This is a genomic window from Bacillus sp. EB106-08-02-XG196 (genome assembly GCF_013396335.1).
Taxonomy (GTDB): Bacteria; Bacillota; Bacilli; order Bacillales; family Cytobacillaceae; genus Neobacillus.
Genome location: NZ_JABWSY010000005.1, coordinates 115,344 through 229,438 on the forward strand (window position 1 = coordinate 115,344; position 114,095 = coordinate 229,438).

Genomic DNA, 114,095 nt, shown 5'->3' on the forward strand with positions numbered 1-114,095 from the left:
TTATAATCCACAAGGTGTGGGTGGAACGCATACGGTTTATGTACTTGCAGAAAAACCATCCGTTTACGGTTTGCCTGAAAACCCTAAGGTTCCAACATCTGCTGTGATTTGGAAAGACTATGCACAGCCAATTGGTAAAATGATGATTGGTGCAACCACGATGGCGGTTGTCGGTGCTTTTATTACCAATACCATCATTAGCAAGAAAAAGAATGGTAAAAACGAAGACGGAGGTGACAGCCATGAGTAAACCTCAAAAGTCGATAGTAAAAGTAAGACGTTTTTCGAAGGCATTTGTTTGGGCGCATGCTGTTAACGCGATTTCATTCTTCGCCCTCTATATCACGGCTTTGCCAATGTATACGGAGTTTTTTGACTGGCTGTATCCAGTTCTTGGCGGACCGGAAGGGGCTCGTCTCCTTCACCGAATCTTTGCCGTTGCGTTTGTAACACCAACGTTTATCTGGGTAATTTTTGACTTCAAAGGCTTTAAGCTATGGATGAAGGAACTAGTTACGTGGAAAAAACGTGACCTTGAGTTCTTTACTGAATTCGTAAAAGAGCTGTTCGGATTTAATTTTAAACACATTAGACAAACGTTTTTTAACGCAGGTGAAAAGATTAACTCAATTATTCAAATCTTCACTGCCATTTTAATCATTGGATCAGGTATCCCAATGTGGTTCCCTGAATTCTTCCCAAGAGCTTTCGTTCAATGGGGATATTTGTTACACAACGTCGGTTTCGGTCTAGCTATTGCGGTAGTAGTCGGACACGTCTATCTATCTGTTATACACAAAAACTCTAAACCAGGATATACCGGAGTTATCACAGGTGAAGTACCTGCATGGTGGGCACAAGAACACTATCCAGACTGGTATGACGAAGAAGTCGCAAAAGGCAACTTCCCTAAACTAGACGACCCGCATAAACCAACAAGTCCAAGTCCAACCACTGGTCATAACAAGAAAAAGAAAAAAGGTGCTTAATAATTTATAGAAATAAAGGCTGTCTCTTACAGGACAGCCTTTATTTAAAAAATTGCTGTGTTAAAGGTAACTATTTTAGAACTCTGTTGATTTGTGAGGAAGGCGCGAGACTCCTGCAGGAGGACGGGACAGGGGAGACCCCGCAGGCGCTTTAGCGCCGAGGAGGCTTCCCGAACCGCCTGCGGAAAGCGAAGCGACTGAAGCGCAAATCAACAGCCCAATTTAACACAGCCCCAAAAAAAGGAAGAGGTGCACACGATGAAAAAATCTGTTTCGAAAGAATATCAGAATTTACAGAAGGATATTTTAACCCTTCAAGAGAATTGGAAGAAGAGTATCAATCCTGAATCCATTATTCCAAACCTTGATAAGGCAGCGATGTCAGCAGGAGTGCCAGCGGCTGCATTAACGTCTATTAATTTCGAAATTCCACTATTCTTACAGTGGATAGAGGAGATAAACGCACTATTAATTAAGATGAATCCTGAGCTTGAAACAAAGCTTGCTGGGATTAGTGCTCTATTAAACGAAGAAACTGTGATTCGCTGGATCGATGAAGCCTTTTCTTTTAATAGAATTTATTTTGCTAGTTTTGCCGAAGAAAATGGACTTGAGGAGTGGATTCCACAATTTCTTGCTGAAACGGCACTAAGACCTTACCTACAGCTAACAGCAGAGAAAATCCAGCACGAAATCACTCATGCTGTTCCTTATGCAGGCTGTCCCGTTTGCGGTGAACCAGCTCGGCTTGCCGTTCTAGAAGATGAAGGAAAAAAGGTAATGACATGTCCGCGCTGCCTTGCACATTGGAATGCAAAGCGTGTTGAATGTGCGCACTGCGGCAATGATGACCATAACACCATTCAGTTTATCACCATTGAAGGGGACGCAGCCTCACAAATTCAGGTTTGCGAAAAGTGTACAGGATATATTAAAGTGATAGATACAAGACAATATCTCAGCAAGCCTTCAGCTGCCATGCTGGACCTAAATACGATTCATCTTGATTTTGTAGCCCAGGAGCAAGGATATCAAGCGGTGGGCGAAATTAAAGAAACCAATTAAGAAGGTGCTTTTTCATGAAAGCTGCGGCAATTATTTTATCAGGCGGGAAATCGAGCAGGATGGGCACAAACAAGGCGCTCCTTAAACTAAACGAGAAGACGACAATCGAAAGAATGGTTGATATTCTTAAAATCTATTTTGATGATATCATTCTTGTCACCAATGATAGGGAGTCCTATCAGTTTTTAGGAGTGAAGATGGTGTCCGATCACTATCCTGGAAAAGGACCGCTTGCAGGTTTTCATGCCGGCTTACGTGCTTCGGAATATGATGTGAATTTCATAGTAGCGTGCGACATGCCATTTATGTCCGGAGAACTTGCTGCTACCCTTGTGAATATGATTGACCATCACGATGCCTTAGTTCCCGTTATTAATGGAAAAATGCAAACTTTATGTGCGGTTTTTCAAAAGAAGTGTGTAACGAAAATTGAAGAATGTATTGAAAATGGACGTCTTCCAATCAAACATCTGCTTGATCATTTAAATGTCCTTTATGTAACGGAAAAAGAACTGCAAGCCTATACCAACATCGATATGGAGCGAGTTTTTTTCAATATGAATCATCCCCATGAGTATGAGGACGCAAAAAAATGGCTGGAAGCTGATTAGGCAGGAAGGATGTAAGGCACAGTGCAATTTTTCAAAGTAAAAACAGTTGAAGAAACGTTTGCAATGATAGAAGAAAAAATCCCAGCGATAAAAGCTGCCGAAGAACGCTCTCTAGAAGAGGCTCTTCAATATATATTGGCGGTGCCTGTCACCGCGAAGGAAAATGTCCCTGGCTTTGACCGCTCAACCGTGGATGGCTATGCTGTGAAAGCAAAGGACACTTATGGATCTTCTGATTCCATGCCGGGGTTTTTAACGGTGGTGGGAGAAGTTGCAATGGGAGAATCTGCTTCGCGCCCTGTCGGTCAAGGGGAAGCCGTCTATGTTCCAACAGGCGGGATGATTCCTCCAGGAAGTGACAGCGTGATTATGATTGAACATTGTGAAGATCATGACGGACTATTAAACACCTATAAGTCGGTAGCACCTGGTGAAAATATTATTCGTGCAGGTGAGGATATCCGTGAAGGGGAAATTCTCCTTCCAGAGGGGACGATGCTCAGACCTCAGGAGTTAGGTGCGATTGCCTCACTGGGTATTAGCCATGTAAGTGTTTATCGTAAGCTTAAGGTCGGGTATCTATCATCGGGTGATGAAATTGTTCCCTATCAAACAGAAAAACTTTCAGAAGGACAAATCCGTGATATTAACTATTTGACGATTTCCGGGCTCGCAAAAAAATGGAATGTTGAGGTTGTGTACGGTGGAATTGTGAAGGATGACTATCAGGAGTTTCAGCAAAAAGCACAGGCTTTATATAATGAAGTGGACTGCTTAATTCTCTCAGGGGGAAGTTCGGTCGGAGCAAAGGACTACACAACCGATGTGATTCAGTCCCTAGGTTCACCAGGTGTGTTCGTGCATGGCATATCTATCAAACCAGGGAAACCTACGATTCTTGCAATGGCGAATGGAAAACCGGTCCTCGGCCTGCCGGGTCATCCAGCCTCAGCGATGATTATTTTCATGCTGTTTGGCGAAAAGATTATTCAAAAGTTAAAAGGTGAAAAAATTGATAAGAAGCCTGATCGGATTTTTGCCCGGATTACCAAGAATATTCCTTCTGCACCAGGGCGTTCCGATTATATTCGTGTTCGTTTGATGGAGAAAGAAGGAGAATGGTGGGCGGAGCCGATTATCGGGAAATCAGGTTTAATTACGACGTTGGTAAAAAGCGATGGAATTGTTGAGATTAGTTCAGAAAAAGAGGGTATTTCACAGGGGGATTATGTACCTGTGATTGCAACACGATGAGGGGGATAAAATAGATGGACCAGAAACGCTATAAACGGAAAATATATTTAGAGGACAAACCCCGATCGGAAGCGAAAACAGAAATTCTTGAGAACTTTTCTCTGCCCCTTGAAGTAGAAATGATTCCAATAAGTGATGCCCTTGGCCGTGTAACGGCTGAGCCGATTTTTGCCAATGTGTCAATGCCTCATTACCATGCATCTGCCATGGATGGAATTGCGGTAATCGCTGAAAAAACGTATACCGCCCATGAGCAAAATCCACTTCAGCTTAAGCTGGGAATTGATTTTGCTATAGTGGATACAGGAAATGCAATTCCAGCTCCATTTAATGCGGTAATCATGATTGAACATGTCGATATGATCGATGAAGAAAATGTTGAAATTATTGAGCCCGCAACACCATGGCAGCATATCCGCCCGATTGGCGAGGATATTGTACAGGAGGAAATGCTTTTCCCGCAGGGACATATACTAAGACCAGCGGATTTGGGCGTTCTGTTAGCATCACAGCAGCTTCAGATTCCGGTTGCGAAAAAGCCAGTTGTCACCATCATTCCGACTGGTAATGAGCTAGTCGAGGCGGATAGCGTACTTTCTTCAGGAAATATTATTGAATTTAATGGAACGGTATTTGCGAACTTTGTAAAGGATTGGGGCGGGGAGCCGAGACTTCATCGGATTGTGAAGGACGACCCTGAAATGATCAAGTCTGTATTGCTTGAAGCAGCAGAGACTTCGGATATTATTGTCATTAATGCTGGATCCTCAGCAGGTTCAAAGGATTATACCGTTCATATCATCGCCGAAATTGGAACCGTATTCACCCATGGTGTGGCCGCAAGACCTGGGAAGCCCGTGATTTTAGGGAAAATAAATGAAAAGATTGTCGTAGGTGTTCCAGGATATCCTGTCTCCGCCTATTTGTCCTTAGAATGGTTTGTCCGGCCGCTTATTTGCAAGTATTTACAAATCCCTGAGCCAAAAAGGCAGACGGTTACCGTCAAGCTTGGCCGCCGTATCGTTTCAGGTATGGGAGCCGAGGATTTTGTACGAATGAATATCGGCTATGTGAATGGACAATTTGTTGCAAATCCGCTGACAAGAGCGGCGGGGGTAACGATGTCCTATGTGAGAGCAGATGGCCTTCTTGTCGTGCCAGCCAACGTCATTGGCTATGAACAAGGTGATTTTGCTGAAGTCGAGCTTTTAAGGCCGCTTGAGGAAATCAAAAATGCCATTATGTTTTGTGGCAGCCACGATTTGACCATTGATCTTTTATCCTCACAGGTGAAAAGAGTCCGTGCAGACATGAAGATTGTTTCAGCCCATGTCGGCAGTATGGCTGGTATTATGGCAATTCGAAAAGGCGAGGCCCATGTAGCGGGCATTCATTTGCTTGATCCGAATACAAAGCAATATAATAACTCATATGTTAAGAAAATGCTAGCTGGTGTGGATGTTGTCCTCTATCCATTTTTAAAAAGAAAGCAAGGATGGATTTTACCAAAGGGAAATCCGCTGGGGATTGAAACACTGATAGATATCGCTGAGAAAAAAGCGAACTTTGTTAACCGTCAAAAAGGGGCAGGAACAAGGATTCTCCTTGACATGCTTCTTAAGGAAAACGGGATTTCTTCTGAAGAGATTACCGGATATGATCGTGAAATGTTCTCACACTTAGCTGTTGCAGCTGAAGTAAATGGGGATGGTCATGGAGCGGGGCTAGGGATTTATCCAGCCGCAAAGGCCATGGACTTGGATTTTATTCCCGTTGGTGACGAAGAATATGATTTATTGATGACAAGAAGCTTTTATGAAAGTGAAAGCTGCAAATTATTAATCGACATTATCCAATCCCCGTCATTTAAAGAGCAGGTCGAAAAGATTGGCGGATATGAAGTAGTGGAAAAGGCAAAGCCAAAGAATTTGGTCTGAAGAGGTGGAGAAAATGAACTTTCAAATTTCAAAAGAACCGATTGATATCCAATCGGTCATTGATAAGGTCGTTCAGCGCAATGCTGGAGCGATCACTACTTTTATTGGAACCGTTCGTGAATTAACAAAAGGGAAAAAGACACTATTCTTAATTTACGATGCGTATGAAGCCATGGCTGTGAAAAAGCTTGAGCAAATCGGCAGGGAGATTGAAGAGCGCTGGGAAGGTTCTCAGGTCGCCATTACCCATCGTGTCGGCCGTCTTGATATCACGGATATCGCCGTTGTCATCGCTGTTTCCACTCCACACCGTGCCGATGCTTACGATGCCAATCGTTATGCGATTGAGAGGATCAAAGAAATTGTCCCGATTTGGAAAAAAGAGCATTGGGAAGATGGCGAAGAGTGGATGGGCAACCAGCTTGAAACAGTTGCATATCCAAGCGGCAAACCTGAGGAGGACGATTTGAATGAATAAAGTAATGTTTTTCGCTCATTTGCGAGACGCAGTTGGCGAAGAGTTTCTTCGATTAGATGCGACAGGTAAAAGTGTTGCTGAATTGAAAGCAGAATTGGCGGCAATCTACAATCTTCCTAAATTGGATACGGTTATGACGGCCGTTAACGAAGAATTTGCCCAGGACGATGAAGTGATTCAAGACGGAGATGAAATCGCTTTTATCCCGCCAGTAAGCGGAGGCTGATCAGAGAAAAGGCCCTAAATAGGGATTTACTCTCGGATGAGCGAGGGTTACTCTCGGATAGCGGGAATAACTCTCGGATGAGCGGGAATAACTCTCGGATGGCAGAAATTACTCTCGGATAAGCGAGATTCACTCTCGGAAGGGGAAGCAGAATGAACGAACGATATTCACGACAGGTCCTCTTTCCAGGGATCGGAAAAGAGGGGCAAGCTAAAATCCGCTCGAAGCATGTATTGATGATCGGTGCGGGAGCGCTTGGTTCTGGGAATGCAGAGATCCTCACTCGGGCAGGCGTTGGCAGGTTGACAATTATTGATAGAGATTATATCGAATCAAGTAATCTGCAGCGCCAGCAGCTTTATACCGAGGAGGATGTGGCGGAGAAACTTCCGAAGGCTGCTGCCGCTGAAAAACGGCTTAAGGCAATCAATTCGGATATTGAAATAAATGCTATCATCGGCGATGCCACTCCAGCGATGCTCGAGGATTTGGTGAAGGATGTAGATATCATCATGGATGCTACCGATAATTTTGAAACGCGGATGGTCATGAATGATGTTTCACAAAAGTATCAGATACCGTGGATCTACGGGGCGTGTGTCGGCAGTTATGGGATGAGTTTTTCGATTATTCCTGGGAAAACCCCGTGCCTAAACTGTTTGTTACGGACAATCCCGATGCAGGGATTAACGTGTGACACCGGTGGAATTATCTCGCCGGCTGTCCAGATGGTCATTGCACATCAAAGTGCCGAAGCGCTCAAAATGCTCGTCGAGGACTGGGATGCGGTTCGAACTTCGTTTGTCAGCTTTGACTTATGGCGGAATCAATATACAAGTTTGAAAATGGGAAAAGCCAAATTTGCAGGATGTTTATCGTGTGGCGAGGAGAGGACTTACCCTTATCTCGACCAGGAAAATAGGACAAAAACCACTGTTCTATGTGGAAGGGATACGGTACAAGTTCGCCCATCTGCTAAAGGTGAAATATCGCTAGAGAAGCTGGCAGAACAGCTTAGTACGCTAGGATATATCGTAAAAGGGAACCCCTATCTTTTATCAGTAGAAATGGGAAGTGAGCGGATGGTTATCTTTAACGACGGCCGTGCCCTCATTCATGGAACGAAAGATCTTACACATGCAAAATCTATTTACCAGAGAATATTGGGCTAAGAACTCGTACCTTTATGGTGCGGGTTCTTATTTTTTTGACAAAACCTAACATGTTTCACGTGAAACAATGAAAGGTGTCGAATTTCTAATTGATAGAGGAATTTGGTATGATGATATAGAGATTGAAATAGAGGAGTTAATAAATGGTGGATATTTCAGTAGATAAATTACTAAGGAAAATAGAAGAGGAATTAAAACTGGCGAAAAACAGCACGAAGCAAGAAAACTTGCGGGAAAAGGTGTACTCTATTAAAATATTATGCGAATTGATACTAGATGAAAAGCAGGCCCAGCAAGAATTACCGTTAAAAGCTGCGTACCAACCAGTAATGGTGCAGCCAGCGGTTCAGCAGCCAGTATCACTAAATCAACCAAAAAAACTAGAAATGGAAGACGAAGCAAACGGAGATTCGTTATTTGATTTTTAACTTGAAAGGCGGAAGCACCTTGCACAGGGAAAAATGCAGTTCAATTTTTCCTAGGCGCTGAAGCTAGACAAAGAAAGCGGGGAAAACATGAAAACTTTTATAATAATTGGAGCGATTAATGCCTTTTTAGCTGTAGCACTTGGAGCCTTTGGTGCACACGGACTTAAGGATAGATTAGATCCTCATTACCTGGAAATTTGGAAAACAGGTGTCACCTATCAAATGTTTCACGCAACAGGGCTGTTAGTAATTGGACTGCTTCTAGGAAAAGTTGAAGTCAGTTCCTTCTTTACATGGTCCGGCTGGTTATTTTTTATCGGAATCATTCTTTTCAGCGGCAGTCTTTATGTTTTAAGCTTGACGAAGGTAGGAGTGCTGGGGGCGATCACGCCGCTTGGCGGAGTATGCTTCTTAGCAGGCTGGGTTCTGATGATTATCGGTACCGTTAAAGATTTGTAAAATAGTAAAAAGGCATTGGACTTGGCTTCCAATGCCTTTTGTTATTATCTTGGGGAATAAGTACCTAAAGCAGCTGCTCCGGCTCCAAAAGGATACTCATATTCAATTTCTTCATCAAACGTAATGTAGTCAATCGGCACCATTGGGATAAGGAAACGGGTACCAACCTGCGGGTCACTTAAAATAACATGGTCTCTTCCGGCAGCTTCAATAATTCCAACAAATTTCTTGGCATTCCATTGATTGTTGCCCTCAAAGGTTGCATAAACGGTGGCTAACTTCCCTTTGTTTAATCGCAAAATATTTTCGATGTACGATTGTTCAACTGGCAGCATTCCCTGAGGCTGTGGAGCTCCTGCAGGTGGCCCCGATGGAACTCCTTGTTGTGGGAACTGCGGAAATCCTTGCTGTTGCCCGCCAGGAAAAAATCCCTGCCCTTGATATGGAGTTGCGGCTCCCTGTCTAGCTTGATAGGGCTGATACCCTTGTTGATTATAATACTGATTCATCTTTTCCCCTCCTAAAAAATGACTAACCCTTTTGTACCAACATTCTATTCATACTCCCAGAAGCCTAAATGGTGACAATCGGGATAGTCCCGTTTGTGAGATGATTCGGAGCAAAAACTTAAGACTCGCTGTTTTATTAGTATGAGGAGGAAAGGGGAAATATGACATAACGAAAATACAAAAAAGTCCTCAGCCTATGCTGAGAACTTTCTAGATTAAACATGTAAGAATCGAGATACTCTTTCCTCTTCTAACAAATTGCCAACAAAGAAAGCACCAAATTCACCGTAACGTGCACTTACTTCATCAAAACGCATTTCATAAATAAGCTTTTTAAATTGAAGAACATCTTCAGCAAAAAGCGTTACGCCCCATTCGTAGTCGTCAAAGCCGACTGAACCGGTAATGATTTGCTTTACTTTTCCTGCATATGTACGGCCAATCATACCGTGGCTGCGCATCATATTGCGGCGCTCTTCCATCGGCAGCATGTACCAGTTATCATTTCCCTGACGGCGTTTGTCCATTGGATAGAAACAAACATGCGCAGTTTTAGGAAGCTTAGGGTAAAGACGAGCAAGAATTTGCGGGTTTTGGTATGGATCCTCACCAGCAGGCAAATAGTTGCTTAGTTCAACAACGGATACATAAGAATGTGCTGGAATTGTAAATTCAGCTAATTTTGTTTTATTAAATTCTGTTTCAATTTCGTTTAGTTCTGCCATTGTCGGGCGTAAAATCATCATCATAAAATCAGCTTTTTGACCAACAACCGTATATAAAGCATGGCTGCCTTCGTTCCGTTCTTGCGTGTGATTCCACTTTTCAACTAGACTTAAAAACTCGTGAATCGCCGATTGACGTTCATCACTTGAAAGCATTTTCCAAGTCGTCCAATCAACCGTACGGAAATCATGCAAACAATACCAGCCATCAAGCGTTTGAGCTGCTTCACTCATTATAATCACTCCTAAATAATCATTCTTCTTATTTACAATCTTTACTATATCATAGTTTGACCAAGACACGCTCGAATAAACCTCCATGGATAATTTTATGAAAAGAGGTAAATAGTAAAGGATAGTGTGGAGTTTTTTGAAAATAAGAACATTTGAGTGAAAACGCTGCCTAAGTTGAAATTTTCAACAGGTAAAGTATGCTAAAAGTAGTAGATGTATTTAGGGAGGATTTAATGTGGCAGATTTATTTGAAGGTTTAAAACAAAAATTATCAGGCCGTGATATGAGAATCGTTTTTCCTGAAGGCTTGGATGAGCGAATTGTCAGAGCAGCCAGCAGACTTGCGGAGGAAAAGCGACTAACTCCTATTTTGGTTGGAAATATCGAACAGGTTCAGGCTAAGGCCAAGGAGCTTGGTGTTTCCTTAGAGGCAGCGGAAATTTATGACCCAGCAAGTTATGCAGCCATGGACGAGCTTGTGGCAGCGTTTGTGGAGCGCCGTAAAGGAAAAGCAACGGAAGAAGATGCGCGTAAGATTTTATTAGATGAAAATTACTTCGGCACCATGTTGGTGTACTTGAATAAAGCAGACGGATTGGTTAGCGGCGCGGCGCACTCTACAGCCGATACGGTCCGCCCTGCGCTGCAAATTATTAAAACAAAAGAAGGCGTGAAGAAAACGTCTGGCGTCTTCATCATGGTTCGTGAGGATGAGAAATATGTATTTGCCGATTGCGCCATCAATATTGCTCCCGACAGCAATGATTTAGCGGAAATTGCGGTAGAAAGTGCGAAAACAGCAAATATGTTTGATATGGAACCACGGATTGCGATGCTTAGCTTTTCTACAAAGGGTTCAGCGAAGTCTTCAGAAACAGGGAGAGTATCAGGGGCAGTTGAAGAAGCTAAGCGACGTGAGCCATCATTGGTAATCGATGGCGAGTTCCAATTTGATGCGGCATTTGTGCCATCTGTGGCGAAAAAGAAAGCACCAGATTCACCGCTTCAAGGGGACGCGAACGTATTTATTTTCCCAAGCCTCGAAGCTGGTAACATCGGCTACAAAATTGCCCAGCGTTTAGGCGGGTTCGAAGCAGTTGGTCCGATTCTTCAAGGGTTAAACAAACCTGTGAATGACCTATCACGCGGCTGTAATGAAGAAGATGTCTATAAATTGGCATTAATCACGGCGGCGCAGGGAATAAAATAGTGTTTTTGGAGCCAGTCCGGGGGTGGGCTGGCTTTTCTGATGGTGGGTTTTTGCGTTATGGACTATTTTTGTAGGGTTATGGACTTTTTTGAGGGATGTTTGGACTATTTTCAATAGGTTATGGACCTTTTTGGGTGGCATTTGGACTTTTTTAGAGGGGTTTTGTACTTTTATACATTTTATGGAAAATCCAAACAGCTGTTTTAGTGGGAATCTTTTTGCTAAAATAAGCTTACTATTCATTTTGAGGAGAAAAACAATATGGAAGGTTTACTGCGTCAACCAGAATGGCGGATTATCGATCAGTCGACAGCTGGCCGTCATTTTCAAGCATTACAGTCCTTTGGTACAGATGATACGTTATGTGCCTCTGTCGGTTCTGGACAGGCTCCTGCGACGGCTAGAACCTGGGTCCATCACAATACCATCGTCCTCGGGATACAAGATACCAAACTGCCATTCTTAAATGAAGGTAGACAATTTCTTGAGGCACAGGGCTATCAGTCTATTGTCCGGAACTCAGGCGGGTTAGCGGTGGTGCTAGATGAAGGTGTTTTGAATATCTCATTGATTCTGCCTGAAAAAGAAAAAGGGATCGATATAAACCGCGGGTACGATACGATGTGGCAGCTTATTCAGGATATGTTCGCGGAATATAATAAGAGTATTGAGGCAAGGGAAATCGTCGGCTCTTATTGCCCGGGAAGCTATGATCTGAGTATTGATGGGAAAAAGTTCGCTGGTATTTCCCAGCGCCGCCTCAAAAAAGGGGTCGCGGTTCAAATCTATTTATGTGTCAATGGCAGCGGCAGTAAGCGGGCACAGTTCATTAAACAATTTTATGAGATTGCTAAAAATGAACAGCAAACAAAGTTCACCTTTCCGGAAATTGTACCGGAAGTGATGGCTTCTCTCTCTGAGCTTTTGGAAACGCCGTTTACCATATCAGATGTGATGCTGCGTCTATTGAACCAGTTAAAAAAGAACAGTGACCATCTTTACTCAGGAGTATTAAATGAGCTTGAATTGGACCTCCTCCCCGGCTACTATCAAAGGATTATTGAGCGAAATGAAAAAATATAAAAGCCGTAATCCAAAAGTGGATTTACGGCCCTTTTTAAGAGGATATTGTTCTTCTCCCAATAGCTTTGTTTAGCGCAAGCGCCGATAGGCAGACACTTTTAGCTTTTCATTTTACTCAGCGACCTTTTCTAAGTTCCCGTTACGGTCCATTTTGAATTTTGTCGCAGGTCTTTCTTCTTCTTCAAATAATACAAGCTTACGAGCGCGGTTCATGATTTTCATGAGTGTCTCGTAATCTTCCTGGATGGTTTCGGTATTTTGCTCGAGACCCTCAATTTTTGCAGACATTTCTTCATTCTGCTTACGTAACTCTGCGATTTCGCGCTTTAATCTTTCATTCTCACTTTTTAATGCTTCATTTTGCAGATTCGCATGATTAAAGTTTTGCAAGTAATCAATGACGCTATCAAGTGATAATCCTGACGCCGTTTGTGCTGTTGGTCTGTAAACGGGCGCTGCAGGCTTAACGTATGTTTCAGCTGCAACCTCTGTTGTTAAATCTGGCATTTCATAAGATGCTTCCATTTGTACTTCGATTGGTGCAGAAAGTGTTTCAAAGTCATCTGCAGCCGGTACTGGAGGATTATAAAGTAACTTTTTCTTACCTCCTTGGTCTTTCCCTAACACTCTTTGTCTTTGTTTACGCTGTTTTTTTGCTAATTGCAATGCTTTTTCATAGCGATGGCGCACAACTGCATTCCATCTGAATCCACAGGCTGCAGATGTACGATTTAGCTTGTCGCCAACCTCTTCAAAAGCATTCAGCTGGGTACTTCCTTCACGTACATGGCGAAGGACGGTTTCAGCTAACAATAAATCATCTTCATCTGTCCAGGCATCTTGCCGTACTTTCATTCTTTTCAACTCCCTAAATATAATTTCAATGAACTCGGAGACGAGTTTTTAAAAGTTCTAGTCTTATCTTGGACAAGTTTTGTAAGCTTTATACCAAAATGTCTGCAAGGATAATAGTTTTTTTAACTAAAAGAGTTGGAAGGATTTCAAACGAAAAGCAACTTGCAATGGATAGAAAGAAATTGTAAAATACCTAAGGAGTTAAACCGTAAATATATTGGATAAAATAGCAATAATAGATAGCCCAAAAGAAAGGGTGGAAGTAATGTCAAATGAATTCCGCGTTTGTGATGACTGTCAGGCCGTGAATCTAAAGACATTAATCCCTCGTTTGAAAGAATTGGATCCTGAAGCTGAAGTGAAAATTGGCTGCCAATCTTATTGTGGACCTGGCCGGAAGAAAACATTTGCCTTTGTCAATAACCGTCCGGTTGCTGCCCTAACCGAAGAGGAATTAATGGAGAAAGTAAATAAAAAGCTAAAATAATCACCTACGACTACGCGTTCCTAGGTGATTTTTCATTTCATGTTATTGTCGAAAAATCCTGCAGAAAATTGTTGGGAATTGGGATATAATAGAAGAAAGTTTAGAGGAAGAGGGAAAGCAATGCGATATTCGGCGGAAAAACTGAGTGAAGAAAAAGTGTTTAAAGACCCTGTTCATCGCTACGTACACGTACGTGACCGCGTGATTTGGGATTTGGTCGGAACAAAAGAGTTTCAACGCCTGCGCCGTATCAAACAGCTTGGCACCACCTTTTTAACCTTCCATGGCGCTGAGCACAGCCGCTTTAACCATTCTCTCGGAGTATATGAAATTGTCAGACGGATCATCGATGATGTGTTTGCAGGCAGGCCGGAATGGAATGACGATGACCGTCTTCTTACTCTATGTGCCGCTCTCCTCCACGATTTGGGGCATGGTCCATTTTCCCATTCATTTGAAAAAGTATTCGACTTTGACCATGAAGATTTTACACAAGCGATTGTGTTAGGAGATACAGAGGTCAATTTTATTTTAAAAAAGGTTAGTCCTGATTTTCCCCAGCAAGTCGCTGAGGTGATTGCAAAAACATCTGCCAAAAAGCTCGTTGTCAGCTTAATTTCCAGTCAAATCGATGCGGATCGGATGGATTATCTGCAGCGGGACGCTTATTTTACCGGTGTAAGCTATGGTCAATTTGATATGGAGAGAATTCTTCGTGTCATGAGACCAAAGGAAGACCAGGTTGTTATTAAGAAGAGCGGTATGCATGCGGTTGAGGATTATATTATGAGCCGCTATCAGATGTATTGGCAGGTCTATTTTCATCCTGTTTCCCGAAGTGCCGAGGTTATTTTGACCAAAATTCTGCACCGCGCCAAGCAGCTATATGAAAACAATTATTCTTTTAAAAATGATCCGATTCACTTTTATTCTTTCTTTACCGATAAAGTAACGTTAGAAGACTATTTAAAGTTAGATGAATCGATTATTTTGTATTATTTTCAAATCTGGCAGGAAGAAGATGATGTGATTTTAAGTGACCTTTGCCGGCGTTTTGTCAATCGGAACTTGTTTAAATTTGCCGAGTTTGATCCTGCAAAGGAGTATAAAAAGCTAACTGAATTGACGCGTCTTTTTGAAAAGGCCGGATTGGATCCGGAATATTATTTAGTTGTCGATTCATCCTCGGATTTACCGTATGACTTTTATCGTCCCGGTGAAGAAGAGGAACGTCTGCCAATTCATTTATTAATGAAAAACGGGGAATTAAAGGAGCTTTCCAGAGAGTCTGAGATTGTGGACGCCATCTCTGGTAAGAGGAGAACCGACCATAAGCTATATTACCCAGTTGATTTCTTAGAGGATGAATCCTCGGAAAAAGAGATAAAAAAACAAATACGTAGCCTATTAGAGATATAACCTTGGAGTAGGAGCTGACGAGCGTTGTTAAAAGATCATGCTAAGCTGATGCAGGCTGTTTTAGTATCCGGAGAAATCATCGGGAGAAAAAAGCTGCAAAAGATGATATATATTGCAAAAAAGGTGAGTTTTCCGTTTCATGAGCGGTTTCAGTTTCATTTTTATGGCCCATATTCTGAGGAATTAACATTGCGAGTGGAAGAGCTTTGCAATATGGGATTTCTCAATGAAATCAAAGAGAAAAAGGGCGGTTACTTTCAATATCGCTATACCCTGACCGACACAGGAAAAGAGTTTTTGAGCTTAAACGAAGTGGAAATGCCATGTCTACAAGATTGCCTAGGGGACATGAACGAGCAGAATGCTAGATTCCTCGAGCTTGTTTCAACTGTTTTATATTTTGATAATCTATCAAAAGAAGAAGTAACCGACAAAGTCTTTACCCTAAAAAGCAGCCAGCGATATACAGAGGAAGAAATTGACCAAGCCTATGCTTATATTGAGGCATTAAAAGAAAAAGCTAAACTCCATTAATGGGGCTTAGCTTTTTTCGATTATTTATCGCTTGCTCGAACGCCGGCAACACCGTAATGTTCTTTTTGCATCTCTTCAATAAAAACAACAACGGCCTCTTTTGGTGCGCCAGTGGTTTCACTGACAGCATCCGTCACTTTTTCAACAAGTGCTCTCTTTTGATCATCACTACGTCCTGGAAGCATCTTTACCGTAACATATGGCATTATGTATTCCTCCTTTATTGGCCAGTTAACACAGCCTATTTCTTAGCATCATAGATAGTTTAGCAAACATTTTCATTTTATATCCAGTTTCATGTATACTAAAAGGAAAAAAGAGGAGAAATGGGGAAACCGATATGGAAAATTTGGAAGGATTTCTTGCCTATTCACTTAAGGAAATTCCCTATGTTGCAATTACGTTAATGATTGCGTTCACGTTTCATGAATTTGCCCATGCGTATGTTGCCTATAAATTCGGAGATCATACAGCGCAAAAGCAGGGCCGGTTGACGTTAAATCCGCTGAAGCACCTGGATCCATTCGGTACGATCTTAATTTTTATAGCTGGATTTGGCTGGGCTCGTCCGGTGCCGGTGAACCGTTTTTTCTTTAAAAAGCCCCGCCTTGCAGGTGTGCTGGTGTCTGTAGCAGGACCGCTTAGTAACCTTGTCCTGGCATTGATTGGCTTTTTGGCTGGATATGGATTAGCACGAACAGGAATGGCTGCAAATTTTGCAGGCTTCTATGATTTTCTCGACATCTTTAACTGGCTCAATTTAGTTCTGTTTGTGTTTAACTTATTACCATTTCCGCCGCTTGACGGCTATCGAATCCTCGAGGATTTGGCGCCAAACGATATCAGGGCAAAAATGACTCAATATGAACAGTACGGCGTTTTAATCTTTATCATTTTAGTCATTACGCCTTTGGACCAATACACAATTCAACCAATATTCCAATTTATTCTCCCTGGGCTGTGGCAGGGAATAGATAATTTCTTTTATCAATTATTTTTTTAACATAGGAGGTCTCGAGTTTTAATGGAAGAAAATAAGAAAAAACCACTTGGCTTTAATATTATAAAACCTGACCCAACGGATGGACATAAGGGCTTTGGTAAGGGAGCGTTGAGCCTTGATAATGTTTCTCCAGTTATTGTCGATGTTGATGCCGGTGATGCGGTCATTGATGTCGGGGCGATGCATGCGCGCAGCGTAGTCGAAAAGGGAATTAAGTTCCTTAAGACGAAGGAAGAGGTTCCGAATGGGAAACCGTACTGGCTGGTGTGGGTGACGGTAGATCGAAAACAAGAGGGTCCTTATTATGCGGGAGTTACTGCCTGTGAAATGACCGTGGACCGTGAAATCCGCCGCGGTTACAAGTCGCTTCCTGAGCATGTTAACAGGATGGATAAGTCGTTGAAGCGTCATATCATCGTCGATCATATGGACGATAAATCGAAAAAAATCTTATCCGACTTCCTCCAAAATCATAATCAAGACATGTGGAACAATTCAGCGGAAGAGTTGAAAAAAGGCTTAGCTGTTGAATAAAATTTAATTTTTTACAATAGCATTTTCAAAAAATAAGTAGTAAAATTAAGGCAGTGTTTAAGCACGATAACACTAGGACACAGAAAAGCTCTGGAGACATTCTCCGGAGCTTTTCTAATTTAATTTCAATTACCCCATTTAAAGATTCTCTTATACCAAGGGTCCTTTGTATCCTGAATCTTTTCCGCAGGTTTATCTTCTTTATGCTCTAAATGATCGGTACAGTATTCTGTTGGCTCAGTGCCTGCTACAAAATAAGTAAAGCGGCGGACTGGGCAATCCTTTGAGGCAAGCTTGCCGTTCACAGGATTGACATAAACGCCAATGACACCCTCTTTCGGAGGGGTAAATGCCTTGACAGGCTTATCTTTTAAGGATTTCTCCATGAAGCTTGCCCAAATGTTTTTCGCATAGCTCTTTTCTGCCGTAAGGGTAATTGGTTTCCCCACATCATGACCAGCCCAAACGGCTGTCACCAGCTGTGGTGTAAAACCAATCATCCAGCTGTCAGTCTCGGTTGAACCCGATTTACCTGCATAAGGACGTGTGATGTCGTCAATAAGGGAATTCCCTGTAACCTTGGCATAGCCGTTGAGCTTCTTATCGAACATTCCTGTCATCATTTGTGTCATAACATAGGCTTTCGCCGGGTCTAACACCTTTTCGGCCTCGTGCTCTCTTTCAAAAATAACCTTTCCATTATAATCTTCTACCTTTGTAATCAATGTAGGTTCTACCTTTTTTCCGCCATTTGCAAATTGACTGTAGGCATTCGCCATGTCAATGACCCGAACGCCGGAAGTACCTAGAGCCAGGGACGGAACATTGTCCATCTTTGTAGAGATTCCAAACTTTTTAACTGTATCGATTAAGGTGTCAACACCCATAAATAAGTGCGTTTTGACTGCGTAAATATTATCTGAGACAGCCAGGGCTTGTGCAAGGGTTATTTCTCCGTCTGCATACTTGTTATTAAAGTTATGTGGTGAATATTCCGTTCTGCCATCATCAAATTTAAAGGTAGTTTTCTCACTTCTCATCGTTGAGGATGGAGTAAATCCTTGACTTAGTGCCGCATAATACAAAATAGGCTTAATGGTGGAACCTGGTTGTCTAATGGCTTGAACAGCACGATTAAACGGACTCTCTTCATAATTCCGTCCGCCAACCATTGCTCGGATATGACCGTTTTTCGGATCCATGGCGACGAAACCAACCTGAATTTCTGATTCACTCGCGATCGTTTCTTGAATTTGTTTTTCCGCAGCCTGCTGCTGCTTTAAATCGAGTGTGGTGTAGACTTTTAAACCGCCAAGAGCGATGGTTCGGTCATCTAGTTTAAGTTGATTTTTTAGTGCATTTTTAACAGCGTCTTGAAAGTATGGTGCAGCCTCGACCGTTTTATGTGGATGTTCGCCCACAAATGTAAGTGGAGCTTCCTTTGTCTTTAGAGCCGTTTCCTTTTTTATATAACCATTTTCTACCATCGAGTTTAGGATAATACCTTGGCGTTTTTCAGCGTTTTCCAAGGAATCCAGTGGTGAATAGTGGCTGGGTCCTTTTGGAACACCTGCTAACATGGAGCTTTCAGCCAGGGATAACTCAGAAGCATTTTTCCCATAATAAAATTGGCTGGCCGCTTGGACACCATATGCACCGTTGCCATAATAAATAGTGTTTAAATAGCCTTCTAAGATTTCTTCTTTTGAATAATTCATTTCAATCCGAATCGCATAAAATGCTTCATGCAATTTCCGTGACCACGTCTTGTCATGCTCAAGGAATAGATTCCGTGCGTATTGCTGGGTGATTGTGCTGGCACCCTGGACCTTTGCGCCGGCTTTGATATCAGCAAGAATGGCACCTAAAATTCGTTTATAGTCAAAGCCATTATGTTCATAAAAATTTTTATCTTCAATGGAGACCGTCGCGTTAATCAAATCGGGCGAGATTTCTTTAAGAGGAACCCAGTATCGCTTTTGACCGCTGTTGCTTTCACCAATCAGCGTTCCATCATTGGCAAAGAATAATGTGGATTGTGGAACCACAAGCGGCGGCGCCCCGAGAATTTTGGCATAACCAAGAATTCCAAGGAAAACAATCAGCATGCATGCCAAGCCTATCAAACTAATGATAATAAAGGCACGCAAGTATTTTATCGTTTTTCGAAATCCATGATTCGTCATCAACTCCACAAGAATACCCTCCTTCGCCTTTTCTTAACAGTATTGAAACAAAAAAGTATTTTTAAACTAGTAAAAAGAAAAATTTTTCTAGAAATTTTGATAGATTATGCTAGACTTTTCTTTATGTTTGTAATTCAATAGTTTGGGTACTATAAAAATGGAATGATTTCGTAGTATGTGGCTTGAATAAAAAAGAATCTGGAAGGAAGATGAAACATGGCAATTTGGTTTACAGAAAAGCAAACTGAAAACTTCGGCATCACCATGAAGATAAATAAAACTTTACATACGGAACAAACGGAATTTCAAAAGCTTGATATGGTAGAAACAGAAGAGTGGGGCAACATGCTTCTACTAGATGACATGGTGATGACCTCTGTTAAGGACGAGTTTGTTTACCACGAAATGGTGGCACATGTACCATTGTTTACACACCCAAACCCAGAGAACGTGTTAGTTGTCGGCGGCGGTGATGGCGGCGTTATCCGTGAAGTATTGAAGCACCCAAGTGTGAAAAAAGCAACGCTTGTTGATATTGATGGAAAAGTAATTGAGTACTCTAAAAAGTTTTTACCAGAAATCGCTGGCATGCTTGACGATCACCGCGTTGACGTTCAAGTAGACGACGGATTCATGCACATCGCAAATAGCGAAAATGAATATGACGTGATTATGGTTGACTCTACCGAGCCAGTAGGACCGGCAGTGAATCTATTTACAAAAGGCTTCTACGCGGGAATTTCTAAGGCATTAAAAGAAGATGGTATCTTCGTAGCACAGTCTGATAATCCATGGTTCAAGGCAGATCTTATTCGCAGCGTACAACGTGACGTTAGGGAAATCTTCCCAATTACCCGTTTATATGTAGCGAACATCCCAACCTATCCAAGCGGGCTATGGGCATTCACCATCGGATCCAAAAAGCACGACCCGCTGGAAGTAAGCGAAGACCGCTTCCACGAAATCGAAACAAAGTACTATACAAAAGAACTACACAAAGCAGCATTCGTACTGCCCAAGTTTGTTGGCGATTTAGTAAAGTAATGTGTCGATGCTGCTGCAGCGGTGCCTGTCACCAAAGGTGACAGGCACCGCTCGTGGACACTGTCCACCGGGGGCGGACACTTCCAACCCTCAGGCGGACAGTTAGTGACCGAAAATGCTTTAAAAAAGGGTTTTCGGTTAAAGCAGGGTGTCTGGAGTGACTGAAACGGGTTTGAAAAAGGAATTACGGTCAATGCAGGGTGTCTGGAGTGACCGAAACAGGTTTGAAAAAGGGATTAGGGTCAATGCAGGGTGCCTGGAGTGACTGAAATGGAGTCCAAAACGACTTTACGGTCACTGCTGCACTTAATCTGTTTTATTACATACGAAGTGAGGTTTGATAGATGCGTTTTGATGAGGCTTATTCTGGTAATGTGTTTATAAAGAGTCATCCGAATTTTGAGGAGAGTCAGGTTGTGCTTTACGGAATGCCGATGGACTGGACGGTTAGTTATCGTCCGGGCTCACGCTTTGGGCCATCTCGAATCCGTGAGGTATCGATTGGACTAGAGGAGTACAGTGCCTATTTGGACCGCGAGTTGGAGGAGGTTAAATACTTCGACGCTGGTGATATCCCGCTTCCATTTGGAAATGCCCAAAAGAGCTTGGACTTGATTGAGGAATTCGTGGATCAAGTTTTGGATGCTGGTAAGTTTCCTTTTGGCATGGGCGGCGAGCACCTGGTGTCATGGCCGGTGATGAAGGCGGTCTATAAGAAATATCCTGATTTAGCGATCATTCATATGGATGCTCATACGGATCTTCGGGAGAACTATGAGGGTGAACCACTTTCCCACTCCACTCCGATTCGCAAAATTGCTGAACATATAGGACCGAAGAATGTCTATTCCTTTGGTATCCGCTCCGGGATGAAGGAAGAATTCCAATGGGCAAAAGAAAACGGCATGCATATTTCTAAATTCGAAGTGCATCAGCCGTTAAAAGAGGTGCTTCCAGAGCTTGACGGACGTCCGGTTTATGTCACGATTGATATCGATGTTTTAGACCCTGCTCATGCGCCTGGTACTGGGACAGTTGATTGCGGCGGAATTACTTCTAAAGAGCTTCTTGCTTCTATTCATGAAATCGGCCGTTCTGGTGTGAACGTTGTTGGCTGTGATCTTGTTGAGGTTGCCCCAATCTACGATCCATCTGAACAAACAGCGAACACTGCCAGCAAATTGATTCGTGAAATGCTTCTTGGCTGGGTGAAATAAAAACTTGCTAACGTGCCTGTCCCAATCGCGGGGCAGGCATGTTTTGAATTGTGTTTATACAATGGTTATAATAGAAAGCGTGCCCTAGTCGGCAAACAAGAAAAATTCCAAGGACCTGCATAGGGTTCATTTTTAAAAAGGGTGTGCATTTCGTTGTCAATCCCTGAATTACCTGTGAAAATTAGTGTCAAGACGACAATTGACCAGCAAGAGACTTTTGAATTGATGGTATTTGGTACATACTTTGAAAAAGGAAATGCTTCTTATCTTCGATATGAGGAAGCGATGGAAGAGGGAAGTGTTCGGACGATTGTAAAGATGGCCGCGAAGAACGCCTTGATTTTACGCGGCGGTGCGATTAAAATGCGTCTTCCATTTGAATTAAATCGAAAGCTGAATGGCAGCTATGAAATGCCGTTTGGACAGTTTGCAACCGTGACAAAGGCAAAAAGATTAGACTATTCCTATGAAAATGGCAAAGGCCACTTTGATGTTCTTTATGATTTTTCAATGGAGGGTAGTCCGGCAAGTACATATCAGTTAGAAATTGCGTTTCAGGAGGAGAAGGAATGAACATTGTAGAACAGGTTCAGAGTAGATTAAAAGAGGAAATTCGGGCTGCGGTTGTCAAGGCAAACCTGGCAACGGAAGAGCAGATTCCAGATGTGATTCTAGAGGTGCCAAAGGAAAAGGCGCACGGCGATTACTCCACAAATATGGCGATGCAGCTTGCGCGCGTGGCGAAGAAAGCGCCGCGAATGATTGCGGAAGCACTTATCGAAAATTTTGATCGCTCCAAAGCTTCGATTGAAAAAATGGAAATGGCGGGTCCAGGGTTCATTAATTTTTATATGAATAATGCATACTTAACCGATCTAATTCCGACGGTTTTGGATGCTGGGGAAAAGTACGGTGAAACGACGGTTGGCGGTAAGCAGAAGGTTCAAGTCGAGTTTGTTTCTGCGAATCCAACGGGTGATTTGCACCTTGGACATGCACGCGGTGCGGCAGTCGGTGATTCGCTTTGCAATATACTAGCGAAAGCGGGCTATGATGTTTCCCGTGAGTACTATATTAATGACGCTGGTAATCAAATTAATAATCTTGCACTTTCCGTTGAGGCGCGTTATTTCCAAGCGTTAGGCATGGATAAAGCAATGCCGGAGGATGGCTACCATGGTGCGGATATCATCGGGATTGGGAAGACGCTGGCAGAAGAGTTTGGCGATAAGTATGTGAATGTGGACGAGCAGGAGCGTTTTGAATTTTTCCGTGAGTACGGCTTGAAATACGAAATGGCGAAATTGCAAAAAGATCTTGAGGATTTCCGTGTTTCGTTTGATGTTTGGTACTCTGAAACGTCCCTTTATAAAAATGGAAAAATCGATGAGGGTTTAAAGGCGCTTACGAAGAGCGGCTATATTTATGAGGAAGAGGGTGCGACTTGGCTGCGCTCGACTGATTTCGGAGATGATAAGGACCGCGTGCTGATTAAGCAGGATGGTTCGTATACGTACTTGACGCCGGATATTGCTTACCATAAAGACAAGCTTGACCGCGGCTTTGAAAAACTCATCAATATTTGGGGTGCGGATCACCACGGTTATATCCCGCGGATGAAGGCGGCGATTCAGTCACTTGGCTATGGTGCGGACGCCCTCGAGGTCGAAATCATCCAGCTTGTCCACCTGTATAAAAACGGTGAGAAGATGAAGATGAGTAAACGTACCGGTAAAGCGGTGACGATGCGCGATTTGGTCGATGAGGTCGGCCTCGATGCCACGCGCTACTTCTTTGCGATGAGAAGTTCAGATACCCATATGGATTTTGACTTGGATTTAGCGGTATCAGAATCAAATGAAAATCCTGTTTATTATGCTCAATATGCACACGCGAGGATTTGCAGTATTCTTCGCTCTGGCGAGGAGCAAGGGATTGCAGTTGATAAGAATGCTGATTTCTCATTAATTGGTGCGGAAAAAGAGATTGAGCTGTTGAAGAAGCTTGGCGAGTTCCCGCAAGCGGTTGGAGAGGCAGCAGTGAAGCGCGTGCCTCACCGCGTTACGAACTATATTATGGAACTGGCTTCAACGTTCCACAGCTTCTACAATGCAGAAAAAGTACTCGACAGCGAGCAGCCAGAGCGCACTAAGGCGCGCCTCGCGTTAATCAAAACCGTCCAAATCACATTGAAAAATGCCCTTGCCTTGATTGGTGTCTCCGCTCCCGAAAAAATGTAAGTTCTAGTTCGGCTCCCTTTTAGGGGGCTGTTTTTTTATAGCGGTTAAACGGTGTCACCTTGGTGACAGGCACCATTTATACATCACTGCATATTTATCCGTTTTTTGGAAATGTTAGTAAGGTGATTTTGAGATGAGTAGATGGGAGTGGCTCTGATGAATGTGGGAAGAGCGAAGGAAATTTCTGAGTCTTTGGAGATGGTTACTGTTACGTATGAGGGGACGCCTGTGATTATTCAGCATGTGGATGATAATACGAAGATGGCGAGGATTTATGCGAAGTCTGATCCGGAGAATGAACGGGAAGTTCCAGTCTTGAATCTTATTGAAGAGTAAGAAAAGCGGAAGTGCCTCGATCAGCCCCGACAAGCGCTGGAGGGCCTGTGGGTGAAGTCGTGCTCTTTGACTTCATCTGCAGGGACGAAGCGACCTCGAGGGGCTAGGCACTGGAGCTAGACAAGAAAGAGTCTCCGCTAAGGAGACTCTTTCTTTTTATACACCTTGTGAGTGCTGATGATTTGGTAATTTGCTTTCAGGGTCATTATTGCCATGCTTTTTATTTTTTTCCTGCTTCTTTTGGTTTTCGGCTAATTTTTGCACGAATTGGCTAGTGCTTTCCATTAACAATCCCTCCTTGTGTGAATCTGTTGTTACTTTAACCATTTCTCCTTGTAAAAATGCTGGGAGTTATTTCACCTCAATGGTTGCCCCGCTGATGCGTTTAAATCCCCGCACCTTGCTAATATCCTCGACTAATTTCAAGGCTGCCTGGTCCTTTGCTTTTGCCTCAATCATGAAATCCACATCTTGTCCGATTTCTTTCAGCATTTTTAATAGGGGCATGATAAACTCTAGGTCAACGTAATCGGCATGTGAACGGAATTCCTTTTCAGCCTTTGGTGAGGAAATATGGATTTTCGGTAAATGGCCGACATGGCCCCAGGTTTGGAAAATCCTTGGCAGCAACTCCTCCAATGGCGGCTCGCAAAGGTTTGCCATATGATGATGATAATCAAAGACAAAGGGAATGGTCTCTTTTTCACAAGCAATCAGCGTTTCCTCCGCATTATAGGTTTTGTCATCGTTCTCCAAGGTCATCGCCTTTTTAATATGGCTCGGAAGCCGCTTTAAATTTTCATGGAACCGAACTATGGTTTCAACCTTATCCCCATAGGCACCGCCAATATGAATATTCATCATCCCTCTGTCCTCAACACCCATGGCTTCGAACATCCGATAATGGTATTCCATATCGATGACGGCGTTATTTGTAATTTTATCTTGTGGAGAGGTAAATAACGTGTATTGATTCGGATGGAAGCTTACACGCAAATTGTTCTTTTTGATTAACGCACCAATTTCCTTCCACTGCTTCTTAAAAGGTGTGACAAAATCCCAAAATACCTCCGGATGGGTAGCTAATGGAACAATCGAACTAGATAGCCGGTACAATTCAATTTCATGTGCGAGATTAAAATATAACATTCTTAGGGTATGGGCAAGATTAAGCTCTGTAAGTTCAAGCAATTTACTTTTACGTTCTTTATCGGTTAGCTGCTGATAGCGTGTAAAGGTAAGTGTCTTTGACGGAGAGGCGTCCCACAAAGTGATGGCCGTCGAAACATAGCCGAAACGAATCTTCATCGCATAACTCCTTACTATAAAAAGAAGGACAGAGCACCTGCAACGCCTTCCTTCAAGGATCTGAATAAATTTGGCTTATTAAGGTCCTCCAACTTCAATGGTTTGGAGTCCAATATGTCTTTATGAATAACTTCCTTAAACCGATCAACAAAGGCGGCATCATAAAAATAACAGTTAATTTCTTTGTTTAAAAATAAGCTTCGTTTATCAAAATTAGCGGTACCAATATCACATAGTTGGTCGTCAATGATGATTGATTTTGCATGGTAAAAACCATTCCTATACTGAAAAACTTGTGCTCCTGCCTTCAACATCGAACGTAAATATCGGTATGAAGCTTCTTGTACAAGCATATGATCTGTGATGTAGGGAACGACGATGGTTATCATAATACCGCGCTTTGCGGCAGTAATGAGTTCATTGATGAGTTTGTTGCTAGGAATAAAGTACGGTGTGCCAATGACGATTGACTTTTTTGCGCTTTGTAAAAAAGGGAGATACTTTTTTTCAAGAAAGCCAGCCTCCGTTGGAACGAATTGGTGTGCTATCTTTCCCTTTGGCTGTTTAGGGGTATAAGCCTCTACTGCCACATTTTCAGAGGAATATTCGTTCCAATCAATAAAAAACTCTTGCTGCAGGAATGGGATGCTTTCACCGGTGATTTTTAAATGGTAGTCCCGCCATGGGCTCAGTTTTGGATCTTCGTCGATATATTCTTTACCCACATTAAAGCCGCCAAGATAACCAATTTTTCCATCAATAATTGAAATTTTGCGGTGATTTCGCACCTGAGAGGAATAAAAAAGAAACGGAAGCCGTATCCGGTTGCTAAAGGCGAATTCAACACCGGCGGCACGCAAGTCGTTTATTGCAGGCTTTTTCACTTTATGACTGCCAATCCTGTCGACTAACAGTCTGACTTCGATGCCTTCTTTTGCTTTTGCTTTTAAAATTTCGAAAAACTGCTGGCTAAATTGGTCATCCCTGACGATATAAAACAGGATGTGAATATGGCTTCGGGCCATTTTCAATTCATGGAAGTAATCTGCAAAAAGCTCTTTTCCATGTGGGAAAATATCAAAATTTCCATACAGAATCGGTGTTTCTCGCTTTTGAAAAAGGCTGATATGCTTTTTCCTGCCGAAGGTTAAATCAAGATAAAGCCATACAATGATAAGAAGTATAAGAGCGATAACTATGGATGGTAAGTTCATTCCGTATTGTTCCTCCAATCATTTATTTTAGGTTTGCCAAACAGGGGCGATAGTATGAATTGATAAAAGGTCAAATAAATTTTCAGAAAAACATTTGACTGAATGCTCATTCATTATATAATGGTGTTAATAGTATTCAGAAAATTGGATTGTTTTAAAATTTTCTAGTAAGAGTGAACAATAGAAAACAAGGGGGCGTATTGAATGAATGGGCTTTTATGGGTAAACCTCATTGCATTCCTGGCTGTAACCGCTTACGCGATCAGTCTATTCGTTTACGTAGTGAAAACGAGGATTGAATTCATTAAGCTGGGGAAAAAGGTCGAGTTTGACAACAATGTCAAGGAACGAATGCAAAAGATTTGGGTCAATGTTTTTGGTCAAAAGAAGTTATTAAAGGACAAAAAAAGTGGAATCATGCACGTCATGTTCTTTTATGGCTTTCTTCTTGTCCAATTTGGTGCGATTGACTTTATTTGGAAGGGATTAGTGCCGGGTTCTCATTTACCACTCGGACCGCTTTATGCTGGATTTACCTTTTTCCAAGAAATCGTTACATTGCTGATTCTCGTTGCTGTCATTTGGGCATTTTACCGACGTTATGTTGAGAAACTTGTCCGCCTGAAACGCAATTTTAAATCAGGCCTAGTGTTAATTTTTATCGGCGGTTTAATGCTGTCCGTTCTAGTAGGAAACGGTATGGGCATTATATGGCACGGTCATGAAGCCACTTGGACGGAGCCAATTGCCTCGTTGATTGCGCTTATTTTTTCGGGAATTGGTGAAACCGCTTCAATTGTCATTTTTTATGTGGCATGGTGGCTGCACTTATTATTCCTATTAACATTCTTAGTGTATGTGCCGCAATCGAAACACGCCCACTTAATTGCCGGACCGGCAAACGTATATTTTAACCGTTTAGAAAAACCAGGTAAGTTGAAGAAGGTCGATTTTGAGGACGAGTCACAGGAATCCTTCGGTGTTGGAAAAATTGAGGACTTTACGCAGCACCAAATGATCGACTTTTATGCCTGCGTGGAATGTGGACGCTGTACGAATATGTGTCCGGCAACAGGAACAGGGAAAATGCTGTCCCCAATGGACTTAATTGTGAAAATGCGTGACCACTTAACAAATCATGGTGCAGCCGTTACCTCGAAACAGCCGTGGGTGCCGACCTTCGCGTTTGGCAACACAACGGGCAATCAAATTGCACTTGCAGCAAGCGGCCAAGGTGCACAAGAATCAGCGGCCACATTGGCTTATAATCCAAGTCTGATTGGCGATGTAATCACGGAAGAGGAAATCTGGGCTTGTACAACCTGCCGAAACTGTGAGGATCAATGTCCCGTTATGAACGAGCATGTTGATAAAATTATCGACCTTCGCCGTTATCTTGTTTTAACAGAAGGAAAGCTTGATGCAGATGCACAGCGCGCGATGACGAACATCGAACGACAGGGAAATCCATGGGGCTTAAACAGAAAAGAACGTGAAACATGGCGTGAGGTTCGCGAGGATGTTCAAATCCCAACGGTAAAAGAAATGAATAAAAAAGGCGAAGAGTTTGAATATTTATTCTGGGTCGGTTCAATGGGGTCCTACGATAACCGCAGCCAAAAAATTGCTCTTTCTTTTGCGAAGCTGATGAACGAAGCAGGAGTGAAGTTTGCGATTTTGGGTAACAAAGAGAAAAACTCTGGCGATACACCGCGCCGTCTCGGCAATGAGTTCTTGTTCCAAGAGCTTGCGACGAAAAATATCGAGGAATTCCAAAAGGCTGAGGTTAAGAAGATTGTTACGATTGATCCGCATGCCTATAATATTTTTAAAAATGAATACCCTGACTTCGGTTTAGAGGCTGAGGTTTATCACCATACAGAAATTCTTTATGAGCTCGTTCGTGACGGAAAGCTTGTACCGAAGCATGCGGTTAATGAAAAAATTACCTTCCATGATTCATGTTATTTAGGTCGATACAATGACGTCTACGACCCGCCACGAGAGATTCTAAAATCGATTCCAGGTGTACAGCTTGTGGAAATGGAAAGAAACAGAGAAACAGGAATGTGCTGTGGGGCAGGCGGCGGCTTGATGTGGATGGAGGAAGAAACCGGACACCGCATTAACGTGTCAAGAACCGAGCAAGCCATTGCAGTCAATCCTTCCATCATCAGTTCCGGATGTCCGTACTGCTTAACGATGTTATCAGACGGAACCAAGGCAAAAGAAGTAGAAGAAAAGATTGCGACTTATGATGTGGCAGAGCTTTTAGAAAAAGCAGTTTGCGGGGAAGCAGCATAGAAAAATAGATCCGCGGGGCTAGTACGCAGCCGTAGTTAAGGCAGAAGTTGTTATGAGATACCTGAATTCATAAAATCTTAAGAATTTTGTGTAAAACATTTCAACTTTTGCCTTTTTTTATGTAAAATAGATAGTGGGTGGGAAAACGCTTTCAGATGGCAGGGATTTTTTTTGCTGCTATATCGAGCGAGCGTTCAGTCGGTAATGATTTAAAGTGATAAAAAGGGAGAGTGTTTTGGATGGGAAGAACAGTTATTTTAAGTGGAGTTAGAACACCCTTTGGAAAATTTGGCGGATCACTTAGCAGCCTAACTGCTGGACAGCTTGGAGGAATTGCGGTTAAAGAAGCGATTACTCGTGCTGAAGTGAAGTCAGAAGACGTACAAGAGGTTATTTTAGGTACCGTTTTACAAGGCGGCCAGGGACAAATTCCTTCACGCCAAGCAGCTAGAGAGGCTGGACTTCCTTGGGAAGTGAAAACAGAAACCGTTAATAAAGTTTGTGCATCCGGTATGCGTAGTGTCACATTAGGGGATCAAATTATCCGTGCGGGCGATGAAGATTTGATTGTAGCAGGCGGCATGGAATCGATGAGCAATGCACCATATATTTTACCAAAAGCACGCTGGGGCTTGAAAATGGGCGATTCATCTGTGAAGGATTTAATGATTCATGACGGCTTAAGCTGCAGCTTCACAGGCGTTCATATGGGAACCTACGGAAATTCAACCGCAAAAGAAATGGAAATCAGCCGAGAATCCCAGGATGAGTGGGCATTAAGAAGTCACCAAAGGGCGGTTAGTGCCATCGAAGGCGGAATTTTTGCAGAAGAAATCGTGCCTGTCACCGTACCACAGCGTAAAGGTGCACCGGTTGTCGTCGAGCATGATGAATCACCACGAAAAGACACCTCAATCGCAAGACTTTCAAAATTAGCACCTGTTTTTAATTCAGACGGGACGATTACAGCAGGGAATGCACCTGGAATCAATGACGGTGCGGCGGCCCTCGTTTTAATGAGTGAAGAAAGAGCCTTACGCGAAGGCAGAAATCCAGAAGCAATTATTTTAGGGCATGCAGCGATTGCCCTTGAAGCAAAGGATTTTCCACAAACTCCAGGAGTCGTCATCAATAACTTATTGAAAAAGACCGGTAAAAACGTAGAAGATATCGACTTATTTGAAATCAATGAAGCCTTTGCGGCAGTTGCCTTAGCGAGTGGAAAAATTGCCGGCCTTGATCCTGAAAAGCTCAATGTCAATGGCGGTGCGGTCGCACTTGGTCATCCAATCGGGGCAAGTGGTGCACGGATTATTATCACCTTAATGCATGAACTGAAACGTCGTGGCGGCGGAATTGGAATTGCAGCGATTTGCAGCGGCGGCGGACAGGGTGATGCGGTGATGATTGAGGTTCCTAGAGGTTAAGGAGTTTTCGTTTTCCAGATAATGTCTAATCGTCCAAAAGGGTTTGGAAATAGTCCATAACCACAAGAAAAAGGTCCAAAATGTCATGAAAATAGTCCAAAACACATTGAAAAAGGTCCAAAACACATAAAAAAAAGTCCAAAACATAAAAAAGTCGAAATTTTTTATAAAAAAAGGGGCTTGAATGCATTTCAAGCCTCAATTGGAGGGGAAATAATGAAGGTTGAAAAAATTATGGTTATTGGAGCCGGTCAAATGGGTTCTGGAATTGCACAGGTTTGTGCACAGGCTGGCTACACGGTGTATCTTAACGATTTAAAACCGGAATTTGTGGAGCGCGGGTTGAGTGTGATCGGCAAAAACTTGTCTCGTCATGTGGATAAAGGCCGAATGACGGAGGAGCAAAAACAGGAAGTGTTAAACAAAATTACACCATCTTCTGACCTTCAGGATGCCCGTACGGTCGACCTCGTCATTGAGGCGGCGGTTGAAAATATGGACATCAAAACAAAAATCTTTGCGCAGTTAGATGAAATTGCGCCGGCACATGCGATTTTGGCGAGCAATACGTCATCATTGCCGATTACAGAAATTGCGGCTGCCACGAAACGTCCAGAACAGGTAATCGGGATGCACTTTATGAACCCGGTACCGGTTATGAAGCTCGTGGAGATTATTCGCGGTTTGGCAACAGCAGATGAGGTTTATCAGGTGATCGAGGATATGACCAAGACACTCAGTAAGGTTCCGGTTGAGGTAAATGACTTCCCTGGATTTGTGGCGAACCGAATTCTGATGCCGATGATCAATGAAGCCATTTATACACTGTATGAAGGTGTGGCAACGAAAGAAGCGATTGACGATGTCATGAAGCTTGGGATGAATCACCCCATGGGTCCGTTGACGCTGGCTGATTTTATCGGACTCGATACCTGTCTTTATATAATGGAAACTTTACATGAAGGCTTTGGGGATACCAAATACCGTCCATGCCCGCTGCTGCGCAAGTACGTGAAAGCTGGCTGGCTTGGCAAAAAATCAGGTCGAGGCTTCTACACTTACGAATAATTTGGAGGTCACACTATGAATCTTACATTTTCAGAAGAGCAAGAAATGATGCGGAAAATGGTGCGCGATTTTGCTGAAAACGAAATTGCCCCATTTGTCGAGCGAATGGAGAAGGGAGAATTTCCTCGGGAGATACTCCGTAAAATGGGTGAACTTGGCCTGATGGGAATTCCGGTTCCTGAAAAATACGGCGGTGCTGAGATGGATTTTGTCTCTTACATCATCGCGATCAATGAGATTTCAAGAGTAAGCGCGACAGTGGGCGTGATACTTTCTGTTCATACTTCAGTTGGAACAAACCCAATCTTGTATTTCGGTTCGGATGAACAAAAGCAGCGATTTTTGCCAAAACTGGCATCTGGTGAGTATTTGGCGGCGTTTTGCTTAACGGAGGCAGGCTCAGGATCGGATGCAAAAAGTATGAAATCCCGGGCGGTAAAAAAGGATGACCATTATGTCATCAACGGCTCAAAGATGTTTATTACCAATGGCGGGGAAGCGGATGTTTATATTGTATTTGCTTCAACCAATCCTGAATTGGGCAGCAACGGAATCTCAGCGTTTATTGTGGAAAAAAATTCACCAGGCCTCGTAATTGGCAAGGATGAACATAAAATGGGGCTTCATGGCTCTCGTACAGTGCAGCTTACGTTTGAAAACATGATCGTACCGGCTGAAAACCTTTTGGGTGAGGAAGGCGAAGGGTTTAAAATTGCGATGGCGAACCTGGATGTCGGACGAATCGGGATTGCTGCCCAGGCGCTTGGGATTGCGGAAGCGGCCTTAGGGGCTGCAGTGAATTATGCGAAAGAGCGCGTGCAATTTGGGAAGCCCATTGCTGCGCAGCAGGGAATTGGTTTCAAATTAGCGGATATGGCGACGAATGTGGAAGCTGCTAGACTATTACTCTATCGGGCAGCAGATTTACGGGCACAGGGCCTAAAATGTGGCATGGAAGCATCCATTGCAAAGTTATTTGCTTCGAAGACGGCTGTGGAGACGGCAACAGAAGCCATTCAGGTGTTTGGCGGCTATGGTTATACAGAAGATTACCCTGTTGAGCGCTATTTCCGCGATGCCAAAGTGACCGAGATTTATGAGGGAACGAGTGAGATTCAACGGATTGTGATTAGTAAATATCTTTAATTTGTGGATAGGTTACGGATTTTTGTAGATATCGCGTAGGAATGTGTAGATATCTGAGCAATTTGTGTGGATATCGGACTGAAATATGTGGATGTCCAGGCTAATTGTAGAAGGTGTACGGTTATTTGTAGAAGCAGTATGGTTTTTTGTAGAAGGTGTACGGTTATTTGTAGGAACTGTATGGTTTTTCGTAATATCGGTGCGGTAAAAAGAGAACTTACCTTGAGGAGGACGTTTAAAATGAACTTTCGCTTGTCTGAAGAACATGAAATGATTCGGAAAATGGTTCGGGATTTTGCTAGAAATGAGGTTGCTCCAACAGCGGCTGAGCGTGACGAGGAGGAGCGCTTTGATCGTGAGATTTTTGACAAGATGGCGGAGCTAGGTTTAACGGGAATTCCGTGGCCGGAGGAGTACGGCGGAATTGGAAGCGATTACCTTGCGTATTGTATTGCGGTGGAGGAGCTATCAAGAGTTTGCGCGTCAACCGGGGTTACTTTATCCGCGCACACTTCACTAGCGGGCTGGCCGATCTACAAATTCGGTTCTGAGGAGCAAAAGCAGCAATTCCTTCGTCCAATGGCGGAAGGTAAAAAAATCGGTGCTTACGGCTTAACGGAGCCAGGAAGCGGTTCGGACGCTGGCGGGATGAGAACTACCGCTAGACTTGAAGGTGACCACTATGTCCTAAATGGTTCAAAAATTTTCATCACCAATGGCGGGATCGCTGATATTTATGTGGTTTTCGCGTTAACAGATCCGTCTAGCAAACAAAGAGGAACGACTGCCTTCATCGTTGAAAGCGACTTCCCAGGCTTCTCAGTTGGTAAAAAGGAAAAGAAACTTGGCATTCGTTCGTCACCAACAACAGAAATTATTTTTGAAGAATGCCGGGTGCCTGTCACCAACGTACTTGGTGAAGTGGGCGAAGGCTTTAAAATTGCGATGATGACACTCGATGGCGGCCGTAACGGAATTGCGGCACAGGCTGTTGGAATTGCGCAGGGTGCACTTGACGCTGCGGTCGATTATGCAAAAGAACGCGAGCAGTTTGGCAAGCCAATTGCTGCCAACCAAGGAATCGGCTTTAAGCTCGCGGATATGGCGACAAACATTGAAGCAGCAAGACTATTAACCTATCAAGCTGCATGGCTCGAGTCGAAAGGCCTGCCGTACGGCAAGGAATCGGCGATGTCGAAACTATTCGCTGGCGACACGGCGATGAAGGTTACTACGGAAGCGGTTCAGGTATTTGGGGGCTATGGTTATACAAAGGATTACCCAGTAGAGCGATACATGCGCGATGCAAAAATCACGCAAATCTACGAAGGAACACAGGAAATCCAACGCCTCGTAATCTCTAGAATGATTACGAAATAACCACTTAATGAATAAAGGCGGTAAATAGGGATGAAAAAGCGGGAAGTGCAAGCTTCAGTGAAAGATGAACGCCTTGTACAAAGAAGACGGGATCAAATGATCAAAGGGGCCGTTTCACTTTTTAAAGAAAAAGGGTTTCACCGGACGACGACAAGGGAAATTGCGAAGGCTGCAGGCTTTAGCATTGGGACGTTATACGAATATATTCGTACGAAGGAAGACGTCCTTTACCTCGTTTGTGACAGCATTTATGACCATGTGAGCGAGCGGCTTCAGGAGGATCTTGAAGATAAGCAAGGCACCCTCAATAGCTTGAGGCATGGAGTTGCCGATTATTTTCGCGTTATTGATGAAATGCAGGACGAAGTATTGGTCATGTATCAAGAGGCGAAGTCGCTTACGAAGGATGCCCTCCCATATGTGTTGAATAAGGAAAATGAGATGGCGGCGATGTTTGAAAAACTCATCACGCTGTGTGTAGAAAATGGGGAATTGAACCTAACAGAAAATCAGATAAGAATTCTTTCGCACACGATTATTGTCGAGGGACAAATGTGGAGCTTCCGCCGCTGGTCTTTACAAAAATTATTTTCATTAGAAGAATATATTGAATTGCAAACGGAATATTTATTTTCGGGAATAAACGGGCTTAGTCAGGCCCAGAAAAAAGGGACGATAACGAAATAAAGGGGGAGACATATGAGTACGACGGAGGTTTATCAACACAAGCACCATATTCGTTTTGTAACGGCGTCGAGTTTGTTTGATGGACATGACGCTTCGATTAATATTATGCGGAGAATTCTGCAGGCGAGCGGAGCAGAGGTCATCCATCTTGGTCATAACCGTTCGGTTGAAGAGGTTGTCAATGCGGCGATTCACGAAGACGCGCAGGGGATTGCGATTTCTTCTTACCAAGGCGGACATGTCGAGTATTTTAAGTATATGTACGATTTGCTGAAGGAGAAAGGGGCGCCGAACATCCGCATTTATGGCGGCGGAGGCGGTGTTATTATCCCGCGCGAGATTAAGGAACTGCATGATTATGGGATTGCCTGGATTTTCTCTCCTGAGGATGGCCGGAAGCTGGGGCTTCAAGGAATGATTAACCGAATGCTCGAGGAATGCGACTTTCCAACGGTTTCGGCTGACCATTCGGAACACATTGAAAAGCTGCCAACTGGTGACGTGAATGCGATTTCGAAACTAATTACCCTTGCTGAGCTTCATGTGGACAGCAACCGGGAAGCGGCAGCGGCTGCAGAAAGTCTGCTTGAAAAAGTAAAATCGCTAACGAAAGAGATTCCTGTTGTTGGGATCACTGGTACGGGCGGTGCTGGGAAAAGTTCACTAACCGATGAATTGATTCGCCGATTTATCAATGAACTGCCTGATAAAAAAGTGGCGATTCTATCTGTTGACCCGACGAAGCAAAAAACAGGCGGGGCTCTATTAGGCGACCGTATTCGGATGAATGCGATTTTTAATCCAAATGTTTTTATGCGCAGCCTGGCAACCCGTTCTTCCAAAACCGAGCTGTCGCTTGCTATTAAAGACGCTGTATCGGTTGTAAAGGCGGCTGGATTTGACCTTGTCATTGTAGAAACGAGCGGAATCGGCCAGGGCGATGCCGAGATTACTGAAATTTGTGATGTTTCCCTTTACGTGATGACCAGTGAATTCGGGGCACCTACACAGCTTGAAAAGATTGATATGATTGACTTTGCAGACTTAATTGTCATTAATAAATTTGAGCGCAAGGGCTCTGAGGATGCATTGCGTCAGGTGCAAAAGCAATACCAGCGCAGTCATATGCTGTTTGAAAAAGATACAAGCGAGATGCCGGTATACGGTACGATTGCCAGCCAGTTTAATGATCAAGGCACCAATGCTTTATTTGCGGCATTAATTGAAAAAATTAATGAAAAGACGGGCACTGATTGGGTTACTTCTTTTAGTAAATCTGCGTTAGTAGAAAAGCAAAATGTGATTATTCCAACTGACCGCCGTTATTATCTCCGGGAAATATCGGAGACAGTCCGCCGCTATCATCAAAAAGCCGAAGAGCAGGCAAATATTGCCCGGAAATTATTCCAGCTTGAAGGGGCGATTGCAGTGGTCAAGGAGACAGAGGCAAATGGTGAAGTTCTTGCATCCTTAGAAGCCATTAGACAAGCAACGGAAGAGAAATTAACACCAGAATCGAAAAAAATACTCAATGGCTGGGAGAAAACAAAGGCTGCTTACCAGGCTGATAAATTTGTAACGAGAATTCGTGACAAAGAAATCATTACCATTTTAAAAACAAAAAGTCTATCTGGCATTGATATTCCAAAGGTTGTTTTACCAAGATATAAAGATTACGGTGAAATCCTCCGCTGGGTGTACCGCGAGAATGTACCAGGTTATTATCCGTTTACAGCTGGGGTGTTCCCGTTCAAACGCGAAGGGGAAGATCCGAAACGTCAATTTGCTGGCGAAGGAACACCGGAAAGAACGAATCGCCGCTTCCACTATTTATCCAAGGATGATGATGCAAAACGCTTAAGCACCGCGTTTGACTCGGTTACCTTGTATGGCGAGGACCCAGATCACCGTCCGGACATTTTTGGAAAGATTGGCGAAAGCGGAGTCAATGTGTGTACACTTGATGATATGAAAAAGCTTTATGACGGCTTTGACCTTTGTCATCCATCTACTTCGGTGTCGATGACAATTAATGGTCCGGCTCCGATTATTTTGGCGATGTTCATGAACACAGCGATTGATCAGCAGGTGAAGAAAAAAGAAGCTGAGCTTGGGCGTGTGTTAACGGTTGAGGAATTTGCACAAGTGAAGGCGTATACCCTTAAGTCTGTCCGCGGTACCGTCCAAGCGGATATTCTAAAAGAAGACCAAGGCCAAAACACATGTATTTTTTCAACAGAGTTTGCCTTAAGAATGATGGGCGATATTCAACAGTATTTCATCGACCAGCAGGTGCGCAACTATTATTCTGTTTCGATTTCTGGCTATCATATTGCTGAGGCGGGTGCGAATCCGATTTCGCAGCTGGCATTTACATTATCGAACGGCTTTACGTATGTGGAGTATTATTTAAGCCGCGGGATGAACATCGATGACTTTGCACCAAACTTGTCGTTCTTCTTCTCTAATGGCTTGGATCCTGAATACACCGTCATTGGCCGGGTGGCCCGCCGGATTTGGGCAAGTGTGATGCGTGATAAATACGGTGCGAGTGAACGCAGCCAAAAGCTGAAGTACCATGTTCAAACCTCAGGCCGCTCGCTGCACGCCCAGGAAATTGACTTTAATGATATTCGTACCACCTTGCAGGCATTGATGGCCTTGCAGGATAACTGTAATTCGCTTCATACCAATGCCTATGACGAAGCGATTACGACACCGACAGAAGAATCGGTTCGCCGCGCGATGGCGATTCAGATGATTATCACAAAAGAACATGGGTTAGCGAAAAATGAAAATCCACTTCAAGGTTCTTTTATTGTCGAGGAACTGACGGACCTTGTAGAGGAAGCGGTTCTGCAAGAATTTGAACGCTTAAATGATCGCGGTGGTGTTCTTGGTTCAATGGAAACCCAGTATCAACGCGGAAAAATTCAAGATGAATCGATGTACTATGAAATGAAAAAGCATACAGGCGAGCTGCCAATTATCGGAGTGAATACGTATTTAAATCCGAATCCACCTTCAGCGGAAGACATCGACAGCATGGAGCTGGCAAGAGCATCCTACGAGGAAAAGGAATTACAAATTACCAATTTACGCGCCTTCCAAGAAACACATGCAGCAGAAACGGCGAAAGCATTAGAGCGGTTAAAAGCAGCAGCAGTCAACAACGAAAATATTTTCGAGGCACTAATGGAAACCGTAAAAGTAGCCAGCCTTGGACAAATAACAAAAGCACTCTACGAAGTAGGCGGGCAGTACCGGAGAAATATGTAGAGATTTTTCAACAATGGCTTAATAATTTAAGCCATTGTTTTTATTAAAAAGTCTGTGTTAAAGATAAATATTGAAATCAACAGCATCCAAGTTTAACACAGCCATAAAAAATTTTTTTTACTAGTACTAATATTGGCTCACTTTCTTATATAATAGATGAACATACATACATCAATGGTTCCCGGGGCAGGTGTTGACAGATGAAGAAAAATTATATGATTTTACTATTATTAATTTTAGCCTGGCCGTTATACTATCTCTATCAACACCAATTAGGGGCGATTTCCTTTCTAGTACTGGCTATGATCTTTCTTTTTTCGGCGATGAAAGAGTTAAAAATGCTGAAAAAAGAAAAGAAACCTGATGATACCCCGCCAAAGAGGGAAAATATCAAATAAAACAATAGATAGAACTAGCATAAACGGGAGAATATTGTTTATAATGAAGAATATGTAAAAAATGCAAGCACTTTGGTGCTAAAATTTTTGCCCGTTATCACTCATTTTTATAGAGTGTTAAATAGAGAAAGGAAGTGCCGATATTGAGTTTACAAGGTTACTCAAAAGAAGAATTAAAAGAGTTATCCCTCATTGAGATGGCGTATGAATTTCTAAAAGACAGCAAACAGCCAATTTCCTTCCATGATTTAATCAAAGAAATTGCGGCAGCTACGGAAATTACAGAGGCACAAATCAAATCAAGAATTGCACAATTTTATACCGATATAAATATCGACGGTCGTTTTCTTTCATTAGGTGACAACCGCTGGGGACTTCGCGTCTGGTATCCAGTCGATACACAAGAAGAAGAAGTCGTAACCGTTATTAAGCCTAAGAAGAAAAAGGCGAAAAAGGTTGTCGATGAAGACTTTGATGATGTCGATGAAATTGATGAAGACTTCGAGGATGAGTTGGATGACTTTGCCGATGAAGATGATCTCCTCGATGACGATGATGATGATCTTCTGGATGATCTTGATGATGTCGATGATTTAGACGATGATGAAGAGGTTATCGAAGACGATGATGAATTTGAGCTTGATGAAGAAGAAGAACTTGACGAGGATCTTGATGAAGAAGAGTTAGAGGATGAAGACGACCTATTATAGGCTTGACTTTTTAACTCTGCACTTGTAAAATCTTTTTTGGGCTCCTTTAAACAGGAACGGATCATAATTAGCTTATAGAGCGCTCCCTTACATTGCGTATGCGGAGTGCTTTTTTATTTTTTTAGTCAAATGATACACAGCTCTTTCGGCGGAAGCCGAGACTTCTTTACAAATAAAAAAATTTTATAAAAGAAGCCTTAAACAACAAGAATATTGTACAAACTGAATTAGAGGAGGATATTTTATGACGAAGTATATTTTTGTAACTGGCGGTGTCGTTTCATCGTTAGGAAAAGGGATTACCGCAGCCTCTTTAGGCCGTTTGTTGAAAAACCGTGGATTGAACGTTACGATTCAAAAGTTTGACCCATACATTAACGTGGACCCAGGAACGATGAGTCCCTACCAGCATGGTGAAGTATTTGTTACCGATGATGGCGCGGAAACGGACTTAGACTTAGGACACTATGAACGTTTTATCGATATTAACTTAAACAAGTACTCTAACGTAACCACTGGAAAAATCTATTCTACTGTTTTGCGCAAGGAACGCCGTGGTGATTACCTAGGTGGAACCGTTCAGGTTATCCCGCACATTACCAATGAAATTAAGGAACGCGTCTTCCGTGCGGGTAACGAAACAAATGCCGATGTGGTCATCACTGAAATCGGAGGAACAGTAGGGGATATTGAGTCACTGCCATTCTTAGAAGCGATTCGTCAAATTAAGAGTGACATTGGCAGCTCCAATGTAATGTACATTCACTGTACCTTAATTCCTTACATTAAAGCGGCTGGCGAAATGAAAACCAAACCAACACAGCACAGTGTTAAAGAGCTTCGCAGCCTTGGTATTCAGCCAAATATCATTGTCGTTCGTACTGAAATGCCGGTTTCCCAGGATATGAAGGATAAAATTGCTTTGTTCTGTGATATCGATGCGAAAGCGGTCATTGAATGTCAGGATGCCGATACGCTTTATTCGATTCCACTTGCTCTTCAAGAACAGCACATGGATCAAATTGTTTGTGACCACTTGAAGTTAACGACACCAGAACCAGAAATGACCGAATGGACAGCGTTAGTGGATAAGGTTCTTAATCTTTCCGGTAAAACGCGCATTGGTCTAGTTGGAAAATATGTTGAGCTTCAGGATGCTTATATTTCTGTTGTCGAAGCGATGAAGCATGCAGGCTATGCGTTTGACGCTGATGTGGAAATTAAGTGGATTAATGCGGAACATGTTACTTCAGATAATGTCGCCGAGCTTCTGCAGGATGTGGATGGAATCCTTGTTCCTGGCGGCTTTGGTGATCGTGGAATTGAAGGGAAAATTCAAGCCACCCGCTATGCGCGTGAAACGAAGAAGCCTTTCCTTGGTATTTGCTTAGGAATGCAGCTGGCAACGATTGAATATGCACGCCACGTTCTTGGCTACCAGGATGCACATTCTGCAGAATTTGTACCGGAAACCAAGCACCCAATCATTGACTTACTTCCAGAGCAGAAGGATGTAGAGGATTTAGGCGGAACATTAAGACTGGGTCTTTACCCTTGCCGTCTAATGGAGGGTACCAAAGCTTATGAAGCGTATGTGGATGAAGTGATTTATGAGCGTCACCGTCACCGTTATGAGTTTAACAATCATTACCGTCAAGAAATGGAAGACGCTGGATTTGTGTTCTCTGGGACTAGCCCAGATGGCCGTCTTGTGGAGATCATTGAGCTTAAAGACCATCCATGGTTTGTCGCGTCTCAGTTCCATCCGGAATTCGTTTCAAGACCTACGCGTCCACAGCCGCTATTCCGTGACTTTATTAAAGCTACATTGCAAAAATAATATTTGTGCCAGTTCTCTTTTGTGGGGACTGGCTATTTTTATGGTTTTGATTTCCAGAAAATGTCTAATAGTCCATAAGTTATTGAAAATAGTCCAAAACCATTTTAAAAAGGTCCATAACCAGATAAAAATAGTCCATAACCTATCAAAAATAGTCCAAAACACTCTAAAAAAAGTCCAAAACAAAAAAACGACCTAATCTAGGCCGCAAAAAATCATTCATATTCCGCTAATATCTCATCAATTGTAAATTTTAAGCCATAATAAACATACAAAGCTGCCATCGAGGATGGATATCCGTATCGATTTCCGAAATCATCCGGCAATAAACCCTTCGCCAGCTGTAAATTTATATGTACATCCGCCATTTCTTCCAATTTTCCATCAGATACCGATGTAGATACAGCAACAAATGGGATATCTTTTTCCAAAAGCTTCGCTGCAAGCTCTAGCGCATCACCATCCGCCGAGGTCCGAGTAAATAGCAGCACTCTGTCGGCACTGGTTGCAGCGTCGACATTCGTTAAAGCACCCTTTAACGGTTCTGCACCCTCCGAAACCTCAAATTCAACAGCCTTCATTTCCCGAAATCCGACAAGATAAATCGTCTGACCTTGCGCAAGCAGGCGGGCACCATCCTCAAAAGAAAACTCTGCCTTTTCCTCGATTCTTTTAAATAATCCAGTCAATTGGGTTGTAAACATTTTCATCAATTAAAACCACTCCTTCACAGAAATATTATAGCTTTTTAAAAATAAAAGACAATTTCCACAATATACCTTTATAATAAATAGAGGATTTATAAAAGAAATGTCGAAGAATATCATGGTGGTAGAAATAGGAATCAACTATAAATAAAAAAGGGTGGAAGAGGTGGAGTTATGAAAGAAAAAATTTTAATTGTTGACGATCAATTTGGGATACGGATTTTATTAAATGAGGTATTCTCAAAGGAAGGGTATCAAACCTTTCAGGCAGCAAATGGAATTCAAGCACTAGATATTGTTACGAAGCATGACCCTGATCTCGTCCTATTGGATATGAAAATACCTGGTATGGATGGTATTGAAATTTTAAAAAGAATGAAAGTCATTGATCCTGATATCCGCGTTATTATCATGACCGCTTATGGTGAATTGGATATGATTCAAGAGGCCAAGGATCTAGGCGCAATTACGCATTTTGCAAAGCCATTCGATATTGATGATATTCGTGCGGCGGTAAGAAAACATATTCCTCAGAAAGCCAATTAATGGAATTTTTTGAAAAATAAAACGATTGTCGAAAAGTGTTGCCGCTTTCATTGTGAACGTTTATAATATTATAGTTTCTTTAATGGCATTTTATCAATCAGTTTGGTATGATACTTATGAACTTTTGCTCGTCCATTTATCTTTCTCGAGTATACATAATCAGTAAAATGATAGGAAATCCTTATTAGGAAAGCCCTAATTCGAGAAGATAGACACCCATACCAAGGAGGAAATAAAATGCCTTTAGTTTCAATGAAAGAGATGCTCATCAAAGCGAAAGCGGAAGGTTATGCTGTTGGGCAATTCAACCTAAATAACTTAGAATTTACCCAAGCTATTTTACAAGCAGCGGAAGCTGAAAAATCACCTGTTATTCTTGGTGTTTCTGAAGGGGCAGCTCGTTATATGGGCGGCTTTAAAACCGTTGTTAAAATGGTAGAAGGTTTATTAGAAGATTACAAAATTACCGTTCCTGTTGCCATTCACTTGGACCACGGTTCTAGCTTTGAAAAATGTAAAGAAGCGATTGATGCGGGCTTTACTTCTGTTATGATTGACGCTTCTCACGATCCGTTTGAAGAAAACGTAGCAACTACTTCTAAAGTAGTAGAATACGCGCATTCAAAAGGTGTTTCTGTTGAAGCAGAATTAGGAACAGTTGGCGGACAAGAAGACGATGTTTCTGGCAGCATTATTTATGCGGATCCTGCTGAATGTAAAGAACTTGTTGAGCGTACAGGCATCGACTGCCTTGCACCAGCACTTGGTTCTGTTCACGGTCCATACAAAGGTGAGCCAAACCTTGGTTATAAAGAGATGGAAGAAATCGGTAATGCAACAGGTCTTCCACTAGTACTGCACGGTGGAACTGGTATTCCAACACATGATATCCAAAAGTCAGTTTCTCTTGGAACTGCGAAAATTAACGTAAACACTGAAAACCAAATTGCATCTGCAAAAGCGGTTCGTGAAACATTAGCAGCGAAGCCAAATGAATACGATCCACGTAAATACTTAGGCCCAGCACGCGATGCCATCAAAGAAACAGTAATCGGCAAAATGCGCGAATTCGGTTCATCAGGTAAAGCTTAAATCGAAAAGCGGAAGCGCCTTGAACAAGGAAAAATGCAGTTCAATTTTTCCCAGGGGCGACAGGCATAAGACGAGCTGGCAGAAAGGTTGTTCTTTAACCTTTTTGACGGATTGGCTTATGACCCCGCCCCCTTAGGCGCTGGAGCTAGACAATTTTAATATAAGGGGACTTGTCCTCTTGAAAAAACTATCCAATGTTTGGTAACATGGACAGTAATAATTGAAACCGCCCCTTTACGAATGGGCGGTTTCAAACTGTAAGGAAAAATTAGAATATTGGCGAAACTTGCCGAAAAATTGGAGGAGAAACAGATGAAATTTTTTATTGATACAGCTAACTTAGAGGAAATTCGTGAAGTACATGAGCTTGGATTATTAGCAGGAGTCACAACAAACCCAACACTTGTAGCAAGAGAAAAAGGTGTTTCCTTCCATGATCGAATCAGAGAAATTGCGGCGCTTGTTCCTGGGTCTGTAAGTGCGGAAGTTATTGCCCTTGATGCAGAAGGCATGATCAAAGAAGGAAAAGAACTTGCAGCCATCGCTCCCAATGTAACGGTTAAAGTTCCAATGACTCCAGACGGATTAAAAGCTTGTCACGCCTTTGCAGAAGCAGGTATTAAAACCAATGTTACCTTAATTTTCAATGCCAATCAGGCGCTTCTTGCAGCAAGAGCTGGTGCTTCTTATGTTTCTCCTTTCCTTGGCAGATTAGATGATATCGGTCAAAACGGCTTAGATTTAATCTCTCAAGTAGCTGACATCTTTGCTGTTCACGGAATTCAATCTGAAATCATTGCAGCATCCATTCGTAATCCAGTTCACGTAACAGAAGCAGCACTAAGAGGTGCTCATATTGCTACCATTCCTTACAAAGTATTAATCGGATTGTTCCATCACCCATTAACCGACAAGGGAATTGAAGCGTTCATAAAGGATTGGGAAGGCCGCAACGCATAAATTTACCAATTTTTAAAACTTTTTTTCATATTGATACATGAAAATAATTTATTGGTGTACACTAGATGATAGACAAATTGTCGGATTATGTAATTTGCTGTTGGAAATAATTACCTAAATTCAGATTTGAATATCATTTTAGTTGATTAATAAGGATCACAGTCCATCCCAATGGCGTAGAAGGGAGTCGAAAATGGAAAAACTTAAAATTGCGGGCGGATATCCCCTTAAGGGAACCGTAAGAATAAGTGGTGCAAAAAACAGTGCAGTTGCGTTGATACCAGCAACCATTTTAGCAGAATCACCGGTGACAATTGAAGGGCTTCCAGATATTTCAGATGTAGAAATATTGAAGGACCTGCTCGAAGAAATTGGCGGGAAAGTAGAACTTTCAGATGATTTTGATATGACGGTTGACCCATCGACGATGATTTCGATGCCATTGCCAAACGGAAAAGTCAAGAAGCTTCGTGCCTCTTACTATCTAATGGGGGCGATGCTTGGCCGTTTCAAAAAGGCCGTCATCGGTTTACCGGGTGGATGTCATCTCGGACCACGGCCAATCGATCAGCATATTAAAGGTTTTGAGGCACTTGGTGCTCAGGTAACAAATGAGCAGGGCGCTATTTATTTGCGGGCGGACGAGCTTCGCGGCGCACGTATTTATCTCGATGTTGTCAGTGTTGGCGCAACCATTAATATCATGTTAGCGGCGGTACGTGCAAAGGGCAGGACACTTATTGAAAATGCTGCAAAAGAACCGGAAATCATTGATGTCGCTACCTTACTTACGAATATGGGAGCGAAAATCAAGGGTGCAGGAACCGATGTCATCCGGATTGATGGTGTGGACAGCCTCCATGGCTGCCGGCATACGATTATTCCCGATCGAATTGAAGCGGGAACCTATATGATTTTAGGTGCTGCCGTCGGTGAAGGTGTATTAATCGATAATGTCATTCCCCAGCATTTGGAATCGCTGATTGCTAAGCTGCGAGAAATGGGTGTGAAAATTGAAACGGGCGATGATCAGGTGTTTGTCAGCAGTTCGGACAAGTTGAAGTCTGTTGATATCAAAACCCTTGTTTATCCTGGGTTCCCAACCGACCTGCAACAGCCATTTACCACACTGTTAACGAGAGCGACGGGTTCTAGCGTTGTAACGGATACGATTTATGGTGCCCGCTTTAAACATATCGATGAATTAAGAAGAATGAACGCCAACATTAAAGTGGAAGGCCGTTCGGCAATTATAAGCGGACCTCTCAAGCTTCAAGGTGCAAAAGTGAAGGCAAGCGATCTTCGAGCTGGAGCCGCACTTTTCATTGCCGGCCTTCTTGCTGAAGGCATTACAGAAGTCACAGGCCTTGAGCACATTGACCGCGGTTACAGCAATCTTGTTGAAAAATTAAATGGGCTTGGTGCAACGGTTTGGCGTGAAGCTTTGTCAAAAGATGAAGTCGAACAACTAAAGAATACGTAAATAAGCTATACTAATTCCTTGAATCTGTTATACTAATATTATTAAAAAAAGTATAAACAGAAAATTGGGGGATTGAGAACATGGAGAGAAGTTTATCTATGGAGCTTGTCCGCGTAACGGAAGCGGCTGCACTTGCTTCAGCACGCTGGATGGGCCGCGGGAAAAAGGATGAAGCAGACGGTGCTGCAACCTCTGCCATGCGTGATGTGTTTGACACGATCCCAATGAAGGGAACGGTTGTGATTGGTGAAGGCGAGATGGACGAGGCCCCTATGCTTTATATCGGTGAAAAACTTGGTACAGGGTTCGGACCTCGCGTCGATGTAGCCGTCGATCCACTCGAAGGTACAAATATTCTAGCCGCTGGCGGATGGAACGCTCTAGCTGTTTTAGCGATTGCTGACAATGGCAACCTTCTTCATGCACCAGATATGTATATGGAGAAGATTGCTGTTGGTCCTGAAGCTGTAGGACTTGTGGATATCAATGCTTCTGTTCTTGATAATCTGAAGGCAGTGGCGAAGGCGAAAAACAAGGATATCGAAGACGTTGTGGCAACGGTATTAAACCGTCCGCGTCATGAGCATATCATTGCACAGCTTCGTGATGCAGGCGCACGAATTAAGTTAATCAATGATGGCGATGTGGCAGGAGCAATTAATACTGCTTTTGATAACACAGGCGTTGACATTTTATTCGGCTCTGGCGGTGCACCGGAAGGCGTCATCTCAGCGGTTGCGTTAAAATGTCTGGGCGGTGAAATCATCGGTAAATTGCTGCCGCAAAGTGATGCCGAATTAGAGCGCTGCGTGAAAATGGGACTAGATGTCAAAAAAGTTCTTCGCATGGAAGACCTTGTGAAAGGTGACGACGCGATTTTTGCAGCAACCGGCGTAACAGACGGCGAACTGCTGCGCGGTGTCCAATTCAAGGGCTCTTATGGGTCTACTCATTCCATCGTTATGCGCGCAAAATCTGGAACGGTCCGATTTGTCGAAGGTCGTCACAGTTTGAAAAAGAAACCCAATTTAGTGATTAGATAAACGAAAATAGTAAACACTTACTAAGAGACTAGATGTAGATTCTAGTCTCTTATCTCCAATGAAAAGTCTATTAACCCCTCCAAATAGAAAATTTCCAGTTGATTAATTTTTTACTCAAAGGGTACAATAGATAGTGTTTTAATAAATTGATTCTGCTATTCTATTCATTTCTCTTTTTTTCCTCAATATTTTTAGTAATCAAAAACCCTCTATTATACGATTAGGTTCTCGGAAACGAAAATAGAGTAAAAATTTTAAAGTGTGGTGTACTATGGAATTAACTATATCAAGTTTAGAAAACATGAAGCTGAAGGAGCTTTATGAGCTTGCGCGCGAATTTAAAGTGACCTACTATAGTAAGTTGTCGAAGAAAGAACTTATTTTTGCCATTTTAAAATCACGTGCAGAGCAGCAAGGGTATTTTTTCATGGAAGGCGTCTTGGAAATTATCCAGTCGGAAGGATTTGGATTTTTACGACCGATCAATTACTCGCCAAGTTCTGAAGACATTTATATCTCTGCATCGCAAATCCGTCGTTTCGATTTAAGAAATGGGGATAAAGTATCCGGTAAGGTTCGGCCTCCAAAAGAAAATGAACGTTATTACGGACTTTTACATGTAGAAGCAGTTAACGGTGAAGATCCAGAGTCAGCGAAAGAACGTGTTCACTTCCCAGCATTAACTCCTCTCTATCCAGATAGACATATGAAGCTAGAAACCACTCCAAAATATATCTCTACAAGAATTATGGATGTAGTTGCTCCAGTTGGGTTTGGACAAAGGGGCTTAATTGTTGCGCCGCCAAAGGCAGGGAAAACCATGCTGTTAAAGGAAATTGCTAACAGCATTACAACGAATCACCCTGAAGTGGAATTAATTGTGCTTCTTATCGATGAACGCCCAGAGGAAGTAACCGACATTGAGCGTTCGGTTGCCGGCGATGTTGTCAGCTCCACGTTTGATGAGGTACCAGAAAATCATATTAAAGTCGCAGAGCTTGTGCTGGACCGCGCGATGCGTTTAGTCGAGCATAAACGTGACGTTGTTATTCTAATGGACAGCATCACGCGTTTGGCTCGTGCATATAACTTAGTGATTCCGCCAAGCGGTCGTACCCTTTCTGGCGGTATTGACCCAGCGGCTTTCCACCGTCCGAAGCGTTTCTTCGGGGCAGCCCGAAACATTGAAGAAGGCGGAAGCCTAACGATTCTTGCTACCGCATTGGTGGATACAGGTTCACGTATGGACGATGTTATTTATGAAGAATTTAAAGGAACAGGTAATATGGAACTGCATCTCGACAGACAGCTTGCAGAACGCCGTATCTTCCCTGCAATGGATATTCGCCGCTCTGGAACAAGGAAAGAAGAACTTCTTCTTCCAAAAGATCATCTGGACAAGCTATGGGCAATCCGAAAATCAATGTCCGACTCACCAGACTTCGCCGAGCGCTTCCTGAAAAAACTAAAACAAACCAAATCCAACGAAGAATTCTTCGCCCAAATCGGGGAAGAACTAAAGGGTAGAAGGTCATAAAATCTTAGGATTTAATTCTTGGTCTGTGTTAATGGGAAACTTGTGATTTTAGAACCTGTTGATTTGTGCGGAAGGTGCGAGACTCCTGCAGGAGTACGGAGCAGGGGAGACCCCGCAGGCGCGTTAGCGCCGAGGAGGATTCCCGCAACGCCTGCGGAAAGCGAAGCACCTGGAGCACAAATCAACAGCCTAATTTAACACAGCCAGCATTAAAATCCATAAAAACCCAACTTGCCAAAATAGGTTCACCTTGTTATAATGTGAACAGTGTGTTTTTAGTATTTGGTGCTTGTTTTTAAGACAGGCATTTATATAACTCTGTTTCGAATGATTCAGGGCGGAAGGAGATGAAAAGAATGAAAGCAGGAATTCATCCAAATTATAAAATGGTACAGGTGACTTGTGCATGCGGAAATACATTTGAAACTGGTTCAGTGAAAAATGAAATTCGCGTTGAAACATGTTCTGAATGTCATCCATTCTATACTGGTCGTCAAAAGTTTGCTGAAGCTGGTGGACGTGTAGACCGTTTCAACAAAAAATACGGCCTTAAAGATCCAAACGCACAACAACAATAATCACTCACACAAAACAGGCAAGCAGAAACTTACTTGCCTGTTTTTTATTTGAATAAAAGGCAATGAACTTTAAAAATATAGATTTATGAAGGTTTCGTGATAGGAAGGAGACGCCGGTTTATGTATTTAATGAAGCAACTCGGATGGGTAGAGGTTATTTGCGGCAGTATGTTTTCAGGAAAATCAGAGGAATTGATTCGTCGCGTCAGACGCGCTCAATTTGCTAAACAAAAAATTGCTGTTTTCAAGCCGAAAATTGACAATCGCTATAGCGAACAATCTGTCGTTTCTCATAATGGCACCTCTTTTCATGCGAAGCCCATTTCCCATTCGATTGAGATTTTACACCATGTAGAGGCGGATATCGACATCATCGCCATTGATGAGGTGCAATTTTTCGATGAAGGGATTGTAAGGGTGGTTCAACAGCTTGCTGACAGTGGACATCGTGTCGTTGTGGCGGGTCTTGATATGGATTTCCGCGGCGAACCATTTGCGCAAATGCCGGCATTAATGGCGATTGCGGAAACGGTAACGAAGCTCCAGGCTGTCTGCAGTGTTTGTGGGTCGCCATCAAGCAGGACGCAGCGCTTAATTGACGGCAGACCGGCTTCCTATCACGATCCTGTTATCCTGGTTGGTGCTTCCGAAGCCTACGAGCCGCGCTGCCGCCACCATCATGAGGTACCTAAAACGGCATCCTACCGCATACAAGAACCTATGGTGAAATAGATCTAAAAACCGTCTGAGACTCTCAGGCGGTTTTTTTGGCATAATCTTACTAGAACGTTCCTCCGACTGCTAGGGAAAGATAGTTGTAGGGGGTGAAATACGTTGAAAAAAATCATGTGTTTAGGGGTATTAGCGGTCCTTATGCTTTCAGGATGTATGAAAGGGAATGACACGGAAAATACCGCCTATAATTTGCGCGATGACAATACGAACCCGAATTTTATGTCTAACGGGGTAAATCAGGATATGGGGCCAATGTCTGACCAAAACCCGAATTTCCTTAATTTGCGCGGAACAGCAATGAATGATGCCTCTAATAGAAACAATACCGGCAGAGATATAGACATCGCCAGAGATATTGTAAATGAAAGTGATGATTTTAGAGCGGAATCTATTTGGATTAATAATGGTGACAACCGGATGACTGTAACGGTAGATACGGAAGGCGAGCTTAATGGCCAAGTACGCAATAAAGCCGTTAACACCCTTCGTGCAAAATTGCAGCAGGCTTTACCGCGTTATTCTTTCCAAATAAGGGAACGTTAACATGCTCTGGCTTCAGGGCATGTTTTTTTGATTTCGGGCTTTTTTTACGGATCAAAATTTTTTCTCCAAGAATTTGGTTTTGACGGGGGTTTTCACCTATACTATAATTAGAATGTTATGGACAAAAACTAGAGGTGAATAACTGTGTTTGATCGTCTTCAATCCGTTGAAGATCGCTATGAGAGATTAAATGAACTTTTGAGCGATCCGACCATTATTAATGATTCAAAAAAACTACGTGAATATTCAAAAGAACAATCTGATATACAAGAGACCGTGCAAACGTATCGTGAATATAAAGAGGTCCGTGAACAGCTTCAGGATGCTAAGGCAATGCTTGAGGAAAAGCTCGACAACGATATGCGCGAAATGGTCAAAGAAGAAGTCAATGAACTTGAACAGCAAATCGAGGAGCTAGAAGCAAAAATGAAGTTCCTGATGATTCCGAAGGATCCAAACGATGACAAAAACGTTATCTTTGAAATTCGCGGTGCTGCAGGCGGCGAGGAAGCGGCTTTATTTGCAGGAACGCTTTACCGTATGTACAGCCGTTATGCAGAAGCACAGGGCTGGAAAACGGAACTGCTTGATGCCAACGCAACAGGTCTTGGCGGCTACAAAGAAATCAGCTTTATGATCAATGGCCAAGGTGCCTATTCTAAGTTGAAATTTGAAAATGGTGCCCATCGTGTGCAGCGTGTGCCGGAAACTGAATCTGGCGGCCGCATTCATACTTCTACCGCTACCGTTGTTTGCTTACCAGAAGCGGAAGAACTAGAAGTGGAAATCCATGATAAAGATATCCGTTTTGACGCGTTTGCTTCAAGCGGCGCCGGCGGTCAGTCTGTTAACACGACGATGTCAGCGGTTCGTTTAACCCATATCCCGACTGGAATTGTGGTATCGATTCAGGATGAGAAATCACAGCACAAAAACAAAGACAAAGCGATGAAGGTATTACGTGCGCGTGTTTATGACAAGTTCCAGCAGGAAGCACAGGCAGAGTATGATCAGGTTCGTAAATCAGCGGTTGGTACCGGTGACCGTTCTGAACGTATTCGTACCTACAACTACCCGCAAAACCGTGTTACGGATCACCGAATTGGCTTAACCCTTCAGAAGCTGGATCAAATTATCGAAGGCAAGCTTGACGAAATCATCGATGCGTTAACGCTGGAAGATCAAACAAGTAAGCTTGAAAGTGGTCAAGATGAGTAAGAAAGTGTATGAAGCTCTGCAATGGGCTTCTTCTTTTTTAAAAAAAGCAAATCGGGACGATAACGCTGGGGAACTGCTGCTTCGCCATATCACGGGGATGTCGCGGGCACAGTTGTTTGCGAATATGCGGGAGTGCCTGTCACCACCCGAAGTTTGTCGATTTGAAGCTGCGGTTCACGAACATGTGAAGGGTACGCCGGTTCAATACATAATTGGTTCAGAGGAATTTTATGGGCGGGAGTTTATCGTCAATGAAGAGGTTCTGATTCCACGGCCGGAAACGGAGGAGCTTGTCTACGAAACCTTGAAGCGCATCGATAAGCGTGAATTAAAGGTCGTAGATATCGGGACGGGCAGCGGGGCGATTGCCATCACTTTGAAGCTTGAGCAGCCATCGTTACAGGTACATGCCTCTGATATTGCTCAGGAATCGTTAAAGGTTGCAGAAGAAAATGCTAGGCAGCTTGGCGCTGAGATTGAATTTGTTCAAGGGGATTTGCTGCAGCCGTTTCGCGGGCAGAGGTTTGATGTGGTGATTTCAAATCCTCCCTATATTCCGGTAAGTGACATGGAAACCATGTCAGAGGTAGTAACAGAGCATGAGCCGCACCGGGCGCTGTTTGCGGGCGAGGATGGGCTCGATTTCTACCGCCGCTTTATGGTGGAGCTGCCGGAAGTGATTGCACCGACGGCAATGGTTGGCTTTGAAATTGGGGCCGGTCAGGGGGAGGCGGTAGCCGACCTTTTTAAAAAGGCGTTTGTGAATGTGAAAGTAGAAGTTCTTAATGATATTAACGGCAAGGACCGGATGGTGTTTGCGGAAATAATTCAGTAGCAGAGCGGTTCATGCGAATTCGCTCTGCTTTTTGTTTACTCCAGCTCCAGTGCCTGTTCAAGGCGCTGGAACTTTGTTTACTTATTTTGACGTTCTTGGGCTTTTAATGCGACTCTTTCCAGTCCGTTATGAGCAAATTCTACATCTGTTTTCGGCATCGCAGGATTATTCTTTAATTTCTTATTCTTCTGTTTAGACATATTTTTTTTCACCTCCGCTAGTTTAGTTTGCTTTGTTTAGGAAGAAAAAATTCTAAAACTAGTTTTTTTAATTTTACTAGTTTAAGATTCTTGGCATTTGTCCAAAATGAGGATAGTGAAGGGACGGTGCGAGAATATGAACAGTAAAATACTAGTATGGTCTTATTTAATCGTTTTATCGTTAGGAACGATTTTAAACTTATATATACCAAAAACGGAAGCGGTGGCGAAGGATTCCGTTGTGATACCAGCGGAAGCGATTCGACTCCGAATTCTTGCCAATAGTGATAGTGCACAGGATCAAGAGATTAAACGAATGGTCCGTGACGCGGTCAATGAGCAGATTACGTTGTGGGTTCAGGAGTTAACGTCATTGGAGAAGGCAAAAGAGGTGCTTAACTCGAAGCTGCCGGAGGTTCAAAACATAGCTGAGAAGGTTGTAGCGGAACAGGGTTCGACTCAAAGTGTGAATGTGGAGTTTGGGAAAGTTCAGTTTCCGACGAAATTGTATGGACAGTTTTTATATCCTGCAGGTGAGTATCAGGCGATTTTGATTACATTAGGTGAAGGGACAGGCGCCAATTGGTGGTGCGTGCTATACCCGCCATTGTGTTTCCTGGATTTCTCAAATGGTGTAGCGGTACAAAGTGATGGATTTGAAGACACGGCTTATGCGGCGGAGAATGAAGAACCTGTTGAAAGTGTAGCTGTAGAGGAAGAACTAGAAGCAGAAGAAGTGAAGGTTACGAATTTTAATAAGACAAAGAAACTAGAAGAAGCTGCTGAAGAAGAAGAGGTTGTGGAAGAAGAGGAAGCTGAGATCGAAGAGGAAGTTGAAGTCGCAGAGGTAGAAGAGGTAGAAGTGGAAGAGAAGAAGCAAAGCGAAGTGAAAAAGGAAAACAAAAAGGAAAAAAGTGCTCCGGTTTATACAGCAGAAGACGAAGAACCGGTTAAAGTAAAATTCTTTGTGGTAGAAATGTTTGAAAGTATTTTTAAATAGATATCTACCAAAGCCAGTCCCAATTGGGGCTGGTTATTTTTTTTACTAGATTTCTCATGTATTTGGTTCTAGTTCTCTTAATTTTTCATAGTAATAGATTATCAAATAAATGAGGTGGTAGGGATGCAAGCACTTATACGTTGCGCGAATAAAGAGGATTTGGGCACTTTAAGAGAGTTCCTGATGAAGGCGAGCCTTGGTACGGATGGATTAACGGAGGAAACAGTAGAGTACTTTTTATTGCTAGAGGATGAGGATGGGGCAATCAAGGGTACACTTGGAATGGAGGCTTTCCGTGAGGGCGGATTGCTGCGTTCGCTGGTGGTATCGCCGGGACAAGCGGAAAAGGATATTGTGCTGTTGATAACTCAAATGATGCAGCTGGCGAAAGAAAAAGGAATGAGAAGTTTGTTTTTGGCAACAAATAAGGGCGTGGCAATGCCGTTTTTTGAATTGCTAGGTTTCGAGAAGGTGGACCGGGACCAATTACCTGCTGAACTTTATTCACTTGAACACATTCGACATGTATTTAATGTGGATAACTCGTTATTTTTGAAATTTTCACTCTAACTGTGGATTAATCCACAAAGTTATCCACCTTTTCAAGATAGTTATGCACAAATTGTGGATAAAGGGTTGTGTTTATGTTCACCATCTTTTATACTTTCAAAAGAAATATGAGACAAAGAGCCTAAATTCGGCAAATTTCGATATCATTTGCGCTTCTGGTAAAGGTGGATAACGATGAACACAAAAGTGTGGAAAGTGGATAAGTATGTGGATAACCTTGAAAATAATCCACAGGTTGTGGATGCTGCTCATTTTTTACAGGAAAATGAAGTGGTTGCATTACCCACAGAGACCGTTTATGGGCTAGGCGGAAATGCCGAAAGTGATGTGGCGGTGGAAAAAATCTTTGCTGCGAAAGGCAGGCCGAGTGATAATCCACTGATTATCCACATTGCGGATAAAATGCAGCTAACAGCATTTGTTGCGGATATTCCTAAAAAAGCAGAAATATTAATGGAAAGGTTCTGGCCAGGACCGTTGACGATTATTTTTAAAAAGAAAGACGGCGTTCTTTCGGATAAAGCAACCGCTGGTTTAGAGACTGTTGCCGTAAGGATGCCGGATCATCCGGTGGCCTTGGCACTTTTGAAAAAATGTCAGCTGCCGATTGCCGCCCCGAGTGCGAATAGCTCCGGGAAGCCAAGTCCGACGAATGCACAGCATGTGATGGAGGATTTGAACGGGAAAATTGCCGGCGTGCTGGACGGCGGTTCGACAGGTGTTGGGGTTGAATCGACGGTTTTAGATTGCACGGAGGAGATTCCGGTTATTTTGCGGCCGGGCGGCATCACGAAGGAGCAGCTGGAGGCCGTTGTTGGTGAGGTTCAGCTTGATGCTGCTCTGCTTGATGAAGCTTCAAAGCCGAAGGCGCCGGGAATGAAATATCAGCATTATGCTCCGAATGCCCCGCTCTATTTAGTCAATGGAAGTAAGTCTTTTCTGCAAGGTTTAATAGAAGAAAGGCAGAGGGCCGGGCTGCGAGTGGGTGTGCTTGCAACCGAGGAGAGTGTGAAGGATTATCAAGCTGATGTTTCGATAGCCTGTGGAAAAAGAAGTGAGCTTGAAAGTGTTGCCACGGCGCTCTATGAAACCTTGCGTGCGTTTAACCAGGAAAAAGTGGACATTATTTTTAGTGAAATGTTTCCGAATAATGGTGTAGGTCATGCGATCATGAACCGCCTGCAAAAAGCGGCAGGGAACAAAATCATAAACGAGTAAGCAACAGGCTTTCCATGAAGGAAGGCCTGTTTTTTTGACTTCTAATTCTCTGTGGACGTGCATATGTTTTTAGCAGGGCAAGTCCGAGGGGGGAGAGATCCGTGTATGGGATGGTTGGGGAAGTTGTGACGCTTTTATTAATGGCATTTGCACTAGGAATGGATGCCTTTTCTGTTGGTCTCGGAATGGGTATGTTTAAGTTACGGCTCCGGCAAATTATTAAAATTGGAATTACGATTGGTTTATTCCATGTGTGGATGCCGCTCGTGGGTATGCTCGCCGGGAGATTTTTATCCGATAAATTTGGAGCCTTTGCATCATTGGTGGGAGGGATGCTCCTCATTTTGCTCGGGGTGCAAATGATTTGGTCAAGCCTTAGGAAAAGCGAGGAATCGGTGATGACACCGGTGGGATTTGGATTATTAATCTTTGCAACCAGTGTGAGTCTCGATAGTTTTTCGCTCGGATTAACGCTAGGGATCTATGGGGCAAAAACGATTTTGGTGATTATCTGCTTTGGGGTGGTGGCAACGATATTAACATGGGCTGGCTTGCTGCTTGGAAGAAAGGCTCAAGGATGGATTGGGTCCTATAGCGAAGCCCTAGGGGGCAGTATCCTGCTGGCATTTGGGATTAAATTACTTTATCCCTTTTTATAAACCTTTCCAAAAAATGTGAAAGGTTTTTTCATTACGTTTGGAGAAATGATAAAATGTACATAGAAAGGCGGAAGTGCCTAGGCGCAATTTTCGAAAGGAGGCTGGCAGCTTGCAGCGCATTTTGTTTGTTTGTACAGGGAATACGTGCAGAAGCCCGATGGCGGAAGCGATTTTGAAAAGTAAAAAGATTGACGGTCTCGAAGTGAAGTCCGCGGGAATATATGCTCAGGCGGGGAGTGAGGCATCTGCTCACGCCAAACAGGTGCTGGATACCTATAATATCGAACATAACCATTCCTCCACTATGCTAAATATAGAATCTGTACAATGGGCAGATTTAATTTTAACGATGACGGGTTCGCATAAACATGCGATACTTCAACAATATTCTGGTGCAGCGGGTAAAGTTTTCACCTTAAAGGAGTTTACGGGCGAGGACTATGATGTCGATGTAGTTGACCCGTTTGGCGGCAACTTGGCCATCTATCAGGAAACTTTTCAGGAATTGGAAAAATTGATTACAAAAGCGATTGAAAAAATGTAAAGCTCTCAGTGGTGAGGGCTTTATATTTTTTTATCGGTATGTCAATATTAAGGAAGGATGAAAACAGGAGGTTTTAAAGATGAAAGTAGCATTAGCGTCTGATCATGGCGGGGTTAATATTCGCAAGGAAATCGCCAATTTAATGGAAGAACTGGGGATTGAATATCAAGATTTCGGCTGTGAGTGTGAAGGGTCAGTCGATTATCCAGATTATGCGCTGCCGGTTGCTGAAAAGGTAGCGAGCGGTGAGTTTGATCGAGGGATATTGATTTGTGGAACAGGAATTGGTATGAGCATTGCCGCGAATAAGGTAAAGGGTATCCGCTGTGCCCTTGTACACGATACGTTTAGTGCAAAGGCAACACGTGCGCACAATGATACTAATATTCTCACGATGGGTGAGCGTGTTATTGGTCCTGGGCTTGCACGTGATATTGCACAAATTTGGCTGACAGAAGAGTTTGAAGCCGGCCGTCATGCCACTCGCATTGGCAAAATCAGCGAATACGAGCAGAAGTAGGATGAGGACAATGATTCAAGAATGGGATAAAGAGCTTGAAACCATTTTAACTGAATTTCAAACGCAGGCTTCTTTGGTGCCGGGTCAGCTGGTGGTTGTGGGCTGCAGTACGAGTGAAGTAATCGGAGAAAAAATTGGAACATCGGGAACGATCGATGTAGCTGAGATGATTTTTCGTCAATTGGGCAGATTTGCGCAAGGTTCCGGTGTTGCGTTGGCGTTTCAGTGCTGTGAACACTTAAATAGGGCGCTTGTGATTGAAAAAGCCGAGGCTGTAAAACGTGGATTGGATGAGGTATCTGTGGTTCCTGTTAGGACTGCAGGCGGGGCAATGGCAACCTATGCATTTGAAAAAATGGAGGATGCGTGCGTCGTTGAATTTTTAAAAGCAGACGCTGGAATCGATATTGGCCATACCTTTATTGGCATGCACCTGAAGCATGTGGCCGTTCCGATCAGAGTTGCCCAGAAAAATGTTGGACATGCACATGTTACTTTGGCGAAGACGCGGCCAAAACTTATTGGCGGGGCTCGAGCGGTTTATGAAAAGACAGCGGGGAATTCTAGCTGCAATTAAGTTAAATGCGAATATTTTTTTAAAAATAATTAGCAATGTTCGTGTTTTGGGGGTTTTATCCCCGCTTAAAGGATGGTAGAATATAAAAAAGTGAGCATTTTACAAAAATGCCGCTTTTTTAGAGGAAAACGTGCTATTATATAGAGGGAATTTTCAAAAGATTAATTAAGGTTCAAACATACAGGGGGGATTACCATGAAGCATTTGTCTAATCAGGACAAGCAGGTATTTGAAGCGATTCAACAGGAATTAGGACGCCAGCGCGGAAAAATCGAATTAATTGCCTCAGAAAACTTTGTAAGTGAAGCGGTAATGGAAGCACAGGGTTCTGTGTTAACCAATAAATATGCAGAAGGCTATCCTGGCCGCCGTTATTATGGCGGTTGTGAATATGTGGACATAGTCGAAGACCTAGCTCGCAATCGTGCGAAAGAGATTTTTGGTGCGGAGTACGTGAACGTACAGCCACATTCTGGTGCGCAGGCTAATATGGCTGTTTACTTTACAGTCCTTGAACAAGGCGATACTGTTCTTGGTATGAACCTTTCACATGGCGGTCACTTAACACACGGAAGCCCGGTCAACTTTAGTGGTGTTCAATATAATTTTGTTGAGTACGGTGTGGATGAAACAACACATCTGATTAATTATGATGATGTCTTAGAAAAAGCACGCGAACATAAGCCAAAGATGATTGTTGCTGGTGCGAGTGCGTATCCGCGTGGTATTGATTTCGCGAAATTCCGTGAAATCGCGGATGAAGTGGGCGCTTATTTAATGGTTGATATGGCTCATATTGCTGGACTTGTGGCAGCTGGCCTTCACCAAAATCCAGTACCGTACGCTGATTTTGTTACGACTACTACACATAAAACATTACGCGGACCTCGCGGTGGAATGATTCTTTGTAAAGAGGAATTTGGCAAGAAAATCGACAAGTCAATCTTCCCTGGAATTCAAGGCGGTCCGTTAATGCATGTTATTTCTGCAAAAGCTGTTGCTTTTGGTGAAGTGCTGCAGGATAGCTTTAAAGAATATGCAGGTCAGATCATTGCGAACGCTAAGCGTTTAGCGGAAGGCTTGCAAAATGAAGGTATCAAGCTTGTTTCCGGTGGTACGGACAATCACTTGCTGCTTTTAGACATGCAGACACTTGGTTTAACCGGTAAGGTTGCTGAAAAGGTACTTGATGAGGTAGGAATTACCGTTAATAAAAATACAATTCCGTTTGATCCACAAAGCCCGTTTGTAACGAGTGGTATCCGTATTGGTACTGCAGCGGTTACTAGCCGTGGCTTTGGATTAGAAGATATGGACGAAATTGCGTCTATCATTGCCTTTACCTTGAAAAATCATGAAGACGAAGCAAAGCTTAAAGAAGCGGCGGATCGTGTTGAGGCTTTAACAGGTAAATTCACGCTTTATCCTGAATATTAAACAACTTTTGAAATCGACTCCGAGTACGGGTCGATTTCTTTTTGGGTCTGAGTTGCTCTCTACACTATTTTTCTGTAAAATGAGACGGAGTTAAATTTTAATAAAGGGGCGATCATTGTGGCAAAGGTATACGTCTTCGACCATCCACTTATTCAGCATAAACTTACATACATACGTGATAAAAACACAGGAACGAAGGAGTTCCGTGAATTGGTAGACGAAGTGGCAACACTTATGGCATTTGAAATCACAAGAGATATGTCGCTTGAAGATATCGAAATTGAGACGCCAGTCTGCATGACAAAATCGAAGGTATTATCTGGGAAGAAAATGGGCGTTGTCCCGATTCTGCGCGCGGGAATTGGTATGGTTGATGGGATTTTGAAATTGATTCCAGCTGCAAAGGTCGGACATGTCGGCTTGTACCGCGATCCGGAAACGTTGCTGCCAGTGGAATATTATATCAAGCTGCCAAGTGACGTGGAAGAACGTGAATTCATCGTCGTTGACCCAATGCTCGCAACCGGCGGTTCAGCCAATGTGGCGATTGATAGTTTGAAAAAACGCGGCGCGAAACATATCAAGTTTATGTGTCTAATTGCGGCACCAGAAGGCGTTGAGGCGGTTAAGGCGGCACATCCGGATGTTGATATTTATATTGCTGCATTAGATGAGAAGTTGAATGATCATGGATACATCGTACCTGGGCTAGGGGATGCTGGGGATCGGTTGTTTGGGACGAAATAAGTTTATTAGAGCTGAGCAGAACTGTTTTCTGCTCGGTTTTTTGGTTTTTTTTGGTATACCTATATAGGTATTTTGATTTACAGATATTGGCTAATAGTCCAAAACCCTTTGGAAAAGGTCCATAACCGTCTGAGCAGAGCCATTTTCTGCTCGGGTTTTTGGTTTGGTGAAATACCTATATAGGTATTTTTATTTACAGATATTGGCTAATAGTCCAAAACCCTTTAAAAAAGGTCCAAAACCGTAACAAAATAGTCCAAAACCCTTTGGGAAAAGTCCAAAACTACTAGAAATTAGTCCAAAACACCCCCAAAATAGTCCATAACTTCCGCCCAAGCTATTCCCCCAAAAATACACCCAATAAGTTCACACTATCTCCTTAATTTTTTAGCAGGATTACCAACAACAAGTAGAGAATTACCCTCTTAATTCAAAAAAGAGGTGATTTTCTTGATCATGTTAGACTTAAAACTCTCAGTTCAGGCAGAACAATGCATAGCTTTACTAAGAAGGATGCCAAAAGGGCACCCAGTAAGACCGATTGTAGAAAAGGACCTGCGGGCGTGGCTGAAAGGGTATTATGGAGAACTCAATGTAGCTTATTATCTGTCGTTTTTACCAGAAAACGAATATTACATTTTTCATGGATTGCGTTTAAAGGATAAAAGTTCATTCCAAATGGATATACTGCTGGTATCTTCCAAATTTGCGTTAATCATCGAGGTAAAAAATATTTCCGGGAAGCTAAAGTTTGAAAAGGGCTCAGACCTTATGGTTAGAGAATTGAATAACCTGGAAGAAGGGATGGATAACCCAATACAGCAGGTGAAAAGGCATCATCTTCAATTTAATAACTGGTTGAAGTTTCACCAAATCAAGGGGATCCCGGTGGAACACTTGGTCGTGATTAGTAAAACGTCTACTATTATAGAAACAACTCCGGATAACCAGCAAATTTTTCAAAAAGTAATCTATGCTGAATCGCTACTTGATAAGATAAGAGAATTAGAAGAAAGGTATCAAAAGCCCCGTATTACAAAAAACACCCTGAATCATTTATCACATACCCTCTTAAACGCTCATCATATCTGCATTCCGGACATTCTTCAAAAATACCAATTAACCCAAACCGATTTGATACCAGGTGTACAGTGTACGAATAGTAAATGCAATTGTTACCCAATGAAGTATATTTCAGCGGCTTGGCGGTGTAACAGATGCAAGGAAATCTCCAAAACCGCACACATACCAGCCGTAAGTGATTATTTTCTTATATACGGTCCAACCATTACCCGGAAGCAGCTCGCTAAATTTCTACAGATTGATTCTCCCATTAAAGCTAGGTATTTACTGCTGGCTCTAAAACTCCCCTCCATAGGCACAAAACGAGGCTCCAAATACTTTCTCCCAAAAAACTGCATACTTTTCCCTCACGATGAAAACTCTATGAAAAAAGGGGAATTTTTTACATGAAAAAATGGACACTTTTATTCGTACTCGTTTTCTCCCTCCAAACCGCTACTTCTGCTCGGTCGCTTGAGACACCTCCGATCCCGAAAGAACGGGTTGCGATTGTGGTGCTTGAAGAACCACAATCTCCTCAGGATATCCTACAACTTATAAAACCCTTCAAAGACATTCACCTCAGGCATGTTTTTACAGAGGCGATTTATGGATTTTCGGTGGAAGGGAATCCGGAATCGATTGAGAAATTGGCGGCACAAAATAGCAAGCAAATCATTAGCATTTCGCCGGTGAACCAGTACAAGGTGCAGGCTGAGGAAAGCGTCAAGATTATTGGCGGTGAGGAGATTCGCGGCCTTTTTGATAAAAAGAATCGCCGGCTAACTGGTAAAGGAATCACAGTCGGAGTCATCGATACGGGTGTAGATTACACACATCCTGACCTGAGAAGAAATTATGCGGGCGGCCGGGATCTCGTTGATAATGATTCGGATCCAATGGAAACGAAAACGCTGGGAAGGGCGACGGTTCATGGTACCCATGTCGCTGGAATTATTGCTGCGAATGGAAAGTTGAAAGGGGTCGCTCCCGAGGCGAAAATTCTGGCTTACCGTGCGCTTGGTCCAGGGGGCGGGGGGACGACGGAGAATGTGCTTGCGGCCATTGAGCAGGCGATAAAAGACAAAGTCGATATTATGAATCTTTCGCTTGGAAATGATATTAATGGTCCAGACCTGCCCATCTCGCTTGCTTTGAATAGAGCGGTGGAGAGGGGGATTGTCGCGATCGCGGCATCTGGTAATTCGGGCCCGAATATCTGGACCGTTGGCTCACCGGGAACGGCATCAAAGGCGATATCAGTTGGGGCCTCGACTCCTACCTTAGAAGTCCCTCATATTCTAATAGAAGGAATCCGGGATAAAATCAAGATTCAGCCACTGGCGGGTTCGAGTAATTGGGCAATTGACCGGTCCCTTCCAATTGTAGATGGCGGGCTCGGAACGAAGGAAGAATTAAAGGACGTCATGGGAAAAATAGTTCTCATTAAGAGAGGGAAATTAACTTTTACTGAAAAAGCAAATAACGCCCGAGAGGCAGGGGCTAAGGCTGTTATTATTTATAATAACTTGAGCGGCGGTTTTATGGGGAATCTGGAGGCACCGAATGATATTCCGGTTGGCTCCGTCACTAAGAAAGAGGGGGAGCTTTTAAAAAGCAAAACCAACACCCTTGCAAAAATCTATGTGACCGAGGAAAAGGATTTACTGGCGGACTTTAGCTCGAGGGGGCCGGTTACGGACACTTGGGAGGTCAAGCCGGATATTGTTGCACCAGGTGTGGCGATCAACTCGACGATTCCCGGCGGTTATCTTTCTCTCCAGGGAACGAGTATGGCGGCACCTCATGTGGCGGGGGCGTGCGCGCTCATAAAACAAGCACATCCAGAGTGGAGCCCAGATCAAATTAAAGCTGCCTTAATGAATACCGCCAAACCGTTAGTGAAAAACGGTAAACCTTACCGGACGTATGAGCAGGGGGCAGGAAGAATTCAGGTGAATGAAGCTGTTAAAGCCACCTCACTTGTCAGTCCAAGTTCACTGCGATTTGGCAAATATGAAAGTGAAGGGGATACCCACAAAGCCTTTTTGCATGTTGAGAATAAAAGTGAAAAACCGGTGCGCTATACCTTCGACATACCCAAGCGGGAAGATGGTCTGGAATGGCACTTCCCACTGGCGTTTACACTGCAGCCAGGAGAATCTCGAGATGCTAAGCTTGAGTTAAAAGTGAATCCTGTTGAGTTGAAGGGGAAGATACATGATGGTTATTTAACCATTCAAGCCGGTTCCAATTCCATTCAAATTCCCTATATCTATGTGCTTGAGGAACCGAATTATCCGAGGGTGATGGGGTTTGATTTTAAGGATGGCGACCAACCTGGAACCTATCGTTATGAGGTCTACTTGCCGGGTGGGGCAGAGGAGTTTGGAATCGCCCTTTTCAATCCGGATGATTTCCGATTCGTTGGCTTTTTAGACAGCAACCAAAATGTAAAGAAGGGATTGGTCAGCAAGGTGATCACGGCGGAGAACCTCCCGCCCGAAGGAACCTATCTTGCCAAGGTGTTTGCAAAGAAGGCAGGGAAGGAGGATTTTATTGAAACCATGCTCGTCATTGGAGCAGCGGTGAGATAAATGGGACTGGGGTGGTGTATCCGCCACTCCAATTCAATTTGTTCACAAAATGGTCACATTTACAGCATCAATATACGGGTGGTTTACACTACAATGTTAGTGTTAACTAAAACTTCCAGTTGGAAGAAATTACGCAGAATAGTTTGTGGGTAATTTCACGTAAATCCATTGACTTTGCAGAATCGCTATTGTATGCTAACAAAGGATGTAAAATGAGAGGGTTTTCACATATTTCGACAGAATCCTCAGAATTCTACAGAACTTCCTTTTGTACATAACCTCGTTTTTTTGATGTATTCTCTAAAGGTGAGGATGCGATAAGTATGCGTAATGAAAACCGCAATCCGTTCAAAGCATATGCCCTAATGTCCGCCATTCTTGCAGCTCTTGTGGGATCCATACTTATCGGTATTTTTGCAGGCAGATGGCTGGATAAGCAGTGGGGTACCGAACCAATTTTCTTAATAGTTGGATTGTTTATGGGTTTAGCGGCCGGTATTTACTCGATGCTTGTTACAATTCGCAAGTTCAATTCAGGAGATTAAACCAACCATGCCAGAATTCCAAACAATGTTTGTCCGACAGCGGAAGTGGATGTTTTTTTTATTGTCTTTTTATGTGCTTGGTTGGGGGTTCACTGCGCATCAATCAATCTTTCTTGGATTGATTCTTGGGACAAGTTTGAGCCTCTTTAATTTGTGGTTGATGGCTCGAAAAATCGACAAATTTGGTCAAGCAGCAGCAGAAGGAAGGCAAGTTCGTTCACTTGGCTCATTTTCACGAATGGCAACCGCTGCTCTAGCGATTGTCATCACTTTGAGGTATCCTGAGCAATTCCACCTCATTAGTGTGGTTATAGGATTAATGACATCCTACATTGTCATTATGATAGATTTTTTTATCCACAATTTCTATTCAGATAAATAGCGGGGGAAGCGAGGTGAATACTGTTGCATCACGAAGCTCCAATAGTTACGTTTCTTGGGCTCCAATTTAATCTGGCAAACATTTTGATGATTACAATAGCAAGTGCAATTGTCTTTTTGTTAGCCGTCCTATCTACTCGAAAACTGGCCATGAAACCGACCGGAATGCAAAACTTTATGGAATGGGTCATGGATTTTGTTAAAAACATTATTAACAGTACGATGGATTGGAAAGATGGCGGACGATTTCATATTCTCGGAATCACCATCATCATGTATATCTTTGTAGCAAATATGCTGGGGCTGCCATTCTCAATTACGGTGGACGGAGTCCTTTGGTGGAAATCACCAACAGCAGATCCGGCTGTAACTTTGACATTAGCCACATTGATAGTGGGATTATCTCACTTCTACGGTGTCAAGATGAGGGGTGCCGGAGCATATGGAAGGGAATTCTTTAAACCGTTCTGGTTCATGTTCCCGATTAAAATTATTGAAGAGTTTGCAAATACTCTGACTCTCGGTCTCCGACTTTACGGAAACATTTATGCGGGGGAAATTTTATTAAGCTTACTCGCAGCTGGTTTAGCAACCGGTGTGGGCGGAACAATCGCCGCTGCACTGCCAATGCTGGTATGGCAAGGCTTCTCAGTCTTTGTCGGTGCCATCCAATCATTTATTTTCTGTATGTTAACAATGGTGTACTTAGCTCACAAAGTGAGCAGTGACCATTAAGATAAACCTGTTCATTTTATGAACAAAAAATAATAATTCATTTTTTCATACATTAAAGGAGGAAATTTTCAAATGGGTCTTTTAGCAGCAGCAATCGCAATTGGTTTAGCAGCACTAGGTGCTGGTATCGGTAACGGTCTTATCGTATCAAAAACAGTAGAAGGTATCGCTCGTCAACCAGAAGCTCGTGGTATGCTTCAAACTACAATGTTCATCGGGGTTGCGTTAGTTGAGGCGATTCCTATCATCGCGGTTGTTATCGCGTTCATGGTTCAAGGTCAATAATCGAACGCTAAACGCGTTTCAGTAGATGGCGAAGATCATTCGTGAGAACCTTCGCCATTCGTTTATGTTCATAGAAAAGCGGAAGCGCCTTGTCCAGGGGCGACAGGCATAAGACGAGCCGGCATGAAGGTTGTTCTTTAACCTTCTTGACGGATTGGCTTATGACCCCGAGCCACTAGGCGCTGTAGCTGGACATCTACATAAACGATTGATTTCGACAATTATTTCGACTGATATATAAGTTGTTTTAAGGAAAGACCTTGAAAGGAGTGAACCGCGGGTGTTAACAAATAGTTTTGTATTAGGAGCTGCAGCAGCCCATTCTGGTGTGAACTGGGGAGATATTATTTTCCAGCTTGTTATGTTCATCATCTTAATGGTATTGCTGAAGAAATTCGCTTGGGGCCCATTAATGGGCATCATGAAACAGCGTGAAGATCATGTTGCTGGTGAAATTTCAGCGGCTGAACAAAGTCGCGTTGAAGCAAAGAAACTATTAGAAGAGCAACGTTCTCTTTTAAAAGAAGCTCGTTCAGAAGCGCAAGTTTTAATTGAAAGTGCGAAAAAGCAAGGCGATATTCAGCGTGATGAAATCATTGCTGTTGCACGCACTGAAGCTGATCGTATTAAAGAATCTGCTAAGCTTGAAATCGAGCAGCAGAAAGAAAAAGCGGTTGCCGCTATTCGTGAACAAGTTGCTTCCTTGTCTGTATTAATTGCTTCAAAAGTTATTGAAAAAGAATTGAATGCAGCAGACCAAGATAAGCTTATTAACGAATATATTCAAGAGGCAGGAGATAAGCGATGAGCAACTCCATGGTAGCAAAACGCTACGCGTTGGCTCTTTTTCAAATCGCAAAAGAACAACAGCTTCTTGAAGTAATAGAAGAAGAACTTCGTGTGGTAAAGGAAGTTTTTGTTTACAATACCGATTTAAAAGCAGTTTTGAAGTCTTCAAAGCTTACACTAGATAAGAAGAAAGAGATTTTAACAAATGCTTTTTCAACGGTTAATCCATATGTACTGAATACACTAATGATTTTGATCGACCGCCATCGCGAAGACGAGATCATTGAAGCAGCAAACCAATTCTTTGAGCTGGCAAATGAAGAGAAGGGAATTGCGGATGCTGAAGTTTACAGCACACGGGAGCTTTCAGAAGCAGAACGTGAAGCAATCTCTGCAACATTTGGAGCGAAGGTTGGCAAGAAGTCACTTAGAATTGAAAATATCGTGGATTCCGAATTGCTCGGCGGCGTTAAGCTCCGAATCGGAAACCGTATATACGACGGTTCTTTGCGCGGGAAGCTAGACCGTTTAGAACGTAAATTGTTAAGCTAAGATTCGAAAGAATAGGGGTGAAACTCATGAGCATCAAAGCTGAAGAAATTAGTGCCCTGATAAAAAAGCAAATTGAAAACTATCAGGCTGAAATTCAAGTGAGTGATGTTGGTACTGTTATCTCCGTAGGTGATGGTATCGCACGTGTTCATGGCCTCGACAATGTCATGGCTGGAGAACTTGTTGAATTTTCAAACGGCGTTATGGGTATGGCTCAAAACCTTGAAGCCAATAACGTTGGTATTATCATTCTTGGACCTTTCACTGAAATTAAAGAAGGTGACGAGGTTCGTCGTACAGGACGCATCATGGAGGTTCCAGTAGGTGAGGAACTAATTGGTCGTGTTGTTAACTCTTTAGGACAACCAGTTGATGGTATGGGTCCAATCAATACTACAAAAACTCGCCCTGTTGAAGCAGTTGCTTCAGGCGTTATGGCTCGTAAATCCGTTCATGAGCCATTACAAACAGGTATTAAAGCGATTGACGCGCTAGTTCCAATTGGTCGCGGACAACGTGAGTTAATTATCGGAGACCGTCAAACAGGTAAAACATCTGTTGCAATCGATACAATCTTGAACCAAAAAGGTCAAAACATGATTTGTATCTACGTTGCAATCGGTCAAAAGGAATCAACGGTACGTGGTGCGGTTGAAACCCTTCGTAAGTATGGTGCGCTAGACTATTCAATCGTTGTAACAGCATCTGCTTCACAACCAGCTCCATTGCTATTCTTAGCTCCTTATGCGGGCGTTGCGATGGCTGAAGAATTCATGTACAACGGCAAGCACGTTTTAATCGTATATGATGATTTATCAAAACAAGCGGCTGCATACCGTGAGCTTTCCCTATTACTTCGCCGTCCTCCAGGTCGTGAAGCATATCCAGGGGATGTATTCTATCTGCACAGCCGTTTACTTGAGCGTGCAGCTAAATTGAACGACACACTAGGTGCTGGTTCAATCACTGCATTGCCATTTATCGAAACACAAGCAGGGGACGTTTCTGCTTATATTCCAACAAACGTTATCTCCATCACAGATGGACAAATTTTCTTACAATCAGATCTATTCTTCTCCGGTGTACGTCCAGCGATCAACGCAGGTCTTTCCGTTTCTCGTGTAGGAGGATCCGCGCAAATCAAGGCGATGAAGAAGGTAGCAGGTACACTGCGTCTTGACCTTGCTTCATACCGTGAATTAGAAGCATTCGCACAGTTCGGATCTGACCTTGATAAAGCGACACAAGCGAAGCTTAACCGCGGTGCCCGCACTGTTGAAGTTCTAAAGCAAGATCTTCATAAGCCGCTTTCTGTTGAAAAGCAAGTAGCTATTCTTTATGCATTAACACGCGGATATTTGGATGATATTCCATTAGAAGATATCCGTCGTTTCGAATCAGAATACCTTAATTGGTTAGACCACAATCGCAAAGACTTGTTAGACCATATTGTGAAGACGAAAGATCTACCTTCCGATGACGATATGGCTGCTGCACTAAACGCCTTCAAAAAGACGTTCGCAGTTTCCGAATAAGTAGGGTCTGACATAATTGATGGGCGGAGGGGGTGACAGGCACGGTTTTGGGTGCCTGTTTCCCCCGTATCCCTAACTAACACATTCTTTGTAAGAGGGTGGTGAGAACCTATGGCATCATTACGCGATATAAAAAATAGTATTAATTCTACAAAAAAGATGAGTCAGATTACCAAAGCAATGGAGATGACTTCCGCAGCTAAATGGAACCGTGGAGTTATGAATGCAAAGGCATTTGTTCCTTACATGGAAAAAATCCAGGAAGTGACAGTGGCAGTCGCAATGGGCAGCAAAGGGATTAATCATCCTATGCTCCAATCTCGTCCTGTTAAGAAAACGGGTTATATTGTGATGACTTCTGACCGTGGTCTGGCTGGTGCTTTTAACAGTAACGTGATTCGACGTGTGTTTCAAACAATCGAAAACCGTCACAAGTCGAAAGATGAATACTCGATCATTGCAATCGGTCGTGTAGCGCGTGACTTTTTTGTTAAGCGCGGCGTTAATGTCGATCTTGAAATTGTTGGAGTATCGGATCAGCCGAACTTCGAAAGCGTTAAAGATATTACCAGTAGTACGGTAGGTATGTTCTCCGATGGAACCTTCGATGAACTTTACTTATTTTACACTCATTATAAAAGCGCGATTACGCAAGAGGTTATCGAGAAGAAGCTGCTTCCGTTAACGGATATTACAACGACTTCAAAGCTGACTTCTTATGAATTTGAGCCATCTGCAGAAGAAATTTTGGACGTTCTCCTGCCTCAATATGCTGAGAGCTTAATTTATGGCGCTCTTTTAGACAGCAAAGCAAGTGAGCATGCGGCCCGGATGACTGCGATGAGAAATGCTACTGATAATGCGAAAGAAATGATCAAAAATTATTCACTTATCTACAATCGTGCTCGTCAAGCAGCGATTACGCAAGAAATTGCGGAAATCGTCGGCGGTGCCGCTGCACTCGAGTAGAATCTATATTTTAAAAATGAACCCCATTTAGGGGCCTTGATAAGTTCTGCTGGACGGGAATGAGTTCATCGTTCCCGACTACATATCAGGACTATAACGTGTTAAGTGTGATTCACAGGTTCCTTTTTAAAAAAGGGGTTTGTGAAAAAGTAAGATAGGAGGGAAAATAATGAATAAAGGACGCGTTCTTCAGATTTTGGGTCCGGTTATTGACGTTAAGTTTGAAAACGGTCAGCTTCCTGAGATTTATAACGCTTTGCGTATTGAGTACAAAGCGCAGAATCAATCTGAAGTTGATATTAACTTAACTCTTGAAGTAGCCCTTCATTTAGGTGACGATACGGTTCGTACGATTGCAATGGCATCCACTGATGGTGTAATGCGTGGAATGGATGTTGTTGATACAGGTGCAGCTATTTCTGTACCGGTTGGGAACGTAACTCTTGGCCGTGTATTTAACGTATTAGGTGAAGTAATTGACCTTAACGAGGAAATTCCAGCGAGTGAGCGCCGTGATTCGATTCACCGTGAAGCTCCAACGTTTGAAAATCTTTCTACTGAGGTAGAAATTCTTGAAACGGGTATTAAAGTAGTAGACTTACTTGCTCCTTATATTAAGGGTGGTAAGATTGGTCTATTCGGTGGTGCCGGTGTAGGTAAAACGGTATTAATCCAGGAATTGATTAATAACATCGCGCAAGAGCACAGCGGTATTTCGGTATTCGCTGGTGTTGGTGAGCGTACACGTGAAGGTAATGACCTTTATCATGAAATGACGGATTCAGGCGTTATTAAGCAAACGGCGATGGTATTCGGACAGATGAACGAGCCGCCGGGAGCACGTATGCGTGTTGCTTTGACTGGTTTGACGATGGCTGAATATTTCCGTGATGAGCAAGGACAGGACGTTCTTTTCTTCATGGATAACATCTTCCGTTTCACGCAAGCAGGTTCTGAGGTTTCTGCGCTATTAGGCCGTATGCCTTCTGCCGTAGGTTACCAGCCGACTCTTGCTACTGAGATGGGTCGTTTACAGGAACGTATTACTTCAACAAATAAAGGTTCTGTTACATCGATCCAAGCGATTTACGTACCAGCCGATGACTATACGGATCCGGCTCCGGCTACAACTTTCGCTCACTTAGATGCGACGACAAACCTTGAGCGTAAGCTATCTGAAATGGGTATCTACCCTGCGGTGGATCCACTTGCTTCGACTTCTCGTGCCTTGTCACCTGAAATCGTTGGCGAAGAGCATTACAATGTAGCGCGTCAAATTCAATCAACATTACAGCGTTACCGTGAATTACAGGATATCATTGCGATTCTTGGTATGGATGAGCTTTCTGATGATGATAAGTTAGTCGTGCTTCGTGCGCGTCGTGTACAAAACTTCTTATCACAAAACTTCCATGTTGCTGAACAGTTTACTGGCCAGCCAGGATCTTATGTACCAGTAAAAGAAGCGGTTCGTGGTTTTAAAGAAATCCTTGAAGGTAAGTATGACCACCTTCCAGAAGACGCATTCCGCTTAGTTGGACGTATTGAAGACGTAGTGGAAAATGCAAAACGCATGGGTGTAGAGGCCTAAAGCCTGTCAGGAGGGTAAAAAATGAAGACGATTGAAGTCAGTGTTGTTACTCCGAATGGCCCGGTGTATGAGTCAGATGTGGAAATGGTTATTACGAAGGCTCAAAGTGGTGAATTAGGTATTTTACCTGGACATATTCCAATGGTTGCTCCTTTAGCAATTGGGGTAGTCCGCATGAAGAAGAATGGCAAGGAGCAGGATCTTATTGCGGTGAGCGGTGGCTTCCTAGAAGTCCGTCCTGACAAAGTAACAATCCTAGCCCAAGCCGCTGAAAGAGCAGAGGATATCGACGTTGAACGTGCACTAAGAGCGAAAGAACGTGCCGAGCAGCGTATGAAAGAGCAGAAAGTGGAAGACATCGACTTCCGTCGTGCTGAATTAGCCCTGCAGCGTGCCATCAACCGTCTGACGGTTACAGGAAAACAATAATAGATATGAATCAAACCCCTGCTTAGTCTGCGGACTGGCGGGGGTTTTTTGTCTTTTTAGTGGACGATGGTAGGTGTGTCAAAAAATAATTAACAGAATCTTTAAAAGTATTTGACTTGTTTGGTTAATGGTTATATAATCTCAGTAAGACATCATATGATGTCATATAACCATTAGGGGGTAAAGTAAATGAAAACTGAACATGTTAACCAAATTGCTGCTGCTATAAATGCAGTTAAAGCAACAGAAGTGAAAAACGTTTTTTTTGTGGCTTGTGGAGGTTCAATGGCATCCCTTGCTACTGGGGATTATTTCCTAAACAGAGAAATTGAGATTCCAAGTAGAGTTTACACTTCAAATGAATTTGTTCATGTGAACCCGCCAGGACTTGGTGAAGGAAGCGTTGTGATCCTTCGTTCACATTCAGGGACTACACCAGAAACGGTTACAGCAGCTAAATTCGCCCGAGAAAAAGGCGCAGTTACGATTGCGATTTCCATGGAGGTTGATTCTCCACTTTGTCAAGAAGCCGAGTATACCGTTCATTACAACTATAAGGATGGCTCAGATGCGATTGACGGAGAAACGGGTATATATTACAGCTTAATTTTCGGTATTTTGAATGCGGTTTCACAAAATGAAAAATATGAAAGAATATTAAGCCAATTAAATAATTTGGAAACTCTTTTTGAATCAAACAGAAAATTGACCTATGATCGTGCATTCCAATTTGGAAGCGAATACAAGCGCGATAAATTGATTTATACAATGGGAAGCGGTGCTTACTATCACCAGGCATATTCTTTTACAAGCTGCTTGTTAATGGAAATGTTATGGATCCACTCTAATGCGATTCATTCTGGCGAATACTTCCACGGACCATTTGAAGCAACTGACTTTGATGTGCCGTTCCTAATTATTAAAGGAGAAGGCGCTACTCGTCCATTAGATGAAAGAGCGATTAACTTTGCACAAAAATTCAGTAAAAAAGTTGAAGTGGTTGATGTAGCGGAATTGGATTACACAGGTATTGACGAAGATCTAAAAGAATACTTTGGTCCAGCTCTTGCAGGTGTTGTATTACGTCAATATGCAGATGGATTGGCAGAGCATACAGGTCACCCGCTTTCCGTAAGACGCTATATGTGGAAAATGGACTATTAATCTGTCACTATTCATCACTTACAACTCGGATTCAACATGATAGATTATAAGAAAGATTTTCTACTATACTTATGGGAAACAGTTTTCCAAGTGGACAAGGTTCAGTTGAAGGTTAATCTAATCTACGTTGTTGACTAGGACACTTAATTGAACTCACTCCATTTCATTATTTTAAAATTTATAATCAGAATATTATAAAGGGAGTGAAAAAATGAAAAGATTTTTGGCAATTTTCATGACAGTTCTTTTATTAGCATTAACAGCTTGTTCCTCCTCAGCAGGAAACGAAGAAAAAAAATCATCGGATAAAGATGTAGTGGAAATTGATTTCTTCCATAGATGGCCGAATGAACCACGGAAATCTTTCTATGATCAGAAAATTAAAGAATTTGAAGATGCTAATCCAGGGGTTAAGATAAAAGTCAATTCTGTTTTAAATGATTCCTACAAAGAGAAAATTAGAGTGCTCGTTTCTAACGACGATCTTCCAGATATTTTCTCATCTTGGTCTGACTCATTTGCTGAAAATCTTGTATCATCTGAACGTATTATGGAGCTAGATGATATTTTAGCAGAGGATTCTGAGTGGGCAGGAAAGTTAATTGAGTCTCAGTTTGCAGGTTTTACATTTGATGAAAAGAGGTATGGTGTACCATTTACGGTTGACGGCAAGGCATTCTTTTATAATAAGGAAGCTTTTAAGAAAAATAATCTTGAAGTTCCTAAAACCTATAAAGAATTTATCGCAGTTCTAGATGAATTACAGGATGCTGGTTATGAAACGCCGTTAGTAGAGGGTTTAACCAATGGATGGGCGATTTCGCATTACATGGGAACTATTTTCCAAAGGGTTGTTGATCCTGCTGTAACAGCAAAAGATTATAATGTCGAAACAGGTGAGTTTACAGATCCAGGTTATATTAAAGGATTAGAAATCTTCAAGGAACTTACTGATTATATGGGAGATCTCTCAACTGCAATTGACCACGAGGCTGCAAGAAATATGTTCGCTAGCGGTGAAGCACCAATCGTTTACATGCAGTTTGCTGAAGTTAAAATGGTAGAAGATCAAGGTATGACAGATTTCGGTTTCTTTGACTTCCCTGAAATTGAGGGTGGTAAAGGTGATTCTAAGGCACTTACTGGGGCACCTGAAGGATGGATGTTAAGTAAAAATGCACCAAAAGAAGCAGTTGATTTCTTGAAGTTCTTAACATCTGAAGAAACTGCTTACGATTTCACAAAAACAGATGGACAATTGAATGCCGTACAGGGAGCTGTTGATGAAGGCAATACTTCTCCTGCCAGATTAGAAGCTTATGGGCTCGTAACAAATGCTTCTGCAACTACACCATGGTTTGATAATGCTGTTAATATCAATATTGCCGATATCTTCATGAGAGGCGGACAGACATTAGCAAATGAGCAAACGACTCCAGAAGACATTATGAAGGAAGTAAAAGCTGAAGCAAAACGTTTGAAAAAGTAGAATGAATTCCCCTTCCTCAAGATTTGAGGACAGTGTTGCTCGAATCTTGGGGAAATCTAACCGAGTCAAAAATATTAGGGGTGGGGTCAATGCAAAGAAGAAAATTTAATATTATCCCTGTACTATTCTTATTGCCGAGCATCGCCTTGCTGCTCATATTTGTCTATATTCCGCTTATACAAAATTTTTATAATAGCTTTTTTGATTTTTCAGTTTTCTCTCAAACAAAAACATTTGTTGGTTTGGAAAATTTTAAAAACCTATTAGCCGATAAAGTAGTAAGTGTTGCACTTCTCAATAACGTTAAGTACGCAATCATTTCTGTGATCTTACAGGTCGGACTTGCTTTAGTGTTAGCTTATATCTTGGAAGATAAATTATTTCACAGAGTAGCCCCTTTCCTTAGGGTCGTTTACTTTATGCCGGTTATGATTTCCATTTCTGTTGTTGCTTTACTTTTTGGGTTTGTTTACAACCCGCAAATGGGACTTTTAAACAGTTTCCTTGAATTAATTGGTTTGGAAAACCTGAAAGAGGTATGGCTAGGCAATTCTGTGACGGCCATTTATTCCGTTATTGCCATGTCACAATGGCATAGTATTGGGTTTGTTACCCTCTTATTTATTGTTGCGATTCAGAAAATTCCGAAAGAGCTTTACGAAGCTGCTAATATAGATGGTGCTGGAAAAATAAGAATGTTTTTTAGCATTACAGTACCACAAGTAAGAGAAGCTATTTTTGTAAACACATTAATTACGATCACTGGATCTATGCTCGTTTTCAACGAACCTTATATTCTGACGAATGGCGGACCAGGCTTTAGTTCGACAGTCATGTCTGTACATATGTATCAGACTGGATTTGTGAAAGATAATATGGGCTATGCTTCCACACTGGCGATTATTATCTTTATTTTGACAGCGGTGCTGGCGCTTATTCAAATTAAACTGTCTCGCACGGGAAAGGATGATTAACATGGAGCAGGTAATAAAACCATCTGTGGAGCAGGTAATAAAACCATCTCGGAAACTACGAAAATTTAGTATCGGCCGATTTGTCACCATGTTAATGTTGGCGGCTTTTGCAATCGCCATCCTGTATCCGCTTCTTTGGATGGTTATCTCTTCGATGAAGAGCTATAATGAGATCTTCAATGATGTCTGGGGCTTACCTAGTACTTGGATTGTTGAAAACTACTCAATTGCCTGGTCAAAAGGTATATCCGGCTATTTTATGAATAGTTTGTTCGTTACATGTGTAACCATTATTGCGGTTCTGATTATTGGCTCGATGGCGGCATTTGTACTAGCCAGATATAAGACAAGATGGATTGACATTGCGCTGATTTTTACTATCGGCGGAATGATGATGAATCCACAGGTTGCCTTAATTCCATTGTTTAATATCCTTACGAATCTAGATTTAATCAATACCCATTGGGCGTTAATTTTAACGTATATCGCGTACCGATTGCCATTAACGATTTTGCTTTTGAGAGGGTATTTTTTAAGTATTCCAAAAGAATTGGAAGAGTCAGCCATTATTGATGGATGTACGGAATTCGGTATCTATCGAAGAATCTATTTGCCGATGTCCGTGCCCATTTTATTGACAACGATTGTATTGACTGCATTCTTTGCATGGAATGAGTTCTTATTTGCCACAGTCTTTATTGATTCAGAAATATTGAAAACGATTCCATCAGGATTAATGAACTTTAGAGATGCCTTACGGACAGATTGGGGCGTACTCCTTGCGGGGATGGTACTCGCTTCGCTTCCAATGATTGCGCTGTTAATCTTCTTGCAAAAGTATCTAGTTCAAGGACTATCTGAAGGATCTGTAAAAGGTTAAAGAAAGGATGAGCATGTTGAAGATTATTTCAATTGGAGATAATGTGGTCGATTGTTATTTGGATCAGGGGAAGTATTATCCTGGCGGTAACTGTGTCAATGTCGCTGTGAATTGTAAGCGTTCAGGAGCAGAATATGTAGGATATATTGGGGTTTTTGCCACCGACGATAAAGCAGCCCATTTGAAAAGCGTTCTAGAACTGGAAGGTATTCCTTATCACCGCTCACGTGTGGCAGAAGGGATCAGTGGACAACCCCGCGTAAATCTTACCGAGGATGGCGATCGTGTATTTGTAGGCGGGCCAAAGAATACGGTTCAACATACCTTAAAATTAAAACTTACTCCTGAGGACTATGAATACATTAAAGAGTTTGATGTTGCTCATACTAGCTGCTATAGTTCAATGGAGGAAGAACTTTCAGGCTTGGCGCAGAATATTAATGTATCCTATGATTTCTCGGATAAATATAATGCCGCTCAGCTTGAAAAAGTTTGCCCTTATATCAAACATGGGTTTTTCTCAGGAGCTCATTTAAGTGATGATGAACTGGAGAATTTAGTAGCGAAACTAGGGAAATATGATTTGGATACAATCGGTATTACTAGAGGTTCCAAGCCTGCTATTTTTCTCCACCGAGGAAAAAGGTATAGTCAAGAAGTGTTTGAAACCGAAATCGTTGATACAATGGGAGCAGGGGATAGTTTTATCGCTGGGTTTTTAACAGCCTTCTACAAGCAGAAAGACATGAAGGAAGCCTTAGTCTTTGCCGCTGAACGAGCTAGCATTACTTGTGGGTTTTATGGCGGGTTCGGCTACCCGAAGGATTTAGAATAGTACAATTGATATAGCCTAACGCCACAAGGTGGAGGCTATTATTTTTCGATAAAAAGATAGTCTTATAATCATTTTCTTATTATAATTACTATAAAAAGTAAATTTAAGAAGAGGTAACTTATGAATAAGGAAAAATCTGTTGAAACAGAGAGCCCAGTGTTTTTGTATGATCAGGTAAAGCATGGCATTATGGAAATGATTAATACGGGAAAAATTGTTTCCGGCCAAAGACTGCCGAATGAGAAGGAATTATGTGAAGCCTTCGACACAAGCAGAATTACCATTAGGCGTGCGTTGAAGGAACTTGCAAGTGAAGGGGTCATTGAAATCATTCATGGTAAAGGGACCTTTGTCAAAAACGTGAAACAAAAAATCCATATTCTTAATTTGAAAGGCTTTTCGGAGTTGTCAGTAGCGACAGGGGATGGCAATTTTACAAAAGAAATTTTGGTCAATCAAATTGAAACCGCTGACAATGAGCTTATGCAGTATTTTGAACGTAATGAGCCATTTGAAGTGGTGAAGCTTGTACGACTAATAAAGGATGGAAACAATATCTTTAGTGTTGACTTTTCCTATTTACCTTGTGATATTTACTCTGGCATTTCTGAAAAAATAAAGGATAATGTTTCAACCTTTAAAGTTATACATGATGATTACGGAATAAAGTTCGGCAAAGCGCGGAAGGAAATGGAGTTTATTCTTCCTCCTCAAGATTTAAGCAAGCTTCTTCAAGTCTCTCGAATGGAAACCGTCATTCAAGTTAAAAAAGTAATAAAGGATGATCATGAAAGACCGGTACATTACTCCGTGTATTACCTCCTTGCAAATAAGGTAAACTTCTATATTGACGTCGATATGGACAGTGATCTTGATTTAACGAAATAATGTAAAACAAAGACCTTTGGCTTGTGGCATGGGTCTTTTTTGTTTTGGCTTTTAGGCTAGGGAATTTGGGACAGTGGTGCAGGTACTGATGGATTTGATAAGGCAGGTAAACAAATGGTTTATGCAGGAGACTGTTAGAAAAATGCAGGTAGGAGTGTGAAAAGGGCAGATAGAGGAGGGGGAATGGCAGGTAAGGGGTGGGGATGAGGATATGATGGAGGATTTGTAATGAAGAATGGGGTTTTTACACATATTTGTGATAGAGAAAATGACGATGGCCAGTCTTACGACCGGCTTTTATGTGTTTATTGGGTGGTGGGATTTAGTTAGGCAGATAAACAAATGGTTTATGCAGGTGAAGTGAGGAAAAGGGCAGGTAGGAGTGTGAAAAAGGCAGATAGAGGGGAGAGAATGGCAGGTAAGGGTGGGGATGCGGAATTTATGGAGGATTTGAAATGGGGACTGGGGTTTTTACACATATTTGTGATAGAGAAAATGACGATGGCCAGTCTTACGACTGGCTCTTTTCAGGTTTATAAGGTGGAGGAATTAATTAGGCAGGTAAACAAATGGTTTATGCAGGTGAAGTGAGGAAAAGGGCAGGTAGGAGTGTGAAAAAGGCAGATAGAGGAGGGGGAATGGCAGGTAAGGGGTGGGGGTGAGGATATGATGGAGGATTTGTAATGGGGACTGGGGTTTTTGACTATATTTGTGATGGAGAAAGTGAGGATGGCCAGTCTTACGACCGGCTTTTATGTGTTTATTGGGTGGTGGGATTTAGTTAGGCAGATAAACAAATGGTTTATGCAGGTGAAGTGAGGAAAAGGGCAGGTAGGAGTGTGAAAAAGGCAGATAGAGGGGGGAGAATGGCAGGTAAGGGTGGGGATGCGGAATTTATGGAGGATTTGAAATGGGGACTGGGGTTTTTACACATATTTGTGATAGAGAAAATGATGATGGCCAGTCTTACGACTGGCTCTTTTCAGGTTTATAAGGTGGTGGGATTAATTAGGCAGATAAACAAATGGTTTATGCAGGTGAATGAAAGAAAAATGCAGGTAGGAGTGTGAATTAGGCAGGTGTAGAAGGGGGAAATGCAGGTACGTGGGTTGGGGATGAACTTGGTCCGCCTTCCGAATGTTATTTGTAGGGATTTAGTATGATGTTGATGATATTTATTACATTTTAATAGAAATTATTGAATGATTTGGTTTATTGTGAATATGATGGTGGTGATGATGTACAAGGGTCCTTTGGTAATGTTGGATTTTGATAGGTTGTTTTTTTGTATATATAGGTATGATTCGGTGAAGGTTTTATGACAATTCTCACTGACAATAGTGGAGTTTTGTTGTTAAATGTCGATATAAGGATGAAACACGGCTCTTGTGAGCCTATTTCTATGCACGTCATCTTTCGCTCCGCTGCAGATCACGTGCACCTAAGTTCAAGGTTTCACGGTTCGCTCTTGCGTCATCTCTGAAGTGATTTCAGGGAGCCTTTTCTGCGAGATCACGCAAACGCTCAGGGGGGTGGGGCCCTTGTGTCGCCAAACCAGGCTGCGAAGAAAATTGGAAATTCTATCGCCATGTGCTAACGCACATTGCGCTTCCGCTATCGCGTAAGCTTGCAAAACTTCCCATTTCAAGGCGTTTTTGAGAGCGAGCTCTCAAACGCTTGCAATGGGAAGTTTTGCGGCGATTGAATTTCCAATTTTAATGGGGTGGTGTTGTCGACACAGGTTTGTAACAGTGCTATAATGTTATCGGTTACAAGTTTCATTTGTATGAAAATTTTCAACATTGGAGGGATGGACTTGGAACTTTTGAATTTATATCAGAATAATTATCTGATAGTTTTTGTGTTCCTCTGTCTTGGGGTGCTGCTGCCGTTGGTGGCTTTATTTTTGGGTAAGTTTTTGCGTCCTCATAAGCCGAGTGTCGAGAAGTATACCACTTATGAGAGCGGTATTGATCCATTTCACGATTCCCGTGTACAGTTCAATGTCCGCTATTATATTTTTGCCCTTATGTTTGTTATTTTTGATGTAGAGACTGTATTTTTATACCCATGGGCGGTTGCCTATGATAAGCTGGGGATTTTTGCGTTAATTGAGATGTTGATTTTCGTAATTATGCTGTTAATTGGCTTAATCTACGCTTGGAAGAAGAAGGTGCTACGATGGACTTAAAACTAGATGACCTTTCACCAGAGGAAATGAGAGAGTTAGAACGAAATGTATTTTTTGCGACGCTGGAGCAAATTAAGGCTTGGGCACGAAGTAATTCTTTGTGGCCGATGACTTTTGGTCTGGCTTGTTGTGCGATTGAAATGATGGGTACGGGTGGAGCGAACTATGACCTTGACCGGTTTGGAACTATTTTCCGTACATCGCCAAGGCAATCGGATTGCATGATTGTGTCTGGTACGGTTACCAAGAAGATGGCGCCGATTGTTCGCCGTTTGTATGATCAAATGCCAGAGCCGAAATGGGTTATTGCGATGGGATCTTGCGCAACTGCAGGGGGACCGTATGTGAAGTCTTATGCCGTTGTGAAGGGTGTCGATCAAATCGTCCCTGTTGATGTTTATATCCCTGGATGCCCGCCAAACCCGGCCGCATTAATTTATGGTATTAATAAATTAAAGGAAAAGATTCGCTATGAGGCGAAGACTGGGAAGAAGGTGATCTAACCGATGAGCGGGGAAAAGGATCTCGATCAATTGAAAAAGGAAGCCGTTGCAAAGGCAAAGGCGGAAGCTTTAGCGAAACGTCAGGCAAAGGCTGCAGGTGAATCTGCTGATGCTCCAAAGCAGGAGGACAAACCTTCTGAACAAGCGCTAGGTCAGCCAGCGCAAACAGCGGGAACGCCTGCTGAAGATGGTGCGGACCTTGCGAAGAAAAAGGCAGCGGCAGCAGCGAAGGCGAAAGCGGCAGCACTAGCGAAGAAAAAACGTGAAGGTATTGTAGAGGAAGAAGCTCCTGCTCCGGTTGAAACGACACCAGCTTCAGCCCAAACGAGCGATGATGGAGACGATCTTGCGAAAAAGAAAGCAGCAGCGGTAGCGAAAGCAAAAGCGGCTGCGGCAGCGAAGCGTAAAGCAATGGAGTTAGCGGGAGAGTCAGTGCCAGCTGAGGAAACACCTGCGGCTGAAACGACCGATGACGGAGACGACCTTGCTAAGAAGAAGGCAGCAGCGGTAGCGAAAGCCAAAGCAGCGGCTGCAGCAAAACGTAAAGCGATGGAGTTAGCAGGAGACGCGGCACCAGCTGAGGAAACACCTGCGGCTGAATCGAGCGATGACGGTGATGACCTTGCGAAGAAAAAGGCAGCGGCAGTAGCCAAGGCAAAAGCGGCGGCAGCGGCGAAACGTAAGGCAATGGAGCTTGCGGGTGAAGGTGCACCAGCTGATGAACCAGCAGGTGATGACGCCAAGGCGAAAGCGGCAGCAGCGGCAAAGGCAAAAGCTGCGGCGGCAGCGAAAGCAAAGGCAGCAGCAGCGGCTAAAGCCAAAGCAGCTGGTACCGGTGAGGCGGACACTGCGGCGGGCGGCGATGATGAAAAAGCCAAGGCGAAAGCGGCAGCCGTAGCGAAAGCAAAAGCAGCGGCAGCAGCGAAGGCGAAAGCAAGAGAAGCAGCAAAAGGCGGCGACGTATCGCCAGCCGATACGGCCGAGCAGCCATCACCAAATCAGCCTTTCTTAGATAAATATAGGAAGGTTATTGAAGAAAACTTGGGCGCTGATGTTTTAGAAGATTCTTATATTAATAAATTATCGAAAGACGTTCCAACACTCATTGCGAAGAAAGATACATATTTCAAGGTAGCTCAGTTTTTAAAATATAATGAGCTCCTAGGGTTCGATTATCTATCTGAGCTGCATGGAACAGATTTTGTCACACATATGGAAGTGTATGTTCACTTATTCTCATACAAAAATCGCCAATCCGTGGCGTTGAAAGTAAAGATTGACCGCGATGAACCAACAATCGAGTCCTTGCAGCCAATTTGGGCAGGTGCTGACTGGCCTGAATGTGAAGCTTATGATTTACTAGGAATTAAGTTTACCGGACATCCGAATTTACATCGGATTATGCTAGGAGAAGATTGGGTTGGCCATCCACTGCGTAAAGATTATAAACCGTATGATGTGGAGGTGTAACCAATGATCAGAACAGAAGAAATGCTGCTTAACGTCGGTCCTCAGCATCCTAGTACGCACGGAGTATTCCGGCTTGTCGTCAAAATCGATGGGGAAATCATTACTGAAGCAACCCCTGTCATCGGTTATTTACACCGCGGAACAGAAAAGCTGGCGGAAGACCTGCAATACACCCAGATTATTCCTTACACGGACCGGATGGACTATTTGTCCGCAATGACAAATAACTATGTCATTTGCCATGCCGTTGAAACGATGATGGGGATTCAAATTCCTGAACGTGCCGAATACCTTCGTGTCATGGCGATGGAATTAGGGCGTATCGCGAGCCACCTAGTTGCCTGGGGAACATACATCCTCGACCTAGGGGCGACAAGTCCGTTCATCTATGCGTTCCGTGACCGTGAAATGATTATCAATATGCTTAACGAATTATCAGGTGCACGCTTGACCTTTAATTATATGCGTGTGGGCGGGGTAAAGTGGGATGCTCCAGAAGGCTGGGTCGATGGTGTAAGGGAATTTGTTCCTTATTTGCGCGAACAGCTGAAAGGCTACCATGACCTTGTATCGGGAAATGAAATCTTTTTAGATCGGGTAAAAGGGGTTGGCGTGTATTCAAAAGAAGAAGCCATCAACTATTCACTCAGCGGTCCAAACCTTCGCAGTACCGGCGTGAAATGGGACCTTCGTAAAGATGAGCCATATTCGATTTACGACCGCTTTGATTTTAACATTGTTACAAGGGACGAAGGAGATTGCTTGGCACGCTACCATGTGCGCCTAGATGAAATTGGAGAATCTCTGAAGATCCTTGAGCAGGCCTGCGAACAATTCCCTGCTGAGGGCGAGATTATGGCCAAAGTGCCAAAAATTATCAAAGCACCAAAAGGGGAAGCTTTTGTAAGAATTGAATCTCCACGCGGAGAAATCGGCTGCTATATCTCCAGCGACGGTAAAAAAGAACCGTATCGCTTGAAGTTTAGAAGACCATCATTCTATAATCTGCAAATTCTCCCTAAATTATTAGTAGGCGAAAACATTGCAAACTTGATTGCGATTTTAGGGGCAGTTGACATTGTCCTTGGGGAGGTGGACGGCTAATGGTAGAAGAGTTGCTCCAATCAAGTCCAGGCTTGATAAACTTTGGAATCTTCTTTTTACTCGCAGTTGTCTTACTATTAGTGGTCTTAGGTTTCGTAACCTATGCGATATTAGCAGAGCGAAAGGTTTTAGGTTATATGCAGGCCCGTCACGGCCCAAACCAGCTCGGCGGTAAGTGGGGATTATTGCAAACCGTAGCCGACGTTCTGAAACTCTTATTAAAAGAAGACGTTATTCCAAAGGCAGCCGACAGGCCGTTATTTATCATTGCGCCAATCATTGCCTTTACTCCAGCCTTTATGGTCCTCGCGACCATCCCGTTTACGGACAAATTCCAATTTGCCGATATCGGGGTAGGATTGCTCTATTATATTGCCGTTTCCGGAATGACAATCTTCGGAATGGTTCTCGGCGGCTGGGCGTCCAACAATAAATATGCGCTTCTTGGGGGCATGCGTGCAGGCGCACAAATGATCTCCTACGAAATTCCGCTGGTTATGTCCGTTTTAGGTGTCATTCTCTTAACGGGAAGCTTGAATTTAACGGATATTGTTGTACAGCAGGAGCATGGCTGGTTCATTCTTTATCAGCCAATCGCGTTTATCGTGTTTTTCATTGCGTCGATTGCAGAATTAAACCGGACACCATTTGACCTTCCTGAATCAGAGAACGAACTGGTTGCTGGATACTTTGTTGAGTACTCAGGATTCCGCTGGGCATTCTTTATGCTTACAGAATACGTGTACATGTTTGCGATGTCATCACTAATCACCGTCATCTTCTTAGGCGGCTGGCTGCCACCGCTCGATATCCTAGGATTTATCCCAGGTGCCGTATGGTTTGCACTCAAATTCAGCGTCGTAGTCTTTGTTTACATGTGGTTACGGGCAACAATGCCTCGTTTCCGAATCGACCGATTAATGGAATTCGCGTGGAAAGTGCTATTCCCAGTCGCATTAGCAAACATATTCTTAACAGCGCTAATCAAAACATTATTTTTCTAAGACTATTTGAAAATGCTGTGTTAAAGGATACTGTTGATTTTAGAACCTGTTGATTGGAGCGGAAGGCGCTTGACTCCTCGAAAATGCTATCGCATTTTCTTCGTGCGTGGGCAGATTCGAGGATGTAAATCAAAGTCCTGCGGGATGAACGAGCTGAGTGAGACCCCGCAGGAGCGAAGCTGTGAGGAGGCTCACGGGCGAGCCCGCGGAAAGCATAGCGCCTGGAGCGCAAATCAACAGCCTAGTTTAACACAGGCTTTGAAAAAGGAACCTAATGGGGTGTTCGCGACTAGGTGAGCCCATGAAGAATTTTAATAAACGAATTCAGAAAGCAATTTTTAAAATGAAAAAGGGGTGAAAAACGTGCTTGGATTTACAAAAGGCTTGAAATATACCCTAAAACAGCTAACAAAAGAAAAGGTAACCTATAACTATCCAGATGAGCCGCTTCCGCTGCCCGACCGCTTCCGCGGAATTCAAAAGTTCTATCCGGAAAAGTGTATTGTGTGCAATCAATGCATGAACATTTGCCCGACCGAATGTATTAATTTAACGGGTAAAAAACATCCGGATCCGACGAAAAAAGGGAAAATCATTGATACTTATGATATTAATTTCGAGATTTGTATCCTATGTGACCTCTGTACGGAGGTTTGCCCGACCGAAGCGATTGTGATGACCAATAACTTTGAGTTAGCGTCCTACAGCCGTGATATGTTATTTAAAAACCTAGAATGGTTAGATGAGAACGACGAAAACGTACGGCAGGTGAATAAACCATGACAATTACAGGCGAGTTTATCGCATTTATGGGCCTCGCCCTTGTCGCCATCATTGGCGGTGTTCTGTTATTGAACCTTACCAAAGTCGTGCATATGGTCGTTGCCCTCATTTTTACGTTCGTCAGCATTGCCGGTATTTACGTGCTGCTGTCAGCTGAATTTGTCGCTGCGGTTCAAATCCTGATTTATTCCGGTGCGATCACGATTATCATGCTATTTGGGATTATGTTAACAAAGCATGATGATGAAGGGGAAACAACCACAGGCAAAGGAAGAAAGGTTCTATTATTTCTAGGTGTAATCGGATTTGCAGTGGCTGTCTACATTGGAATCTATGATTTCAACGTAGTACAGGTACCAACGGACTTACACGTAGACAATACGATGAAAATTGGGGAAGCCCTTTACTCTAAATGGGTAATCCCGTTTGAATTAACCTCTGTTTTACTATTAGTCGCACTTGTCGGAGCGATTGTTCTGGCGAAGAAAGACGAGAAGGAGGGTGACAAGGAATGAGTTCAGTTCCTGCTTCAGCCTTCCTGGCACTCGCACTGATTTTATTCTGTATCGGCTTATACGGGGCACTGACAAAAAGAAACACCGTCATCGTCCTCATTTCTATCGAACTCATGCTGAATGCCGTCAATATTAACCTGGTAGCCTTCAGCAAATACGGTGTGGCACCGTCCATCACCGGTCAAATCTTCGCCCTGTTCACGATTAGCGTAGCCGCTGCAGAAGCAGCCGTCGGTCTGGCTATTTTGATAGCCCTATACCGCAACCGCAAAACCGTCAACATCGACGATATGGACACAATGAAAAACTAAACTGCGGTGCCTGTCACCGCAGAAAGACACTGTCCGTCTCAGGTGGACAAATTGGTAATAATTGGTGTGTTCCCTCGGCGGAGTTTTTGCCCGGGCGGTGACAGGCACCATTTTTAAAAAGGGGATTGTGATGATGATGGAAAATGCATGGATCATACCGCTTTTCCCGCTACTTTCGTTTTTGATTCTTCTTCTATTTGGTAAGCGGCTGAAGGATGCTAGTGCGTACGTCGGTATTCTTGCAACGCTTGCTGCGCTTGTGTATTCGTTGTTGGTGTTGTTCGAGCGGTTCACGGAACCAACGTTTAAGACTTCAACGGAGTGGCTCAGGATAGGAGATATTTCTTTAACAGCGGGCTTTGAAGTGAATCAATTGAATGCATTAATGCTTGTAATTGTCTCGCTCGTCAGCTTCCTGGTACATACGTATTCAAAGGGATATATGCACGGGGATGAGCGGTTTCCAGTATTCTATGCCTATTTAGGACTCTTTACGTTTGCGATGCTTGGACTTGTTATCTCGCCAAACCTGCTGCAAACTTATATTTTCTGGGAGCTCGTCGGAGTCGGGTCCTTCCTCTTAATCGGATTTTATTTCTACAAAGAAGAAGCGAAGGCTGCGGCAAAAAAGGCGTTCATTATGACCCGTATCGGAGACGTGGGTCTCTTGATCGGGATGATTTTATTATTCTGGGAAACAAAAAGCTTTGAATACAGTGAGATTTTCGAGGCTGTTGAGGCTGGTGCTGTATCCACTACCATGATTACTCTTACGGCGATCTTAATCTTCATCGGTGCTGTTGGTAAATCAGGTCAGTTCCCGCTTCACACATGGCTGCCGGACGCAATGGAAGGTCCGACACCTGTTTCCGCCTTAATCCATGCGGCGACAATGGTTGCTGCCGGAGTTTACTTAGTTGCGGCACTGTTTCCACTGTTCGCAGCGAGTGAAACAGCTCTATTAACCATTGCGATTATCGGTGCGTTTACGGCGATTTTTGCCGCGAGCATCGGTCTTGTACAAACCGATATTAAACGTGTTCTAGCCTATTCAACCGTCAGCCAGCTTGGTTACATGATGCTAGCCTTAGGATCTGCCGGCTATGTTGCGGGTGTATTCCACTTAATGACACATGCTTTCTTTAAAGCTTTGCTATTCTTAGCAGCCGGAAGCGTCATTCATGCGGTACACACACAGAACATTGAAGAAATGGGCGGTCTTTGGAAAAAGCTAAAGCTTACTGCACCATTATTCTTAATCGGAACACTCGCGATCAGCGGTGTACCGTTATTTTCCGGGTTCTTCAGTAAGGACGAGATCCTAATCGCAGCCTGGGAAGGCGGACATCCAGTTCTGTTCTTACTAGCACTTGCAGCGGCATTCATGACCGCATTCTACATGTTCCGCTTGTTCTTCATGGTTTTTACAGGAGAAGCGCGAACACAAATGAAAAATGTTCACGAATCACCATCGATGATGACCTTCCCAATGATCGTTCTTGGGGTCTTGGCAATTATTGCTGGTTACGTGCAGACACCATTCAATCACAATCTTGGTGATTGGCTCGTTGCTGGTAATGAAGCATTAGGCCATAGTCATATCGAAGGTCCAATTTGGATTATGATTGCAGCAACCGTTGTTTCGTTAGCAGGTATTTACCTTGCTTACCTGATTTACTACAAGCGTTCAATCGCACGCAACTGGCTTTCGGGCAGCGGCGATACGCTGCACACCATTCTTACGAACAAATATTACATTGACGAATTCTATCAAATGTCAGTGGTTGCCATTACAAAAGGAATTAGCTACTTCTTACGCTTCATCGATGTCTTCTTAGTTGAAGGAATCATGAAGGGTGTCGCAGGGATTGTTCATGGCCTTGGAGCAGCAGGTTCGAAGCTGCAAACAGGTCAAACACAAACCTATGTTACAGTAGCATTCGTTGGCATGGCACTGCTTGCGGTCATCTTTGTATTAACAGGGGGGTACTTATAAATGGATCTTTCTTTCGTTCTATCACTATTAGTATTCTCCCCGTTACTCGGAATTATTGTTTTAGCCTTCATGCCTAAAACTGAAGAAAAAACCATTAAAATTGTCGGCTTTCTAGCGACACTGCCTGCATTAGGAATTGCAGCCGGACTGTATCTTCATTACCTTTGGGGCAAGGATTTAAGTGACTTTAATGTTGTCAAGGAATGGATTACTTTCGGCGGTCTTCAGGGTGCTGAAGCAGGTTTCTGGAAGGTTAACTATGAACTTGGTGTCAGCGGCTTTTCTATGCTGCTAGTACTCCTAACGGCTGTAGTCGCAACACTCGCAGCGATTGCCTCCATTTATATTAAAAAAGAATGGAAAGGCTACTTCATGCTGTTCCTGCTGTTAGAAATCGGAATGCTAGGGGTATTTACAGCAGAAAACTTAGTTCTATTTTTCTTATTCTTTGAGATTACCTTAATCCCAACCTTCTTCTTAATTGGAAAATGGGGTTATTTTGAAAAAGAAAAAGCAGCCTACAGCTTCCTAATCTATAACGGTTTAGGCTCAGCTGTTCTGTTAATCGTGATTATGATTCTGTTTGCGAAAACAGGAACAACCAATATTGAAATGTTAACGCAGCTTATGAATGACCCGAACGTTCCATTATCGGGCGATTTAAAACTAGGATTATTGATTGCACTGCTTATCGCTTTCGGCGTTAAGCTGCCAATATTCCCGTTACACAGCTGGATGCTTCGCGTTCACGTGCAGGCACCGCCTTCAATCGTTATGATTCACTCTGGTATTCTATTGAAAATCGGTGCGTACGGCTTAATTCGCTTCGGAATGGGAATTTTCCCGGAGCAGTTTGAAACGTTAGCAGTACTCTTAGCCATCCTTGGAGTAGTAAACCTTCTTTACGGAGCGTTCCTAGCGTTCATTCAAACAGATTTTAAAATGGTTTTGGCTTACTCTTCGATCTCACACATGGGAATCGTGCTAATCGGGTTAGCGGCGATGAATGAAGCGGGCGTTCAAGGTGCCATTTTCCAAGTGGTATCACATGGTTTAATCTCAGCACTATTGTTCTTCTTAGTTGGTGCCTTCTATGAGCGCACAGATACATCATTGATGGAAAACCTTGGCGGGATGGCAAAGGGAATGCCAATCGCTTCAGGCTTCCTGCTTGCTGGCGCATTGGCGTCACTCGGTCTACCGGGTATGTCTGGATTCGTAAGTGAATTTATGGCGTTCTTAGGGCTATTTGAAGAAATGCCATGGATCGCTGCAGTTGGAACGATCGGGATTATCATGACTGCCGTTTATTTATTACGTGCCGTTCTCGGCATTACGTACGGCCAAGCACACCGTGAATTTACAGGACTCGTCGACCTCAAAGGCGTCGAATTCGTTCCGGTTCTCGTGCTCATTGGCTTAATTGTCTTAATCGGAGTAATACCAAGCGTTCTAAGCTCACCGCTTCAAGCCACACTTGAAACGATTATGCTAGGGTTAGGAGGGTGATGAAGGATGAGTCTTGAAGATTTAACATCATTTAATTGGGGCATCATGACACCAGAGTTCATCATCGTTGGTGTTGCAGCGCTTATCACAGTACTAGATTTATTTATGCCAAAAAAACAAGACCGTCGAATCCTTGGCTGGATCGGGATTGCCGCGATTTTCGCAGCGATGGTATCCCTAGCCGGACTACTTGGGGCCGCGCCGGAATCGATTTTAGAGGATACCTTCCGTCTTGATTCTTTTGGAAAAGCATTCAAATTCCTGCTGCTGGCAGGAGGAGCGCTAGTATTATTTTTAGCTGTCTCCTATAAGGCTGATCAAGGATTAGAAGAATACCGCGGTGAATTTTATTATTTATTCCTAACCGGATTGCTCGGCGGAATGATTATGACATCCAGCGGTGACTTAATTACTTTATTTATCGGTCTTGAGTTGTTATCAATTTCTTCCTATATTTTAGCGGGTATCCGCAAAAACAATTTACAGTCGAATGAATCTGCGATGAAATACGTCATCAATGGTTCGATTGCCACTGCGATTACCTTGTTCGGGATGAGCTATGTGTACGGATTAACAGGCTCGACGAACCTGTTAGTGATCGCAAGGACACTGCAGGCGTTAGCGGACGCGCAGCATGCTTATTTGCTCGGACTAGCGTTCTTAATGATTTTCGTTGGATTAGGCTTTAAATTGGCGGCTGCTCCGTTTCATATGTGGGCACCAGACGTTTACCAAGGCGCACCAACACCAGTTACTGCATTTTTGAGCGTTGTTTCGAAGACCGCAGGCTTTGTGATTGTGGCTAGGATTATGATTTCCGTGTTTGGTGTGGCGGCTTCAGAAGGACCAGGTTCAATACCAATTCTTTATAATATGCAGGACTACATCGCTGTTATTGCTGCGGCTACGATGATCATCGGAAACGTTGTAGCATTAAAGCAAAGCAATATTAAAAGAATGTTTGCGTACTCTAGTATCGCCCACGCAGGTTATATTCTGGTGGCGTTCACGTCTTTGAGCTCGAACTTCTTTTACACCGTTTGGTTCTATTTATTAGCGTACTTGTTCATGAACCTTGGCGCCTTAGCTGTGATCCAATTAGTGGAGGCAAAAACCGGTTCAACGAAGATTGCTGATTTCGCAGGCTTGTATCGACGTTCACCGGTGTTGGCGGTGGCGATGGGGATCTTGTTAGTCGCTCTGGCTGGCTTCCCAGGAACAGCAGGCTTCATCGGCAAGTTGAACATCTTTATCGGTGCTTTCATGGTTCAGGAACCGCATTATGTACTAGCATCCATTATGATCGCGACAACAGTAGTATCGTATTTCTACTACTTCGGTATCATGACACAAATGTTCTTCCGCCCAGCAGCGGACGACAGCAAGTTTACAAAGATTCCAGTCGGAATCGTGGTTGTTCTAATCGTCACCGTCGCAGCATCTTTACTGTTTGGAATATTCCCAGATATCGCGGTCGACTTCGTAAACGAAAACTTCAACCATTTCGCAGACTTTCTACAATAGACCGGCAGCTTTGGGGGAAGAACCTGGTCTAGCTTGAATAAAGGGGTAACAATAAAATAGCGAAAGAAGAGGCAAAGGGGAGCCTCTTCTTAACAAGAAAAACGGTCCTTTGAAGGGACCGTTTTTTTGTGGCTATTTTTGAATCGGGTCAGGTATTTGTCCTTTTTCCTGCAGCTCATCCTTAGAATCACTATTCTTCATTTCATTGCCAAGCTTCTTCACTTCATCCCAATCCTGTGCCATCGAGCTATTATTTGCTGCCGCTAATGAATTCCTGTCATCCATATGATTCTTCATTCTATTCTTGGTTAAAACTAATATTTTTCCTTCTTTTACAGAGTTTCCATAGTATTCGGCTTCATCGTCAGGAATTCCCATTCCAATCAGTGCTCCCGTTAAGCCGCCTAAACCTGCGCCTGCTATGGTTCCAATTATACTTGATGCAATGGGACCTGCGGCGATGATGGGGCCAACTCCTGGGATTGCCAGAGCACCTACTCCAACTAATAAACCTGTTATCCCGCCGAGTGTTCCACCTGTTAAGGCACCTGTAGAAGCCTTTTCTTCCACTACCGTACCAGTTTCGTCTGCAATATGATTCCCATTTTTGAGGTCTTTACCAATGACACAGATATCCTGCTTGTCGTATCCTTGTTTGACAAGCTCCTCAATCGCAATAATCGCTTCCTGTTCTGTTTCATAAACACCTGCAACATTCTTTTCAACCTTGTCCATTTCAATTCCTCCTCTTTTTTTCGTTTCGAAAGATTCATAGTTTGATAACTAGTAAAGTAGTTTTACCTAAGGACTATCTTGATAATTTATCCTTTACTTTCCCAATGCCTTCTTGTAATTTACCTTTAGCTTGATCAACTTTACCCTCGGATTCTGTTGAACGATCATCAGTCAGTTTACCCCATTGCTCCTTTGCCTTTCCTTTAACGGTATCTACATATCCATTCACTTTATCTTTGTTCATTTTGTTTCAGCCTCCTTGTATTTACTGTGCCTAGTTCTTCTGCCATGAGTTATTGGTTAACACCGTCACTAACACCGTTATCGTCAATTTTCTTCTCTAAATTTTTTTGTGCCTGTTTTAATTCTGTTTCTACCTTATTGACGGTATCCGCTGCTTTTTTCTTTGTATCATGATCTACCGCATCATTCTGTTGTCCATCACTGACCCCATTATCTTGGTCAACTCCATCGCCGCAACCCGTTAAACCGGCAAAGGTAAGAGAAACAGCCAATCCACTAACTAGTAAACTTTTCTTCATAGCCTTTTTAGCTCCCTTCGTCGTGTTTTGTTCTGCCCTTTTTATATTCCCAACAAGAATAATCTGAAACATTTTTTTGGAGAAATTGCTCACCAAATCGCCTTCTTTCTATCTAAGAGTATTTTTAAAAAAATTAAAGCTAACTAGATTTATAGATATTTTTTGTTTAGGTCACTTACTAAAAGGGTAAATGCATACTAGGACAAAAAAAGATGAAAAGGAGATGGTAGAATGAATGTAAACGAAATGATGACAGGATGGACCTCGTACTTTTATCAGCTTCCCACCCTATTATTTGCCCTTCTAATCTTATTGGCGGGCTGGTTGATTGCCAAAAGTATTGGTAAAAGTGTGGAGGCCCTTTTAAAGAGGACAAGATTTGATGATAAGCTGTTTGCAAACATTGGATCAAAGAAATATTCTTCAGAAATTATTATAGGAAAAATTGTTTATTATATCTTATTGGTAGTGGTGTGGATCATCTTTTTCAATATGCTTAACTTAAGCTTTATTGCGACGCCGCTTGTAGAAATGTTGACGCTGATTACAGCAGCGATTCCAAACTTTTTGAAAGCTGCCCTGATCTTACTATTTGCTTGGGGTGCTGCCTCGCTAATTCGGATGCTTTTTAAAAAGGGAGCCTCTCTGGTTCATCTAGAACGCCGCTTAGTACAATGGAAAATGGCAATAAGCCAAAGCGAAGCGGTAAACAAGGTAAACAGTATCGCAAAGGCACTTTTCTATTTCGTCTTGTTACTATTCTTGCCTGGAGTATTAGGAGCATTGCAAATTGAAGGTGTTTCAGAACCATTTGCAGATACGCTTTCAACCTTACTAGCCTTCATACCTAAGCTATTTGCCGCGGTCCTTATTGTGTTTGTCGGCTGGCTGATTGCAAAAATAGTCCGAGATATTCTAACCAACTTCTTAAACAGTATTGGTACGGAAAAACTTGGTCAACGTTTAGGAATCGTAAAAGTGTCGGATCGTACAAGTCTTTCTAGTATCATCGGAAATATCGCGTTTATTTTAATCCTAATACCGACCATCATTACAGCCTTAGAAAAACTTGAATTAAAAGGCATTTCGGATCCAGCCATTGGTATGCTTCAAGATGTTGTATCGGTTATTCCGAACATTGCGGTCGCTGTCGTTCTGGTCCTAGTAGGTATTTGGCTTGGAAAATGGGTGGAGAAGGTTGTTTCACAAATGCTTTGGCGTTTAAAGATTGATAATGTTTTTACCCACATGGGTCTAGGTTCACTTAAACCGGAGCAATCCTCCTACACACTCTCTCAAATCATTGGATTGCTGGCCAAAATTGTTGTTATTTTATTATTTACAGTTGAAGCATTACAAATTGTCCAATTGGAGTTCCTTGTCGTACTTGGAACAGGTGTGATTTCGTATCTGCCAATGTTGTTTGCCTCCCTTATTATCCTAGGAATTGGTTTATATCTAGGTAACTTAGTACAGCGTATTTTACAAAATATCCTTAAGAACAGTTACTCTAGAACGCTCGCCGCTGTTGCGAAATACGCCATTTTTACGATAACTATCTTTATGGCATTAGATCAACTAGGTGTAGCGCACTCCATCGTCAATGCTGCCTTTATTCTTCTTTTAGGTGGATTAGCATTAGCTTTTGGACTTGCATTCGGTCTCGGAGGAAAAGATTTTGCTTCTAAGTATCTGCGTAAGCTAGACGATAAAATCGATAATAAAATAATAGAATAAGAGATTCGTTAAAGCTAAACGAAACGATAACAATCCGGATCTACATGATTTCGGATTGTTATTTTTATAAGAAGGGAGGAAGGCTGCTCAATGACCATAATAAATCTACTATTAATTGCCCTATTAATCGGACTAACGGGTTTTTTTGTAGCGATAGAATTTGCGATTGTGAAGGTACGGCCATCTAGAATTGATCAATTGATTGCGGAGGGGAGAAAGGGTGCGGTATCGGCTAGAAAGGTGGTAAATCACTTAGATGAATACCTATCAGCCTGTCAGCTGGGGATAACGGTTACGGCACTCGGACTCGGCTGGCTGGGAGAACCCACTGTGGAAAAATTAATCCATCCTTTGTTTTCGGCATTGAATATCAATGAATACTTCGCACATATTCTATCGTTTATCATTGCCTTTGCCGCCGTTACATTTCTGCATGTAGTAGTGGGGGAGTTAGCTCCTAAAACGGTTGCCATTCATAAAGCCGAGGAGGTAGCACTTCTGTTAGCCGCTCCCATCATAGGGTTTACCAAAGTGATGCGGCCATTTATTTGGGCATTAAACGGTTCTGCCGGGCTCCTGGTCGGATTCTTTGGCTTAAAGCCCAAATCCGAAAAAGAATTAGCTCATTCTGAAGAAGAGCTTCGTTTGCTTTTGTCGGAAAGCTATAAGAGGGGTGAAATCAATCAAAATGAATTAACCTATGTGAACAATATTTTTGAATTTGATGAGCGGGTTGCAAAAGAGATAATGGTCCCGCGGACGGAGATGAGCACGCTATCGATTAACGACAGTATGGATGAGGTGATGGACCAAGTAAGGATGGAGAATTATTCCCGTTATCCGATGATTGACGGTGATAAGGACAAAATCGTTGGTCTCTTAAACGTTAAAGTGTTCCTGACGTCAAAGGTAATTGGGATAAATCATAATGAAGAAATAAGTCTAAGCTCGTTCATAAGGCCTGTAATGAAAGTAATCGAAACCATTCCCATCCATGATTTATTGGTGAGAATGCAGAAGGAACGCAGTCAAATGGCCATCCTTGTCGATGAATACGGTGGTACATCAGGATTAGTGACAGTTGAAGATATCATTGAGGAAATCGTTGGTGAGGTAAGGGATGAATTTGATACCGATGAAGTCGCAAAGATTCAAAAGGTGAAGGAAAACCATTATTTACTGGATGGGAAAATTTTGATTGAGGAGGTTAATACGCTACTCCGTACCAACATAAGTGATGAAAGAATGGATACAATCGGCGGCTGGTTTCTTACCAAAATAGCGGAGGCTGAAGTGACGGCGGATGAAGAAGTCGAAGAAGAAGGCTGTCTGTTTAAGGTCCATGCAGCGGATGGATATCATATTAAGTATTTAGAAGTGAAAAAGATTGGTTAAAATGCTGAGCCAGGCTTCCACCTGGCTTATTTCATGTTGAGAAGGATCACTTTTTTTCTGAAGGATGCAGGAACTTAGCAAGTATCCGCTCAATGCTTTTAAGCTTTAATGTGAAAAACACAACAATGATAGCAGCAGCGGCCATTAAAATCTCAGTTAACACAATCCCCTTTGAAAGAAATTGGCTAATCGAAGAGATAATGACGGCGAGGGAGAAGGCGCCAAAAAGAATCAAAAAGGCGGCCAGTTTCCGGCGGATGGGGTGACCGAGAATAAGCTCAGATTCTCCGGTTGTAAAACCGGTTCCTGTCATCATCGAGATAACCTGAAACCTAGAAACTTCGACTTTCAGCCCTGTCAGGCGAAATAAAACAACAAAAATCTCTATAACAACCAGAATGATAATAAGATAAACCAGCAAAAAAAGTAAACTCATCATTCACCTCCATAAAAAAGTTGGGGTAGTAGTACCCCAACCGGCTGCTCCATTATTGGATTTTCTCATTGTAAAATTGAACGGAATACTGTGCGCCCTCGCTCACCATTTCGTTATCGGCAAAATCTCTTGGGTGCGGGTTACCGCCCTTTTCGATTGGTAGCTGCTCTGATGCAGCATATACATTGGGTTTCACCTTACGCTTCAAGTCTCTTAACACACTTTCAGCTTTAATGCGGTTAGGTTTGTTTGATAGCCATACTGCAGCTGATGCCCCAATTCCTACCGCTACCAGCGAGCTCATACTTACGACTTTACTCATCATAAAACCTCCTTAAGATTTGGACTTGTTCTGTACATACCCGTAACATTTCTCTATGAAACCTTTTTTTACGTTTGGTTAACTCTTTTTAAGGGAATCAAAGGATTGATTGGGAGGGGATACAGTGTGGAGAGAAATATCAATTTTGACCAATGGAAATGGATTCAATTAAATCAGAATGAGCTAAATACAGTATGGGAAAAGGAGACCATGCATTCTGGCTGGTTATCCTCAGTTCGAAAAAAACAAACCAATTGCGTGAAAGTTCAGGGGTTGATAGATGGGGAAAGGGTCGTGAATGGGTCTCTTATTTACAGACAAAATGAAGATAAGGAAGAAGACCGTCAAATTTTTCATTTCTATATAACGTCTAGTACCTTATTTACGATTGATTTAGAGTTTACCTCTTTTAAACAACTGTCCCCAGAAGTGATGCTGCGGCAGCTTAATAAAACGGAGAATGCAGTAGATGGCTTTTTATTTTTGCTAGGCGAGCTGGTAAATGACTTGCTGGGTGAGATTGACCAGTTCGAAGAGTCGCTCCATAAGCTGATGTGGGGTGTGAAAAAGAGGAATGATAGGAGGATTTTAGAACATGTTTTTTGTCAGAGGCATGAACTGTTGGTTTGTAAAAATTTGTTGATACCCTTCCAGGAGCTGAAAATGGCGATAGAGGAAACCGATTTTCCAAACGTCAACAAAGGAGAGGTTTTTATCCGGACGTGCAAACGGATCGACCGGGCAATGGTGCTGCTGCGGGAGTATGAGCAGGAGTTAGACTCGATGATTCATTTAGAAGAGGTCATATCTTCCCATCGGGGAAATGAAATTATGAAAACCTTAACGGTCCTGACGATCATTTTTACCCCGATTATGGCTTTAGGGGCGCTATGGGGAATGAATTTTAAACATATGCCAGAGCTTGAGTGGAGGTATGGGTACCTTGTTTCTATTATTTCAATTGTCTTGTTGACAGCGCTGCTCTATGGATATTTAAAAACAAAGGGCTGGACTGGTGATCTATTAAAAGGGAAAAAGAAAGGTTCATTTTTTCATTAAAAAAGGTTTGAACCTCGACGTATCGGGTATAACACTATCAAGGTTAGAAACTAGCTAACCTAATCAAAACGATAGAGTAGAAAGAGGGTGGTTGAAGTATGTGGTTGCATGTTCGGTAAAACCAGCAGGAATGAAAAACGGCAATCTGAAAAAATAAAAGGAGGAAACAATCATGGTTAAAAATTATGTTGACAACAAGGATATGGAACGCAAGGATGAAGATGAAATTAAGGACCGTTATGAAAAAGGAAGAACGGGATATAACGATGGTGAAGATCCTTCGATGAAGCAAGAATTCCCTGGCGATGAGATTGTGGAGGATTTACGAGAGCTTTCACGCCAGAGCGGTCAAAAAGATGACGGTCCCACTTATCTAAGTGGTGAAAATGTCCAACAAGAGAATGACAGGCTGAGATATGGTGATTCGATTTCCAAGAATGGTGATAAACAATTTCAAGATCCCCCATCGAAATCGCAGAATAAAAGTAACGATTAAAATAGTAACCGATCCTTAATCTGCCATACACTGCCTTTACTATATAAGAGGCTTGCACAAATAGGTGCAAGCCTTTTTCTTACATCCAAATCACTACTATTTCACTAGGAGTTTGTGTCTATTCGTAACTCTTCCTTATTCTGGTATAATGCTAGAAAAATATTTTTTTAAAAAATAGGTTTAGCATTTTACGATAAAGGGTATGTAAACAGTAAATATTTTCAGAGGTGATGACATGAAGGTAAATATAGAACAACATCAGAATGAAAAGGAAATACTTGTGAGTGTTACCGGAGAAATTGATGCGTATACAGCGCCGAAGCTTCGGGAGGAGTTACTGCCTCTTGCGGAGGGGAAAAATAAAATCATTACGGTGAATCTAAAGGATGTCTCCTACATGGATAGTACTGGGCTTGGCGTATTTGTAGGGATGTTCAAGCAGCTGAACAAAAACGAGGGAGAACTTAGGCTGGTTGAGTTATCAGATCGCCTGAAGCGTCTGTTTAAGATTACTGGTTTAAGCCATATTATGAGTATTTCCGACAATGCAAAGGATGGGGGACGATGAAACACGTGATGGATTATGTTGAAATGAAGATTCCAGCCAAACCGGAGTATGTGGGGGTCATTCGATTAACGATTTCGGGAATAGCCAGCACCATGGGTTATACATATGAGCAAATTGAGGATATAAAGATTGCCGTAAGTGAAGCCTGCACAAACGCGGTGCAGCATGCCTATCCAGAAGAGGAAGGCGGAGAGGTTATTGTCGGCTTCGGCATTTACGAGGATAAGTTAGAAACGATGGTTGCCGATAGTGGTCAAAGCTTTAATTTTATACAGAAAAAAGAAGAACTGGGCCCCTATACAGAGTCAACTACAGTCGATCAACTTTCAGAGGGAGGGTTGGGTTTATATCTGATCGAAACGCTCATGGACGAAGTCCGTGTTTCGAATACGTCCGGAGTAACGGTCTTCATGGTGAAGTATCTAGGCGAGGAGCGTGAAAATCATGACAAAGCCACCTCAGAACGTGAAACGAACTAAGGAAGAAACATATGCGTTGATCCGGGACTTTCAGGAGAACGAGAGTGAAGCCGCCCAAACTCTCTTAGTGGAACAGTACACCAATCTGATTGGGAGTATTGCGAGAAAGTATTCAAAAGGAAGGAATTTGCATGAAGATATCGTGCAGGTAGGGATGATTGGATTGTTATCCAGCATCAGACGGTTTGATCTCAGCACCGGGAATCCATTTGAAGCCTATTTAGTCCCGATGGTAATTGGAGAAATAAAACGATTTTTAAGGGACAAGACGTGGGATGTTCATGTACCGAGGCGGATCAAAGAAACGTGGCCCAAATTGAACGGAGTGGTGGACGAGCTGACCAACCGCTACCAACGATCACCTAAGATACCCGAAATCGCTGAGCATTTAGGGATTTCTGAAGAAGACGTACTAGAAACCATGGAATTAGGAAAAGGGTATCAAACAGCTTCTGTTGACCAAACAATTGAAACCGGTTCCGATGGCAGCGGGGTTACAGCGTTAGATGTGATCGGGTCAGAAGATAAAGGATATGAAAAAATCGACCAGCAGCTACTACTTGAGAGTGTCCTTCATGTATTGAACGACAGGGAGAAGCGGATTATTCAGTCGACGATTATCGAAAACAAAAGCCAACGCGAAGTGGGGGAGCTGTTAGGAATTTCGCAAATGCATGTCTCACGAATGCAAAAAAAGGCGATCGAGAAATTGCGTAAGGCTCTTGCCCGTAACCAGCGTCAGGATTGCTCCATCTAATAAAGTGCCTGACCGTGATTGATCATGAAGGTCAGGCATCATCTTTTGCAAAAGGGGGTTAAGCCCAATGCCAATGAAGATTGTCATCGTCGATGATAATAGTACGAATCTCATGATTGTGGAGAAAATCCTAAGGAAAGCCGGCTATGGTAATTTGCTTAAGCTCTCATCTGCAGGGGAGTTATACCAATATTTACAGCTTGATGCACCTAATCCGAGTGAAGTGCCGGTAGACTTAATTTTAATGGATATGATGATGCCGGAAATTGATGGAATTGAGGCCTGCCGGCACGTTTTGAGCAATGAAAGGTTCTCCGACCTGCCTATTATTTTTGTTACGGCGATGGGAGATTCCAATAAAATGGCTGAGGCAATGGATGCGGGAGCCCTTGATTATGTGTTGAAACCGATTAATAAAGTCGAACTCCTCGCCCGGATTCGTTCCGTCCTGCGGTTAAAGCAAGAAAAAGATTTGCGGAAGGAACGGGACAGAAGAATTCAATATGAACTTGACTTAGCCAGACAAGTGCAGCGAAGTATGCTCAGCAGCCCGCTAAAGGAAAAGGATATCAGCATTTCCTCAGTGTACAGGCCCACTTTTGAGCTAGCTGGGGACTTCTATGCCTGGTATCAGATTAGTCCAAATCAATATGGTGTAATCCTGCTTGATATGATGGGTCACGGGATATCATCCTCGCTTGTCGGGATGTACATCTATTCTGCGTTAAAAGATAGTATTACGGGAATTGTTGATCCGGAAAAAGTCATGTTAGAACTGAACAGGCGAATGAATCAGCTTCATAACCCTGATAGCTTAATGAATTACTATTTTACGGCAATCTACTTTGTCCTCGATACGAAAAAACAGACGATTGAATACGTCAATGCTGGTCATCCTGCGGGAATTGCGATTGTCGATCAGGAAGTGAAGCTGTTAACAGAAGGGTCATGCGCACTCGGTTTTTTTGAGGAGATTGAAGTCAACAAAGGGGTCATTCCATATCATGATTCTGCCCGAATCCTGTTGTTTACGGATGGATTATCAGAATGGCTGGAGGAAAAATATGAGGATGCAAGTGATAAGCTGATTGGGGCTTTGCAGGCGGAGGATATGCAGGATCCTGCTCTGTTGCTTCATCAACTGCAGCCAGGCTGGGAGCTCGTCAATCCGCCAAAAGACGATATGTGTCTCGTCTTGATTTCTACAAATGCCTCCTCATAGAAGGGTGTCAGCGTTTTGGCTGACACCCCGGTTATGTTGGTATGGATTAACCTGCCAGATAAGCTTCAAACATCCATCCATGCTTTTCTAATGAGGTGCGAATGTGAACGAGCATATCAGCAGTCGGCTGATCCTCATTTTCCTCTGCAAGCGAAATCCCTTCTGTGAGCTCGGTGCAAATCATCTCAAAATCATCTGCTAGTATTTGGATCATTTGCTGCGCATCTTCCTCACCAGTTGCTTCTTTTAGTGTGGTAAGTTCCAGGATCTCTGTAAGAGTAGCGACCGGTAACGCCCGTTGCGCCAGCATTCTTTCCGCAATCGTATCAAGATGTAAGGCTGCCTCCTTGTAAAGTTCCTCAAATTTAACGTGCAGGGTGAAGAAGTTTTCTCCCCTTACATACCAGTGGAAATGATGCAGCTTCATGTGAAGAACGGAAAAGTTCGCCACCTGCCTGTTGAGAGTATCAGTTAACGTTTTGTCTTTCGATTTTGTTTTAGTAGTTGTTGCCATAATAATAACCTCCTCCAAATTTGTGGTGTACCTATTACATACCCGGTTTACTAGATTTGAAACTTGTAATTTTTACAAGAGGAGGTTGGTACAAAATTCCCATTGGGTGAGATTACTAGAAACGATATGATAGAAACATCTATTTTTGTACAAAGGGGGAAAGCGGAGAATGAAGGGATTACATTTCAACATCCACACGAAAATGATTGCAGGCTATTTATTCATTTTGATTTGCTTAGTGGTCTCCCTGTTGATTGTCATGAATCGGATGTCGGCGATGCAGGAAGAGGTCGATTTCGTCTCACAGCATGATATCGAGGTTCACAATTTGGCAAATCAGATTCAAAAGAATGTTCTAGATATGGAAACGGGCATGCGAGGATATGTGATTACAGGCAATGAGGAGTACCTCGACCCCTACAATACAGCGGCCAGGAACTGGCTTGACAACTTCAATACACTTCATTCCCTGCTGGCGGATAACGGGAACCAGCAGCGGAATTTAGAAGAAATGAAACCGCTCATACAAAGCTGGGTCACGAGTTCTGCCGAATATATAGTGGAACAAAAAAAGGTAAATAACCAATCCGCATTAGATGAGCATTTTAATGAAAACAAAGGTAAAAAAATGACGGATGAACTACGGGCGCATTTTGATTCCTTCCTTGAAAATCAAAAGAACCTTACAAATGAACGTGTTGAGAAATTAAATCAGAACAATAACAATTTAAAAATTGCGTTATATGGCCTTATCATCGTGGTTACTTTGATTACGATTGCCACAGCCGTATTTCTGTCCAATTCGATTGTTAAAACAATTAGGCAGGTGGTGCGGACAATTAAAAGTGTTACGGATTCAAGAGAGACAGAGGTTGACCTTTCGACAAGAATTGAGGTCAGTACTCATGATGAAACACGCGAACTTGCCGAAGCGATGAACGAGCTTCTCAGCAATCTTGAGAAACAGAATTGGGTTCAGAAAAACATCGCGGAAATCTCAACCATGTACCAGGGGATGACGGATTTGACTGAATTGACGCATGCCTTTATCACCAAGCTTGCTCCTATGCTTGATGCGGTTTACGGCGTCGTCTATTTGCGCAGAAATCATGGCAGTGAGGTTCGCTACGTGAAAGAGGCTGGTTATGCCATTGCCGGTGACGAAGGGGCTGCGGCGAGTTTTCGGTTAGGAGAAGGGTTAATTGGTCAAGCAGCCATGGATAAAAGAATCTTCCTGATTGATCAGCTGCCGGAGGAGCATTTTAAAGTCACATCGGGGTTAGGTGATTCTTCTCCTCGAAATCTTTTGGTTGCACCCATTTTAGTGGATGGCAGGGTAGAAGCGGTCGTTGAATTTGCGGCGTTTCACCACTTTATGGCTCATCATTTAACCTTATTGGATCTGCTTCAGGATAAGTTCGGTTCTGCGATTACCAATGTCGCCGGACGGATGGAGGTAGAAAGGCTACTAGGGGAATCACAGGTGTTAACCGAAGAACTTCAGGCGCAGTCAGAGGAACTTCAAGCTCAATCGGAAGAGCTGCAAATGCAGCAGGAACAGCTGCGGATTACCAATGAATATTTAGAAGAACAGAAGCAGTTCGCTGAACAAAGAGCGTTTGACTTGAAAAAAGCGAAGGATGAACTGGAAGACTATTCAAGGAAACTGCAGATGAGCTCGCAGTATAAAACGGACTTTCTCGCGAATATGTCTCATGAGCTGCGCACGCCATTAAACAGTATTTTAATTCTGTCTCAAATGCTGATGGAAAATGACGAGGAAATGGACAGCTCAGAAGTGAAGGAATCCTCTCGGGTTGTCTACACGGCCGGAAGTGACTTGCTGCGGCTGATTGATGATATCCTTGATTTATCAAAAATTGAAGCAGGTAAAATAGAAATTTTAACAGATGAAGTCAACGTGACTGAAATTCCACAAATGATGAAGAGCATGTTTGACCCTGTTGCAGCCAAAAAGAATCTAACCTTCGAGGTGCATACGGCTGCAAATGTACCTTCTGTGATCACGACAGACGGGCAGCGCTTGCAGCAAATTTGGAAGAATCTATTATCCAATGCCTTTAAGTTTACGGAACAGGGTTCTGTAACAGTGAAAATTGAAAGTGCTGGACAGGAAATAGTGGAGGAACTATTGCCTGGTCTGGAAGAGGATGAAATGGTGCTGGCCATCTCTGTGAGTGATACAGGAATCGGTATCGCTAAGGAGAAGCAGCAAATTATCTTCGAAGCATTTCAACAGGTGGATGGTACCACTAACCGCCAATATGGCGGGACTGGTTTAGGGTTATCGATATGCCGTGAATTTACCCGTTTACTTGGCGGTGCGATTACAGTTCAAAGCGAGCCGGAAAAAGGAAGTACGTTTACACTGTACATCCCTGGCAGACTAGAGGCCGCTGAATATGCTCTTCAGCTTGACCAATTGGCACTTGATGAGGTAGCAGTGAGTATTAGTGAAGTGACAGAGGAACAGCAGCCGGTCAGCGATGAGGCAGAAACGGTTGAGCTCGTGGAAGCTGAGGCTTCTGATGACCAGTTATTTAAAGGAAAGAAAGTGCTGTTGGTAGAAGATGATCGTCGGAATGTATTTGCACTAGTCACGGCTCTCGAGAAAAAGGGTGTGAAGGTTCAAGTGGCAGAGAACGGCAAGCGGGCAATTGAATTTTTACAGAAACAAGCAGATTTTGACCTCGTATTTATGGATATCATGATGCCGGTGATGGGGGGCTATGAAGCGATGAAGGTCATCCGGCAGGACTTGGATATGGAAAGACTGCCGATTATTGCGTTGACGGCCAAGGCGATGAAAGGGGAACGTGACAAGTGTATGGAAGCAGGCGCTTCTGATTATATTATGAAACCATTAAATATCAATCAGTTATTCTCCTTAATGCGGGTGTGGCTGACACAGCAGGTGAATGAAGAGTGAATGAAACAAAGAAGGAAGTCGTAACGGACATCAAGCAGCTGGAGCCAAATGAGCTTCAGAAAATAGAAATCAAATTGCTGCTGGAGGGCATGTATCAAATGTATGGCTATGACTTCAGAGGCTATGTCAGAGGCTCGATAGGCAGGAGAATTTTAAACCGGATGAAGGCGGAGAGGCTTCCAACCATTACGGCGTTATTGGAAAAGGTGCTCCACGAACCGGGGGTTTTGGAGCGTCTGTTGAATGATCTTTCCATCCGGATGACCGAAATGTACCGAGATCCTAGTTTCTTTGCTGCCTTTCGTAACGAAGTGGTGCCCTTGCTTCGGGAGCTTCCGGAAATCAGGATATGGCATGCCGGCTGTGCCACAGGTGAGGAGGTTTATTCCATGGCGATCCTTTTGCAGGAGGAGGGTCTTTGGGAGAAAACGAAAATCTATGCAACGGATATGAATGAAAAAGCCCTGATGGCTGCGGGGAAAGGGGCCTTTCCGTTAAAAAAGATGCAGCAATATACGAAAAATTACTTGAAAGCCGGTGGGAAAATGGCGTTTTCCGAGTACTATACCACGGACCATCAGTTTGCTTATTTTTCACCTAGCTTGAACGAGAACCTCACCTTTGCCCAGCACAATTTGGTGAGTGACAGCTCGTTTAATGAATTTCATGTGATTTTATGCCGCAATGTGATGATTTATTTTGATAGCACCCTGCAGCAGCAGGTTCACGGTCTATTTTATGACAGTCTGGCGGACGGCGGATTCATTGGGCTGGGAAGTAAAGAATCGATTCTAGGTATGCCGAAGGGTATGAATTACACAGAATTTAATTCGTGTGAAAAGATTTATCGTAAAAAAGTAGATGTCTGACTCTGAGTCAGGCATTTTTTTTATGTTTGATAGGGTTGTTGAAAGGGTATTTCTTTTTAAAAAGACTGTGGGGGGAACTGGATGAAAATAAGAATCGAGATATTTTTTATCGTGATAATGTTTTACTGCTGCTGGATGGTTCTTTTTACAAGACTCCCCTTTTGGTGCAAAGCATTAGGGGTTAGTGTGTATGCAGCTATCATTATATACAGTGTGGTGGAATTATGGCTTCAGAATCGTTCTGTACCGAGAACTCTTTTATGGACATGCCTGTTAATCTTAGTACCGGCAGCCGGTTATATTTTCTATGTGTATTCAGGGCAATTGCTCTTTAAAGGGGAACTTTTTAAAAGCAAACGTGCCAGTGACCGCGAGTTGTTCGAGGCACTTGGTGAAAAAAAGCTGCCAGTTGATGAGCCGCCTAATCTCAATGGCCAGCAGCGCGGGTTTATCAGTTATCTAAAACGGGTGACCCTAACGGATCAAAGCCAGAATACTAGGACCCATATTTTAAAAAACGGCGAGGCTACTTTTGAGGAGGTGAAGCAGCGGTTGAAGGAAGCGAAGGAGTTTATTCATTTAGAGTATTATATCTTTCGCTATGACCGGCTGGGGCAGGAGTTGATGGATATCTTGAAACATAAAGTACAGGAAGGTGTGGAGGTCAGGCTGATCTACGATGCGTTCGGAAGCTACGCCCTTTCTGAACAAGATAGGAGGAAAATGGCAGACTCCGGGATTCAGCTTCACTCTTTTCTGCCGCTGAAATTCGGATGGTTTACGCAAAAGTTTAATTTCCGCAATCATCGAAAAATCATTGTCATTGATGGGAAAATTGGATTTGTCGGCGGGTTGAATGTGGGAGTGGAATATCTTGGTGAGGATAACAAGATTGGTTTTTGGTGCGATACGCATGTATTGCTGAAAGGAGAAGCGGTCCAGACACTGCATGCTGTTTTTTTATTAGATTGGAAATATGTCTGTGGCGAAAAGCTGTTTGAAGATCCCCGCTATCTCAAGGGTGTGCCGGCTAAGGGGGATGGTCTTGTCCACGTGGTCGCAACTGGACCAGAAACCCGTGACATGGGTGATCATTTATATGCGATGATTACCTGTGCAACAGAATCGATATGGATTGCGACACCGTACTTTATTCCCAATCAGACCATTCTGACAGCATTGCGGGTAGCGGCGAAAAAGGGCATTCAGGTCCGGCTCATGGTGCCTGAGAGTAATGACGGTTTTCTTACCCAATATGCCACTCAATCCTATTTTTCAGAACTTCTTCGTGCCGGAATTGAGCTCTACACCTACCAAAAAGGATTCTTACATAAAAAAGTGATCATTGTCGATGGTGACACCGCCTCGATTGGAACGGCGAATATCGACCTGCGCAGTTTTCATTTAAATTTTGAGGTACATTTGTTTTTAACAGGTACCGACAGCATTGATGACCTTGTTAGTCATTTTGAAGAGGACCTTAAAGAATGCACCCGGGTTAGGCCGGTTGCTTTTTACAAAAGAGGTCTAAGTGTTAAATGGAAGGAATCCTTTGCCCGGCTCTTCTCGGGTGTCCTCTAATTACCTGAGCCAGGCATTAGCATGGCGTTTTCAGCTTCGAGATAGGATGGAGAATTTGTTAGGCAGGTAAACAAAGGAAATAGGCAGATAAAAAGGGTGGCTATGCAGGTAAGCGAATAGAATTCGCAGGTTTGGCAATCATTTTGGCAGGTAGGGGATTTTTTACAAAACAGGTAATAAAAAAATCATAACTAGATCGAGAATCCAAACTAAATTTCGAGTGGAATACCCATATATAGGAAATTTAATTACCTGAGCAAGGCATTAGCATGGCATTTTCAGCAACTAGTTAATGGGGGGAATTAGTTAGGCAGATAAACTAAGGATATCCGCAGGTTAAGGGGAGGACTGTGCAGGTATGCGAGTCAAATCCGCAGATGGAGGATTGATTTGTGCAGGTAAGAGGTTTTTCGATAAAAAGGTAATTAAAATATCACATCTAGATCGAGAACCAAACTTAATTTTGAACGGAATACCCATATATAGGAAATTTAAATACCTGAGCCAGGCTGTAGCCTGGCATTTTCAGCTTCAAGAAAGAATGGAGAATTTGTTAGGAAGATTAACTAAGGAAAAAGGCAGATAAAAAGGGAATCTATGCAGGTAAGCGAATAGAATTCGCAGATGTGGCAATCATTTTGGCAGGTAGAGGATTTTATATAAAACAGGTAATAAAAAAGTCACAACTAGATCGAGAATCCAAACTTAATTTCGAATGAAATATACATATATAGGAAATTTAAATATCTGAGCCAGGTATTAGCCTGAGATTTACAGCTTCGAGTTAGGATGGAGAATTTGTTAGGCAGATAAACAAAGGATATATGCAGGTAGAAAGGAGAATAGGCAGGTAAGCGAGCAAAAATCGCAGGTAGGGAAGTCATAATGGCAGGTAAGAGGATTTTTTATATAAAAAATGAAGACTGCAGCATTTGCAGTCTTCACTTCGTTCTATATTATACGTTTCGTCTAATCATTCGGAGCACAAGGCTTAGGATAAGTACAAAGACAATGGCGCCGAGGAGTGCTGGTAAAATGTAAAAACCTCCTATTACAGGTCCCCATCCCCCTACAAGTGAACCAATCCAGGCCCCGATGAATCCTGCAATGATATTTCCAATGACGCCGCCCGGAACATCACGCCCCAGAATCAGTCCCGCCAACCAGCCGATAATTCCTCCAATTATTAATGACCAAATATATCCCATGAAAATCTCTCCCTTCTGTTTTCAGTGAGTATGGTTAATAAATACCCGAAATTTCAACACCTAAACTTATAAATGGAAAAACTTGTCACGATTTTGTTCCACACGTCCTATTAAGGTGTTCTCATTGTTGTTCATAAGCGTTCCCAGGTAACGCTGGCAAACTTTTAATTCATAAGATAATTGAATAAATCCTTCCCGATCCCGATTATCCAGACACTGATCGATTTTTTGTTTTAACAAACTAATCTTTGTAATTAACTCTGCCCTTTTCTTCATTTCATACCTCCCACTTATTCTTTTTTAAAATAACTAATGGTTAAATACCCTAATATCTGATCACTTAAACTTTTTTAAAAAATAGGTTTCGTTTATTTAAAGAGCGGATATATAACTGGTACAAGCTGACACATCAGCTGGCTATAACGCTTGAGGAGGAATGAAAATGGAAACTTTAAAAATAGTAGAAAATGGAGTTGAAGCTAGAAAGGAAATCGCTCAATTTCAGATGCAGGGATTTACGAAGGACGAAATTTATCTATTCGCTCATGACCATAACCGTGCTGAACATCTTACAGAAGCACTGAATATAAGTGCTATTGGCGTGGGAGAACAGGGGATACTTGAATCAATCGCCAACGTATTTCGCTCCAGGGGGGATGAACTGCGATCGAAGTTAGAGTCATTGGGGTTATCAACTCATGCTTCGGAGCTTTGTGAAGAACAAATGGACCAAGGAAGAGTTATTGTCATCGCTTCTAAAACAGCTTAATCTCAGGATAATAAAAAATAATGAGGTGAAAAATCATGAAGAAGTCTATTCAAAGCGTAGAGAAATTAAAGGGTATGCGTAAACGAGCGAGACCTAAAAAGAGGGAGAGTCACTCGCTCATGCATTATTTTAAAAAACCAATTATTCATAAGGAGATACACGGGGACAGAGTTTACGTTCCGTTAAGAATCAGCAGGATTTGGAATGGAATCTAGATGTCACCTACACCTATTAACTGCCTAAACACTGATGGTGACCACATAACCAGTGTTTAGGCAGTTAATGCGTTAAAAATTTGCTATAATAAAAACGAAACTTTCCAGAGTTTCATCCGTCAGTATGGTATGCACCTAATTTATGCAGTTTCTAATGAATAAAAGTTATATTTTGTATAAATGGTGACAGGCACCGTAGAGGGCACCATAAAAGGAGGGGTTTGATGGATGATTTTGGACAAATAGCGTTATTTAGTATCTTCTCACATCTGGTGTTTATCGCTTTGGCGTGGTGGGCGCTGCAGTCTATTCGCTTGGATAAGCTGCTGAAGCCGAATCATATTTTCCAGGCGCGATTGCTTTATATATTGTTGGCTATTGTTATTGGATCCAGTGTTAGTAATTTTTTCTTAGACTACCTTCAATGGTCGAGACAGCTTCCATTAATTTTACAATACATACAACTGGTAAAAATTTAGGTCTTCGTACATGTATCTTTTTTAGGGAAAATTGAGTACAATTCTCTTTGTGTGAAAAAATAAACAAAGCTCACAGCTTAGATATAGAGTTAGCGCAAAAGCGAAATTCCTTCAATGTGAAGAACCTCATGCAAAAACTTAAGCTATTCTAACGCAGGAAATAGGTAATTTTTCAATAAAAGATCTTCGATTTCAAAAAGCTTGTCAAAAAGTGACGACATTTCCCAAGTATGCTATGCCTCCCCGTGGTAACAATGGTAGTAAGGGGGAGAGTAGAGATGAAGAGAAAAAAGGTCCTTTTTAGTATAGGTATGTTGATGATCGTTGGTTTGATGGCGGTCCTTGGCAGTCGGATGACGGCAGCCAGCGGCGAACTCGAATTAGTAAAAATCGCCGACGCTTTTCAAACAGAAGATATTTTGCTCGAAGAATGGTCGTTTTATGCAAGGGAGCATTTGGTTGACCTAAATACAGAGAACGAAGTGCAGGAATATGTGAAGGAGCTTCAGCAAAAGTTTCCTGATTGGAATTGGTCTTCGAGTGAGGCCAGCGACAAATGGGAAGTAACAGCAGTATCTCCGACTTCTAAACACCACACAGAAATGCTTCAAATTATGGCAACCCACACAAAACAACCTGTAGATGCGTATATAGTATATAGGGTCAGCGGTAAAGAGTGGAACAAGGAGATGGAGTCCTTTTTCACGGAGAATCAATTTAGAAATAGGCTTTCCGACATATTTCGGGGGAATCCAACAATTTTCTCTAGTATGAAGGGTAGTATCAATGATAAGATTGATAAGGCTGTACCAACTATCGCTAGTGATTTAATGGAAATTTTTAAAGCAAAAGAAATCGAAGCGTTAAAAGAGGATAATTTCATGTCTGTATCGGCGAACTCGCCAATGTTTACAGACTCCATATCACAGAACATGAATTTACAAATTGGGATACGCTCCGAAGGATTGGGCGGAAAGACTACCATTGTAGTTGGCACACCAATCATTACGATTGAATATTAATATAGAGAAAATGGACGCGGAGGGGAATACTCTTGGAAAAGATCATCGTCCGCGGCGGACAAAGGCTATACGGATCGGTTAAAGTAGAAGGTGCAAAAAATGCGGTCCTGCCTGTACTCGCTGCCACATTATTAGCAAGTGACGGAAAAAGTGTAATTCGTGATGTACCTACACTCTCCGATGTATACACAATTAATGAAGTATTGCGCAACTTGAATGCAGAGGTTGCCTTTAACAATAATACAGTTGTCGTTGATGCATCTAGAGTGTTGAAAGAAGAAGCGCCTTTCGAATACGTTCGTAAGATGCGCGCATCTGTCCTTGTGATGGGATCATTACTAGCCCGCAATGGCCGTGCACGTGTGGCTTTGCCAGGCGGATGTGCGATTGGTTCTAGACCGATTGACCAGCACCTTAAAGGTTTTGAAGCCATGGGCGCTAAGGTTAAAGTAGGAAATGGATTTATCGAAGCGGAGGTTGAAGGCCGCTTAAAGGGAGCAAAGATTTACTTGGATTTCCCAAGTGTTGGTGCCACTGAGAATATCATGATGGCTGCAACGCTTGCAAAGGGTACGACAATCATTGAAAACGTAGCAAAGGAACCGGAAATCGTTGACCTGGCTAACTTCTTGAATAAAATGGGCGGAAATGTCCGAGGCGCAGGCACGGGCACTCTTCGTATTGAAGGCGTAGACGTATTGTTTGGCGCTGACCACAACATTATCCCTGACCGGATTGAAGCAGGTACCTTTATGGTTGCCAGTGCGATTACGGGCGGAAATGTATTGGTACAAGGTGCGGTCCCTGAACACCTATCTTCTTTAATTGCAAAAATGGAAGAGATGGGCGTTACGATTATTGAGGAAGGTGACGGCGTTCGCGTCATCGGTCCTGAAAAGCTTAAGGCTGTTGATATCAAAACAATGCCTCATCCTGGCTTCCCAACAGATATGCAATCACAAATGATGGCTCTTCTGCTTCGTGCAGAAGGAACTTCAATGATTACCGAAACGGTTTTCGAAAACCGCTTCATGCATGTTGAAGAATTCCGCCGGATGAATGCTGATATTAAGATTGAAGGGCGTTCTGTGATTTTAAACGGACCTTCTAACTTACAAGGTGCCGAAGTTTCTGCAACAGATCTTCGTGCCGCAGCGGCTCTGATTTTAACAGGGTTGGTTTCTGACGGTAATACACGCGTAACGGAATTAAAGCATTTAGACCGTGGATATGTAAACTTCCATGGAAAATTAGCTTCTTTAGGCGCAGATATCGAGCGCGTGAAGGAAGCAGAAGAAGTTTTCCCAGAAGTGCAAAGCTATATTACGGATTTGAACGCGTAATTTTATAAGGCTCTTTTCTTAAACTTTGTTTCTTTTAGCAACAAAAAATAATATTAGTGCTGTATTTTCGCAAAAACAGCATAAATTTAAAGAAAAGAGCTTGCAAACTAAATTCGAAGCACAAAAATAGCTATTGCCACGTTAAAATCGGCTTTAAGATTTTAACAACAAGCGTTACGAAAACAGCCTTATATAAAAAATAATCAGCCGAAGAGGGTATCTGGGAGGATGCATTCTTCGGTTTTTTATTATATGTTGTTTTTGGAAAATTCAGTTATATATTTTTTGTCATAAATGCTTGTCCGCCTCCATATGATGGAATGAGAAAGCGCCCAGTTTGGGTGCGTAAATTTCATAATTGGAGGCTCCTACATGAAAAAATTCAAACCACTCATCCTACTAGCGTCATTCTTATTTGCCCTCACCCTACTCATTCCAGCGCTCCTAGTGTTACCGTTCGGGGATGGGAATGCTAGCGGCAAATTAGGTGAAGACCTATCCAACAAAGCCCCAAATTCCGAAACGGCAGACAATCCATCAAAAGACGCCGCGGTAGAAGTGGCGGTTTACCGCTCATCGGCAGGTCAAATTGATAACGTTCCACTAGAAGAATACCTTGTCGGGGTTGTAGCAGCTGAAATGCCTGTGGAGTTCAAGGAGGAAGCCTTGAAGGCACAAGCTTTGACAGCTCGAACGTATATTGTTAAAAAAATGCTGAGTGAAGATGGCATCGGCGTTCCTGAAGGTGCACAGGTAACGGACACTCAGCTTCATCAGGTGTACCTGAGTGAGGAGCAGATGAGAGAGAACTGGGGAATGGAGTTTGAATCGAACTACGCGAAGATTCTTTCCGCGGTTAGGGACACGAGCGGGCAGATTTTGACGTATGACGGTCAGGCCATTGACGCCTCCTTCTTCTCCACCAGCAATGGCTACACCGAAAACTCCGAGGATTACTGGCCCAATGAAATGCCTTATCTGCGGAGTGTATCAAGCCCATGGGATAAACAATCCCCTAAATTTAAATCTGTTAAAGAAGTGACGGTTAAACAATTTGAATCAGCACTGGGTGTAGAGGTTGGAGCCAGCGAGACGATTGGCAAAATCGTGGAGTACACGACGGGCAAGCGAGTCGCCAAAGTCGATTTTAGCGGCAAGGTCCTGACCGGAAAACAAATCCGTGAAAAATTGGATTTGAGGTCGTCTGACTTTGAGTGGGAGCGGAAAGGGAACAGTATTGTGATTACGACTCGCGGCTTCGGTCACGGCGTCGGCATGAGCCAATACGGCGCAAACGGCATGGCCGCCGATGGGAAGGATTATCAGGAAATTGTGAAGCATTATTATCAGGGTGTAGAAGTGACTAGTGCGGATACGATGCTTGCTACGATTACGGCGAAGAAATAGATGGTGGAGCCAGGCACTTTATTGTGTCTGGCTTTCTTGCTTTTGATTAGGAGGTGGGGGGGAGTTAGTTAGGCAGATAAACAAAGGGGATGCGCAGGTAGGATGGAGAACTAGGCAGGTTAGCGAATCAAATCCGCAGGTGGAGCAATGATTTGTGCAGGTAAGAGGTTTTTCCATAAAAAAGGTAATAGAAAAACCAGCCATGATCCAGAATCCAAGCTATATTTTGAACTGGATATCCATATATAGGGAGGAATATTACCTGAGCCAGGCCATCAGCCTGGCTGTTTCAGCTTACAAGTTGCGGTGGGGAATTTGTTAGGCAGATAAACAAAGGGAATCCACTGGTAAGATGGAGAGCTAGGCAGGTAAGCGAGTCAAATCCGCAGATGGAGAGAGTATTTGTGCAGGTAAGAGGTTCTTCTATAAAAATGGTAATAGAAAAACCAGCCAAAATCCAGACTCCAAGCTATATTTTGAGCTAAATATCCATATATAGGGAAATGAATTACCTAAGCCAGGCATCAGCCTGGCTGTTTCAGCTTACAAGTTGGGGTGAGGAATTAGTTAGGCAGATAAACAAAGGGGATCCGCAGGTAAGATGGAGAGCTAGGCAGGTAAGCGAGTCAAATCCGCAGATGGAGAGAGTATTTGTGCAGGTAAGAGGTTCTTCTATAAAAATGGTAATAGAAAAACCAGCCAAAATCCAGACTCCAAGCTATATTTTGAGCTAAATATCCATATATAGGGAAATGAATTACCTAAGCCAGGCATCAGCTTGGCTGTTTCAGCTCCCAAGTTAGGTTGGGAAATTTGTTAGGCAGATAAACAAAGGGGATCCGCAGGTAAGGTGGAGAACTAGGCAGGTAACTGGGCCAAATCCGCAGGTGGAGCAATAATTTGTGCAGGTTAGAGATTTTCCTATAAAAAAGGTAATAGAAAAACAACTTATTTTTGTAACAATATAAAAGAAGGATTCACACACAACGGAAAGGAAATAGTATGAAAACAGAAAGGGCTGATGAAATGATCGCGAAACCATGTGTGCTTCCGCCAAATATTGTAAAGTATCGAGTTTTAATAAGGAGATTAAGTGAGAATCACCTTGTCAAATTCGATGTGGTGACCGAGTATAATAATCGAATGACGGGTTTCCTAGGCGAGGAGTCAGTAATGAACTTTCATTTAGAACCCATCGCAGACCTTAATTACCGAATTTATCACGATCTTCGTTTTTACCACGGCAACTATTTCTTCCAAATTGACATCCTTATTCTGTGTGCCTACTTTGCGCTGGTGCTGGAGGTAAAAAATTGGGCAAGGGATTGGCACTTTGATAAAGTCCTCCATCAAACCACCATCGATGTAAATGGGAAAATGGAGAGAACGAAGAATCCTATTTTTCAAGCAAGGCTACAAGCTTTTAAGCTGAGAGAGTGGCTCAAGCTGCATAATGTTCCGGGGATCCCCATCCAGTACTTGTTTGTCAACAGTAATGAAAAGTCCAATATCATCATAGGGGAAGACAATAAATACAAGTGGAATGCTTGTAATAGTGAATACTTGCTAGAGCGGATTGACCAAATTACCAATGATTATAAGTTAGAATTGCTAGATGAAAAAGAGCTGCGGAAA

At 42.8% G+C, this 114,095-nt stretch carries 121 protein-coding genes (2 of these 121 cut by a window edge); 103 read left to right on the forward strand and 18 right to left on the reverse strand.

What is annotated here, in order from left to right; translation table 11 throughout:
• From MLOOGBEN_RS09360 to MLOOGBEN_RS09410, 11 genes are all read left to right on the forward strand, one after another.
• Nucleotides 1–250, forward strand: the final stretch of a protein-coding gene (locus tag MLOOGBEN_RS09360; protein WP_179157993.1) for a 4Fe-4S dicluster domain-containing protein. It extends 581 nt beyond the left edge of the window; the window shows 250 of its 831 coding nt (coding positions 582–831); its start codon lies beyond the left edge, outside the window; its stop codon occupies nt 248–250.
• Nucleotides 243–989, forward strand: coding sequence for a formate dehydrogenase subunit gamma (locus MLOOGBEN_RS09365; RefSeq protein WP_179157994.1), 747 nt, complete (start codon nt 243–245; stop codon nt 987–989). Before MLOOGBEN_RS09360 ends, MLOOGBEN_RS09365 begins: the two co-directional genes overlap by 8 nt.
• Before the next feature lie 258 nt (nt 990–1,247).
• Nucleotides 1,248–2,054, forward strand: coding sequence for a formate dehydrogenase accessory protein FdhE (locus MLOOGBEN_RS09370; protein WP_179157995.1), 807 nt, complete (start codon nt 1,248–1,250; stop codon nt 2,052–2,054).
• Nucleotides 2,055–2,068: 14 nt separating this feature from the next.
• Nucleotides 2,069–2,665, forward strand: coding sequence for a molybdenum cofactor guanylyltransferase (gene mobA / locus MLOOGBEN_RS09375; RefSeq protein WP_179157996.1), 597 nt, complete (start codon nt 2,069–2,071; stop codon nt 2,663–2,665).
• 21 nt (nt 2,666–2,686) lie between these two features.
• Nucleotides 2,687–3,919 (forward strand): molybdopterin molybdotransferase MoeA, encoded by a 1,233-nt coding sequence (locus MLOOGBEN_RS09380; protein WP_179157997.1) that lies wholly within the window; start codon nt 2,687–2,689, stop codon nt 3,917–3,919.
• Nucleotides 3,920–3,933: 14 nt separating this feature from the next.
• A complete protein-coding gene (locus MLOOGBEN_RS09385; protein WP_179157998.1) occupies nt 3,934–5,856 on the forward strand; it encodes a molybdopterin biosynthesis protein in 1,923 nt (640 codons plus the stop codon).
• A 13-nt stretch (nt 5,857–5,869) separates the two neighbouring features.
• A complete protein-coding gene (locus MLOOGBEN_RS09390; protein ID WP_095247481.1) occupies nt 5,870–6,334 on the forward strand; it encodes a molybdenum cofactor biosynthesis protein MoaE in 465 nt (154 codons plus the stop codon).
• Nucleotides 6,327–6,560: a molybdopterin converting factor subunit 1 gene (gene moaD / locus MLOOGBEN_RS09395; protein ID WP_179157999.1), complete on the forward strand. Its 234-nt coding sequence runs from the start codon at nt 6,327–6,329 to the stop codon at nt 6,558–6,560. The genes MLOOGBEN_RS09390 and moaD overlap by 8 nt, the downstream gene beginning before the upstream one ends.
• A 152-nt stretch (nt 6,561–6,712) precedes the next feature.
• Entirely contained in the window at nt 6,713–7,732 is a 1,020-nt protein-coding gene (locus MLOOGBEN_RS09400; RefSeq protein WP_179158000.1) for a thiazole biosynthesis adenylyltransferase ThiF, read from the forward strand.
• A gap of 143 nt (nt 7,733–7,875) precedes the next feature.
• Nucleotides 7,876–8,160, forward strand: coding sequence for a YwdI family protein (locus MLOOGBEN_RS09405; RefSeq protein WP_218781121.1), 285 nt, complete (start codon nt 7,876–7,878; stop codon nt 8,158–8,160).
• 87 nt (nt 8,161–8,247) lie between these two features.
• On the forward strand, nt 8,248–8,619 hold the full coding sequence (locus tag MLOOGBEN_RS09410; RefSeq protein ID WP_179158001.1) for a DUF423 domain-containing protein: 372 nt from the start codon (nt 8,248–8,250) through the stop codon (nt 8,617–8,619).
• A 44-nt stretch (nt 8,620–8,663) separates the two neighbouring features.
• On the opposite strand, the gene gerQ is transcribed toward MLOOGBEN_RS09410, so the two are convergent.
• Nucleotides 8,664–9,128 (reverse strand): spore coat protein GerQ, encoded by a 465-nt coding sequence (gerQ, locus tag MLOOGBEN_RS09415; RefSeq protein ID WP_179158002.1) that lies wholly within the window; start codon nt 9,126–9,128, stop codon nt 8,664–8,666.
• Between the two features lie 215 nt (nt 9,129–9,343).
• Entirely contained in the window at nt 9,344–10,087 is a 744-nt protein-coding gene (gene hemQ / locus MLOOGBEN_RS09420) for a hydrogen peroxide-dependent heme synthase (RefSeq protein ID WP_179158003.1), read from the reverse strand.
• 235 nt (nt 10,088–10,322) lie between these two features.
• Between hemQ and pta the strand changes: the two genes are divergently transcribed.
• Entirely contained in the window at nt 10,323–11,297 is a 975-nt protein-coding gene (pta, locus tag MLOOGBEN_RS09425) for a phosphate acetyltransferase (protein ID WP_179158004.1), read from the forward strand.
• 261 nt (nt 11,298–11,558) lie between these two features.
• Nucleotides 11,559–12,380, forward strand: coding sequence for an octanoyl-[GcvH]:protein N-octanoyltransferase (gene lipL, locus MLOOGBEN_RS09430; protein ID WP_179158005.1), 822 nt, complete (start codon nt 11,559–11,561; stop codon nt 12,378–12,380).
• A 111-nt stretch (nt 12,381–12,491) separates the two neighbouring features.
• Here lipL and MLOOGBEN_RS09435 read toward each other — a convergent pair whose 3' ends face one another.
• Nucleotides 12,492–13,235, reverse strand: coding sequence for an RsfA family transcriptional regulator (locus MLOOGBEN_RS09435; RefSeq protein ID WP_179158006.1), 744 nt, complete (start codon nt 13,233–13,235; stop codon nt 12,492–12,494).
• Between the two features lie 265 nt (nt 13,236–13,500).
• Here MLOOGBEN_RS09435 and MLOOGBEN_RS09440 point away from each other — a divergent pair, with 265 nt between their 5' ends.
• From MLOOGBEN_RS09440 to MLOOGBEN_RS09450, 3 genes are all read left to right on the forward strand, one after another.
• Nucleotides 13,501–13,722 carry a YuzB family protein gene (locus MLOOGBEN_RS09440; protein WP_179158007.1) on the forward strand — a complete coding sequence of 74 codons (222 nt, stop codon included), beginning with the start codon at nt 13,501–13,503 and terminating at the stop codon, nt 13,720–13,722.
• 120 nt (nt 13,723–13,842) lie between these two features.
• Entirely contained in the window at nt 13,843–15,141 is a 1,299-nt protein-coding gene (locus MLOOGBEN_RS09445; RefSeq protein WP_179158008.1) for an HD domain-containing protein, read from the forward strand.
• A gap of 24 nt (nt 15,142–15,165) precedes the next feature.
• A complete protein-coding gene (locus MLOOGBEN_RS09450) occupies nt 15,166–15,675 on the forward strand; it encodes a YwgA family protein (protein WP_179158009.1) in 510 nt (169 codons plus the stop codon).
• 20 nt (nt 15,676–15,695) lie between these two features.
• Here the strand turns inward: MLOOGBEN_RS09450 and MLOOGBEN_RS09455 are convergent, their stop codons facing one another.
• The gene (locus MLOOGBEN_RS09455; RefSeq protein WP_179158010.1) at nt 15,696–15,881 is read right to left on the reverse strand and encodes a 2-hydroxymuconate tautomerase; all 186 of its coding nucleotides are present in this window, start codon (nt 15,879–15,881) and stop codon (nt 15,696–15,698) included.
• Between the two features lie 143 nt (nt 15,882–16,024).
• Here MLOOGBEN_RS09455 and MLOOGBEN_RS09460 point away from each other — a divergent pair, with 143 nt between their 5' ends.
• Both MLOOGBEN_RS09460 and MLOOGBEN_RS09465 read left to right on the forward strand, forming a co-directional pair.
• Nucleotides 16,025–16,678, forward strand: a complete 654-nt coding sequence (locus tag MLOOGBEN_RS09460) for a site-2 protease family protein (protein WP_179158183.1) — start codon at nt 16,025–16,027, stop codon at nt 16,676–16,678.
• A gap of 21 nt (nt 16,679–16,699) precedes the next feature.
• Nucleotides 16,700–17,212, forward strand: a complete 513-nt coding sequence (locus MLOOGBEN_RS09465; protein WP_179158011.1) for a YwhD family protein — start codon at nt 16,700–16,702, stop codon at nt 17,210–17,212.
• 125 nt (nt 17,213–17,337) lie between these two features.
• On the opposite strand, the gene MLOOGBEN_RS09470 is transcribed toward MLOOGBEN_RS09465, so the two are convergent.
• Entirely contained in the window at nt 17,338–19,407 is a 2,070-nt protein-coding gene (locus tag MLOOGBEN_RS09470) for a transglycosylase domain-containing protein (RefSeq protein ID WP_179158012.1), read from the reverse strand.
• Between the two features lie 207 nt (nt 19,408–19,614).
• Between MLOOGBEN_RS09470 and speE the strand changes: the two genes are divergently transcribed.
• The 5 genes from speE to MLOOGBEN_RS09495 all read left to right on the forward strand — a co-directional run bounded on the left by speE (nt 19,615) and on the right by MLOOGBEN_RS09495 (nt 24,235).
• Entirely contained in the window at nt 19,615–20,442 is an 828-nt protein-coding gene (gene speE, locus MLOOGBEN_RS09475) for a spermidine synthase (protein WP_179158013.1), read from the forward strand.
• A gap of 344 nt (nt 20,443–20,786) precedes the next feature.
• Nucleotides 20,787–21,659: an agmatinase gene (gene speB, locus MLOOGBEN_RS09480; protein ID WP_179158014.1), complete on the forward strand. Its 873-nt coding sequence runs from the start codon at nt 20,787–20,789 to the stop codon at nt 21,657–21,659.
• Between the two features lie 153 nt (nt 21,660–21,812).
• On the forward strand, nt 21,813–22,232 hold the full coding sequence (locus tag MLOOGBEN_RS09485) for a YwiB family protein (protein ID WP_256989020.1): 420 nt from the start codon (nt 21,813–21,815) through the stop codon (nt 22,230–22,232).
• Nucleotides 22,229–23,899, forward strand: coding sequence for an arginine--tRNA ligase (argS, locus tag MLOOGBEN_RS09490; protein ID WP_179158015.1), 1,671 nt, complete (start codon nt 22,229–22,231; stop codon nt 23,897–23,899). The genes MLOOGBEN_RS09485 and argS overlap by 4 nt, the downstream gene beginning before the upstream one ends.
• A 156-nt stretch (nt 23,900–24,055) precedes the next feature.
• Nucleotides 24,056–24,235 carry an H-type small acid-soluble spore protein gene (locus MLOOGBEN_RS09495; protein WP_179158016.1) on the forward strand — a complete coding sequence of 60 codons (180 nt, stop codon included), beginning with the start codon at nt 24,056–24,058 and terminating at the stop codon, nt 24,233–24,235.
• 156 nt (nt 24,236–24,391) lie between these two features.
• On the opposite strand, the gene MLOOGBEN_RS09500 is transcribed toward MLOOGBEN_RS09495, so the two are convergent.
• From MLOOGBEN_RS09500 to cls (MLOOGBEN_RS09510), 3 genes are all read right to left on the reverse strand, one after another.
• On the reverse strand, nt 24,392–24,520 hold the full coding sequence (locus tag MLOOGBEN_RS09500; protein WP_081954341.1) for a DUF4023 family protein: 129 nt from the start codon (nt 24,518–24,520) through the stop codon (nt 24,392–24,394).
• Nucleotides 24,521–24,586: 66 nt separating this feature from the next.
• Nucleotides 24,587–25,543 carry a UV DNA damage repair endonuclease UvsE gene (uvsE, locus tag MLOOGBEN_RS09505; RefSeq protein WP_179158017.1) on the reverse strand — a complete coding sequence of 319 codons (957 nt, stop codon included), beginning with the start codon at nt 25,541–25,543 and terminating at the stop codon, nt 24,587–24,589.
• Nucleotides 25,544–25,557: 14 nt separating this feature from the next.
• The gene (gene cls, locus MLOOGBEN_RS09510; protein WP_179158018.1) at nt 25,558–26,757 is read right to left on the reverse strand and encodes a cardiolipin synthase; all 1,200 of its coding nucleotides are present in this window, start codon (nt 26,755–26,757) and stop codon (nt 25,558–25,560) included.
• 204 nt (nt 26,758–26,961) lie between these two features.
• Here cls (MLOOGBEN_RS09510) and MLOOGBEN_RS09515 point away from each other — a divergent pair, with 204 nt between their 5' ends.
• The 10 genes from MLOOGBEN_RS09515 to MLOOGBEN_RS09560 all read left to right on the forward strand — a co-directional run bounded on the left by MLOOGBEN_RS09515 (nt 26,962) and on the right by MLOOGBEN_RS09560 (nt 40,996).
• Complete coding sequence (locus MLOOGBEN_RS09515; RefSeq protein ID WP_179158019.1) at nt 26,962–29,061, forward strand: (Fe-S)-binding protein; 2,100 nt, start codon at nt 26,962–26,964, stop codon at nt 29,059–29,061.
• Between the two features lie 239 nt (nt 29,062–29,300).
• On the forward strand, nt 29,301–30,488 hold the full coding sequence (locus MLOOGBEN_RS09520; RefSeq protein WP_179158020.1) for an acetyl-CoA C-acetyltransferase: 1,188 nt from the start codon (nt 29,301–29,303) through the stop codon (nt 30,486–30,488).
• Nucleotides 30,489–30,704: 216 nt separating this feature from the next.
• Nucleotides 30,705–31,556 (forward strand): 3-hydroxybutyryl-CoA dehydrogenase, encoded by an 852-nt coding sequence (locus MLOOGBEN_RS09525; protein ID WP_179158021.1) that lies wholly within the window; start codon nt 30,705–30,707, stop codon nt 31,554–31,556.
• Nucleotides 31,557–31,571: 15 nt separating this feature from the next.
• Nucleotides 31,572–32,702, forward strand: a complete 1,131-nt coding sequence (locus MLOOGBEN_RS09530; protein ID WP_179158022.1) for an acyl-CoA dehydrogenase — start codon at nt 31,572–31,574, stop codon at nt 32,700–32,702.
• A 240-nt stretch (nt 32,703–32,942) separates the two neighbouring features.
• The gene (locus tag MLOOGBEN_RS09535; RefSeq protein ID WP_179158023.1) at nt 32,943–34,082 is read left to right on the forward strand and encodes an acyl-CoA dehydrogenase; all 1,140 of its coding nucleotides are present in this window, start codon (nt 32,943–32,945) and stop codon (nt 34,080–34,082) included.
• A gap of 30 nt (nt 34,083–34,112) precedes the next feature.
• Nucleotides 34,113–34,769, forward strand: coding sequence for a TetR/AcrR family transcriptional regulator (locus MLOOGBEN_RS09540; RefSeq protein ID WP_179158024.1), 657 nt, complete (start codon nt 34,113–34,115; stop codon nt 34,767–34,769).
• Between the two features lie 12 nt (nt 34,770–34,781).
• Entirely contained in the window at nt 34,782–38,048 is a 3,267-nt protein-coding gene (gene icmF / locus MLOOGBEN_RS09545; protein WP_179158025.1) for a fused isobutyryl-CoA mutase/GTPase IcmF, read from the forward strand.
• Between the two features lie 200 nt (nt 38,049–38,248).
• The gene (locus MLOOGBEN_RS09550; RefSeq protein ID WP_179158026.1) at nt 38,249–38,446 is read left to right on the forward strand and encodes a hypothetical protein; all 198 of its coding nucleotides are present in this window, start codon (nt 38,249–38,251) and stop codon (nt 38,444–38,446) included.
• A gap of 143 nt (nt 38,447–38,589) precedes the next feature.
• Complete coding sequence (gene rpoE / locus MLOOGBEN_RS09555) at nt 38,590–39,156, forward strand: DNA-directed RNA polymerase subunit delta (RefSeq protein ID WP_179158027.1); 567 nt, start codon at nt 38,590–38,592, stop codon at nt 39,154–39,156.
• Between the two features lie 244 nt (nt 39,157–39,400).
• Nucleotides 39,401–40,996 carry a CTP synthase gene (locus tag MLOOGBEN_RS09560; protein ID WP_179158028.1) on the forward strand — a complete coding sequence of 532 codons (1,596 nt, stop codon included), beginning with the start codon at nt 39,401–39,403 and terminating at the stop codon, nt 40,994–40,996.
• Nucleotides 40,997–41,211: 215 nt separating this feature from the next.
• Here the strand turns inward: MLOOGBEN_RS09560 and MLOOGBEN_RS09565 are convergent, their stop codons facing one another.
• Entirely contained in the window at nt 41,212–41,709 is a 498-nt protein-coding gene (locus MLOOGBEN_RS09565; protein ID WP_179158029.1) for a DUF2529 family protein, read from the reverse strand.
• Nucleotides 41,710–41,877: 168 nt separating this feature from the next.
• Between MLOOGBEN_RS09565 and MLOOGBEN_RS09570 the strand changes: the two genes are divergently transcribed.
• The 11 genes from MLOOGBEN_RS09570 to prmC all read left to right on the forward strand — a co-directional run bounded on the left by MLOOGBEN_RS09570 (nt 41,878) and on the right by prmC (nt 52,273).
• Nucleotides 41,878–42,249 (forward strand): response regulator, encoded by a 372-nt coding sequence (locus MLOOGBEN_RS09570; RefSeq protein ID WP_179158030.1) that lies wholly within the window; start codon nt 41,878–41,880, stop codon nt 42,247–42,249.
• 237 nt (nt 42,250–42,486) lie between these two features.
• Nucleotides 42,487–43,341 carry a class II fructose-bisphosphate aldolase gene (locus MLOOGBEN_RS09575; RefSeq protein WP_179158031.1) on the forward strand — a complete coding sequence of 285 codons (855 nt, stop codon included), beginning with the start codon at nt 42,487–42,489 and terminating at the stop codon, nt 43,339–43,341.
• A gap of 312 nt (nt 43,342–43,653) precedes the next feature.
• A complete protein-coding gene (gene fsa / locus MLOOGBEN_RS09580) occupies nt 43,654–44,301 on the forward strand; it encodes a fructose-6-phosphate aldolase (protein WP_179158032.1) in 648 nt (215 codons plus the stop codon).
• A 193-nt stretch (nt 44,302–44,494) separates the two neighbouring features.
• The gene (locus MLOOGBEN_RS09585; RefSeq protein WP_179158033.1) at nt 44,495–45,784 is read left to right on the forward strand and encodes a UDP-N-acetylglucosamine 1-carboxyvinyltransferase; all 1,290 of its coding nucleotides are present in this window, start codon (nt 44,495–44,497) and stop codon (nt 45,782–45,784) included.
• Between the two features lie 80 nt (nt 45,785–45,864).
• Entirely contained in the window at nt 45,865–46,827 is a 963-nt protein-coding gene (glpX, locus tag MLOOGBEN_RS09590) for a class II fructose-bisphosphatase (protein ID WP_179158034.1), read from the forward strand.
• A gap of 271 nt (nt 46,828–47,098) precedes the next feature.
• Nucleotides 47,099–48,364 (forward strand): transcription termination factor Rho, encoded by a 1,266-nt coding sequence (rho, locus tag MLOOGBEN_RS09595; protein WP_179158035.1) that lies wholly within the window; start codon nt 47,099–47,101, stop codon nt 48,362–48,364.
• A 356-nt stretch (nt 48,365–48,720) separates the two neighbouring features.
• Nucleotides 48,721–48,942, forward strand: a complete 222-nt coding sequence (rpmE, locus tag MLOOGBEN_RS09600; RefSeq protein ID WP_179158036.1) for a 50S ribosomal protein L31 — start codon at nt 48,721–48,723, stop codon at nt 48,940–48,942.
• A 120-nt stretch (nt 48,943–49,062) separates the two neighbouring features.
• Nucleotides 49,063–49,674, forward strand: coding sequence for a thymidine kinase (locus tag MLOOGBEN_RS09605; protein ID WP_179158037.1), 612 nt, complete (start codon nt 49,063–49,065; stop codon nt 49,672–49,674).
• A gap of 102 nt (nt 49,675–49,776) precedes the next feature.
• Nucleotides 49,777–50,220 carry a hypothetical protein gene (locus MLOOGBEN_RS09610; RefSeq protein ID WP_179158038.1) on the forward strand — a complete coding sequence of 148 codons (444 nt, stop codon included), beginning with the start codon at nt 49,777–49,779 and terminating at the stop codon, nt 50,218–50,220.
• 144 nt (nt 50,221–50,364) lie between these two features.
• Nucleotides 50,365–51,438 carry a peptide chain release factor 1 gene (gene prfA / locus MLOOGBEN_RS09615; RefSeq protein ID WP_179158039.1) on the forward strand — a complete coding sequence of 358 codons (1,074 nt, stop codon included), beginning with the start codon at nt 50,365–50,367 and terminating at the stop codon, nt 51,436–51,438.
• Nucleotides 51,431–52,273 carry a peptide chain release factor N(5)-glutamine methyltransferase gene (gene prmC, locus MLOOGBEN_RS09620; RefSeq protein ID WP_179158040.1) on the forward strand — a complete coding sequence of 281 codons (843 nt, stop codon included), beginning with the start codon at nt 51,431–51,433 and terminating at the stop codon, nt 52,271–52,273. Before prfA ends, prmC begins: the two co-directional genes overlap by 8 nt.
• A gap of 77 nt (nt 52,274–52,350) precedes the next feature.
• Here prmC and MLOOGBEN_RS29155 read toward each other — a convergent pair whose 3' ends face one another.
• The gene (locus tag MLOOGBEN_RS29155) at nt 52,351–52,473 is read right to left on the reverse strand and encodes a hypothetical protein (RefSeq protein ID WP_256989021.1); all 123 of its coding nucleotides are present in this window, start codon (nt 52,471–52,473) and stop codon (nt 52,351–52,353) included.
• A 136-nt stretch (nt 52,474–52,609) separates the two neighbouring features.
• Between MLOOGBEN_RS29155 and spoIIR the strand changes: the two genes are divergently transcribed.
• From spoIIR to nuoN, 40 genes are all read left to right on the forward strand, one after another.
• Complete coding sequence (gene spoIIR, locus MLOOGBEN_RS09625; RefSeq protein WP_179158041.1) at nt 52,610–53,473, forward strand: stage II sporulation protein R; 864 nt, start codon at nt 52,610–52,612, stop codon at nt 53,471–53,473.
• Between the two features lie 123 nt (nt 53,474–53,596).
• Nucleotides 53,597–54,043 (forward strand): GNAT family N-acetyltransferase, encoded by a 447-nt coding sequence (locus MLOOGBEN_RS09630; RefSeq protein WP_179158042.1) that lies wholly within the window; start codon nt 53,597–53,599, stop codon nt 54,041–54,043.
• Between the two features lie 174 nt (nt 54,044–54,217).
• Nucleotides 54,218–55,261, forward strand: coding sequence for an L-threonylcarbamoyladenylate synthase (locus MLOOGBEN_RS09635; RefSeq protein ID WP_179158043.1), 1,044 nt, complete (start codon nt 54,218–54,220; stop codon nt 55,259–55,261).
• Between the two features lie 110 nt (nt 55,262–55,371).
• Nucleotides 55,372–55,920: a manganese efflux pump MntP gene (locus tag MLOOGBEN_RS09640; protein WP_256989035.1), complete on the forward strand. Its 549-nt coding sequence runs from the start codon at nt 55,372–55,374 to the stop codon at nt 55,918–55,920.
• Nucleotides 55,921–56,029: 109 nt separating this feature from the next.
• Complete coding sequence (locus tag MLOOGBEN_RS09645; RefSeq protein WP_179158044.1) at nt 56,030–56,464, forward strand: low molecular weight protein arginine phosphatase; 435 nt, start codon at nt 56,030–56,032, stop codon at nt 56,462–56,464.
• A gap of 79 nt (nt 56,465–56,543) precedes the next feature.
• A complete protein-coding gene (gene rpiB / locus MLOOGBEN_RS09650; protein ID WP_179158045.1) occupies nt 56,544–56,984 on the forward strand; it encodes a ribose 5-phosphate isomerase B in 441 nt (146 codons plus the stop codon).
• Nucleotides 56,985–56,994: 10 nt separating this feature from the next.
• Nucleotides 56,995–57,561 (forward strand): TIGR01440 family protein, encoded by a 567-nt coding sequence (locus tag MLOOGBEN_RS09655; protein WP_179158046.1) that lies wholly within the window; start codon nt 56,995–56,997, stop codon nt 57,559–57,561.
• A 195-nt stretch (nt 57,562–57,756) separates the two neighbouring features.
• Complete coding sequence (glyA, locus tag MLOOGBEN_RS09660) at nt 57,757–58,998, forward strand: serine hydroxymethyltransferase (RefSeq protein WP_179158047.1); 1,242 nt, start codon at nt 57,757–57,759, stop codon at nt 58,996–58,998.
• A gap of 117 nt (nt 58,999–59,115) precedes the next feature.
• Nucleotides 59,116–59,745, forward strand: a complete 630-nt coding sequence (gene upp / locus MLOOGBEN_RS09665; protein WP_179158048.1) for a uracil phosphoribosyltransferase — start codon at nt 59,116–59,118, stop codon at nt 59,743–59,745.
• A 456-nt stretch (nt 59,746–60,201) separates the two neighbouring features.
• A complete protein-coding gene (locus tag MLOOGBEN_RS09670) occupies nt 60,202–61,218 on the forward strand; it encodes a nuclease-related domain-containing protein (protein WP_218781122.1) in 1,017 nt (338 codons plus the stop codon).
• The gene (locus MLOOGBEN_RS09675) at nt 61,215–63,404 is read left to right on the forward strand and encodes a S8 family serine peptidase (RefSeq protein WP_179158050.1); all 2,190 of its coding nucleotides are present in this window, start codon (nt 61,215–61,217) and stop codon (nt 63,402–63,404) included. Before MLOOGBEN_RS09670 ends, MLOOGBEN_RS09675 begins: the two co-directional genes overlap by 4 nt.
• A gap of 323 nt (nt 63,405–63,727) precedes the next feature.
• Nucleotides 63,728–63,949: an AtpZ/AtpI family protein gene (locus MLOOGBEN_RS09680; RefSeq protein WP_179158051.1), complete on the forward strand. Its 222-nt coding sequence runs from the start codon at nt 63,728–63,730 to the stop codon at nt 63,947–63,949.
• A gap of 7 nt (nt 63,950–63,956) precedes the next feature.
• Entirely contained in the window at nt 63,957–64,331 is a 375-nt protein-coding gene (locus MLOOGBEN_RS09685; protein ID WP_179158052.1) for an ATP synthase subunit I, read from the forward strand.
• Between the two features lie 23 nt (nt 64,332–64,354).
• Nucleotides 64,355–65,065, forward strand: coding sequence for a F0F1 ATP synthase subunit A (gene atpB / locus MLOOGBEN_RS09690; protein ID WP_179158053.1), 711 nt, complete (start codon nt 64,355–64,357; stop codon nt 65,063–65,065).
• 72 nt (nt 65,066–65,137) lie between these two features.
• Entirely contained in the window at nt 65,138–65,350 is a 213-nt protein-coding gene (gene atpE, locus MLOOGBEN_RS09695; RefSeq protein ID WP_053368380.1) for a F0F1 ATP synthase subunit C, read from the forward strand.
• A gap of 280 nt (nt 65,351–65,630) precedes the next feature.
• Nucleotides 65,631–66,158, forward strand: coding sequence for a F0F1 ATP synthase subunit B (locus tag MLOOGBEN_RS09700; RefSeq protein WP_179158054.1), 528 nt, complete (start codon nt 65,631–65,633; stop codon nt 66,156–66,158).
• A complete protein-coding gene (locus MLOOGBEN_RS09705) occupies nt 66,155–66,691 on the forward strand; it encodes a F0F1 ATP synthase subunit delta (RefSeq protein ID WP_179158055.1) in 537 nt (178 codons plus the stop codon). The genes MLOOGBEN_RS09700 and MLOOGBEN_RS09705 overlap by 4 nt, the downstream gene beginning before the upstream one ends.
• Nucleotides 66,692–66,717: 26 nt before the next feature.
• Nucleotides 66,718–68,226 carry a F0F1 ATP synthase subunit alpha gene (gene atpA, locus MLOOGBEN_RS09710; RefSeq protein WP_179158056.1) on the forward strand — a complete coding sequence of 503 codons (1,509 nt, stop codon included), beginning with the start codon at nt 66,718–66,720 and terminating at the stop codon, nt 68,224–68,226.
• A 111-nt stretch (nt 68,227–68,337) separates the two neighbouring features.
• The gene (gene atpG / locus MLOOGBEN_RS09715; RefSeq protein ID WP_179158057.1) at nt 68,338–69,195 is read left to right on the forward strand and encodes an ATP synthase F1 subunit gamma; all 858 of its coding nucleotides are present in this window, start codon (nt 68,338–68,340) and stop codon (nt 69,193–69,195) included.
• A gap of 169 nt (nt 69,196–69,364) precedes the next feature.
• On the forward strand, nt 69,365–70,786 hold the full coding sequence (gene atpD / locus MLOOGBEN_RS09720; protein WP_179158058.1) for a F0F1 ATP synthase subunit beta: 1,422 nt from the start codon (nt 69,365–69,367) through the stop codon (nt 70,784–70,786).
• Between the two features lie 21 nt (nt 70,787–70,807).
• Nucleotides 70,808–71,215 (forward strand): F0F1 ATP synthase subunit epsilon, encoded by a 408-nt coding sequence (locus MLOOGBEN_RS09725; protein WP_179158059.1) that lies wholly within the window; start codon nt 70,808–70,810, stop codon nt 71,213–71,215.
• 189 nt (nt 71,216–71,404) lie between these two features.
• Nucleotides 71,405–72,379, forward strand: coding sequence for an SIS domain-containing protein (locus MLOOGBEN_RS09730; protein ID WP_179158060.1), 975 nt, complete (start codon nt 71,405–71,407; stop codon nt 72,377–72,379).
• A 211-nt stretch (nt 72,380–72,590) separates the two neighbouring features.
• Nucleotides 72,591–73,868, forward strand: coding sequence for an ABC transporter substrate-binding protein (locus tag MLOOGBEN_RS09735; protein ID WP_179158061.1), 1,278 nt, complete (start codon nt 72,591–72,593; stop codon nt 73,866–73,868).
• A gap of 89 nt (nt 73,869–73,957) precedes the next feature.
• Nucleotides 73,958–74,842 carry a carbohydrate ABC transporter permease gene (locus tag MLOOGBEN_RS09740; RefSeq protein ID WP_179158062.1) on the forward strand — a complete coding sequence of 295 codons (885 nt, stop codon included), beginning with the start codon at nt 73,958–73,960 and terminating at the stop codon, nt 74,840–74,842.
• 1 nt (nt 74,843) lies between these two features.
• Nucleotides 74,844–75,722: a carbohydrate ABC transporter permease gene (locus tag MLOOGBEN_RS09745; protein ID WP_179158063.1), complete on the forward strand. Its 879-nt coding sequence runs from the start codon at nt 74,844–74,846 to the stop codon at nt 75,720–75,722.
• 7 nt (nt 75,723–75,729) lie between these two features.
• Nucleotides 75,730–76,557 (forward strand): PfkB family carbohydrate kinase, encoded by an 828-nt coding sequence (locus MLOOGBEN_RS09750; RefSeq protein WP_256989022.1) that lies wholly within the window; start codon nt 75,730–75,732, stop codon nt 76,555–76,557.
• Nucleotides 76,558–76,677: 120 nt separating this feature from the next.
• Nucleotides 76,678–77,445, forward strand: coding sequence for a GntR family transcriptional regulator (locus tag MLOOGBEN_RS09755; protein WP_179158065.1), 768 nt, complete (start codon nt 76,678–76,680; stop codon nt 77,443–77,445).
• Nucleotides 77,446–77,829: 384 nt separating this feature from the next.
• Complete coding sequence (locus MLOOGBEN_RS09760) at nt 77,830–78,036, forward strand: hypothetical protein (protein WP_179158066.1); 207 nt, start codon at nt 77,830–77,832, stop codon at nt 78,034–78,036.
• Between the two features lie 275 nt (nt 78,037–78,311).
• Nucleotides 78,312–78,515, forward strand: coding sequence for a hypothetical protein (locus MLOOGBEN_RS09765; protein WP_179158067.1), 204 nt, complete (start codon nt 78,312–78,314; stop codon nt 78,513–78,515).
• A 746-nt stretch (nt 78,516–79,261) separates the two neighbouring features.
• Complete coding sequence (locus tag MLOOGBEN_RS09770; protein WP_095247549.1) at nt 79,262–79,636, forward strand: NADH-quinone oxidoreductase subunit A; 375 nt, start codon at nt 79,262–79,264, stop codon at nt 79,634–79,636.
• On the forward strand, nt 79,627–80,139 hold the full coding sequence (locus tag MLOOGBEN_RS09775; RefSeq protein ID WP_179158069.1) for a NuoB/complex I 20 kDa subunit family protein: 513 nt from the start codon (nt 79,627–79,629) through the stop codon (nt 80,137–80,139). Before MLOOGBEN_RS09770 ends, MLOOGBEN_RS09775 begins: the two co-directional genes overlap by 10 nt.
• A 3-nt stretch (nt 80,140–80,142) precedes the next feature.
• On the forward strand, nt 80,143–81,609 hold the full coding sequence (locus tag MLOOGBEN_RS09780) for an NADH-quinone oxidoreductase subunit C (protein ID WP_179158070.1): 1,467 nt from the start codon (nt 80,143–80,145) through the stop codon (nt 81,607–81,609).
• Between the two features lie 3 nt (nt 81,610–81,612).
• The gene (locus MLOOGBEN_RS09785) at nt 81,613–82,713 is read left to right on the forward strand and encodes an NADH-quinone oxidoreductase subunit D (protein WP_179158071.1); all 1,101 of its coding nucleotides are present in this window, start codon (nt 81,613–81,615) and stop codon (nt 82,711–82,713) included.
• Nucleotides 82,713–83,717: an NADH-quinone oxidoreductase subunit NuoH gene (gene nuoH, locus MLOOGBEN_RS09790; RefSeq protein ID WP_179158072.1), complete on the forward strand. Its 1,005-nt coding sequence runs from the start codon at nt 82,713–82,715 to the stop codon at nt 83,715–83,717. Before MLOOGBEN_RS09785 ends, nuoH begins: the two co-directional genes overlap by 1 nt.
• A 363-nt stretch (nt 83,718–84,080) precedes the next feature.
• Nucleotides 84,081–84,500, forward strand: coding sequence for an NADH-quinone oxidoreductase subunit NuoI (nuoI, locus tag MLOOGBEN_RS09795; protein ID WP_063255622.1), 420 nt, complete (start codon nt 84,081–84,083; stop codon nt 84,498–84,500).
• Nucleotides 84,497–85,015 (forward strand): NADH-quinone oxidoreductase subunit J, encoded by a 519-nt coding sequence (locus MLOOGBEN_RS09800; RefSeq protein WP_179158073.1) that lies wholly within the window; start codon nt 84,497–84,499, stop codon nt 85,013–85,015. Before nuoI ends, MLOOGBEN_RS09800 begins: the two co-directional genes overlap by 4 nt.
• Entirely contained in the window at nt 85,012–85,326 is a 315-nt protein-coding gene (gene nuoK, locus MLOOGBEN_RS09805) for an NADH-quinone oxidoreductase subunit NuoK (protein ID WP_179158074.1), read from the forward strand. Before MLOOGBEN_RS09800 ends, nuoK begins: the two co-directional genes overlap by 4 nt.
• Before the next feature lie 133 nt (nt 85,327–85,459).
• Nucleotides 85,460–87,322: an NADH-quinone oxidoreductase subunit L gene (gene nuoL / locus MLOOGBEN_RS09810; protein ID WP_179158075.1), complete on the forward strand. Its 1,863-nt coding sequence runs from the start codon at nt 85,460–85,462 to the stop codon at nt 87,320–87,322.
• Complete coding sequence (locus tag MLOOGBEN_RS09815) at nt 87,323–88,831, forward strand: NADH-quinone oxidoreductase subunit M (RefSeq protein WP_179158076.1); 1,509 nt, start codon at nt 87,323–87,325, stop codon at nt 88,829–88,831. It abuts the gene before it with no gap.
• Nucleotides 88,832–88,837: 6 nt separating this feature from the next.
• Nucleotides 88,838–90,355, forward strand: coding sequence for an NADH-quinone oxidoreductase subunit NuoN (gene nuoN / locus MLOOGBEN_RS09820; protein WP_179158077.1), 1,518 nt, complete (start codon nt 88,838–88,840; stop codon nt 90,353–90,355).
• Between the two features lie 132 nt (nt 90,356–90,487).
• Here nuoN and MLOOGBEN_RS09825 read toward each other — a convergent pair whose 3' ends face one another.
• The 3 genes from MLOOGBEN_RS09825 to MLOOGBEN_RS09835 form a co-directional block, all read right to left on the reverse strand.
• Nucleotides 90,488–91,090, reverse strand: a complete 603-nt coding sequence (locus MLOOGBEN_RS09825) for a general stress protein (RefSeq protein WP_179158078.1) — start codon at nt 91,088–91,090, stop codon at nt 90,488–90,490.
• Between the two features lie 73 nt (nt 91,091–91,163).
• Nucleotides 91,164–91,334 (reverse strand): CsbD family protein, encoded by a 171-nt coding sequence (locus MLOOGBEN_RS09830; RefSeq protein WP_179158079.1) that lies wholly within the window; start codon nt 91,332–91,334, stop codon nt 91,164–91,166.
• A gap of 49 nt (nt 91,335–91,383) precedes the next feature.
• On the reverse strand, nt 91,384–91,704 hold the full coding sequence (locus tag MLOOGBEN_RS09835) for a hypothetical protein (protein WP_218781123.1): 321 nt from the start codon (nt 91,702–91,704) through the stop codon (nt 91,384–91,386).
• A 159-nt stretch (nt 91,705–91,863) separates the two neighbouring features.
• Here MLOOGBEN_RS09835 and MLOOGBEN_RS09840 point away from each other — a divergent pair, with 159 nt between their 5' ends.
• Nucleotides 91,864–93,369 carry a mechanosensitive ion channel gene (locus tag MLOOGBEN_RS09840; RefSeq protein ID WP_179158081.1) on the forward strand — a complete coding sequence of 502 codons (1,506 nt, stop codon included), beginning with the start codon at nt 91,864–91,866 and terminating at the stop codon, nt 93,367–93,369.
• Between the two features lie 90 nt (nt 93,370–93,459).
• Nucleotides 93,460–94,764, forward strand: a complete 1,305-nt coding sequence (locus tag MLOOGBEN_RS09845; RefSeq protein ID WP_179158082.1) for a hemolysin family protein — start codon at nt 93,460–93,462, stop codon at nt 94,762–94,764.
• 46 nt (nt 94,765–94,810) lie between these two features.
• Here the strand turns inward: MLOOGBEN_RS09845 and MLOOGBEN_RS09850 are convergent, their stop codons facing one another.
• Together MLOOGBEN_RS09850 and MLOOGBEN_RS09855 are read right to left on the reverse strand one after the other, a co-directional pair.
• Nucleotides 94,811–95,200, reverse strand: a complete 390-nt coding sequence (locus MLOOGBEN_RS09850) for a hypothetical protein (protein WP_179158083.1) — start codon at nt 95,198–95,200, stop codon at nt 94,811–94,813.
• A 52-nt stretch (nt 95,201–95,252) separates the two neighbouring features.
• Entirely contained in the window at nt 95,253–95,522 is a 270-nt protein-coding gene (locus MLOOGBEN_RS09855; RefSeq protein ID WP_179158084.1) for a hypothetical protein, read from the reverse strand.
• A gap of 126 nt (nt 95,523–95,648) precedes the next feature.
• Between MLOOGBEN_RS09855 and MLOOGBEN_RS09860 the strand changes: the two genes are divergently transcribed.
• From MLOOGBEN_RS09860 to MLOOGBEN_RS09885, 6 genes are all read left to right on the forward strand, one after another.
• Nucleotides 95,649–96,581, forward strand: coding sequence for a magnesium transporter CorA family protein (locus tag MLOOGBEN_RS09860; RefSeq protein ID WP_179158085.1), 933 nt, complete (start codon nt 95,649–95,651; stop codon nt 96,579–96,581).
• A gap of 172 nt (nt 96,582–96,753) precedes the next feature.
• Nucleotides 96,754–97,077, forward strand: coding sequence for a hypothetical protein (locus MLOOGBEN_RS09865; protein WP_179158086.1), 324 nt, complete (start codon nt 96,754–96,756; stop codon nt 97,075–97,077).
• 235 nt (nt 97,078–97,312) lie between these two features.
• Nucleotides 97,313–97,645 (forward strand): anti-sigma factor antagonist, encoded by a 333-nt coding sequence (locus MLOOGBEN_RS09870; RefSeq protein WP_179158087.1) that lies wholly within the window; start codon nt 97,313–97,315, stop codon nt 97,643–97,645.
• Complete coding sequence (rsbW, locus tag MLOOGBEN_RS09875) at nt 97,642–98,124, forward strand: anti-sigma B factor RsbW (protein ID WP_179158088.1); 483 nt, start codon at nt 97,642–97,644, stop codon at nt 98,122–98,124. Before MLOOGBEN_RS09870 ends, rsbW begins: the two co-directional genes overlap by 4 nt.
• Nucleotides 98,090–98,881: an RNA polymerase sigma factor SigB gene (gene sigB / locus MLOOGBEN_RS09880; RefSeq protein ID WP_179158089.1), complete on the forward strand. Its 792-nt coding sequence runs from the start codon at nt 98,090–98,092 to the stop codon at nt 98,879–98,881. Before rsbW ends, sigB begins: the two co-directional genes overlap by 35 nt.
• A 73-nt stretch (nt 98,882–98,954) precedes the next feature.
• A complete protein-coding gene (locus MLOOGBEN_RS09885; RefSeq protein ID WP_483296386.1) occupies nt 98,955–100,103 on the forward strand; it encodes a PP2C family protein-serine/threonine phosphatase in 1,149 nt (382 codons plus the stop codon).
• A gap of 46 nt (nt 100,104–100,149) precedes the next feature.
• Here MLOOGBEN_RS09885 and MLOOGBEN_RS09890 read toward each other — a convergent pair whose 3' ends face one another.
• On the reverse strand, nt 100,150–100,617 hold the full coding sequence (locus MLOOGBEN_RS09890) for a Dps family protein (protein ID WP_179158091.1): 468 nt from the start codon (nt 100,615–100,617) through the stop codon (nt 100,150–100,152).
• Nucleotides 100,618–100,786: 169 nt separating this feature from the next.
• Between MLOOGBEN_RS09890 and MLOOGBEN_RS09895 the strand changes: the two genes are divergently transcribed.
• From MLOOGBEN_RS09895 to MLOOGBEN_RS09910, 4 genes are all read left to right on the forward strand, one after another.
• Complete coding sequence (locus MLOOGBEN_RS09895) at nt 100,787–103,567, forward strand: CHASE3 domain-containing protein (protein ID WP_179158092.1); 2,781 nt, start codon at nt 100,787–100,789, stop codon at nt 103,565–103,567.
• Nucleotides 103,564–104,436, forward strand: coding sequence for a CheR family methyltransferase (locus MLOOGBEN_RS09900; RefSeq protein ID WP_179158093.1), 873 nt, complete (start codon nt 103,564–103,566; stop codon nt 104,434–104,436). The genes MLOOGBEN_RS09895 and MLOOGBEN_RS09900 overlap by 4 nt, the downstream gene beginning before the upstream one ends.
• Before the next feature lie 81 nt (nt 104,437–104,517).
• Nucleotides 104,518–106,017, forward strand: a complete 1,500-nt coding sequence (gene cls / locus MLOOGBEN_RS09905) for a cardiolipin synthase (protein ID WP_256989023.1) — start codon at nt 104,518–104,520, stop codon at nt 106,015–106,017.
• Between the two features lie 358 nt (nt 106,018–106,375).
• The gene (locus tag MLOOGBEN_RS09910; protein WP_179158094.1) at nt 106,376–106,603 is read left to right on the forward strand and encodes a hypothetical protein; all 228 of its coding nucleotides are present in this window, start codon (nt 106,376–106,378) and stop codon (nt 106,601–106,603) included.
• 370 nt (nt 106,604–106,973) lie between these two features.
• On the opposite strand, the gene MLOOGBEN_RS09915 is transcribed toward MLOOGBEN_RS09910, so the two are convergent.
• Nucleotides 106,974–107,225 (reverse strand): GlsB/YeaQ/YmgE family stress response membrane protein, encoded by a 252-nt coding sequence (locus MLOOGBEN_RS09915; protein ID WP_179158095.1) that lies wholly within the window; start codon nt 107,223–107,225, stop codon nt 106,974–106,976.
• A gap of 66 nt (nt 107,226–107,291) precedes the next feature.
• Nucleotides 107,292–107,501 carry an IDEAL domain-containing protein gene (locus tag MLOOGBEN_RS09920; RefSeq protein WP_179158096.1) on the reverse strand — a complete coding sequence of 70 codons (210 nt, stop codon included), beginning with the start codon at nt 107,499–107,501 and terminating at the stop codon, nt 107,292–107,294.
• A gap of 166 nt (nt 107,502–107,667) precedes the next feature.
• Between MLOOGBEN_RS09920 and MLOOGBEN_RS09925 the strand changes: the two genes are divergently transcribed.
• The 7 genes from MLOOGBEN_RS09925 to MLOOGBEN_RS09955 all read left to right on the forward strand — a co-directional run.
• Nucleotides 107,668–107,994, forward strand: a complete 327-nt coding sequence (locus MLOOGBEN_RS09925; RefSeq protein WP_179158097.1) for a YflT domain-containing protein — start codon at nt 107,668–107,670, stop codon at nt 107,992–107,994.
• Nucleotides 107,995–108,029: 35 nt separating this feature from the next.
• Complete coding sequence (locus tag MLOOGBEN_RS09930; RefSeq protein WP_179158098.1) at nt 108,030–108,209, forward strand: hypothetical protein; 180 nt, start codon at nt 108,030–108,032, stop codon at nt 108,207–108,209.
• A gap of 221 nt (nt 108,210–108,430) precedes the next feature.
• Nucleotides 108,431–108,688, forward strand: a complete 258-nt coding sequence (locus MLOOGBEN_RS09935; protein WP_179158099.1) for a DUF1146 family protein — start codon at nt 108,431–108,433, stop codon at nt 108,686–108,688.
• 278 nt (nt 108,689–108,966) lie between these two features.
• The gene (locus MLOOGBEN_RS09940) at nt 108,967–109,710 is read left to right on the forward strand and encodes a YwmB family TATA-box binding protein (RefSeq protein ID WP_256989024.1); all 744 of its coding nucleotides are present in this window, start codon (nt 108,967–108,969) and stop codon (nt 109,708–109,710) included.
• 32 nt (nt 109,711–109,742) lie between these two features.
• On the forward strand, nt 109,743–111,053 hold the full coding sequence (gene murA, locus MLOOGBEN_RS09945) for a UDP-N-acetylglucosamine 1-carboxyvinyltransferase (RefSeq protein WP_179158101.1): 1,311 nt from the start codon (nt 109,743–109,745) through the stop codon (nt 111,051–111,053).
• Between the two features lie 372 nt (nt 111,054–111,425).
• Nucleotides 111,426–112,460, forward strand: coding sequence for a stage II sporulation protein D (gene spoIID, locus MLOOGBEN_RS09950; RefSeq protein WP_179158102.1), 1,035 nt, complete (start codon nt 111,426–111,428; stop codon nt 112,458–112,460).
• 1,002 nt (nt 112,461–113,462) lie between these two features.
• A protein-coding gene (locus MLOOGBEN_RS09955; RefSeq protein WP_179158103.1) for an NERD domain-containing protein crosses the window boundary here: on the forward strand, nt 113,463–114,095 show its 5' portion. 348 nt of this gene lie beyond the right edge of the window; only the first 633 of its 981 coding nucleotides appear in the window; the start codon lies at nt 113,463–113,465; its stop codon lies beyond the right edge, outside the window.

What these genes read in the sequence shown, in the direction of transcription:
- MLOOGBEN_RS09365 (WP_179157994.1), top strand. Translation starts at nt 243, where the DNA reads ATGAGTAAACCTCAAAAGTCGATAGTAAAAGTAAGACGTTTTTCGAAG.
- MLOOGBEN_RS09370 (WP_179157995.1), top strand. Translation starts at nt 1,248, where the DNA reads ATGAAAAAATCTGTTTCGAAAGAATATCAGAATTTACAGAAGGATATT.
- mobA (WP_179157996.1), top strand. Translation starts at nt 2,069, where the DNA reads ATGAAAGCTGCGGCAATTATTTTATCAGGCGGGAAATCGAGCAGGATG.
- MLOOGBEN_RS09385 (WP_179157998.1), top strand. Translation starts at nt 3,934, where the DNA reads ATGGACCAGAAACGCTATAAACGGAAAATATATTTAGAGGACAAACCC.
- MLOOGBEN_RS09390 (WP_095247481.1), top strand. Translation starts at nt 5,870, where the DNA reads ATGAACTTTCAAATTTCAAAAGAACCGATTGATATCCAATCGGTCATT.
- moaD (WP_179157999.1), top strand. Translation starts at nt 6,327, where the DNA reads ATGAATAAAGTAATGTTTTTCGCTCATTTGCGAGACGCAGTTGGCGAA.
- MLOOGBEN_RS09400 (WP_179158000.1), top strand. Translation starts at nt 6,713, where the DNA reads ATGAACGAACGATATTCACGACAGGTCCTCTTTCCAGGGATCGGAAAA.
- MLOOGBEN_RS09405 (WP_218781121.1), top strand. Translation starts at nt 7,876, where the DNA reads ATGGTGGATATTTCAGTAGATAAATTACTAAGGAAAATAGAAGAGGAA.
- MLOOGBEN_RS09410 (WP_179158001.1), top strand. Translation starts at nt 8,248, where the DNA reads ATGAAAACTTTTATAATAATTGGAGCGATTAATGCCTTTTTAGCTGTA.
- gerQ (WP_179158002.1), bottom strand. Translation starts at nt 9,128, where the DNA reads ATGAATCAGTATTATAATCAACAAGGGTATCAGCCCTATCAAGCTAGA.
- hemQ (WP_179158003.1), bottom strand. Translation starts at nt 10,087, where the DNA reads ATGAGTGAAGCAGCTCAAACGCTTGATGGCTGGTATTGTTTGCATGAT.
- lipL (WP_179158005.1), top strand. Translation starts at nt 11,559, where the DNA reads ATGGAAGGTTTACTGCGTCAACCAGAATGGCGGATTATCGATCAGTCG.
- MLOOGBEN_RS09435 (WP_179158006.1), bottom strand. Translation starts at nt 13,235, where the DNA reads ATGAAAGTACGGCAAGATGCCTGGACAGATGAAGATGATTTATTGTTA.
- MLOOGBEN_RS09440 (WP_179158007.1), top strand. Translation starts at nt 13,501, where the DNA reads ATGTCAAATGAATTCCGCGTTTGTGATGACTGTCAGGCCGTGAATCTA.
- MLOOGBEN_RS09445 (WP_179158008.1), top strand. Translation starts at nt 13,843, where the DNA reads ATGCGATATTCGGCGGAAAAACTGAGTGAAGAAAAAGTGTTTAAAGAC.
- MLOOGBEN_RS09455 (WP_179158010.1), bottom strand. Translation starts at nt 15,881, where the DNA reads ATGCCATATGTTACGGTAAAGATGCTTCCAGGACGTAGTGATGATCAA.
- MLOOGBEN_RS09465 (WP_179158011.1), top strand. Translation starts at nt 16,700, where the DNA reads ATGGAAGAAAATAAGAAAAAACCACTTGGCTTTAATATTATAAAACCT.
- speE (WP_179158013.1), top strand. Translation starts at nt 19,615, where the DNA reads ATGGCAATTTGGTTTACAGAAAAGCAAACTGAAAACTTCGGCATCACC.
- speB (WP_179158014.1), top strand. Translation starts at nt 20,787, where the DNA reads ATGCGTTTTGATGAGGCTTATTCTGGTAATGTGTTTATAAAGAGTCAT.
- argS (WP_179158015.1), top strand. Translation starts at nt 22,229, where the DNA reads ATGAACATTGTAGAACAGGTTCAGAGTAGATTAAAAGAGGAAATTCGG.
- MLOOGBEN_RS09495 (WP_179158016.1), top strand. Translation starts at nt 24,056, where the DNA reads ATGAATGTGGGAAGAGCGAAGGAAATTTCTGAGTCTTTGGAGATGGTT.
- MLOOGBEN_RS09500 (WP_081954341.1), bottom strand. Translation starts at nt 24,520, where the DNA reads ATGGAAAGCACTAGCCAATTCGTGCAAAAATTAGCCGAAAACCAAAAG.
- uvsE (WP_179158017.1), bottom strand. Translation starts at nt 25,543, where the DNA reads ATGAAGATTCGTTTCGGCTATGTTTCGACGGCCATCACTTTGTGGGAC.
- cls (WP_179158018.1), bottom strand. Translation starts at nt 26,757, where the DNA reads ATGAACTTACCATCCATAGTTATCGCTCTTATACTTCTTATCATTGTA.
- MLOOGBEN_RS09515 (WP_179158019.1), top strand. Translation starts at nt 26,962, where the DNA reads ATGAATGGGCTTTTATGGGTAAACCTCATTGCATTCCTGGCTGTAACC.
- MLOOGBEN_RS09520 (WP_179158020.1), top strand. Translation starts at nt 29,301, where the DNA reads ATGGGAAGAACAGTTATTTTAAGTGGAGTTAGAACACCCTTTGGAAAA.
- MLOOGBEN_RS09525 (WP_179158021.1), top strand. Translation starts at nt 30,705, where the DNA reads ATGAAGGTTGAAAAAATTATGGTTATTGGAGCCGGTCAAATGGGTTCT.
- MLOOGBEN_RS09530 (WP_179158022.1), top strand. Translation starts at nt 31,572, where the DNA reads ATGAATCTTACATTTTCAGAAGAGCAAGAAATGATGCGGAAAATGGTG.
- MLOOGBEN_RS09535 (WP_179158023.1), top strand. Translation starts at nt 32,943, where the DNA reads ATGAACTTTCGCTTGTCTGAAGAACATGAAATGATTCGGAAAATGGTT.
- MLOOGBEN_RS09540 (WP_179158024.1), top strand. Translation starts at nt 34,113, where the DNA reads ATGAAAAAGCGGGAAGTGCAAGCTTCAGTGAAAGATGAACGCCTTGTA.
- icmF (WP_179158025.1), top strand. Translation starts at nt 34,782, where the DNA reads ATGAGTACGACGGAGGTTTATCAACACAAGCACCATATTCGTTTTGTA.
- MLOOGBEN_RS09550 (WP_179158026.1), top strand. Translation starts at nt 38,249, where the DNA reads ATGAAGAAAAATTATATGATTTTACTATTATTAATTTTAGCCTGGCCG.
- MLOOGBEN_RS09560 (WP_179158028.1), top strand. Translation starts at nt 39,401, where the DNA reads ATGACGAAGTATATTTTTGTAACTGGCGGTGTCGTTTCATCGTTAGGA.
- MLOOGBEN_RS09570 (WP_179158030.1), top strand. Translation starts at nt 41,878, where the DNA reads ATGAAAGAAAAAATTTTAATTGTTGACGATCAATTTGGGATACGGATT.
- MLOOGBEN_RS09575 (WP_179158031.1), top strand. Translation starts at nt 42,487, where the DNA reads ATGCCTTTAGTTTCAATGAAAGAGATGCTCATCAAAGCGAAAGCGGAA.
- fsa (WP_179158032.1), top strand. Translation starts at nt 43,654, where the DNA reads ATGAAATTTTTTATTGATACAGCTAACTTAGAGGAAATTCGTGAAGTA.
- MLOOGBEN_RS09585 (WP_179158033.1), top strand. Translation starts at nt 44,495, where the DNA reads ATGGAAAAACTTAAAATTGCGGGCGGATATCCCCTTAAGGGAACCGTA.
- glpX (WP_179158034.1), top strand. Translation starts at nt 45,865, where the DNA reads ATGGAGAGAAGTTTATCTATGGAGCTTGTCCGCGTAACGGAAGCGGCT.
- rho (WP_179158035.1), top strand. Translation starts at nt 47,099, where the DNA reads ATGGAATTAACTATATCAAGTTTAGAAAACATGAAGCTGAAGGAGCTT.
- rpmE (WP_179158036.1), top strand. Translation starts at nt 48,721, where the DNA reads ATGAAAGCAGGAATTCATCCAAATTATAAAATGGTACAGGTGACTTGT.
- MLOOGBEN_RS09605 (WP_179158037.1), top strand. Translation starts at nt 49,063, where the DNA reads ATGTATTTAATGAAGCAACTCGGATGGGTAGAGGTTATTTGCGGCAGT.
- prmC (WP_179158040.1), top strand. Translation starts at nt 51,431, where the DNA reads ATGAGTAAGAAAGTGTATGAAGCTCTGCAATGGGCTTCTTCTTTTTTA.
- MLOOGBEN_RS29155 (WP_256989021.1), bottom strand. Translation starts at nt 52,473, where the DNA reads ATGTCTAAACAGAAGAATAAGAAATTAAAGAATAATCCTGCGATGCCG.
- spoIIR (WP_179158041.1), top strand. Translation starts at nt 52,610, where the DNA reads ATGAACAGTAAAATACTAGTATGGTCTTATTTAATCGTTTTATCGTTA.
- MLOOGBEN_RS09630 (WP_179158042.1), top strand. Translation starts at nt 53,597, where the DNA reads ATGCAAGCACTTATACGTTGCGCGAATAAAGAGGATTTGGGCACTTTA.
- MLOOGBEN_RS09635 (WP_179158043.1), top strand. Translation starts at nt 54,218, where the DNA reads ATGAACACAAAAGTGTGGAAAGTGGATAAGTATGTGGATAACCTTGAA.
- MLOOGBEN_RS09640 (WP_256989035.1), top strand. Translation starts at nt 55,372, where the DNA reads ATGGTTGGGGAAGTTGTGACGCTTTTATTAATGGCATTTGCACTAGGA.
- rpiB (WP_179158045.1), top strand. Translation starts at nt 56,544, where the DNA reads ATGAAAGTAGCATTAGCGTCTGATCATGGCGGGGTTAATATTCGCAAG.
- MLOOGBEN_RS09655 (WP_179158046.1), top strand. Translation starts at nt 56,995, where the DNA reads ATGATTCAAGAATGGGATAAAGAGCTTGAAACCATTTTAACTGAATTT.
- glyA (WP_179158047.1), top strand. Translation starts at nt 57,757, where the DNA reads ATGAAGCATTTGTCTAATCAGGACAAGCAGGTATTTGAAGCGATTCAA.
- MLOOGBEN_RS09670 (WP_218781122.1), top strand. Translation starts at nt 60,202, where the DNA reads ATGTTAGACTTAAAACTCTCAGTTCAGGCAGAACAATGCATAGCTTTA.
- MLOOGBEN_RS09675 (WP_179158050.1), top strand. Translation starts at nt 61,215, where the DNA reads ATGAAAAAATGGACACTTTTATTCGTACTCGTTTTCTCCCTCCAAACC.
- MLOOGBEN_RS09680 (WP_179158051.1), top strand. Translation starts at nt 63,728, where the DNA reads ATGCGTAATGAAAACCGCAATCCGTTCAAAGCATATGCCCTAATGTCC.
- MLOOGBEN_RS09685 (WP_179158052.1), top strand. Translation starts at nt 63,957, where the DNA reads ATGCCAGAATTCCAAACAATGTTTGTCCGACAGCGGAAGTGGATGTTT.
- atpE (WP_053368380.1), top strand. Translation starts at nt 65,138, where the DNA reads ATGGGTCTTTTAGCAGCAGCAATCGCAATTGGTTTAGCAGCACTAGGT.
- MLOOGBEN_RS09705 (WP_179158055.1), top strand. Translation starts at nt 66,155, where the DNA reads ATGAGCAACTCCATGGTAGCAAAACGCTACGCGTTGGCTCTTTTTCAA.
- atpA (WP_179158056.1), top strand. Translation starts at nt 66,718, where the DNA reads ATGAGCATCAAAGCTGAAGAAATTAGTGCCCTGATAAAAAAGCAAATT.
- atpG (WP_179158057.1), top strand. Translation starts at nt 68,338, where the DNA reads ATGGCATCATTACGCGATATAAAAAATAGTATTAATTCTACAAAAAAG.
- atpD (WP_179158058.1), top strand. Translation starts at nt 69,365, where the DNA reads ATGAATAAAGGACGCGTTCTTCAGATTTTGGGTCCGGTTATTGACGTT.
- MLOOGBEN_RS09725 (WP_179158059.1), top strand. Translation starts at nt 70,808, where the DNA reads ATGAAGACGATTGAAGTCAGTGTTGTTACTCCGAATGGCCCGGTGTAT.
- MLOOGBEN_RS09730 (WP_179158060.1), top strand. Translation starts at nt 71,405, where the DNA reads ATGAAAACTGAACATGTTAACCAAATTGCTGCTGCTATAAATGCAGTT.
- MLOOGBEN_RS09735 (WP_179158061.1), top strand. Translation starts at nt 72,591, where the DNA reads ATGAAAAGATTTTTGGCAATTTTCATGACAGTTCTTTTATTAGCATTA.
- MLOOGBEN_RS09740 (WP_179158062.1), top strand. Translation starts at nt 73,958, where the DNA reads ATGCAAAGAAGAAAATTTAATATTATCCCTGTACTATTCTTATTGCCG.
- MLOOGBEN_RS09745 (WP_179158063.1), top strand. Translation starts at nt 74,844, where the DNA reads ATGGAGCAGGTAATAAAACCATCTGTGGAGCAGGTAATAAAACCATCT.
- MLOOGBEN_RS09750 (WP_256989022.1), top strand. Translation starts at nt 75,730, where the DNA reads ATGAGCATGTTGAAGATTATTTCAATTGGAGATAATGTGGTCGATTGT.
- MLOOGBEN_RS09755 (WP_179158065.1), top strand. Translation starts at nt 76,678, where the DNA reads ATGAATAAGGAAAAATCTGTTGAAACAGAGAGCCCAGTGTTTTTGTAT.
- MLOOGBEN_RS09765 (WP_179158067.1), top strand. Translation starts at nt 78,312, where the DNA reads ATGGCAGGTAAGGGTGGGGATGCGGAATTTATGGAGGATTTGAAATGG.
- MLOOGBEN_RS09775 (WP_179158069.1), top strand. Translation starts at nt 79,627, where the DNA reads ATGGACTTAAAACTAGATGACCTTTCACCAGAGGAAATGAGAGAGTTA.
- MLOOGBEN_RS09780 (WP_179158070.1), top strand. Translation starts at nt 80,143, where the DNA reads ATGAGCGGGGAAAAGGATCTCGATCAATTGAAAAAGGAAGCCGTTGCA.
- MLOOGBEN_RS09785 (WP_179158071.1), top strand. Translation starts at nt 81,613, where the DNA reads ATGATCAGAACAGAAGAAATGCTGCTTAACGTCGGTCCTCAGCATCCT.
- nuoH (WP_179158072.1), top strand. Translation starts at nt 82,713, where the DNA reads ATGGTAGAAGAGTTGCTCCAATCAAGTCCAGGCTTGATAAACTTTGGA.
- MLOOGBEN_RS09800 (WP_179158073.1), top strand. Translation starts at nt 84,497, where the DNA reads ATGACAATTACAGGCGAGTTTATCGCATTTATGGGCCTCGCCCTTGTC.
- nuoK (WP_179158074.1), top strand. Translation starts at nt 85,012, where the DNA reads ATGAGTTCAGTTCCTGCTTCAGCCTTCCTGGCACTCGCACTGATTTTA.
- nuoL (WP_179158075.1), top strand. Translation starts at nt 85,460, where the DNA reads ATGATGGAAAATGCATGGATCATACCGCTTTTCCCGCTACTTTCGTTT.
- MLOOGBEN_RS09815 (WP_179158076.1), top strand. Translation starts at nt 87,323, where the DNA reads ATGGATCTTTCTTTCGTTCTATCACTATTAGTATTCTCCCCGTTACTC.
- nuoN (WP_179158077.1), top strand. Translation starts at nt 88,838, where the DNA reads ATGAGTCTTGAAGATTTAACATCATTTAATTGGGGCATCATGACACCA.
- MLOOGBEN_RS09825 (WP_179158078.1), bottom strand. Translation starts at nt 91,090, where the DNA reads ATGGACAAGGTTGAAAAGAATGTTGCAGGTGTTTATGAAACAGAACAG.
- MLOOGBEN_RS09830 (WP_179158079.1), bottom strand. Translation starts at nt 91,334, where the DNA reads ATGAACAAAGATAAAGTGAATGGATATGTAGATACCGTTAAAGGAAAG.
- MLOOGBEN_RS09835 (WP_218781123.1), bottom strand. Translation starts at nt 91,704, where the DNA reads ATGTTTCAGATTATTCTTGTTGGGAATATAAAAAGGGCAGAACAAAAC.
- MLOOGBEN_RS09840 (WP_179158081.1), top strand. Translation starts at nt 91,864, where the DNA reads ATGAATGTAAACGAAATGATGACAGGATGGACCTCGTACTTTTATCAG.
- MLOOGBEN_RS09845 (WP_179158082.1), top strand. Translation starts at nt 93,460, where the DNA reads ATGACCATAATAAATCTACTATTAATTGCCCTATTAATCGGACTAACG.
- MLOOGBEN_RS09850 (WP_179158083.1), bottom strand. Translation starts at nt 95,200, where the DNA reads ATGAGTTTACTTTTTTTGCTGGTTTATCTTATTATCATTCTGGTTGTT.
- MLOOGBEN_RS09855 (WP_179158084.1), bottom strand. Translation starts at nt 95,522, where the DNA reads ATGAGTAAAGTCGTAAGTATGAGCTCGCTGGTAGCGGTAGGAATTGGG.
- MLOOGBEN_RS09865 (WP_179158086.1), top strand. Translation starts at nt 96,754, where the DNA reads ATGGTTAAAAATTATGTTGACAACAAGGATATGGAACGCAAGGATGAA.
- MLOOGBEN_RS09870 (WP_179158087.1), top strand. Translation starts at nt 97,313, where the DNA reads ATGAAGGTAAATATAGAACAACATCAGAATGAAAAGGAAATACTTGTG.
- rsbW (WP_179158088.1), top strand. Translation starts at nt 97,642, where the DNA reads ATGAAACACGTGATGGATTATGTTGAAATGAAGATTCCAGCCAAACCG.
- sigB (WP_179158089.1), top strand. Translation starts at nt 98,090, where the DNA reads ATGACAAAGCCACCTCAGAACGTGAAACGAACTAAGGAAGAAACATAT.
- MLOOGBEN_RS09885 (WP_483296386.1), top strand. Translation starts at nt 98,955, where the DNA reads ATGAAGATTGTCATCGTCGATGATAATAGTACGAATCTCATGATTGTG.
- MLOOGBEN_RS09890 (WP_179158091.1), bottom strand. Translation starts at nt 100,617, where the DNA reads ATGGCAACAACTACTAAAACAAAATCGAAAGACAAAACGTTAACTGAT.
- MLOOGBEN_RS09895 (WP_179158092.1), top strand. Translation starts at nt 100,787, where the DNA reads ATGAAGGGATTACATTTCAACATCCACACGAAAATGATTGCAGGCTAT.
- cls (WP_256989023.1), top strand. Translation starts at nt 104,518, where the DNA reads ATGAAAATAAGAATCGAGATATTTTTTATCGTGATAATGTTTTACTGC.
- MLOOGBEN_RS09910 (WP_179158094.1), top strand. Translation starts at nt 106,376, where the DNA reads ATGCGAGTCAAATCCGCAGATGGAGGATTGATTTGTGCAGGTAAGAGG.
- MLOOGBEN_RS09915 (WP_179158095.1), bottom strand. Translation starts at nt 107,225, where the DNA reads ATGGGATATATTTGGTCATTAATAATTGGAGGAATTATCGGCTGGTTG.
- MLOOGBEN_RS09920 (WP_179158096.1), bottom strand. Translation starts at nt 107,501, where the DNA reads ATGAAGAAAAGGGCAGAGTTAATTACAAAGATTAGTTTGTTAAAACAA.
- MLOOGBEN_RS09925 (WP_179158097.1), top strand. Translation starts at nt 107,668, where the DNA reads ATGGAAACTTTAAAAATAGTAGAAAATGGAGTTGAAGCTAGAAAGGAA.
- MLOOGBEN_RS09930 (WP_179158098.1), top strand. Translation starts at nt 108,030, where the DNA reads ATGAAGAAGTCTATTCAAAGCGTAGAGAAATTAAAGGGTATGCGTAAA.
- MLOOGBEN_RS09940 (WP_256989024.1), top strand. Translation starts at nt 108,967, where the DNA reads ATGAAGAGAAAAAAGGTCCTTTTTAGTATAGGTATGTTGATGATCGTT.
- spoIID (WP_179158102.1), top strand. Translation starts at nt 111,426, where the DNA reads ATGAAAAAATTCAAACCACTCATCCTACTAGCGTCATTCTTATTTGCC.